Source organism: Serratia sp. Nf2 (genome assembly GCF_003028435.1).
Taxonomy (GTDB): Bacteria; Pseudomonadota; Gammaproteobacteria; order Enterobacterales; family Enterobacteriaceae; genus Serratia; species Serratia marcescens_L.
In genome coordinates, this window is sequence record NZ_PYTW01000001.1 from 795,906 (window position 1) to 908,960 (window position 113,055).

General features: G+C 60.0%; 102 protein-coding genes, 4 tRNA genes, 4 pseudogenes and 1 riboswitch (2 of these 111 running past the window's edge). Of the genes and pseudogenes, 40 read left to right on the plus strand and 70 right to left on the minus strand.

Annotated elements, in window-relative coordinates; all coding sequences use genetic code 11:
- The 4 genes from C9411_RS03805 to C9411_RS03820 all read right to left on the minus strand — a co-directional run.
- Window positions 1-4,539, minus strand: the 5' portion of a protein-coding gene (locus tag C9411_RS03805; protein WP_107226449.1) for a DEAD/DEAH box helicase. 1,761 nt of this gene lie to the left of the window's left edge; only the first 4,539 of its 6,300 coding nucleotides appear in the window; the start codon lies at window positions 4,537-4,539; the stop codon falls past the left edge of the window.
- 9 nt (window positions 4,540-4,548) lie between these two features.
- Entirely contained in the window at window positions 4,549-7,854 is a 3,306-nt protein-coding gene (locus C9411_RS03810; protein ID WP_107226450.1) for an STY4851/ECs_5259 family protein, read from the minus strand.
- 405 nt (window positions 7,855-8,259) lie between these two features.
- Window positions 8,260-9,383, minus strand: a protein-coding gene (locus C9411_RS03815) for an IS3 family transposase (RefSeq protein WP_233221864.1) whose coding sequence is annotated in 2 segments (ribosomal slippage) — window positions 8,260-9,122 and window positions 9,122-9,383 — 1,125 coding nt in all. Because the reading frame shifts where the segments join, the coding sequence is not laid out codon by codon here.
- Between the two features lie 253 nt (window positions 9,384-9,636).
- Window positions 9,637-10,032 (minus strand): cupin domain-containing protein, encoded by a 396-nt coding sequence (locus tag C9411_RS03820; RefSeq protein ID WP_107226451.1) that lies wholly within the window; start codon window positions 10,030-10,032, stop codon window positions 9,637-9,639.
- Between the two features lie 172 nt (window positions 10,033-10,204).
- Between C9411_RS03820 and C9411_RS03825 the strand changes: the two are divergent.
- Window positions 10,205-11,097 (plus strand): annotated as a pseudogene (locus tag C9411_RS03825) (LysR family transcriptional regulator).
- Here C9411_RS03825 and C9411_RS03830 read toward each other — a convergent pair.
- On the minus strand, window positions 11,094-12,083 hold the full coding sequence (locus C9411_RS03830) for an aldo/keto reductase (protein ID WP_063990420.1): 990 nt from the start codon (window positions 12,081-12,083) through the stop codon (window positions 11,094-11,096). The pseudogene C9411_RS03825 and the gene C9411_RS03830 overlap by 4 nt on opposite strands.
- A gap of 305 nt (window positions 12,084-12,388) precedes the next feature.
- On the opposite strand from C9411_RS03830, the gene pqqU reads away from it, so the two are divergent.
- From pqqU to C9411_RS03850, 4 genes are all read left to right on the plus strand, one after another.
- Window positions 12,389-14,542 (plus strand): TonB-dependent receptor PqqU, encoded by a 2,154-nt coding sequence (gene pqqU, locus C9411_RS03835; RefSeq protein WP_199200108.1) that lies wholly within the window; start codon window positions 12,389-12,391, stop codon window positions 14,540-14,542.
- A gap of 147 nt (window positions 14,543-14,689) precedes the next feature.
- The gene (locus C9411_RS03840) at window positions 14,690-17,062 is read left to right on the plus strand and encodes a glucose/quinate/shikimate family membrane-bound PQQ-dependent dehydrogenase (protein WP_107226453.1); all 2,373 of its coding nucleotides are present in this window, start codon (window positions 14,690-14,692) and stop codon (window positions 17,060-17,062) included.
- A gap of 229 nt (window positions 17,063-17,291) precedes the next feature.
- Window positions 17,292-17,477: a hypothetical protein gene (locus tag C9411_RS03845; protein ID WP_063990423.1), complete on the plus strand. Its 186-nt coding sequence runs from the start codon at window positions 17,292-17,294 to the stop codon at window positions 17,475-17,477.
- Window positions 17,474-17,653, plus strand: a complete 180-nt coding sequence (locus C9411_RS03850) for a hypothetical protein (RefSeq protein WP_063990424.1) — start codon at window positions 17,474-17,476, stop codon at window positions 17,651-17,653. Before C9411_RS03845 ends, C9411_RS03850 begins: the two co-directional genes overlap by 4 nt.
- A 33-nt stretch (window positions 17,654-17,686) precedes the next feature.
- On the opposite strand, the gene C9411_RS03855 is transcribed toward C9411_RS03850, so the two are convergent.
- The 10 genes from C9411_RS03855 to C9411_RS03900 all read right to left on the minus strand — a co-directional run bounded on the left by C9411_RS03855 (window position 17,687) and on the right by C9411_RS03900 (window position 26,098).
- On the minus strand, window positions 17,687-18,295 hold the full coding sequence (locus tag C9411_RS03855) for a LuxR C-terminal-related transcriptional regulator (protein ID WP_063990425.1): 609 nt from the start codon (window positions 18,293-18,295) through the stop codon (window positions 17,687-17,689).
- A 121-nt stretch (window positions 18,296-18,416) separates the two neighbouring features.
- Entirely contained in the window at window positions 18,417-19,238 is an 822-nt protein-coding gene (locus C9411_RS03860; protein WP_233221865.1) for an adhesin, read from the minus strand.
- Between the two features lie 73 nt (window positions 19,239-19,311).
- Window positions 19,312-19,848 (minus strand): fimbrial protein, encoded by a 537-nt coding sequence (locus C9411_RS03865; protein WP_063990447.1) that lies wholly within the window; start codon window positions 19,846-19,848, stop codon window positions 19,312-19,314.
- A 20-nt stretch (window positions 19,849-19,868) separates the two neighbouring features.
- Window positions 19,869-20,360 (minus strand): fimbrial protein, encoded by a 492-nt coding sequence (locus C9411_RS03870; RefSeq protein WP_063990427.1) that lies wholly within the window; start codon window positions 20,358-20,360, stop codon window positions 19,869-19,871.
- A 15-nt stretch (window positions 20,361-20,375) separates the two neighbouring features.
- Complete coding sequence (locus tag C9411_RS03875; RefSeq protein WP_063990428.1) at window positions 20,376-20,870, minus strand: fimbrial protein; 495 nt, start codon at window positions 20,868-20,870, stop codon at window positions 20,376-20,378.
- Window positions 20,871-20,879: 9 nt separating this feature from the next.
- Complete coding sequence (locus C9411_RS03880; protein WP_209007969.1) at window positions 20,880-21,509, minus strand: fimbrial protein; 630 nt, start codon at window positions 21,507-21,509, stop codon at window positions 20,880-20,882.
- Window positions 21,510-21,557: 48 nt separating this feature from the next.
- The gene (locus C9411_RS03885; protein ID WP_033635126.1) at window positions 21,558-22,316 is read right to left on the minus strand and encodes a fimbria/pilus periplasmic chaperone; all 759 of its coding nucleotides are present in this window, start codon (window positions 22,314-22,316) and stop codon (window positions 21,558-21,560) included.
- A gap of 33 nt (window positions 22,317-22,349) precedes the next feature.
- Window positions 22,350-24,875 carry an outer membrane usher protein gene (locus C9411_RS03890; protein ID WP_063990429.1) on the minus strand — a complete coding sequence of 842 codons (2,526 nt, stop codon included), beginning with the start codon at window positions 24,873-24,875 and terminating at the stop codon, window positions 22,350-22,352.
- 61 nt (window positions 24,876-24,936) lie between these two features.
- Entirely contained in the window at window positions 24,937-25,482 is a 546-nt protein-coding gene (locus C9411_RS03895; protein WP_107226592.1) for a fimbrial protein, read from the minus strand.
- A 91-nt stretch (window positions 25,483-25,573) separates the two neighbouring features.
- Complete coding sequence (locus C9411_RS03900) at window positions 25,574-26,098, minus strand: fimbrial protein (protein WP_033635129.1); 525 nt, start codon at window positions 26,096-26,098, stop codon at window positions 25,574-25,576.
- 559 nt (window positions 26,099-26,657) lie between these two features.
- Here C9411_RS03900 and C9411_RS25490 point away from each other — a divergent pair.
- Together C9411_RS25490 and C9411_RS03905 are read left to right on the plus strand one after the other, a co-directional pair.
- Entirely contained in the window at window positions 26,658-26,861 is a 204-nt protein-coding gene (locus C9411_RS25490) for a hypothetical protein (protein WP_130017216.1), read from the plus strand.
- A gap of 11 nt (window positions 26,862-26,872) precedes the next feature.
- Window positions 26,873-27,145, plus strand: coding sequence for a FaeA/PapI family transcriptional regulator (locus C9411_RS03905; RefSeq protein WP_063990430.1), 273 nt, complete (start codon window positions 26,873-26,875; stop codon window positions 27,143-27,145).
- A gap of 62 nt (window positions 27,146-27,207) precedes the next feature.
- Here C9411_RS03905 and C9411_RS03910 read toward each other — a convergent pair whose 3' ends face one another.
- From C9411_RS03910 to C9411_RS03920, 3 genes are all read right to left on the minus strand, one after another.
- On the minus strand, window positions 27,208-28,641 hold the full coding sequence (locus C9411_RS03910) for an EmmdR/YeeO family multidrug/toxin efflux MATE transporter (RefSeq protein WP_063990431.1): 1,434 nt from the start codon (window positions 28,639-28,641) through the stop codon (window positions 27,208-27,210).
- Window positions 28,642-28,755: 114 nt separating this feature from the next.
- Entirely contained in the window at window positions 28,756-29,151 is a 396-nt protein-coding gene (gspS, locus tag C9411_RS03915) for a type II secretion system pilot lipoprotein GspS (protein ID WP_107226454.1), read from the minus strand.
- 76 nt (window positions 29,152-29,227) lie between these two features.
- Window positions 29,228-29,428, minus strand: a complete 201-nt coding sequence (locus C9411_RS03920) for a hypothetical protein (RefSeq protein ID WP_016927170.1) — start codon at window positions 29,426-29,428, stop codon at window positions 29,228-29,230.
- Between the two features lie 217 nt (window positions 29,429-29,645).
- Here C9411_RS03920 and C9411_RS03925 point away from each other — a divergent pair, with 217 nt between their 5' ends.
- The gene (locus C9411_RS03925; RefSeq protein WP_063990433.1) at window positions 29,646-30,080 is read left to right on the plus strand and encodes a DoxX family protein; all 435 of its coding nucleotides are present in this window, start codon (window positions 29,646-29,648) and stop codon (window positions 30,078-30,080) included.
- Between the two features lie 57 nt (window positions 30,081-30,137).
- Here the strand turns inward: C9411_RS03925 and C9411_RS03930 are convergent, their stop codons facing one another.
- The 5 genes from C9411_RS03930 to C9411_RS03950 all read right to left on the minus strand — a co-directional run bounded on the left by C9411_RS03930 (window position 30,138) and on the right by C9411_RS03950 (window position 37,541).
- Window positions 30,138-30,770, minus strand: a complete 633-nt coding sequence (locus tag C9411_RS03930) for a helix-turn-helix domain-containing protein (RefSeq protein WP_063990434.1) — start codon at window positions 30,768-30,770, stop codon at window positions 30,138-30,140.
- A 162-nt stretch (window positions 30,771-30,932) separates the two neighbouring features.
- Window positions 30,933-32,567, minus strand: coding sequence for a cyclic peptide export ABC transporter (locus C9411_RS03935; protein ID WP_233221866.1), 1,635 nt, complete (start codon window positions 32,565-32,567; stop codon window positions 30,933-30,935).
- An 11-nt stretch (window positions 32,568-32,578) separates the two neighbouring features.
- Complete coding sequence (fhuB, locus tag C9411_RS03940) at window positions 32,579-34,564, minus strand: Fe(3+)-hydroxamate ABC transporter permease FhuB (protein WP_107226456.1); 1,986 nt, start codon at window positions 34,562-34,564, stop codon at window positions 32,579-32,581.
- The gene (locus tag C9411_RS03945) at window positions 34,557-35,396 is read right to left on the minus strand and encodes an iron-siderophore ABC transporter substrate-binding protein (RefSeq protein WP_233221867.1); all 840 of its coding nucleotides are present in this window, start codon (window positions 35,394-35,396) and stop codon (window positions 34,557-34,559) included. Before C9411_RS03945 ends, fhuB begins: the two co-directional genes overlap by 8 nt.
- Window positions 35,397-35,417: 21 nt before the next feature.
- Window positions 35,418-37,541: a TonB-dependent siderophore receptor gene (locus C9411_RS03950; RefSeq protein WP_107226458.1), complete on the minus strand. Its 2,124-nt coding sequence runs from the start codon at window positions 37,539-37,541 to the stop codon at window positions 35,418-35,420.
- Window positions 37,542-37,727: 186 nt separating this feature from the next.
- Between C9411_RS03950 and C9411_RS03955 the strand changes: the two genes are divergently transcribed.
- Window positions 37,728-38,477 carry a helix-turn-helix domain-containing protein gene (locus C9411_RS03955; RefSeq protein ID WP_107226459.1) on the plus strand — a complete coding sequence of 250 codons (750 nt, stop codon included), beginning with the start codon at window positions 37,728-37,730 and terminating at the stop codon, window positions 38,475-38,477.
- Between the two features lie 164 nt (window positions 38,478-38,641).
- On the opposite strand, the gene C9411_RS03960 is transcribed toward C9411_RS03955, so the two are convergent.
- A tRNA-Ser gene (locus C9411_RS03960) sits at window positions 38,642-38,731 on the minus strand.
- 92 nt (window positions 38,732-38,823) lie between these two features.
- Here C9411_RS03960 and mtfA point away from each other — a divergent pair.
- Together mtfA and C9411_RS03970 are read left to right on the plus strand one after the other, a co-directional pair.
- On the plus strand, window positions 38,824-39,624 hold the full coding sequence (gene mtfA / locus C9411_RS03965) for a DgsA anti-repressor MtfA (RefSeq protein ID WP_107226460.1): 801 nt from the start codon (window positions 38,824-38,826) through the stop codon (window positions 39,622-39,624).
- A 99-nt stretch (window positions 39,625-39,723) separates the two neighbouring features.
- Window positions 39,724-39,799: transfer RNA gene (locus tag C9411_RS03970), tRNA-Asn, on the plus strand.
- A 54-nt stretch (window positions 39,800-39,853) separates the two neighbouring features.
- Here C9411_RS03970 and gap read toward each other — a convergent pair.
- The 4 genes from gap to C9411_RS03990 all read right to left on the minus strand — a co-directional run bounded on the left by gap (window position 39,854) and on the right by C9411_RS03990 (window position 43,813).
- Window positions 39,854-40,864 carry a type I glyceraldehyde-3-phosphate dehydrogenase gene (gene gap / locus C9411_RS03975; RefSeq protein WP_063990436.1) on the minus strand — a complete coding sequence of 337 codons (1,011 nt, stop codon included), beginning with the start codon at window positions 40,862-40,864 and terminating at the stop codon, window positions 39,854-39,856.
- A 77-nt stretch (window positions 40,865-40,941) separates the two neighbouring features.
- Complete coding sequence (locus tag C9411_RS03980; RefSeq protein ID WP_107226593.1) at window positions 40,942-41,916, minus strand: GlxA family transcriptional regulator; 975 nt, start codon at window positions 41,914-41,916, stop codon at window positions 40,942-40,944.
- 126 nt (window positions 41,917-42,042) lie between these two features.
- Window positions 42,043-42,777, minus strand: a complete 735-nt coding sequence (locus C9411_RS03985; RefSeq protein ID WP_107226461.1) for an SDR family NAD(P)-dependent oxidoreductase — start codon at window positions 42,775-42,777, stop codon at window positions 42,043-42,045.
- Window positions 42,778-42,790: 13 nt separating this feature from the next.
- A complete protein-coding gene (locus tag C9411_RS03990) occupies window positions 42,791-43,813 on the minus strand; it encodes an LLM class flavin-dependent oxidoreductase (protein ID WP_107226462.1) in 1,023 nt (340 codons plus the stop codon).
- Between the two features lie 150 nt (window positions 43,814-43,963).
- Window positions 43,964-44,066: riboswitch (TPP riboswitch) on the plus strand.
- A 62-nt stretch (window positions 44,067-44,128) separates the two neighbouring features.
- Here C9411_RS03990 and tenA point away from each other — a divergent pair.
- From tenA to C9411_RS04010, 4 genes are read left to right on the plus strand one after another with little or no spacing between them, the layout of a single operon-like run.
- On the plus strand, window positions 44,129-44,812 hold the full coding sequence (tenA, locus tag C9411_RS03995) for a thiaminase II (RefSeq protein ID WP_063990439.1): 684 nt from the start codon (window positions 44,129-44,131) through the stop codon (window positions 44,810-44,812).
- Window positions 44,809-45,549, plus strand: coding sequence for an ABC transporter ATP-binding protein (locus tag C9411_RS04000; protein ID WP_063990440.1), 741 nt, complete (start codon window positions 44,809-44,811; stop codon window positions 45,547-45,549). Before tenA ends, C9411_RS04000 begins: the two co-directional genes overlap by 4 nt.
- Window positions 45,546-46,313, plus strand: coding sequence for an ABC transporter permease (locus tag C9411_RS04005; protein ID WP_063990441.1), 768 nt, complete (start codon window positions 45,546-45,548; stop codon window positions 46,311-46,313). The genes C9411_RS04000 and C9411_RS04005 overlap by 4 nt, the downstream gene beginning before the upstream one ends.
- A 35-nt stretch (window positions 46,314-46,348) precedes the next feature.
- Window positions 46,349-47,284: an ABC transporter substrate-binding protein gene (locus C9411_RS04010; protein WP_063990442.1), complete on the plus strand. Its 936-nt coding sequence runs from the start codon at window positions 46,349-46,351 to the stop codon at window positions 47,282-47,284.
- On the opposite strand, the gene C9411_RS04015 is transcribed toward C9411_RS04010, so the two are convergent.
- The gene (locus C9411_RS04015) at window positions 47,285-48,025 is read right to left on the minus strand and encodes a transporter substrate-binding domain-containing protein (RefSeq protein ID WP_063990443.1); all 741 of its coding nucleotides are present in this window, start codon (window positions 48,023-48,025) and stop codon (window positions 47,285-47,287) included. It abuts the gene before it with no gap.
- Window positions 48,026-48,311: 286 nt separating this feature from the next.
- Between C9411_RS04015 and opgB the strand changes: the two genes are divergently transcribed.
- Together opgB and C9411_RS04025 are read left to right on the plus strand one after the other, a co-directional pair.
- Complete coding sequence (gene opgB / locus C9411_RS04020) at window positions 48,312-50,615, plus strand: phosphatidylglycerol--membrane-oligosaccharide glycerophosphotransferase (RefSeq protein WP_107226463.1); 2,304 nt, start codon at window positions 48,312-48,314, stop codon at window positions 50,613-50,615.
- Between the two features lie 138 nt (window positions 50,616-50,753).
- Window positions 50,754-52,217 carry an AMP nucleosidase gene (locus C9411_RS04025; RefSeq protein WP_107226464.1) on the plus strand — a complete coding sequence of 488 codons (1,464 nt, stop codon included), beginning with the start codon at window positions 50,754-50,756 and terminating at the stop codon, window positions 52,215-52,217.
- A 36-nt stretch (window positions 52,218-52,253) separates the two neighbouring features.
- On the opposite strand, the gene nac is transcribed toward C9411_RS04025, so the two are convergent.
- Entirely contained in the window at window positions 52,254-53,177 is a 924-nt protein-coding gene (gene nac, locus C9411_RS04030) for a nitrogen assimilation transcriptional regulator NAC (RefSeq protein WP_049272346.1), read from the minus strand.
- Between the two features lie 337 nt (window positions 53,178-53,514).
- Here nac and C9411_RS04035 point away from each other — a divergent pair.
- Window positions 53,515-53,590: transfer RNA gene (locus C9411_RS04035), tRNA-Asn, on the plus strand.
- Window positions 53,591-53,686: 96 nt separating this feature from the next.
- Here the strand turns inward: C9411_RS04035 and C9411_RS04040 are convergent.
- A pseudogene (locus tag C9411_RS04040) lies at window positions 53,687-53,947 on the minus strand (MFS transporter TsgA); the annotation flags it as partial.
- Here C9411_RS04040 and C9411_RS04045 point away from each other — a divergent pair.
- Window positions 53,937-54,333: pseudogene (locus C9411_RS04045) on the plus strand (integrase core domain-containing protein); the annotation flags it as partial. The pseudogenes C9411_RS04040 and C9411_RS04045 sit on opposite strands and share 11 nt — an antisense overlap.
- On the opposite strand, the pseudogene C9411_RS04050 reads toward C9411_RS04045, so the two are convergent.
- A pseudogene (locus C9411_RS04050) lies at window positions 54,325-54,852 on the minus strand (transposase). The pseudogenes C9411_RS04045 and C9411_RS04050 overlap by 9 nt on opposite strands.
- A 307-nt stretch (window positions 54,853-55,159) precedes the next feature.
- Window positions 55,160-55,891, minus strand: a complete 732-nt coding sequence (locus tag C9411_RS25495) for a hypothetical protein (protein WP_146158852.1) — start codon at window positions 55,889-55,891, stop codon at window positions 55,160-55,162.
- 243 nt (window positions 55,892-56,134) lie between these two features.
- Here C9411_RS25495 and C9411_RS04055 point away from each other — a divergent pair, with 243 nt between their 5' ends.
- Window positions 56,135-56,998, plus strand: a complete 864-nt coding sequence (locus tag C9411_RS04055; protein ID WP_233221868.1) for a hypothetical protein — start codon at window positions 56,135-56,137, stop codon at window positions 56,996-56,998.
- Between the two features lie 86 nt (window positions 56,999-57,084).
- On the opposite strand, the gene C9411_RS04060 is transcribed toward C9411_RS04055, so the two are convergent.
- Both C9411_RS04060 and C9411_RS04065 read right to left on the minus strand, forming a co-directional pair.
- Window positions 57,085-57,525 carry a DMT family transporter gene (locus C9411_RS04060; protein ID WP_107226465.1) on the minus strand — a complete coding sequence of 147 codons (441 nt, stop codon included), beginning with the start codon at window positions 57,523-57,525 and terminating at the stop codon, window positions 57,085-57,087.
- Window positions 57,526-57,542: 17 nt separating this feature from the next.
- Window positions 57,543-58,061 carry a GNAT family N-acetyltransferase gene (locus tag C9411_RS04065; RefSeq protein WP_055313291.1) on the minus strand — a complete coding sequence of 173 codons (519 nt, stop codon included), beginning with the start codon at window positions 58,059-58,061 and terminating at the stop codon, window positions 57,543-57,545.
- Window positions 58,062-58,099: 38 nt separating this feature from the next.
- On the opposite strand from C9411_RS04065, the gene C9411_RS04070 reads away from it, so the two are divergent.
- On the plus strand, window positions 58,100-58,669 hold the full coding sequence (locus C9411_RS04070; RefSeq protein ID WP_063989221.1) for an XRE family transcriptional regulator: 570 nt from the start codon (window positions 58,100-58,102) through the stop codon (window positions 58,667-58,669).
- A 13-nt stretch (window positions 58,670-58,682) separates the two neighbouring features.
- On the opposite strand, the gene C9411_RS04075 is transcribed toward C9411_RS04070, so the two are convergent.
- The 3 genes from C9411_RS04075 to C9411_RS04085 all read right to left on the minus strand — a co-directional run bounded on the left by C9411_RS04075 (window position 58,683) and on the right by C9411_RS04085 (window position 60,660).
- Complete coding sequence (locus C9411_RS04075; protein ID WP_038878018.1) at window positions 58,683-58,976, minus strand: DUF2623 family protein; 294 nt, start codon at window positions 58,974-58,976, stop codon at window positions 58,683-58,685.
- A 130-nt stretch (window positions 58,977-59,106) separates the two neighbouring features.
- The gene (locus C9411_RS04080) at window positions 59,107-59,694 is read right to left on the minus strand and encodes a nitroreductase family protein (protein ID WP_107226466.1); all 588 of its coding nucleotides are present in this window, start codon (window positions 59,692-59,694) and stop codon (window positions 59,107-59,109) included.
- 69 nt (window positions 59,695-59,763) lie between these two features.
- Window positions 59,764-60,660, minus strand: coding sequence for a LysR substrate-binding domain-containing protein (locus tag C9411_RS04085; RefSeq protein ID WP_107226467.1), 897 nt, complete (start codon window positions 60,658-60,660; stop codon window positions 59,764-59,766).
- Window positions 60,661-60,775: 115 nt separating this feature from the next.
- On the opposite strand from C9411_RS04085, the gene C9411_RS04090 reads away from it, so the two are divergent.
- Window positions 60,776-61,411 carry a flavodoxin family protein gene (locus C9411_RS04090; protein ID WP_063989218.1) on the plus strand — a complete coding sequence of 212 codons (636 nt, stop codon included), beginning with the start codon at window positions 60,776-60,778 and terminating at the stop codon, window positions 61,409-61,411.
- Between the two features lie 143 nt (window positions 61,412-61,554).
- Window positions 61,555-62,655: a glycosyltransferase family 9 protein gene (locus C9411_RS04095; RefSeq protein ID WP_107226468.1), complete on the plus strand. Its 1,101-nt coding sequence runs from the start codon at window positions 61,555-61,557 to the stop codon at window positions 62,653-62,655.
- On the opposite strand, the gene C9411_RS04100 is transcribed toward C9411_RS04095, so the two are convergent.
- Complete coding sequence (locus tag C9411_RS04100; RefSeq protein WP_107226469.1) at window positions 62,594-63,817, minus strand: O-antigen ligase; 1,224 nt, start codon at window positions 63,815-63,817, stop codon at window positions 62,594-62,596. The two genes, C9411_RS04095 and C9411_RS04100, sit on opposite strands and share 62 nt — an antisense overlap.
- Complete coding sequence (locus C9411_RS04105; protein WP_107226470.1) at window positions 63,795-64,703, minus strand: sugar glycosyltransferase; 909 nt, start codon at window positions 64,701-64,703, stop codon at window positions 63,795-63,797. The genes C9411_RS04100 and C9411_RS04105 overlap by 23 nt, the downstream gene beginning before the upstream one ends.
- 304 nt (window positions 64,704-65,007) lie before the next feature.
- Between C9411_RS04105 and C9411_RS04110 the strand changes: the two genes are divergently transcribed.
- Window positions 65,008-65,250, plus strand: coding sequence for a hypothetical protein (locus tag C9411_RS04110; protein WP_025303447.1), 243 nt, complete (start codon window positions 65,008-65,010; stop codon window positions 65,248-65,250).
- Window positions 65,251-65,257: 7 nt separating this feature from the next.
- Here C9411_RS04110 and nadS read toward each other — a convergent pair whose 3' ends face one another.
- From nadS to C9411_RS04125, 3 genes are all read right to left on the minus strand, one after another.
- Complete coding sequence (nadS, locus tag C9411_RS04115) at window positions 65,258-65,554, minus strand: NadS family protein (RefSeq protein WP_060420390.1); 297 nt, start codon at window positions 65,552-65,554, stop codon at window positions 65,258-65,260.
- 37 nt (window positions 65,555-65,591) lie between these two features.
- Window positions 65,592-65,915 (minus strand): type II toxin-antitoxin system RelE/ParE family toxin, encoded by a 324-nt coding sequence (locus C9411_RS04120; RefSeq protein WP_060420873.1) that lies wholly within the window; start codon window positions 65,913-65,915, stop codon window positions 65,592-65,594.
- A 64-nt stretch (window positions 65,916-65,979) separates the two neighbouring features.
- Window positions 65,980-66,609, minus strand: coding sequence for a hypothetical protein (locus tag C9411_RS04125; protein WP_063989225.1), 630 nt, complete (start codon window positions 66,607-66,609; stop codon window positions 65,980-65,982).
- Between the two features lie 85 nt (window positions 66,610-66,694).
- On the opposite strand from C9411_RS04125, the gene C9411_RS04130 reads away from it, so the two are divergent.
- Complete coding sequence (locus tag C9411_RS04130) at window positions 66,695-67,630, plus strand: LysR family transcriptional regulator (RefSeq protein ID WP_033647920.1); 936 nt, start codon at window positions 66,695-66,697, stop codon at window positions 67,628-67,630.
- Here C9411_RS04130 and alkB read toward each other — a convergent pair.
- Window positions 67,613-68,260, minus strand: coding sequence for a DNA oxidative demethylase AlkB (gene alkB / locus C9411_RS04135; RefSeq protein WP_019452474.1), 648 nt, complete (start codon window positions 68,258-68,260; stop codon window positions 67,613-67,615). The two genes, C9411_RS04130 and alkB, sit on opposite strands and share 18 nt — an antisense overlap.
- Before the next feature lie 139 nt (window positions 68,261-68,399).
- Between alkB and rarD the strand changes: the two genes are divergently transcribed.
- Window positions 68,400-69,278: an EamA family transporter RarD gene (gene rarD / locus C9411_RS04140; RefSeq protein WP_107226471.1), complete on the plus strand. Its 879-nt coding sequence runs from the start codon at window positions 68,400-68,402 to the stop codon at window positions 69,276-69,278.
- Window position 69,279: 1 nt separating this feature from the next.
- Here rarD and dhbA read toward each other — a convergent pair whose 3' ends face one another.
- From dhbA to citC, 11 genes are all read right to left on the minus strand, one after another.
- On the minus strand, window positions 69,280-70,038 hold the full coding sequence (dhbA, locus tag C9411_RS04145) for a 2,3-dihydro-2,3-dihydroxybenzoate dehydrogenase (protein WP_107226472.1): 759 nt from the start codon (window positions 70,036-70,038) through the stop codon (window positions 69,280-69,282).
- A gap of 100 nt (window positions 70,039-70,138) precedes the next feature.
- Window positions 70,139-71,329, minus strand: coding sequence for an isochorismate synthase MenF (locus C9411_RS04150; protein WP_107226473.1), 1,191 nt, complete (start codon window positions 71,327-71,329; stop codon window positions 70,139-70,141).
- A gap of 189 nt (window positions 71,330-71,518) precedes the next feature.
- Entirely contained in the window at window positions 71,519-72,211 is a 693-nt protein-coding gene (locus C9411_RS04155) for a 4'-phosphopantetheinyl transferase (protein WP_107226474.1), read from the minus strand.
- Window positions 72,212-72,372: 161 nt separating this feature from the next.
- Entirely contained in the window at window positions 72,373-73,602 is a 1,230-nt protein-coding gene (agp, locus tag C9411_RS04160; RefSeq protein ID WP_107226475.1) for a bifunctional glucose-1-phosphatase/inositol phosphatase, read from the minus strand.
- A gap of 146 nt (window positions 73,603-73,748) precedes the next feature.
- Window positions 73,749-75,212 carry an anion permease gene (locus C9411_RS04165; RefSeq protein ID WP_004940821.1) on the minus strand — a complete coding sequence of 488 codons (1,464 nt, stop codon included), beginning with the start codon at window positions 75,210-75,212 and terminating at the stop codon, window positions 73,749-73,751.
- A 25-nt stretch (window positions 75,213-75,237) separates the two neighbouring features.
- Entirely contained in the window at window positions 75,238-76,122 is an 885-nt protein-coding gene (gene citG / locus C9411_RS04170) for a triphosphoribosyl-dephospho-CoA synthase CitG (protein WP_107226476.1), read from the minus strand.
- A complete protein-coding gene (gene citX, locus C9411_RS04175; protein WP_063989208.1) occupies window positions 76,103-76,651 on the minus strand; it encodes a citrate lyase holo-[acyl-carrier protein] synthase in 549 nt (182 codons plus the stop codon). The genes citG and citX overlap by 20 nt, the downstream gene beginning before the upstream one ends.
- 3 nt (window positions 76,652-76,654) lie before the next feature.
- Window positions 76,655-78,160: a citrate lyase subunit alpha gene (gene citF / locus C9411_RS04180; protein ID WP_063989207.1), complete on the minus strand. Its 1,506-nt coding sequence runs from the start codon at window positions 78,158-78,160 to the stop codon at window positions 76,655-76,657.
- Window positions 78,160-79,080 carry a citrate (pro-3S)-lyase subunit beta gene (gene citE, locus C9411_RS04185; RefSeq protein WP_044030873.1) on the minus strand — a complete coding sequence of 307 codons (921 nt, stop codon included), beginning with the start codon at window positions 79,078-79,080 and terminating at the stop codon, window positions 78,160-78,162. The genes citF and citE overlap by 1 nt, the downstream gene beginning before the upstream one ends.
- Window positions 79,064-79,372: a citrate lyase acyl carrier protein gene (gene citD, locus C9411_RS04190; protein WP_019452464.1), complete on the minus strand. Its 309-nt coding sequence runs from the start codon at window positions 79,370-79,372 to the stop codon at window positions 79,064-79,066. The genes citE and citD overlap by 17 nt, the downstream gene beginning before the upstream one ends.
- Window positions 79,372-80,442, minus strand: a complete 1,071-nt coding sequence (gene citC / locus C9411_RS04195; RefSeq protein ID WP_004940809.1) for a [citrate (pro-3S)-lyase] ligase — start codon at window positions 80,440-80,442, stop codon at window positions 79,372-79,374. The genes citD and citC overlap by 1 nt, the downstream gene beginning before the upstream one ends.
- 313 nt (window positions 80,443-80,755) lie before the next feature.
- Between citC and dpiA the strand changes: the two genes are divergently transcribed.
- The 3 genes from dpiA to C9411_RS04210 all read left to right on the plus strand — a co-directional run bounded on the left by dpiA (window position 80,756) and on the right by C9411_RS04210 (window position 84,824).
- Window positions 80,756-81,442 carry a two-component response regulator DpiA gene (gene dpiA / locus C9411_RS04200; protein WP_021505854.1) on the plus strand — a complete coding sequence of 229 codons (687 nt, stop codon included), beginning with the start codon at window positions 80,756-80,758 and terminating at the stop codon, window positions 81,440-81,442.
- A gap of 102 nt (window positions 81,443-81,544) precedes the next feature.
- Window positions 81,545-84,634 carry a beta-galactosidase gene (locus C9411_RS04205; protein WP_107226477.1) on the plus strand — a complete coding sequence of 1,030 codons (3,090 nt, stop codon included), beginning with the start codon at window positions 81,545-81,547 and terminating at the stop codon, window positions 84,632-84,634.
- A gap of 114 nt (window positions 84,635-84,748) precedes the next feature.
- Window positions 84,749-84,824 (plus strand) — tRNA-Asn (locus tag C9411_RS04210).
- Window positions 84,825-84,918: 94 nt separating this feature from the next.
- Here the strand turns inward: C9411_RS04210 and C9411_RS04215 are convergent.
- Window positions 84,919-85,752, minus strand: a complete 834-nt coding sequence (locus tag C9411_RS04215) for an oxidoreductase (protein WP_107226595.1) — start codon at window positions 85,750-85,752, stop codon at window positions 84,919-84,921.
- A 105-nt stretch (window positions 85,753-85,857) separates the two neighbouring features.
- On the opposite strand from C9411_RS04215, the gene C9411_RS04220 reads away from it, so the two are divergent.
- A complete protein-coding gene (locus C9411_RS04220; protein WP_107226478.1) occupies window positions 85,858-86,778 on the plus strand; it encodes an AraC family transcriptional regulator in 921 nt (306 codons plus the stop codon).
- 157 nt (window positions 86,779-86,935) lie between these two features.
- On the opposite strand, the gene C9411_RS04225 is transcribed toward C9411_RS04220, so the two are convergent.
- From C9411_RS04225 to C9411_RS04245, 5 genes are all read right to left on the minus strand, one after another.
- Window positions 86,936-87,514 carry an HD domain-containing protein gene (locus C9411_RS04225; RefSeq protein WP_107226479.1) on the minus strand — a complete coding sequence of 193 codons (579 nt, stop codon included), beginning with the start codon at window positions 87,512-87,514 and terminating at the stop codon, window positions 86,936-86,938.
- A 317-nt stretch (window positions 87,515-87,831) separates the two neighbouring features.
- Window positions 87,832-88,818 carry an aldo/keto reductase gene (locus C9411_RS04230; RefSeq protein ID WP_107226480.1) on the minus strand — a complete coding sequence of 329 codons (987 nt, stop codon included), beginning with the start codon at window positions 88,816-88,818 and terminating at the stop codon, window positions 87,832-87,834.
- Between the two features lie 25 nt (window positions 88,819-88,843).
- Window positions 88,844-89,872: an alpha/beta hydrolase gene (locus C9411_RS04235; RefSeq protein ID WP_107226481.1), complete on the minus strand. Its 1,029-nt coding sequence runs from the start codon at window positions 89,870-89,872 to the stop codon at window positions 88,844-88,846.
- 131 nt (window positions 89,873-90,003) lie between these two features.
- Window positions 90,004-91,221 (minus strand): MFS transporter, encoded by a 1,218-nt coding sequence (locus C9411_RS04240; RefSeq protein WP_107226482.1) that lies wholly within the window; start codon window positions 91,219-91,221, stop codon window positions 90,004-90,006.
- A 131-nt stretch (window positions 91,222-91,352) separates the two neighbouring features.
- Window positions 91,353-91,703 (minus strand): cyclophilin-like fold protein, encoded by a 351-nt coding sequence (locus tag C9411_RS04245; RefSeq protein WP_107226596.1) that lies wholly within the window; start codon window positions 91,701-91,703, stop codon window positions 91,353-91,355.
- Window positions 91,704-91,936: 233 nt separating this feature from the next.
- Here C9411_RS04245 and C9411_RS04250 point away from each other — a divergent pair, with 233 nt between their 5' ends.
- Window positions 91,937-92,836 carry a LysR family transcriptional regulator gene (locus C9411_RS04250; RefSeq protein ID WP_107226483.1) on the plus strand — a complete coding sequence of 300 codons (900 nt, stop codon included), beginning with the start codon at window positions 91,937-91,939 and terminating at the stop codon, window positions 92,834-92,836.
- 86 nt (window positions 92,837-92,922) lie between these two features.
- Here the strand turns inward: C9411_RS04250 and C9411_RS04255 are convergent, their stop codons facing one another.
- Complete coding sequence (locus C9411_RS04255; RefSeq protein WP_107226484.1) at window positions 92,923-93,495, minus strand: hypothetical protein; 573 nt, start codon at window positions 93,493-93,495, stop codon at window positions 92,923-92,925.
- Window positions 93,496-93,624: 129 nt separating this feature from the next.
- On the opposite strand from C9411_RS04255, the gene C9411_RS04260 reads away from it, so the two are divergent.
- Complete coding sequence (locus C9411_RS04260; protein ID WP_107226485.1) at window positions 93,625-94,515, plus strand: LysR substrate-binding domain-containing protein; 891 nt, start codon at window positions 93,625-93,627, stop codon at window positions 94,513-94,515.
- Here the strand turns inward: C9411_RS04260 and C9411_RS04265 are convergent.
- The 7 genes from C9411_RS04265 to C9411_RS04295 form a co-directional block, all read right to left on the minus strand.
- Window positions 94,512-95,240: a PA1136 family autoinducer-binding transcriptional regulator gene (locus C9411_RS04265; RefSeq protein ID WP_107226486.1), complete on the minus strand. Its 729-nt coding sequence runs from the start codon at window positions 95,238-95,240 to the stop codon at window positions 94,512-94,514. The genes C9411_RS04260 and C9411_RS04265 overlap by 4 nt on opposite strands.
- On the minus strand, window positions 95,237-96,112 hold the full coding sequence (gene hchA / locus C9411_RS04270) for a glyoxalase III HchA (protein WP_063989292.1): 876 nt from the start codon (window positions 96,110-96,112) through the stop codon (window positions 95,237-95,239). The genes C9411_RS04265 and hchA overlap by 4 nt, the downstream gene beginning before the upstream one ends.
- 101 nt (window positions 96,113-96,213) lie before the next feature.
- Entirely contained in the window at window positions 96,214-96,981 is a 768-nt protein-coding gene (locus C9411_RS04275) for an ABC transporter ATP-binding protein (protein WP_063989291.1), read from the minus strand.
- Entirely contained in the window at window positions 96,968-97,978 is a 1,011-nt protein-coding gene (locus C9411_RS04280; RefSeq protein ID WP_107226487.1) for an iron ABC transporter permease, read from the minus strand. The genes C9411_RS04275 and C9411_RS04280 overlap by 14 nt, the downstream gene beginning before the upstream one ends.
- Window positions 97,979-98,021: 43 nt before the next feature.
- Window positions 98,022-99,098, minus strand: a complete 1,077-nt coding sequence (locus C9411_RS04285; protein ID WP_233221869.1) for an ABC transporter substrate-binding protein — start codon at window positions 99,096-99,098, stop codon at window positions 98,022-98,024.
- A gap of 46 nt (window positions 99,099-99,144) precedes the next feature.
- Window positions 99,145-99,543 carry a hypothetical protein gene (locus C9411_RS04290; protein ID WP_223182167.1) on the minus strand — a complete coding sequence of 133 codons (399 nt, stop codon included), beginning with the start codon at window positions 99,541-99,543 and terminating at the stop codon, window positions 99,145-99,147.
- 16 nt (window positions 99,544-99,559) lie between these two features.
- Entirely contained in the window at window positions 99,560-100,930 is a 1,371-nt protein-coding gene (locus tag C9411_RS04295; protein WP_063989289.1) for an MFS transporter, read from the minus strand.
- A gap of 334 nt (window positions 100,931-101,264) precedes the next feature.
- On the opposite strand from C9411_RS04295, the gene amiA reads away from it, so the two are divergent.
- The gene (gene amiA, locus C9411_RS04300; RefSeq protein WP_107226488.1) at window positions 101,265-102,095 is read left to right on the plus strand and encodes an N-acetylmuramoyl-L-alanine amidase AmiA; all 831 of its coding nucleotides are present in this window, start codon (window positions 101,265-101,267) and stop codon (window positions 102,093-102,095) included.
- Window positions 102,096-102,149: 54 nt separating this feature from the next.
- Entirely contained in the window at window positions 102,150-103,202 is a 1,053-nt protein-coding gene (locus tag C9411_RS04305) for a porin (RefSeq protein ID WP_107226489.1), read from the plus strand.
- A 66-nt stretch (window positions 103,203-103,268) separates the two neighbouring features.
- Here C9411_RS04305 and C9411_RS04310 read toward each other — a convergent pair whose 3' ends face one another.
- The gene (locus tag C9411_RS04310; protein WP_038877959.1) at window positions 103,269-104,099 is read right to left on the minus strand and encodes an alpha/beta fold hydrolase; all 831 of its coding nucleotides are present in this window, start codon (window positions 104,097-104,099) and stop codon (window positions 103,269-103,271) included.
- 199 nt (window positions 104,100-104,298) lie between these two features.
- Here C9411_RS04310 and C9411_RS04315 point away from each other — a divergent pair, with 199 nt between their 5' ends.
- The 6 genes from C9411_RS04315 to C9411_RS04340 form a co-directional block, all read left to right on the plus strand.
- The gene (locus tag C9411_RS04315) at window positions 104,299-105,723 is read left to right on the plus strand and encodes a coniferyl aldehyde dehydrogenase (protein WP_233221870.1); all 1,425 of its coding nucleotides are present in this window, start codon (window positions 104,299-104,301) and stop codon (window positions 105,721-105,723) included.
- Between the two features lie 259 nt (window positions 105,724-105,982).
- Window positions 105,983-108,178, plus strand: a complete 2,196-nt coding sequence (katG, locus tag C9411_RS04320; RefSeq protein WP_107226491.1) for a catalase/peroxidase HPI — start codon at window positions 105,983-105,985, stop codon at window positions 108,176-108,178.
- A gap of 113 nt (window positions 108,179-108,291) precedes the next feature.
- On the plus strand, window positions 108,292-108,651 hold the full coding sequence (locus C9411_RS04325) for a DUF805 domain-containing protein (protein ID WP_107226492.1): 360 nt from the start codon (window positions 108,292-108,294) through the stop codon (window positions 108,649-108,651).
- Window positions 108,652-109,134: 483 nt separating this feature from the next.
- Window positions 109,135-110,034, plus strand: coding sequence for a glyoxalase (locus C9411_RS04330; protein ID WP_165384356.1), 900 nt, complete (start codon window positions 109,135-109,137; stop codon window positions 110,032-110,034).
- A gap of 44 nt (window positions 110,035-110,078) precedes the next feature.
- Window positions 110,079-111,365, plus strand: a complete 1,287-nt coding sequence (locus C9411_RS04335) for an alginate export family protein (RefSeq protein WP_233221871.1) — start codon at window positions 110,079-110,081, stop codon at window positions 111,363-111,365.
- A gap of 501 nt (window positions 111,366-111,866) precedes the next feature.
- Window positions 111,867-113,055 carry the 5' portion of a serralysin family metalloprotease gene (locus C9411_RS04340; RefSeq protein ID WP_107226494.1) on the plus strand. 194 nt of this gene lie beyond the right edge of the window, so 1,189 of the gene's 1,383 nt are visible here — the first part of the coding sequence; its start codon is at window positions 111,867-111,869; its stop codon lies beyond the right edge, outside the window.

The following is a 113,055-nucleotide window of genomic DNA, read 5'->3' on the forward strand; positions in this document are numbered from 1 at the left end:
GCCTGAAGAATGATGGAACACACTGCCCTCATGGCCAAAACGCACAAAACCGCAACGTTGGTCTGGTAGTGCAATGTTTTCGCCAATAAGCTGGATGCGTGGCCGCTCGACACGGATGAATTTTTGTGACGTTACATCGTTGGTAGTGGGCTCGTAAAAATCAGTCAAAAAGCCACCAGGGCGAAGTACAATGCGGCGTTCGTTAATGGGAATGGAAGTAGTACAATGCGAGCAGCGCAGTCCCTCGTTATTTGCATAGGCATTTTCGGTCACCCCTGTATTTCCACACTCAGGGCAGAACCACGCAATGTCAAATTTCTGAGCCTCATTTACCTGACCATTTGCGTGCCACTGTAAGCTGACACCGGCAGAACGATAGACTCGCCCATCAATGACGACTTGAGCTCCCGGCGCATATTCACGAATAGCTATATCCAAGCTACGCGATGGCATTTCCTTGTTGTCAAAGATGCTATCTTCACGACTGATGCTACTTTTGTGCTTCTCATACACGAAGTCCTCAACGTTATAGGTTTTGAGGTTTACCACATCGGTCGGAAAACCATAGCCAGGCAGAATTGCTGAAGACGCAAGCGAGCGGAGCAAATACTCGTTTTCATGGCGGGTCTTTTCCAATTCCAAAGCCTTCTTATATGGCCCATCACTGGCAGTATGCAGTTTTTGGTTGATATTGCGGTATTCCCCCAGCCAGCGAGCCTGTAGATCGTGGAATGCAAGCCTGCTTTCGTTGGTGATTGAACTTAACGATCGGCCTTGCAGACAGGTACCCTTCACCAACTGCTTCACGGCACTTTGATATTCATCTGCACAGGCCATGATCCAAGCCATGAAGTGCTGACAAGGCGAATCGTCCGAGGTGAAGAACCACTGCAGGGTCAGCTTGGTACGATCGCCATCATTGCTGCTGTGCATGCGAAGGAATAAAGCCAGTAACAGCGAGTTGACGTGCCGCTGCACGATCCGTTTAGAACTGAGAGTAATGCTTGGTGCCGGAATTGCAGTCACGAACGGCCATTTGGGATTGGCGAAGGCACGCTGGTTATGCGGATCGGCCTTACACAACGTATAGGCGATGGCCCGAGCCTCGCTGCGTCGCCCCGCTCGACCGGCGCGCTGCAGATAGTTGGCCGGATGTGGCGGAAGATTGTTCATGACCACGGCTGAGATGCCGCCGATATCCACCCCCATTTCCATGGTGGTAGAGCAATTCAGCACGTTGATATCGCCGCACTTGAACTCTTCAACATAGTCATCCAGCCGTTTTGCCGACTGCTGTGCCGAATGTTCTGCAGTTCGGTAGTAGAACCCCCCCTCGACCGCACGGTCACTGATATCCGTCCACAGGCTCTCCTGGCGCAGCTTGGCAATGACAGGATCTCTCGCGACAAGCTGACGGATCTGCACCTGCTTGGGAACCGGCGAGCCATCCAACATCAGGCTGCTCAGGGCGGGAAGCTGGACTTTCTGGCAGCGGTAGTCCTGGCTCAGCAGTTTGTGGGGCAAATAGGGAGTCAGACCACGGAAGGTGGTATCGAATATGCGCCGGGTCAAGGGGCAGAGCCAACCCTCTGCAGGTAGCGAGAAGGTGAGGGTTTCCAGGCGTAAACGGTGGCCAGTATCGGAAGACTCCATAATCCCCGCATTGACCAATGCCACCCAAGCCGCTTCAAGCCAACCATTGATCTTCTCGGCATCCGCATTCATGGCGCGATTCAGCCCGGTTGCCAGCTCAAGTAGCTTGACCAGACGGTGGGGCGTGCCTGGCTTGATCTGCGGCCACCTCCTGATGGTGCTACTTTCCTGCACATCGCTCTTGGGCGAGTATAACGCTTTAGGGCTGAAGCGGCTCCCCATCCAGCGGCGCATCTTGTTTTCCATCGGGATGAAAGTGTTCTCCCGGACGTAGAAGTCGAGTGCAACCTTGAGGAAGTCACGCCAGTCGTCCAACGTCAGAGCGCTTCTGGGATCATTTGCAGCGCCCAGAGCGGGAATAGCGCGGGCATCGCCCCACAAAGGTGGAGTCGTCGTCACCTTCTCTAGTCCTTGGTAGCCGACCTTAATCAGTCCCAACGTTTCCGTGCTGTTCTGGTTCTTGGGGCGCCTGGAGAACTCACGCGCCAGCAGCAGGCGCGCCATAGTCAGTCCTCCCTCACTGCCATCGAACAGAGCCGGATTGGCATAGCGGTTGTAGCGTAAGATGAACTTCTCGATATCCCTAGCTTCCGCGATGGTTTCGGCCATCTGTGGCCAAGGAATGCTCTCAGCCTGATTGGCTGGCTCAGCCCCGTTCTGCAAAACTTCAGCTTGCTTGCGCAGTTCTGCCGCCATGCCAGCCATACCTATTTTTTCCAGGTTTTCTGCCTGGGCCAGAAGCTCTGCCGGATTGCCGCTGGGGGTGTCCTTGGGAGCTGCATCAGCCTTGGCCTGCGCATTCCTTAGTGTTTCGAATACTAGCCCGCGTAGCCGCGAGCGCTCAGCTTCCTGTTGCATCCGCACCGCCATGCGCGCAGTACCCTGGCGGCTGTCGGTAAAGGTAATCAGCTTGCGCCCTCTCCCTGGCAGTTCTTCGGGAGAGCGGCCTTCACAGTCAGCCTTGTCAGGATCAGGGCAAAACTCTAGGACGGTCGGCACGGCATTGGCGATGTAGAATGGAGCACCGAGATAGGCTTTTCTCAGGAAGTCATTGGTGCCAAATGATGAGTTGCCGCAGTGGCTACAGCAGCCATCCTTTTCCTCGGTAAGCACAATCTCGATGTTGCGAGTAGCACTCACAGCTCCCAGTTTCTGGCTTTCCAGATCGAGAGTGAACGTGAAATAGGGCTCATGTGCCACCGGCAATCTGGCAATGATCAGGCGTGTGCTGGCGGTATTCATCGCTGGCAATCCGGCGATTATAGGGCGTGTGCTGGTGGCATTTGCCGTCACGAAATCGGCTGGTGGATCCTCGCTACCATTTTCGTGATTAAGTGCGAACTCATCACCGGCGTAAGGACTGGGCTGGTGCAGCTCGCCATTTCGATCTTCTGCCAATAGGTGCGGCGTCTTACAGTCATCACAGAAACCCATTTCGTACACTGGCGCGTTGCACTCGCAGCGCGCCCGTTGGGTCACATATACATTGCCGAAAGGCCAGTCCTGCAGGTGGCTGGATTTAGCGCTGCACTGCGGATCGACGCAGGCCCAGAGGCCATGCAGCATGCGCTGGAACAAGTGGATGCGTAGCTTGAGGAACGGTGGCTGGCCTTCATTCGGATACGTGCCAGTCATGGTGTCGAGCCAATCGAGCATCTCCTGCTGCTGTTCAAGGGGGCTGCGCCCCTGCAACTGCTCTGTGACTGAACCAATCAGGTCATGCAGGTCTAAGGGCTTGTCAGAACTGACCACCGAGTGGCGCAAGCTCCTGGCGATGATACTGCCGCACAAAGCTTTATATCGTGCAGGGGATACTTCTGCTTCTGGGTCAATAGCACGAATAGCTTGCAGGGTAAGATTGTGGTTTAGCGACTCTACGCCAAGATCTGGCCAAACTCGTGAGCCTCCGATAACTTCGACATGGTCAAGTGGGATACCGGCCAAATCAGACAAATAGCGTTTCAGCCGATCCTTCGCATCAGCACCAGCGATTGTTGCCGAAGTGGCTATGAAACGAATTTGCTCGGGCTGACCACCGAAGGCCTGAACCACCCGACGCAGCAACAATGAGAGTTCGGCGGCCTGAGATCCCACATAGGTGTGTGCTTCATCGAGAACAATCCAACGTAACGATTTCTGCTTTTTGGAAATTTCCAAGATATCGTTGTCGACCTGACGCACCAACATGTACTCCAGCATGGTGGCATTGGTCATAAGGATCGGTGCTGGTTCCTTGCGCAGCAACTCCCGCGACAGAATCTGATTGGGTCTCAGCAGCTGTTCCTTGCGAACGTCATTTACTCGTTCTACAGTCTTGCCGTTGTACAGACAGAAACGAATGTTGCTGCCGTAGTTGCGAGTCCAAGCGTCGAGTCTCTCCTGCTGGGAGTTGATCAGGGCATTGAGTGGATATAGGAACAGAGCCCGAACGCCAACTAACGCCGCTTTGGTATGTTCATGCTCGCGAACCAGATCCTCTAGAATTGGTACCATGAAGCACTCGGTTTTGCCCGAACCGGTGCCGGTGGTGATGACTGCAGATCGTGGCACCTCATTTAGCAGAGTGCGCCAAGCATGCAACTGATGAACATAGGGACGTGCCGTTTTGGGGAATTGATAGGCTGGGGCATTGGCAAGCGAATCAAGCAAACTTGTGGACAGTAATCCCTCGGATTGCAGGTCTCCTAAGTGCAGCTCGGCTTCGTGCCAACCAAAAGTATGTTCAAATACAGGCGGTGCAAGGAAGCAGCCCTCCTCCCCTAATATGTTCACCATGCTTGTACTTAGGTGACGACGCAAGCCTGAGTGATTGATACCCAAGACCCCTAGCGTTGCCTCACGGGTACGCTCAAGACTTTGCTCAATTAGGCTCCTGAAAAACCGCATAACAGCTCCTTATGCCTCATCATCTAAATTTGAGGCCAGCAGATAGGACACCATCAGGGCGTGGACCGGTATAAACCAGCCCTGACGGTCAAAATCGGAAACCAAGCGAATAGCGAACTTCAGATAGGTAGGAGTCACGGGCAGGTCGGTGATTTGGGCTCTACCTGCGGTTACGAAGGCCATAAAGATCGGCAGATAGGCCACAGCATCAGTAAACGACACTAGTGAAAGATTCTTTAGTTGAAGTGGGATCTGCTGTTGCTCGATCCAGCGTGAAAGCTCACTACCGAGCAAAGTTGGCCAGCTCCGATTGGATTCATGCAAGTGACGTAGCCCTTGATACCAGACTGGTAAAATCTGTCCAACAGGTAGTTTCTTCAATGAACAGCGATTACCTGTACTCAGATAGTCATCCAGATGGTCGAATCCGGAAACAACACAACGCAGCACGCTGGCTCGATTCAAGATGAGATTGTTGATCAAAGCTTCAGGTAGACCGGTCAGATGCATGCTATCGAGGAATAGTCGATAGGCTTGCACCCATAGTGGAAGCGGAATCCCCTCCCAGATAACGGCAAGCTCGTCGTGTATGCGTACGCAAAACGATTCATTCATCTCCAACCGGAATACTGCGAAGCTCAACGCTGCTTGATTGCGCGATAGAGCCTTCCAGGTTTCGAACGACGACAACGGAAGGTGCCGGTAATTCTGCTTCAGGTCAGCAAGATACTGCCAGCCACTGTGGTTAAAGTCGGTTGCCATTGCTGCAATCTGCTGCTCAATGACATCCGGATAGTAGAGGGGGTGGAAAAGCTCGGCTGCACGATGTAGTGAGTTCGCCTCAAACTCTGAGCCGAGGCTATTGGCCGGGTTAATAAATAGTCCCGGACGAAAACGCACACTTGATTGTGCACCCGGATAGATAAGCCATGGGCCGTTAGATTGCATTTTCTCTGATATCTCGAAGCTACCCGTCCCAACTGTTTCGCTGGTTTTCTCAGCTAGTACCAACGGCATGCGTTTGGGATCGGACAGAAGCATCACCTCAGCCTGAGCACCATCGAGAATTACTGCGTTAGAGGAGTTGCGGATACAGAAGGCATGCTTCCCCTCCCACTGGATCTGCCCGCCATAACGTCTGATATCGAGTTTAAGCAACGGTTGTTCGGTTTCTACAGACAGCCTGATATAGGCATCCTGCTCATCAACTGCACCGAGCATGTTCTGCATATCGCTCAGATAACTGAATAGGCTAAGCATGACGGGCGTCGCACCAACCGGGATGCTGAAAGTGCATTTCGGGTGTGGATACGTATTACAGATCAGCTCCATCCCCATGTAGAAGATCTGTCCCTGTGGATATCCGGAGGTTAGCACGATTCGGTAACCGATCAGTTCGTCCTGGTTCAGCTCATGGATGCGTGACGGATGACCATTTGGGTCCAAAAGGCGAGCTCCCTGATAGGGGTAAGGAAGATGCAGCCGAATTGGCGGCATGCCCTTGCTGACCTCCAGCATAAATGAGGAAGGGGGATGATCGCCTTGGTGGCGGATTAACAGAGCATGTTCGGACTTTTCTACGACCAAAGCATCGCTGATGACATGTAGATCAAGCTGGCATGTATCCTTGAGTAAGAGACGAGCGGGGGTTTGTCCCTGTGCGGGCATCAGAGACAAACTGAACTCCTTGGGCAGAACCCCGAATCGGCGCTGCAGTAACGTCTTGCCCGCTTGATGACGTAGGGTATAGCTGACCAAACCAGAGTGATTATTACGCTGCCGCTCCAACCGTTCGCCGTTGACGAACTCAAGCAGTTCATTCCTTGAGTAAGCATAGCCTTCGGGCAACTCAAGGCTTGGCCAGCCCAGATACGTGATCGAGGGAGAGCTTTCATTGAGAGCAAAAGTACCTGAGAGCATGGGTTTGCAGTCATCACTGCGCGCCTGATTCAGCTCGATCTGGTAACAATCAATGCCATTGGAAAAAGAAAGGTCAGAAACAGCTTCCAGCCAATGGCCATTTTCCGTATCTAGCGCCAAAGTCTCTGGAGCGACGCCAGCAGATGTGATGAAAAAACCCTGAGGAATACGAAGCCGAGCCAGTGCAGAGGCCACCCAGCAGCTGGACATTGCAACCAGTTTCCATTGTTCAGATCGGAGCTCGAAGACAAGTGGCGTATCCAGGTGATCAAGAGCACTGCCATCGAAGAACAAGCAGTGTACCGTACGTCCACTATCCAATAAGCGAAGGCTCAGCGGCTCGTCGAGCTTGCAGCGTTCCACCGTAACTTGCGTGCAGGGAAAACGCACTTTGATGCCATTATCTGTGAGGTGTCCATAAACGGTAGCCCCCCGAGCCAATAGTCGATCACCTTCGTAGTAAGCAATCTCTAAACGAGTACTGCTCAGCATGGACTGAGCTATTGGGAAGGTCTCTTCGTTGGGGAGCTGCATCTCACTGTGTATTGACCATTGAGGCAGCGTGCCCTGTAAAAAATGCTCGCAGGTGAACGCCCGCGTCTTCTCTAGTGCCTCTTTGCGTTCCTGACGTTTCTGGTCCGCATCACGTAGCCAATCATTGAGCAGGGTGCGTGCATTGCTTTTATCAAGCGGAACCGGAAATGCATCCCGCCAGCCAGATGCATGCATATCGAGGTAGTTGGCTGGATCCTCCTGATCCTTAAGAGGGAACTGCTCCACCAGATACATAAGTTGATCGACGATACCTGCCAATAGCCTACGCGTCTCCAAATTGCGAAATGCTGACGGAAGTTCTTCCTCAAAGTCAGCCATAAGGTCAGCGGTGGTTCTTCGATTACTCTCAGTACGGTAGAAGTTCTTAATACCTCGACGCACAGCTCGTCCAAAACCATGTGACTCACTTTGCACCAGCGGCCAAGGCAGCCCTCCCTCAGTAAACAGCGAACCAAGCCAATCCCGACCACTTTCACGAACTCGAACCGGCCTCTTCCAATACGCTAATCCACTATGCGTCAGGCTGGCATGTTGTTGCGCAGTCAATGATGTTCCAAGTAGCGACTCTGGCCCGGCCCATGACCAAATGCAGTTGTAATCACGCCTGTACTGCTCACTGACAAAAAGACAAAAACAGGCGGCTAGGTACTCCGAACAGTTTGGAGGCAAGCCTCTCTTGAAGCAGCTTTTTAACAACTTAATAAGCGATTGATACTCTGATTCAGTAACCTGGTAACTGTAGAGTGGCTTCCCATTAGGCCCTTTGAACATTGCACGATTAAACAAAAGCTCACTCAGCCAAGCCTTAGCAGTTGTTGTAACGGGGGCAGTCAGCTCCATAGAATCTCTTTTCCGGTTAGCTCAATACCGAGCATTTTGCCATCAACAGCCTAAAAACAACCCAATGCTCTCGATTGGTGCTCTAAACTCTACCGGGACAACTGACTCATTGGAACCGACTCAACTCTCGTTTTTATAATTTCATCATTAAATCGCACTTACAGCATGTCAGATACACAGTCCTCCCCCATTTGCGGCGTACTCGACGCCAGTTTAATCCCCCTTATAGGCATGAAATAATGATTGCCAACACTCTTCACCATCGAATCCGCTGCTTTACCAAACAGAATGAATCATGGCAAGCAGAGCCAAATCTGAGATCTCAGCCGGAGCAACCAGATGGTTGGTGTTAGTGTTGACCACCTAATAAACGTGAATGTGACCCCGAATATGATCCAGTCATAATCAGGAATAACCGGCTTCATGTTGGTTGTGTATTCTGGCAACCGGCAGACTTGTCAGCAAATTCTGACGGGTCATCCAGCCCAGCGCAGAATGGGGACGCCTCTGGTTATAGTTTATGCGCCAAGCCTCGATTTTGCACCGTGCATCCTCCAAAGACATAAACCAGTTCTCATTCAGACATTCCTGCCGTAATCTGCCGTTGAAAGACTCCACCGTCGTATTGTCCGTCGGTGTTCCCGGGCATGAGAAGTCGATTCTGATGCCTCTTTCGTACACCCATCTGCTCAGTATTTTCCCTGCAAATTCAGAACCATTATCGGTTTTCAGCAACTGAGGTAAAGGACGTCTGAGCGCTATACTCTTCAGCATTTCTGCCACTTCTGTTGAACGCAAATTTTGCCCCACGCAGATCCCCAGGCATTCGCGGGTGTACAGGTCGATAACCATCAGCAGGCGCAGCCGTCGCCCGTCAAACAACGCATCAGAGACAAAATCCATGCCCCAGACGTGATTCGGATACAGACCCTGAGGCTGCGGTTGTCGGCATTGGGCCGATTTATTGCGGCGTGGCCGTTTGAGGCGCAGCGACAGACCCCGCTCACAGTAGAGGCGATAGATTCTTTTGTGATTATCGCGCCAGCCTTCCCGCCTGAGCATCACGTGTACCCGGCGGTACCCGTAATGAACCCGGGTTTCGGTTATCTCACGGATGCGTAGCCGCAGTGGACTGTCGTCGGCGGCCACAGAACGATATCGAAACGAGCTGCGGCTGACCCGCAGCGCAAAACAGACCTGTCTCTCACTGGCACCGTAGTGGGCTTGCAAATCCCTGCCCCATTCGCACAGGCGTGCCAGCGTCAGCTCTTTTTTGCCAGCACGTCCTGCAGCATCGCCTTGTCGAGGCCCAGATCGGCAACCAGCCTCTTCAGCCGCAGATTTTCCTCTTCCAGTTGTCGCATATGCTTCAGCTCTGAAGGAGAAATACCGTCGTATTTTTTCCGCCACGTATAGAAAGTGGCATCCGAAATGCCCAGCTTGCGACAGACGCCCGGCACTGATGTACCCAGTTCAGCCTGCTTCAGGGCAAAAACAATCTGCCCTTCGGTGAATAGTGGTTTTTTCATCGGCACATCCTCCGTTCAGGGGAGTCATTATCATGCCGGAATTCTGTTTCTGAATGGAGCAAGATTTTGGGTGAGGGTCACTCAATTCTGCCCCTCACCAGGTTAAGTCGCCGGGAAGATTCAGATCTCAAACTGGTTTATGCTGAACAGGCGACAACGAGCGATCCCAACACTTTTCGCTGCGATTATCTGATCCCGATCATCAGGCTGGGGTAAATCATCGCCGCAACATCGATTGAGTCTCGCCATCGGGCTATTGCAGGTACTCCGCCTCGCTGACCGGTTCCAGCCAGGTCACCGGGCTGCCGTCCACCACTTCGGCGATGGCGATATGGGTCATGGCGGTGTCCGGCGTTGCACCGTGCCAATGTTTGACGTCAGCCGGGATCCAGACGATATCGCCGGGATACATTTCCTGCGTGGTCTCGCCCCACATCTGGATCCAACCGCGACCCTGGGTGACGATCAGCGTCTGGCCGAGCGGATGCGTATGCCAGGCCGTGCGGGCGCCGGGTTCGAAGGTGACAGTCGCGCCGCCCACCCTGGCCGGCGCGTCACCGGCGAACGGCGCGTCGATGCGTACCTGCCCGGTAAAGTAATCCACCGAACTGCGCTGTGAGGGGATAGAACCGCTGCGTTGTATTTTCATCTGTCGTGTCCTCCACGTCGGCTTTCCAACCTACGCTGATAGTTATGAGTCAGTGATGCCAAGATAGCGCCATGCTTTTCCGGCGACTAGCGGGTAAAATGTGCAAGGAGCTATGAGTTAAATTCATAAATCTACGCGCGACAGTGCGCTCACCTTCCTCTTCGATACCGGTATGTTGAAAGAAAACTTTAACGATCTGATCGCTTTCCTGATGGTGGCCAGGGAGCGCAGCTTCACCAAAGCGGCAGCGCAGCTTGGGGTTTCCCAATCGGCGCTCAGCCACGCCATTCGCGGGCTGGAAGAGCGCCTGGCGCTGCGCTTGCTCACGCGCACCACCCGCAGCGTCGCCCCCACCGAGGCCGGCGAACGGCTGCTCAACAGCATCGGTCCACGCTTTGCGGAGATAGAAAACGAGCTGAACGCGCTGGGTGAAATGCGCGATCGGCCCGCCGGCAACATCCGCATCACCGCCGGCGAACACGCGGTGGATGCGGTGCTGTGGCCGGTGCTGCGCACTTTTCTCGTCGATTACCCGGATATCAACGTGGAAATCACCGTCGATAACAGCCTGACCGACATCGTCGCCGGGCGTTTCGACGCCGGCATCCGGCTGGGAGAACAGGTGGCGAAGGACATGGTCGCGGTGCGCATCGGGCCGGACATGCGCATGGTACCCGTCGCCTCGCCCGCCTATTTCGCCCGTTACGGCCTCCCCGCCACGCCGCAAGCGCTGCAAAACCATCGCTGCATCAACATGCGTTTACCTACCCTCGGCGGGCTGTACGCCTGGGAATTTGCCCACGATGGCCGAGAGATCAAAGTGCGGGTGGAGGGGCAACTGACCTTCAACAGCCTGCGCCAGCGGATCGACGCCGCGCAGCTCGGCCTCGGCATCGCCTTTGTGCCGGAAGACACCGTCGCCGAGCCGCTGGCCGACGGGCGGTTGCAGATGGCGCTGAACGACTGGTGCCCGCCGTTTCCCGGCTATTACCTTATTATCCGAGCCGCAGGCAGCACACTACCGCCTTTGCCCTGCTGATTGAGGCGCTGCGGCGCGGGGCTTAACGCCCGACGTTTTTCTGCAGATGCGCCGGGTAACGATCGCCGATCACATCAATCGCGGAGAGCGCGCGCTCAATCTCGCCCAGTTCGTCCGCCGCCAACACCACCGACGCCGCCGCGAGGTTTTCTTCCAGCCGATGGCGCTTGGTGGTTCCCGGGATCGGCACGATCCACGGCTGCTGCGCCAACAGCCAGGCCAGGGCGATCTGCGCCGGCGTCACGCCCTTGCGCTGCGCTATCTGCCCCAGCACGCTCACCAGCGTCTGATTGGCCCGGCGCGCTTCGGCACTGAAGCGCGGCACCACGTTGCGAAAATCGCCGTTGTCAAAGGTAGTGTCTTCGGTGATGGCGCCGGTGAGAAAGCCCTTGCCGAGCGGGCTGAACGGCACCAGACCGATGCCCAGTTCCACCAGCGTCGGCAAGATTTCACGCTCCGGTTCACGCCACCATAGCGAATATTCGCTTTGCAGCGCCGTGACCGGCTGCACCGCGTGGGCACGCCGAATGGTTTGCGCACCCGCTTCCGACAGGCCGAAGTACTTCACTTTCCCTTCGCGAATCAGTTGCTGCACCGTACCGGCCACCTCCTCGATAGGCACATCGGGATCGACGCGGTGCTGATACAGCAAATCGATCGTCTCTACCCGCAGGCGCTTCAGCGAACCTTCCACCGCCCGGCGAATATGCTCCGGGCGGCTGTTCAACACCTGTTGCCCCGCCGGTTGCGACAGGTCGAAACCGAATTTGGTAGCGATGACGACCCGATCGCGCACCGGCGCCAGCGCTTCGCCCAACAATTCCTCGTTCGTGAACGGGCCGTAAATCTCCGCGGTATCGAAGAACGTCACGCCTTCATCGACCGCGGCGCGGATCAGATCGATCGCCTGCCGTTTGTCGGTGGCCGGGCCGTAGCCAAAACTCAGCCCCATGCAGCCCAGGCCCAACGCCGATACTTCCAGTCCTTCACGCCCCAACTTGCGTGTTTGCATCTTCACTCTCCCGCTGATTGATACCGGCCCCGCCTGACGCGGAGCCGCTCCGGTGTGATGACTGTAAAACGCAACTGCCGCCATGACTATGGGGCGAAATACGCTTGGGCTTATGAGCCAGGCTCATGAATCCGTTAACCGTCGCTGGGACCGGAGTTTTTGCGGGAACGTTCCTGCCCGAGATACTCTATACTGATGTCAGGATGCCTTACCCTTTTCGTTTAGCGTCATGTAGATGGAGCGACAGATGGCTAACTCTGAATCGACCTGCGATTCCCTTTCAATACCAGTGGCAGATTTATTCCATGACCAATAAGAAAAGCGCCGTGCTTACCCCGGCTGCAATGCTATTGCTACAGCCTATGTTCGCCAGCCAGGCGCTGGCGGCAGAAAATAATGAAGAAAAAAGCGACACCCTGGTGGTGATGGCGCAACCCACCGGATTGACCGAGCTGGGGTCGCCGGTGTCCGTCAGCGTGATCGACGGCCAGGACCTGCGCAACGCCGCCCCGCAGATTAACCTGTCGGAAAACCTCGGCAGCGTGCCGGGCCTGCAGCTTCAAAACCGGCAAAACTATGCGCAGGATCTGCAGCTGTCGATACGCGGGTTCGGCAGCCGCTCGATGTTCGGCGTGCGCGGGGTGCGCATGTACGTCGACGGCATTCCCGCCACCATGCCCGACGGGCAGGGGCAAACCTCCAATATCGACATCAATTCCGTCGAACGCATCGAGGTGCTGCGCGGCCCCTATTCCGCGCTGTACGGCAACGCCTCGGGCGGGGTAATCAATGTTGATACTATTACCGGCACCCAGCCGCCGACGCTGGAGGCCGGCGGCTATTTCGGCAGCGACAACACCTGGCGCTATGGGGTGAAAGCGACCGGCGCCACCGGCGACGGCACCCAGGCCGGCGACGTCAACTACGCCATCTCCGGCACCCGCTTTACCACCCAGGGCTACCGCGATCACAGCGCCGCGCGGAAAAACCTCGGCAACGGCAAGCTCGGCGTGCGGCTCGACGACGTCAGCACCCTGACGCTGATGTTCAACAGCGTCTCGATTGACGCCGGCGATCCGGGCGGCCTGACCAAGGCAGAGTGGAAGGAAAACCCGCGCCAGGCGCCGCGCGCGGATCAATACAACACCCGCAAATCGCTCGACCAGACCCAGGCCGGCCTGCGCTATCAGCGCCAGATGAGCGAGCGCGACGAACTGACCCTGACCGCCTACCACGGCGAGCGCCACACCACGCAGTATCAATCGATCCCGATGGGGCCGCAGCTCAACCCCACCCACGCCGGCGGGGTGATCGTGCTGGAAAGAAAATATCAGGGCATTGACACTCGCTGGAAGCATGAGGATACTCTCGCATCGTTACCGGTAACACTGATCGGCGGTCTGGATTATGAAACCATGACGGAACGCCGCCAGGGGTTCGAAAACTTTATTCTGCGAGACGGCACAGTGGACTACGGCGAGAAAGGCGACCAGCGGCGCAACGAGAAGAACCGCATCTGGAACCTGGATCCTTACCTGCAAACCTCCTGGCAACTGACGCCGCACTGGACGCTGGACGCCGGCCTGCGCTACAGCACGGTCAGCTTCGACTCGACCGACTATTACATCACGCCGCGCAACGGCGACGACAGCGGCAGCAAACGCTACCACCAGTGGCTGCCGATGGGCTCGCTCAACTACAAGATCAATCCGGCGTGGAACGTCTATCTCTCCGCCGGCCGCGGCTTTGAAACCCCGACCATCAACGAACTCTCCTACCGCCCCGACGGCCAGACGGGCCTCAATATCGGCCTGCAGCCGTCCACCAGCGACACCGTTGAACTCGGTAGCAAGCTGCGCCTCGGCAACGGGTTGGTGAGCGCCGCCCTGTTCCAGACCGATACCGACAACGAGTTGGTGGTGGCGGAAAGCAGCGGCGGACGCACCAGCTACGCCAATGCCGGCAAAACCCGGCGGCGCGGCCTGGAGCTGGCGCTGGATCAGGAGTTTGCGCTGGACTGGCGCCTGCATATGGCCTGGACGCTGCTGGACGCCACCTACCGCAGCGATATGTGCGGCAAAGCCGCTTGTACCCCGGCCCAGACCATTCCCGCCGGCAATCGCCTGCCGGGCATCGCACGCAACATGGGCTACGCCTCGCTGGCGTTTGCGCCGCCGGAAGGCTGGCACGCCGGCGCGGAGCTGCGCTACATGAGCGACATTCAGGCCAACGACGCCAACAGCGCGCAGGCCCCCTCTTACACCGTGGCCGGCGTAAACGCCGGCTATCGCTTTACCTGGAATCGCTGGGCGCTGGACGTGTTCAGCCGGGTGGACAATATTTTCGATCGCCGTTACGTCGGTTCGGTGATCGTCAATGAAGGCAACGGCCGCTATTTCGAGCCGGCGCCGGGTCGCAACTGGGGTGGCGGCGCCACCTTGTCTTACCGCTTTGAATAAGGCAAAGCACCTTAAGGTTAAAAGACGGGATGGGTTTTACGTCACCCTAGCGGCTTCCCGCTGAAATATTAGGGAGAAACCGCGTGTTTTTTCCGATTTGGCTTAATCTCTAAATCGGGGACTTTCATTTTTGGTAAGGGTATTGCTATGCAAAATAAAGCGTCACTATCGCCGCTTATCGTCATAACGGCGCTGTTTGCCGCCCTGAGCGGGCTTTATCTGCTCGGCGGCGGCATTTGGCTGGCCAAATTGGGCGGTTCGCTGTATTACATCATCGCCGGGCTGGTGCTGCTGGCGACCTCTTGGCTGCTGTTCCGCCGCCGCGCCACCGCGCTGCTGCTGTACGCGGTGTTCCTGCTGGGCACCACCGTTTGGGCCCTGTGGGAAGTCGGCCCGGACTTCTGGGCGTTGACGCCGCGCCTGGACGTCACCTTCTTCTTCGGCCTGTGGCTGGTGCTGCCGTTTATCTACCGTAAGCTGGTCGCCAACGGCAAGTTCGCCTATGGTGCGCTGAGCGCGGCGCTGGTCATCACCGTCATCGCGCTGGCCTATGCCGTATTCAACGATCCGCAAGAGATCAACGGCACCCTCGACGCCGCACAGGTACAGCCGAAAGACGCCACCGGCGCCGACTGGCCGGCCTATGGCCGCACCCAGGAAGGCACCCGTTACTCGCCGCTGAGCCAGATCAACGACAAAAACGTTGGCCAGCTGCAAGAGGTTTGGCGTTTCCAGACCGGCGATCTGAAGACCGCCAACGATCCGGGTGAGATCACCAACGAAGTCACGCCGATCAAGATCCGCGATACCCTTTACATGTGTACGCCACACCAGAAGCTGTTTGCGCTGGATGCTGCCACCGGTAAAGAAAAATGGAAGTTTGATCCGCAGCTGAAGTACAACCCGACCTTCCAGCACATCACCTGCCGCGGCGTGTCTTACCACGAAACCGCTGCCGCCGCAGAGGCTGCCGGCAACGCCGCGCCGGCGATGTGCGCACGCCGCATCATTCTGCCGGTCAACGACGGCCGCCTGTTCGCGCTGGACGCCGAAACCGGTAAACCGTGCCCGGACTTCGCCAACAACGGCGAGCTGAACCTGCAGAGCAACATGCCGTATGCGACGCCGGGCCACTACGAACCGACTTCACCGCCGGTGATCACCGATAACGTGATCGTCGTCGCCGGTGCCGTGACCGACAACTACTCCAATCGTGAGCCTTCCGGCGTGATCCGCGGCTTCGACGTCAACAGCGGCAAGCTGCTGTGGGCCTTCGATCCGGGTGCGAAAGATCCGAACGCCATCCCGGCGGACGAGCATCACTTCGTGCCGAACTCGCCGAACTCCTGGGCGCCGGCCGCCTATGACGCCAAGCTGGATATCGTCTATCTGCCGATGGGCGTCGCCACGCCGGACATCTGGGGCGGCAACCGCACCCCGGAAATGGAGCGCTACGCCAGCGGCCTGCTGGCGCTGAACGCCTCCACCGGCAAACTGGTCTGGTTCTATCAGACGGTCCACCACGACCTGTGGGATATGGACGTGCCTGCGCAGCCGACCCTGGCGGACATTACCGACAAGAGCGGTAAAAAAGTGCCGGTCATCTACGTGCCGACTAAAACCGGCAACATCTTCGTGCTGAACCGCACCAACGGCGAACTGGTGGTGCCGGCGCCGGAGAAACCGGTACCGCAGGGCCCGGCCAAAGGCGATCGCCTGTCGCCGACCCAGCCGTTCTCCGAGCTGACCTTCCGTCCTGAGAAGAAACTGACCGGTGCGGACATGTGGGGGGCGACCATCTATGACCAGCTGGTCTGCCGCGTGATGTTCCACAGCCTGCGCTACGAAGGCACCTTCACCCCGCCATCCGAGCAGGGCACGCTGGTGTTCCCGGGTAACCTGGGCATGTTCGAGTGGGGCGGCCTGGCCGTCGATACCGATCGCGAAATCGCCATCGCCAACCCGATCGCGCTGCCGTTCGTGTCCAAACTGATCCCGCGCGGTCCAGGCAACCCGATTGAGCCGCCGGAAGGCGACAAAGGCGGCAGCGGCACCGAATCCGGTGTACAGCCGCAATATGGCGTACCGTTCGGCGTTACCCTGAACCCGTTCTTGTCACCGTTCGGCCTGCCGTGCAAACAGCCGGCCTGGGGTTACATTTCCGCCGTGGATCTGAAAACCAACGACATCGTGTGGAAAAAACGCATCGGCACCGTGCGCGACAGCTCACCGCTGCCGTTGCCGTTCAAAATGGGCATGCCGATGCTGGGCGGCCCGGTGACCACCGCCGGTAACGTGTTCTTCATCGGCGCCACCGCTGACAACTATCTGCGCGCCTTCAGCGTGACCAACGGTGAAAAACTGTGGGAAGCGCGCTTGCCGGCCGGCGGCCAGGCGACGCCGATGACCTATGAGGCCAACGGCAAGCAGTACGTGCTGATCTACGCTGGCGGCCACGGTTCCTTCGGCACCAAGCTGGGCGACTACGTGGTCGCTTACGCGCTGCCCGATCAGAAGTAACCACCGCCGTTAGTACCCCGCAAAGCACGCCGCAAGGCGTGCTTTTTCTTTTTACGCCCCGCCTAATGCGCCGCCCGCAATACCCTTAATTTTTTCATTTTCATTATTGATAATAATTATCATTCGCAATATTATAAGTGCGTGGCCCCGGCAGTGGCCCGCAATCCTTCTCCACCTTAATGGGCAATACGGCAGTCGGCCGCCTGCGGGCGGCCCTATTCGGAGGCGCATGGTCGACCACACGCAAAGACACCAAAAGAAGATCCTGCAAGCGGCGGTGAAGACGCGGCGCGCCGGCCTGCCGTTCGAGCCGCCTGCCCTCGTCAATTCGCCCTTTGTCGGGCTTCCCCTTCAAACAGAGGCCGTGCTGGTACACCTGATCGGCCAAGATGACTCACAGGAGCCACCGGAATGAATGTGCAGCCTTTTACCGCCATGCTGATGTTCGCCTACGTGCTGCTGATGGTGCCGCTGCTCTACGTCATCGACAGCCGGCTGAGCGCCAGCAGGTTGGTGCGCAAAGCCACGCAAAACGTCATCATCATCGCGTTGACGCTGTTGTTTTTCAGCGCGATGACCCTCCTGTATTGACGCCGCAGCGGCTCAGGCGCCTGAGCCGCGCCCTCACGGCCGCTCTACGGTTTTCAACCCGCCCATTCGCAGCCAGTGGTAGAGATCCACGTTGCGTTTGAAACCCAGTTTTCTCATCGCCGCCTGTTTGTGATTGCTGACGGTTTTCACGCTCAGGTGCAGGTTGCGCGCGATGGTGGTCTGCGGCAATTCACAGGCCAGATAGCGCATCACGTCCTGCTCACGACGGGTAATGCGCTGCCGTTCACACCAATGACACCGGCGCGCTTCACCGCCGTACGCTCGCGCCGCCATCCCCGCCAGTGCGAGGTCCAGCTGTCCGACTACGCTGCCAGGTGAGTCATTGCGGAAGATCACCCCCGCTTCGCTGATGCATCGCGGCTTATCGCGCCAGCGAGTATCGCCCGGCTCACGCAGCGCAAAGTTGATCGGTCGGCTGCCGCTCACTGAACACAGGCAGAAACGCGCCTGCCAGTCTCGCTCCACGGACTGGAACACCATATCCGCCCGGTGCGCCTGTGCGGCGTCCAGCAGTTGAACCCGCATACCTCGGCGCGAAAAATACGCCAGCAGCAGCCGCTGCAATCCTTCGATAAAGAAACGGTCATTATCGATAAACGCCAGAGTGATGGTGCTTTCCATCGGCACACTCCCTTTGAAATAATCCTTCCCGGCCGCCGCCGAGCGTGAGTCATCCCCCCGATGGCGGGCGACTCAACGGCATAACGCGGTATCGCGACGGCGCGCGGCGCGGGTAATGCGGCTACGGCAGCGCCAGAATGGCGACCGATTGGCCCGAGTAATCACCCGCTTTGACCGTTCCGGTCACGCCGAGCGTTGAAGTGACCGGCAACGTGATGCCGCTCGTGTCGGCAGTGAACGGATACCCCTGATTGCCCAACACGCCATTGATGCGCAGCGTGCTGTAGACGCCCGAGTTGTTGCCCAGATCCAAACGGCCGTTGCTACCGGTGCGGATATACATGACGATATTCATCTTCTGCGAACACACCACCCGCAGACTGCCGCGCGCGGTATTGCCCGCCAGTTCAGTGTCCTGCAGCACCCCATGGTTCAAATCGAGCTGCTGCTCATCAATGCCGCACACCCCGACCGGCGGCGGCGCGATGCCGCAGACGCTGCTGGGCATCAGGCGCGCATTGCTTCCCGTTACCGCGGAACCGGAGCGCGTGTTGTAAAACAACCCGACGCACTCCTGAGTGATCGACTCCCCCACGTGCGAAGTGCTCCCCTGTATCGGCAACGGATAGATGCTTTGATAAAAACGGCTGAGCTCGCCCATCGTCGCCAATTGAGTAATTTGCGGATAACGCGTCGAGCCGACAACGTAGGCAGACGGTGACACCGAAGATGTGCCCCCGGTGTTGGTGCTGGTATGCCGGTGGTTAATGCCGATGGCGCAATTTGCCTGCTGATAGCAGGGATTGGGCGACAGGTCGTCCATATCCCAGCTTTCAAGCACGAACTTATAGCTAGCGTTGGAGGGAGAGCCGGTGCTTTGGGTGACGTACGAATAGATTTGTGCCGAGCACAGCCCCGGCACCAGGCCAAGCAGTAGAGACATCCATCTGAAGTGAGCACGCTGCATCGCGTCAGGTCCTTATTCTGTTTTGCCAAATACCGGGCCGGCCCGGCGTTTATTGATAGTCCAGGTTGAAAGTCGCAATGGCGTTGAACGCGCCCCGACCAATGGTCTTCTTCGCCAGCGCCTCCGGTTCGCCCCGCACGTAAGCCTGCACAGCGATTACCGTACTGCCGTTCTGCAACGGGTACTTGCCGCCGGCGCTGTTGAGCGGCAATGGCTGCCCTTGCGCGGTTTCCATACCGATGGCGATCCCGCTGGCCTCGCTGCTCGCCGCCAGCGCCAACAGCCCCGGCAACTGCGGGTTTTCCTCGCCCTTGAAGGTGATCGACACCGTTTTTCCCAGGCTCAGATCGCATTCGGACAGCCGCAGCGCGAACGGTTGGCTCAACGTGCGCTGGTTCAAGTACAGGTATTTGTCGACCACGGTGCCGAAATCCAGTTGGATATCTTCGTCGCCCGGCTGAATGACACAGGGCTCCGCCACCAGCGCGCCGTGCATATACAGATTGTCCGCCGCACGCGCCATGCCGCTCGCGCCCAGTGAAAACAGCAACAGCCCCGCCGTCGCCCAGCAGCGTCTTGGCGTCATTTTCATACGTGTTCCCTCCTTCACTGGTAGTCAGCCTGCAGGGTCGCAGTGGCGTCGAACGCCCCTTCCGTCAAGGTTTCCCCCGCCTTGCTGACCGGCACCGCTTCCAGCACCGGCGGCTTGAGCGGATCGATGGGCAGCGAACTGCCCACTTTGAATGGCGCGGCATTTTGGTAAATGCGAATGCCCAGATAACGGTGGTTGGTTTGCACCGCCGCCTCATCGAAAGACGTCGCCGTGCCGTTCAGGCTCAACATCATGTCCCACTTGCCGATCCCCGGCTCGCAGGTAATGCGATAGCCGATGGTTTGCCGGTAATTCACGCCGTCGACCTTATTGATACCGACGCGATCGCCGAAATCCACATCGATCACGCCATCATCGTTGATGGTGCAGGGCGGCGGCTCAATCAGCGTGCCGCGGAACTGCATATCGACCGTTTTATCCGCCCATGCGAAGTGGCACACCACGCCGGCGCACAGCAGCACGCTCGCCGTTAAACGCTGTTTCATGCTCTCGCTCCTGCGTTACTGATAGTCCACTTTCATCGTCGCGCCGGCGGTGAATTCGCCCGCCGTCAGTTTGGCAGCGGCCGATTTCACCGGCACCGCCTCAAGCGTCGGCGTGACGGGATAGGTAAAATTCAACCACTGATTGATCGGCCAGCGGCCTCCCCCGTGAAGCAGCGCGATACCCAGTCCGTCCTGGCTGGTGCGCAACAATTGACCGTCGAAACCGGCAGCCGCCCCCTGAACCTGCAATTTGAGAGCGTTGCTGCTCTGCCCGTTGCACGTCAGCGTATAGTTCACCGGCCGCCGATAGTTGTTGCCGTCGATCCGGGTGGTCATCACTTCATCGCCGAAATTCACCTCGATTGGCTGCCCACCGTTGATGATGCAGGGGGGCGAAAGCACGGTGACCCGGACGTTTACCAGGGTGTTCGCCTTAGCCGACAGTTGAATCAGCGCCAACAGCCCCACCAGCCAGATCGCCGTTCGGCTTCGTTTCATCTTCTGCGCCATCTCGCCGCCTCAGTCATAACTCAGCCTAAAATCCACCGCCGCCCGATAAGCGCCGGCCATCAACGGTGCCGCGGTTCGCTCCGGCGCGACGGTGTAGCTCAAGGTATTCTGCCCCGGCGTCAGCATCAGCGGCTCACCGCGGCTGCCCAGGCGAACGTCGCGGCCGCGGCCGTCCAGCAGGCGCAGCCCCAGACCAGAAACGCCCTGCGCTTTCACCAACTGTGGATTGTCCATATCCGTCGGCGCGCCGAAGCTGACCGTCACCGCCGGCTGGTTCGGCGCCCAGGTCAGCGCGCCGGTGCGCGCATCGCGCTGGCTGGTCGAGGCGCGCAGACAATCCTGCAAGCGCAGCTCGAACGCCACCGGCAGCCCGCGATCGCCGGCCTGCCGCAAGCGTGCGGTGCCGGTTTCCCCCAGCCAAATATCCTGCCGCGCGCTGGTCATCTCCAACCGACAGGCACTCTCCGTCAGCGCGCCGCGCACCTGCAACACGCCGTTGGCGCCTTCCACCTGCCAGTTGTCGGCCGCGACGGCTTTCGGCAATAGCAGCGGCAACATCAGCGCCAGGCCGCCCATCGCGGCGTAATAGCGCCATTCGCAGCGCTGCGGCAGGCTGTCCTTTTTCAGTTTTCGTTTCATCCTTTGCACCTGAGTCACTCTCCCGTCGATAACGGCCTGAACAGAGGGTTATGAAGCCGGTTTCTTTTCCGGCACCACTTTGCAACTGCCGCCGCTGCAGCTGAAACTGAGCTGCGGCCGGCCGCCGTAGTCGTTGATATAGGTCAGCACCGGGCTGCCGCCCAGGGCCGCCGCGCTCACGGTCAGCCGCGCATTGCTCTTGGGCGCGATCATGAAGGGCTCGAAACCCTGCGCGCCTTCGCCGTGCTTTTTGCTCCCGGCATCGACAATGGTGATGTAATAAGGGGTCGGGTTATTGACCTGATAGCCGTCTCCCTGGCGCGTCAGTGTCAGTTGCTCTTGCCACGGCGTCGCCATGTCGGCGCGGCTCGGCACAATCGCCGTCGGCCGGTAAAACAGCTTGATACGCGTTTGCAGCGCGATCTGCAGCGTGTTCGGTTTGTCGCTCTTAGGCGGGATCTCGCGCAAATTGAAGTAGTACAGACTCTCGCGATCCTGTGGCAGCTGCTTGGCCGCCGGCAGCGCCTGAATCTTTATCTGGCTAGGTTTGCCCGGCTCGATGCGCTGCACCGGCGGCAGCACTACCAGCGGGCTCTGAATCTTGTTGCCCTGCTCGTCCTCCAGCCACCCCTGCGCCAGATACGGCAGCTGTTTGTTCTGGTTGCTGAGGTTCAGGCTGACCGAGCTCTGGCCGCCGTCAAAGATCACCCGGGTGCGATCGAGCGCGATCGCCGCCGATGCCTGCTGCGACATCGCTGTGCTCAACAGGGCGATCGCCGCCGCGGTCTTCAGGGAAATGTTCTGCATGTTGTCGATTACTCCAGATTCAGAATGATGAATTTATTCAGCCGGGGCGAGCGGCCGGCAAGGCAGCAGCAATGTGCGCATCAGCATGTCGGTCGGCAGCGAAGACGGCAGCTGTATTTGGCACTGTGCGGCGCCATTCCAGTGGACCGTCATGGTTTCACCGGCGTTGATGCCGCTCAGGTAGACGCTGCCGCCGTCGTTGACGATGCCGGTTTCCTGTTTGCGGGCGTTCAGCACCGTAGCGCCGAACGGCGGCGTACTGCCGTCCGCCAGTTTGACGATCGCCATTGCCTTCTCACCGGCTATCACATCGAACTTGCGGTAGCCAATCGCCCCTTCGGTCAGGGTGGCCTGCACCACCGATCGGGTGGCCTCGGCGTTGTCTCCCAGCTTGTTCAGATCGATGCTGGCCTTGTTGCGGTAATAGCTATTGACGTCCGCCACCACCGCCTTGCCGAAGCGGTTGGTGCTCACGGTGCTGCCGTAGCCGCGCACCGGTACCCCGGCTACGCCGTTGGTGTCCAGCAACAAGCGCGTACCGCCCATAACGGTAGAGCGATGCAGCGCGCCGCCTTCCTGCGTGACGGTCATCCCTCCCTGCGCGGACAGGCCAACGGCGCTGTAGCGACCGGCCTGATAGCTGGCGTTGGCGCTCAGACGCGCCACGTCGCCCTCGTGGTTGTAGTAGCCGTTCAAATTGGCGCCGCTACGCGCGCTGCCGGCGCTCACCTGATAGTTGTTGTGTTCGTCGACGCGGTTGTAGTACCCCACGCGATGAGTGTTGTCGTTGCGATTCACCGTGGTGTTGTAGCTGAGAGTGGCACCATTGCCCCACGGCATTGACAGCGACAGATACATGCCGTCGTCGTTGGTCTCGTTGTAACGGTTGCGATAAGCCGACAACGACAGGCTTAGGTTTTTGAAGTCGCCGATGTCGAAATAGCGCGACGCCGTCAGGCTGTAACGGTCATTGGCCGGGCGATCCCAATAAGTCTGATGGTTGTAGTTGAGGTAAGTGCTCAACCCCCAGTCGCGGAACTGCTTGTTAAAGGTGATGGTGTACATCTCCTTGTTGTTGCCGACCCGATTACCGTAATAACGCGCGTCGAGGTATTCGCTCATGCTCATGTAGTCTTCTTCCGAGAAACGGTAGCCGGCGAAGGTGACCTGGCTGTCCAACTCATCGAAGGTTTTCGAATAGCTCACCCGGTAAGAACCGCCGCTCAGCGTTTTTTCCTGCTGCGGCAGGCGCGCCCGCGATTGAGTGGCGTCGAACGACAGCGCGCCGAACATCATCAGATCGCGCCCCACGCCCAGCGAAAGGGCGTTATAATCGCCGCCCGCCAACGCGCCGCCATACAACGACCAGCCGTTGCTGATGCCCCATGAGAATTCGCCGGTGCCAAACAGCGGCCCACGAGAGTGGTGTTGCCAGTCGGACGGCTTGCCCGCCGCCAGTTTGAAACGCCACGAGCCCGGGCGGGTCAGATACGGAATGCTGGCGGTGTTCATCTTGAACGCCTGTATGCTGCCGTCTTGTTCTTCCACCCTCACATCCAACTCGCCGGAGATGGCGTCATTGATGTCCTGAATACGGAACGGCCCCGCCGCCACCTGGGTTTCATAGATCACCCGCCCCTGCTGACTGATGGTCACCTTGGCGTTGGTTTTGGCCACGCCGACCACCTCTGGCGCATAGCCGCGCAGGTTGGGCGGCAGCATATTGTCGTCGGAGACCAGACTCGCGCCTGAAAAACGGAAGCTCTCGAAAATGCCCGAATCCAAATAATCTTCACCCAGCGTCAGGCGCGAACGCAGCGCGGGGATGGCGCGATAGGCGTAATAGCGGCTCCAGTCCAACTTCTTATCGGTAGGCTGCCCGACACCGGTTTGATGGTTGAGCTGCCCCTGCCAGTCGGCGCGCAGACGCCAGGCGCCGAGGTTGGCGCCGGCGGTACCGTTGCCGCTGACGCTATACTCGCGAGTGCCCTCCTTTTGCTGATGCCGGCTTTGAGCATTGAGGTTGTAGTCGAACAACAACCCCGGAATACCCTCATCCCAGCGCGACGGCGGATCCCAGTCTTCCGAGCTGTACTCCATGTAAGCCTGCGGCACGCTCAGATAGATCGCAGCCGTCGCAAGATCGCCGCGCGACTCCATGCCCTTAAGGCTGGATTCGTCCAGACACTCACCCTGATGCCACCAGCTGAGCGATCGCATCATCTCTTGCTTCAGCCCCAATTGTTCGACCAACGCTTTGGTGATGCAGGCCCGGCTGCCGTCCGGATCGTTGTCCGGCGGATAAAACGATATTTTTTGCTCCGGTAGTTCGTTTTTATTGATATGAACCACCATGCTGTAACTCCCCGGCATAATGTAGCCGCTGCGGGAAAATTGGCTTAGGTCGATATTTTTCCGATCGTTAACATCCAGAATGTCAGTATTAAATTGAATACCGTCTTCAGCGTAAACACGCGTTGATGAACTTCCCAGCGCCAGCGTGATACATAACCCCAAAACCTGAAATCGAAATAGCTTCCCAGCAGGTGATAACATCATATCCCTAACCTTTATCGTATATTTCCGTCGTTGCGGCCCACCGTAAGCCGTAATAAAAAATTCAGTAATAATCCAGCTTGAAGCGCACCGCAGAAAAATAGCTCCCGGCATGTAGCGGTTGATTATTGGCAACCAGCTTGATGGAATAGTTGAGCGACATGCTTCCTGGTGAAATATCGCCACGCGGCAAAGGCACACCGGGCGCCACGATATTCCCTTGGCCATCGGATATTTGCAGCGCCACACCCTTCGCGTCTCCGCGCACGCCGAATAACTCGCCATCGGCATCGCCGTCAAAAACAACCTGGAATTGCTTCCAGTCAGGCAAATTGGGCTTTGGCCGTTCAAACGTGCAGTTGATTAATTCGATGGTGAATGGGCGCGTATTGCCCTGTCCATCGCGCGCGATATTTCCCAGCGGCAACACATCCATATCGATAGTCTGATCGCGACTGCCGGCGGCAATGGCGCAAGCGGTATCGATAATGGCTCCTTGCATATTCACTCGCCCCCATCCCTGAACCTTGGGAGCAGCCTGAGTGGCCGGAATAACTAGCATGGTCATCAATATGCAAGGAGACACTAAATGGTAAATAAACCGGTTCATTAAATACCCCTGACAAATACCCTTCATCCTGGGAAAATGCATGCGGGGTATCCCGCATGCATAAAAGACGTCACGCCAATGGCGATGAGACTTATTGGTAAGCCAGTTTGAAATCGGCTACGGCGGTAAAATCACCTGGAACCACGGTGGCGGAAGCGCCGTCACCCTGCAGGTAAGCCGCGAAGCGCAGCGTGTTGTTGCCGTCGTTCAACGTCTGAGGAGCCGTTGCGGTGCCCAGTTTGATCGGATTGCTCGCCATGTCGGTAATGGCGATGCTGGCGCCGCTGGCGGTACCGATGATGCCCAGCAGATCTGGGTTCGCGGCGGAAGCCTTGCCGTCAAAAGTGGTGGTGACGGTTTTCAGCGTGGAGGTGTCGCACTGTTCCAGTTTAATATCGAACTGACGCGGCGCTGATTTGCCGCCATTTTTCAGCGCGACATTGGAAATCTGCCCCATTTCCACAGTTTGATCGACCGACTCAGGCGCAATAGAGCAAGGAGCATCAATAATAGAACCGGTAAAAGTCACTTTGCCATGACCCTGATCGGCGGCATTCGCCAGAGAAGACACGCCAAACGCCAGAACAGTTGCCAGCATGATTTTGTTCAGTTTCATAATTCACTTATTCCTTTAATATTGTGTAAAAAGCGCAGGATTGCTCCCGTTCCTTTAACAGCCATTTATACATTCCAGAATGAATAACGGTATTACTCATCGCCAAAAAGAAAGACGTCGCAATTGTGAAATCGCGACTATCAATTCATTGCCACCCAATCAGGGTTATAAACGAATAGCTAAGCAGGCAAAAGAAAAACACGCTTAAATAAAGATCGTCTAAAAACTTACCCTTCAGAGATATTTAAAATAAGTTCCCTCTTACCCGCTCATTTTGGCCTGGTTATTCTTACAAAAACACTCACACCTTGGAAAGTCATTTTAATCAAAACCAATAAATACAAAATATAAGCCCAAAAACCACGAGACGAATATATTTTTGCGAGACAACAGATCGTAAAATCAATAACACCAGTCAATTGTATCGAAAAACATATTTTCCACGACATTAATGATCGCCATTTTGCCATTTGCGTTATAATGCGTCGGAAAAGAGAAGGAAGACTTAACAATCCGAACAGGTGAAACCAGGCTCGGAAGTACACCATGGAGAAAAACAATGAAATACAGCCAATACACACAGCCGGCCGGGACCCCGGTAACAGAATTCTCCATCCAGTCCCTTGCGCGCCACCGGGTTATAGCGGCGGAAATATCAGGTTCAGACGGCCGTCTGGGAATAGCTCAGGAGCGTCTTGTCGGCAACCAGCGCTATTCTCTGACCCATCTTTTACCGCTATATCAAAACTCACCTGAAGTTTAAGGGAGGCTTACATGGCAAAACGGACTTCAAAACAACAAGAATTGCAAAACCTGCAGCAACATTTACTCACGACGCTACACAACCTGTGCCCTTCAGCCATGGAAACGCCGCCGCCGCCCCCCGGCGAATGGCCCACCACGCGCCAATTGGCCGAGTCCAACGACTTGACGATTTATCAGGCGCGCAATTTGCTGCTGAGCCTGGCGAGCAAGGGAAAAGTGCTGGTCACCCAAGGCCCTGTCAATAACTCACTGCGCTGGTATCCTTCGACTCACCACTCCTGACGACGCCATTTTCTTGCCGGCGGCCGTTCAATCGGCGCCGGTAGTTCCCCGATAATACACGGTTAACCTTTCCCCTCTCGCCTCACCCGCGGATATTTCCACAGCCAGCGCCCGCTGACCATGCGCCAGTAAAACAAAGCGCCACGCACCGCCCAATCGAGGAACATCCCCAGCCAGACGCCCACCACGCCCATGCCCAGCTCGATGCCCAGCGCGTAGCCGGCCACCACGCGGCACCCCCACATGCCCAGCATCGTCACCCACATGGCAAAGCGGGCGTCGCGCGCCCCTTTCAGCCCGGCGGGCAACACCCAGGAAGCGGCCCAGATCGGCATAAAGGCGGCGTTGAGCCAAATCAGGGTTTTCACCACCGTTTTTACGTCATCCTGCGAGGTATAGAACGCGGCGAAGACGCCGGCCAGCGGCGCCGTGCCCCAGGCGATGGCGGTTAGCCCAAGGGTCGACAACCAGAAAATATGGCGCAGCTGCCGCTCCGCCTGACCGATCTCGCCTTTACCGAGCCGCCGGCCTACGATGATGGTCGAGGCCGAGCCCAGCGCGTTGCCCGGCAAATTGATCAGCGAAGCGATAGAAAAAGCGATGAAGTTGCCGGCGATCACGTTGGTGCCCATGCCGGCGACGAACACTTGCGTCAACAGCTTGCCACCGTTGAACAGCACCGATTCGACGCTGGCGGGAATGCCGATCCCCAGCACCTCCCACAGGATGCTCATCTTCAGCGGCGTGAAATAGCTTTTCAGCGTGATGTGCAGTGCCGGGTTAAAACCGATCGACAGCACATAGAGAATGGCGATGGCGCCGATATAGCGTGAAATCGTCAGCCCCAGCCCGGCGCCGATGAAGCCCAGCCCGTGCCAGCCCAGCATGCCGTAAATCAGGATGCTACTGATGATGATATTGAGGATATTCATGCCGCCGTTGATCAGCAGCGGGATCTTGGTATTGCCCGCGCCGCGTAGGGCGCCGCTGCCGATCAGCGCAATTGCCGCCGCCGGGTAGCTCCACACCGTGGTCTGCAGGTAAGAGAGCGCCAGCGCTTTCACCTCCGGTGAGGCCTCGCCGGCGATCACATCGATGATCGGCTCACCCGCCAGATGAATGCCCGCCGCCAACAGCACCGCCACGCCGGTCATCAAGACCAGCGACTGGCGCGCCGCCGCCCTCGCCCGCCGGCGATCGCGCTTGCCGAGGCTGAAGGCCACCACCACGGTGGTGCCGAGATCTATCGCGGCGAAAAAGGCGATGATCACCATGTTAAAGCTGTCCGCCAGCCCCACCCCGGCCATCGCCTCTTTGCCTAGCCAGCTCACCAGAAAGGTGCTCAGCACCCCCATCAACAGAACGCAAGCGTTCTCCAGAAAGATCGGCACCGCCAGCGGCGTGATTTCGCGCCAGAACAACACGCGGTAGCTTTTCCGTTTGGCGTACCAGGGCGTATTTTCCACGCGCTGACGCAGTGCGGCATACAGGTTCAAGGTGGGCTCGATGGATGAAAGTGAAACATCATTTCAAATGATGAGCGATAAATCGTTATCCTGCAAAGAATTTTTGGGCGCCCGCGGCGAGCGCCCGACAGACTTACCGCAACGCTACTCCATGTAGTCTTCCTGATCGGCCTGCGCCGCCGCGATAAAGCGCGCGGTGCTGCGGCTGAGCGTGGTGCATTTGTCCGTCAGCAGCTGATTATCCTGTTGCAAAGTCAGGTAACGCGCCTGGGTGAGTGCCGGCAACTGCCGATACCCTGCCGCATGCGTATCCCAGCCGCGATGCTGCGCCGCACGCATCGCGGTGCGTTGCAATTTCACATCGTCCGGCACTTCACTGCGCCCGCAGTCTACGCGCAGGAAGTGCCCGCCGGCCAACATCAGCGTGATGTGATCCAACTGCGCCTGCAGTGGCGGCGCCGGTTGATGCGCCGTCTGCTGACAACCCGCAAACAGCAACGCCACCGCGCCGCAAAGAGACGTGCGAAACAGAGTAGACATGGGTGCTCCCGGAAACCTGTGGGTGATGCAATGATCTTAGGTGAGCGGATGCCAGGCGGCAAGGCGGGCAGCACGCTTAGCGCCGGCCGCTGCTGACCTTGGTGGCGCGGGCAGGGTTGCCGGCGACGAATTCCAACGTGGGGGAATAGTAAAACGGCAGCCAGGCGTTATAGCCGCTCTCCCACTCCCATTTGACCGGGCAGGGCCACAGCATGTCTTCATGCAGGATGTAATAAATCCACCGCCCGGGCGGACGGCGCGGTTTGCGCATTTTCATAGCGAGTACGGCGGCCTGATGGCGTGCGATAAGGTGAACTGCTGCATTTTACCGCGATTTGAGTCGCGGGGACAGCCTGCGTTGCCGCGCGAAGCGCCCGTTAAACCTCACCCGGTAATTCGGCGTAAAGCCCGCCGTTTTACTGATCCAGGACATCTTTCGCATTCACCTGGCTGGTACATTGATTGAAAATCATTCCTATTCAGGAGAAAAGGCCATGGTTAAATCACTGAATGCGGCATTCACTCGTCTTTTTGATCGCCCGGACGCCGGCAAGTTGGCGCTCAGATTGACCTTCGGCGGGCTGATGCTGTTTCACGGCGTGGCGAAAATTCAGCATGGCGTCGGCTGGATCGCCGGCGCGCTGCAGGAACAGGGGCTGCCCGCCTTCATCGCCTATGGCGTGTACGTGGGCGAGATCCTGGCGCCGATACTGATCATTTTGGGGCTGTTCACCCGCCCCGCCGCGCTGGTTTACGCCTTGACGCTGGTGGTGGCGTTTCTGATGGTCGGTACCGGTAAGGTGTTCAGCGTCACTGACGTCGGCGCCTGGGGCATTGAAAACGAACTGGTGTTCTTTATGGGCGGGCTTGCCATCCTGCTGCTGGGCAGCGGGAAATACGCGATTGCGCGCAATGAAGCCTATCGATAAGCGGTACCATTATTAAGGAGGTTCCTGATGTGAACCTCCTCTCTGCTGAAACGACAACTAACTCTCGGCCAGGCGGTACACCGGGACCTTACGCGTGGTGCCGGTCAGGGTGTCGAAGATCTCCGTTTCCGCCGTCACGATCGCCATGCCGGTTTTTCTTAGCCTGCGCACCTCGGCGGCAATGCGCTGGATGCCGAACCAGAACAATCCGTCCAGCGCCGTTACCGGCAGCCCTTGCTCCAGCGCCAGTCTGAGTCGCTCACGCGGCGCCTTGAGCGCTTTGGCGATTTCCCGGTAAGGCAGCGCATCCACGCCCGACGCAGATGTTCGGTGAATACGGGTCGACAGGCCGTATTGGAAAGCCTCAGGCACGCCGCTCAAATCGCTTTTCAGGCTGTAGACACAGCCGAAACGCTTGCCGTTGAACACCACATTCTTCTGGCTGAGCGGCATCTCATCCCGTATTCCGGCGATCAGCTGCGGCGCCCGCACCAGCAATAAGCGAAAGGGCAGTTCAAAACTGGTCACGTAGTCCACGTTGAGCAGCGCAATGCGCAGACGCTCTTCCGCCCCGGCCTGCGTCTCGCGGCACTCGTTCAGCACCTCGCTCCACTGGTGCGCGAGCCTGGGGGCCTCATCCAACGGCGCGAAATGGTATTTCTCGATGTGATAGTCGATTCTTTCGTTCATGTCCGTTGGTCCCCGCGTCAGTCATCATTGCCATCAGCAAATTACCTTACCCGCGGGCAACAGTACACTATCACCGCATTCACTTTCCTGAGGAAAGCCGGGGCGAATCATCAAGCATGAGGGAAAAAAGCCAAATATCTTGCTGGGTGAAAACGATGAGCATCATGACGGCGCGCCACTCATCGATGGGACCACCTGCCCCGATTCCAGCTTGATGATGCGATCCGCCAGGTAGAAATAGCGATCATCGTGAGTAATCGCAATGACCGTTTTGCCTTCGGCCTTCAGCATCGGCAAGAGTTCAAGGTAAAACACCGCCTTAAACTCAGGATCCTGATCGGCGGCCCACTCATCAAACAGATAAACCGGGCGCTCTTCCAACCACGCCTGCAGTAAAGCCAGCCGTTTTCTCTGCCCCTGAGAGAGCGCAATTGTTGAAAAACGGCCGTGGGCAAAACTGACTTTATGACTTAACTTCAGCAGGCGCAGTAGATGTTCGACCTGCTTTTGCGTGCGCTCAGTGACGAACACCACATCGTCAAAAAGAAAGAAGTCGTTGAACACCACCGAAAAATGCCGACGGTACATCTCCAAAAGATCGTCGCTGATCGGCTCGCCGTTAAGCAAAATCGCGCCGTTATCGGGAGGATAAATTCCCACCAGTAGATTCGCCAACGTCGTCTTGCCGCTGCCGTTGCCGCCGACGATAAAAATGAGTTCACCGGGTGCAATGTGCATATTCAGCGGGCCAAGGGTGAAATGTTCCCCTTCTTCGTTCTGATATTGGTAATGGACATTATCCAACGCCAACGAAGCAAAAGGGGGAGGCGTAAAATGGCGCTGCGGAACGTCGGGCCTGAGTTGCTCGCGCAGCGACTGTACCCGCTGCATGGCCACTCTCGCGCCAGCCAGGGTGGGCAAGGCGGATAACAGCCCTTCGACCGGCACAATCATATACAGAAACACCATGATATAGCCGGTAAGCGCCCGCTCGTCCAAAGCCAGTCCGTCGCGCAAGCTAAACAGCACCAGGCCGATGAAAGCGAAAAACAGCGCGCTTCCCCAACTGCTCGCCAAACCGTACAACACGTAACCGCGGGTTCTCTCCCGGCGAACCGCGTCAATATTTTGCGCCAGTTCACCGCTGACGAATTGACGGCGGCGCACCGCGTTAAGTCGAAACTCTCTCGCGCCGTCAAACAATTTTTTGCATTGCTGAATCAGCGTATCTTCGCGCTGACGCGATCGGCGCAACAAACGCATCGCGGGGCCGTGCGCGGCGCGGTAGCCCAGGCTGCCGCAGACAATCACCGCCAATGCCAGCGCCAGTACGCTCAATGACAGGCTGCCAAGGTAAACCAGACAGCCAACGATAACGGCACCGAAAATCAGCAGATTGGGCAGGTTGACGAAAAACACCACCAGCGTATCGAGATCTTGTGTCAGCACCGACAGCGTTTTTGCCATCCCCGCTTTTTCCAACAGCAGCCAGCGCGTTTCGCTGACGTCTTGCACCAGTTCGCTGCGCAAGCGTGCCTTCACCTTTTGTCCCAGCGCCATAAACGTGGTTTGAGAAACCACGCGCGTCGCCAACATCAACAGCGTCAGTAACGCAAAATCGCCTCCCGGACTCAGCCATGACGTCTCATTGGATTGCGCCAGACCATGATTGATCATCGCCAGCAAAGAGGCATTGCACAGCCCGCTGGCGACACCGGCGACCACGGCGAGCAGTAGCCAACCGCGCACCATACGAAACAACATCATCAATACCGACATGCTGAATTCCTTGCTCATACTCACACTTTTTATGGTTTTGACTGGAAAGTCTTATTGCGAATTAACGGCCATACCAGTAGGGGGACGCCGATCAGCGACGCCACCAACCCGACCGGCAGCTGGCGCGGGTAGAGGGCATTGCGCCCCAGCCAGTCGGCAACGGTCATGATGGCGGATGACAACAGCGCGGCGGTGTAAAGCTGCATCAGCGGCCCTTTCGCACCCATCTTGCGCGCCAGATGCGGCCCCAGCAGACCGATGAAAGACACCGGGCCGACCAGCAACGTCGCCAGCCCGGTCATGACTGCCGCCATAGCCAGCACGCTGAAACGTGCGCGCGGCAATGGCACACCGAGCGCGCCGGCGACGTTGCCCATCGGCAACAGCACCAGCCAGCGGCGGAACAGCGGCATCAGCGCCAGGAGAACCAGCGTGATGACAAACACGCCTTCGGCCAACGACGCGCCGACGTAATAGGTACTGCCCGTCATCAGCGGCAACAACACCGCACTTGCGGCAAGATTGTTGAGCATGACGATGCTGACCGCTGCCTGGCATAGCGCATTCAGCGCCAAACCATTGAGCAATACCCGCTGCGGATTAAAGTCGCTTCGACGGCTGTTCCACAACGTCAGCAACAGGCTTATCAGCGCGCCCCCCAGGCTACTCGCCAACAGCCAGCCACTGCCGCCAGCGGGAAGCAAAAACACAAAGGCCGTAACGCCCATGGCCGCACCACCGCCGATACCCAGCACTTCCGGGCTGGCGAGCGGATTCCCGCTCACCCGCTGCATCAACACGCCGGCCCCTGCCAGCAGCGCACCGGCGCTCACCGCCGCCAGCAGGCGTGGCAATCGCAATGGCAGCAGGTTCGCCAGTTCCCCTCTTTCCACCCAGTGCCAATGCTGCAATCCGTGGCCGAAACATAAAGAGACCACGATCCCCACAGCCAGAACGCCGGCCGACAACCAGATGAACCGTCGTTGATGCGAGCCCTGCGACACCGGCAACGGCGGCGCAAGATCGATGCTTTGCTGCCGTGCAAAACGCGCCAGCAGCATCAGCAACGGGCCGCCGGTCAGGGCGGTCAGCATACCGACGGGCAGCAGTTGGCCGCTCTCCAGCGACACGCGAGAGACGCAAAGATCGGTCAGCCACAGGAGGCCCGCACCGATGAGTGCCGTATGCAACACCATTTGCCGGGATGTTCGCGCGCCGCCAAAGCGCGCCAGATGAGGCGCTGCGAGCCCCAAAAAACCGATGACGCCGACCGCGTTAATGATGAGGGCGCTCATGGTCAGCGCCAGCAGCACCGCGGCGGCACGGATGCGCACCGGCGATGCGCCGAGGCTGCTGACCACGGTTTCCGGCAGTTGCAGCAGTTCAAGCGGGCGCAGCAAGAACAACAGGCTCACTACGCAGACGGCGAGCCACGGCAACATCCGCAGCAGAATTTGCCCGTCTTCCACCGCCAGCGAACCGCCTCCCCACATCAGCACCTGAAGTAAAAAGCGATCGTTGATAATGGCGATCAGCAAGGTCAGCGCCCCGCACCACAAATTGATCATGATGCCCGCCTGCACCATCGCCAGCGGCGACATACGCTGACGCCAGCTGAGCGCCAGCGCGCACGCCAGCGCCGCAATCTCACCGGCAATCACCACGGCGGTGCGCGCGCCGACCAGCAGCGACGGCAACCACAACGATGCCAGCCCCATCGCCAACGTCGCCCCGGCGGTCATGCCGAGCGTCATCGGCTCCGCCAACGGATTGCGCAGCGCACGCTGCATTAACCAGCCGCACAGCCCCAGCGTCGCGCCCCCCACCATCGCCATACCCTGACGCGGCAACCACATGCTATGCAGGATAATGGCCGCCGGGTCGAGATTATGATCGGAGAACAACGCGACAATGCCGCCCTGCCGATGAATATCGGCCAGCGCCAACGGCAACGACGTCAGCCACAACGCGGCGATTACCCCCCAGGAAAGACGGCGGGAGAAAGACTCATGCATCACGCCACCTCATCATCATCCCGGTAAAAATATCGGCAAAGCGCCCGGCGGTTATCAGGGCGCCGGCATCGCTGATGTTTTCTTCTATCAGGTTCAGGTTGTGCGCAGCGGTCAGCGGCAGACGTTGCCACAGCGGGCTTTGGCGCCATTGAGACACCGACTCCCGCTGATCGTCAGGCGTCAACAGCATCAGCCGCGCATTCAGATCGGCGATGCGGGTCAGCTCCACCAGTACGCTGCCTTCCGCTCCCGCGCCGCCATGCCATCCGTTGCGCAGCCCGCAGACGGCCAATACGTCGCCGGGAAGGCTGCCTGCGGTGTATACCCGCAGGTGCAGCGCATCTACCGGGGCGGCGAGCAGCGTCGGCCGTTCAACCTGCCGCGCCAGCAGCGAGGCGCGGCTCAGCTTGCCGTTCAGACTGGTCAATATCTGCGCGGCCTGAGGCTGCCGCTGAAGCCGTTCGCCCAATTGCCGGGCAGCGCTGATGAATTCCGCCAGCCCATGAGCCGGCAGCGTGATCGTCGGGGCGATGCGTTCCAGCGCCGGCTTCAGCAACGCATGCTGCGGCGTGATGACAATCGCGTCCGGCCGCAGTGCGTACAGCGTTTCCAGATTGGGCTGGAACAGCAGGCCGAGATCCAACGCCGACGCAGGTAGCACAGGCGTCGGGATCAGCTTACGATACCAATCCGGCGCCGAGACGCCCGCCGGAGTCACCCCCAGCGCCAACAGAATTTCCGTCAGTCCCCAATCCAACACGGCCAGCTTTTGCGGCGGCCGGCCGACGTCGGCCCGCGCGTAAAGCGGGGCCAACAGGAGAGCGGTCAACAACCTGCGTCGCGACAGCATCGGTCACCACTTATAGCTGAGGGTCGCGATGTACTGGCGTTTCAGCGCATACTCGCAGCCATTGTTGGAGCAGGAAGCCAGGTAGGTTTTGTTGCCGAGATTGGCGGCATTGAGCGCCAGCTGCCATTGGCGCCACTGATAGCCGACGCGCGCATCGTAGACCGTGGCCGCCGGCACCTTCAGGCCGTTGTCCGAGGTGGCGTAGCTGGTGCCGACATAGCGCACGCCGCCGCCCAGCGTCACGCCGTCAAGCGCGCCGTCGAAGGCATACTGGCTCCAGAGCTTGGCGGTATTGCGCGCAATGCCCACCGGACGCTTGCCCTGCGTATCGTCGTTGGCGCTCAGCACTTTCGGATCGGTCAGGTTGTACGACGCTAGCACCGACCACGCCGGCGTGATATTGATGCGGCCATCAAGCTCAACCCCGCGCGAGCGCACTTCGCCGGTCTGCACGCTGAAATTCGGGTGATCGGGATCGGCGGTCGCCACGTTGGTTTCACGCAGGTCGTACAACGCCAGGGTAAACAAGGCATCCAGCCCGACCGGATCGTATTTCAACCCCACTTCCGTCTGCTTGCCTTCGGTCGGTTTAAAGGCGTGGCCGTAAAAGTCATTGCTGCTGCTCGGCACAAACGACGTGGAATAGCTGATGTAAGGCGCCAATCCGTTATCGAAGTGGTACAGCAGCCCGGTGCGCCCGGTCGTTGCATAATCGTTGCGCTCGGTGCGAGTGTCGTTCAGCAGGTCGATACTTTTGGTTTTCGCCGCGTCGTAACGGCCGGCCAGGTTCAGGATCCAGCCTCCCAGTTCGAGCTGGTCCTGGAGATAGAGCCCGGTTTGATCGAGCGTATTGTGCGTACTGCTATCGAGCGGCGGTATGGCCACCGGCACGCTATAGTCCGGGTTGAGGAAGTTAATCGGGCTGGCGTCACCGTAGCCCGACTGGCTGCGCACCGAGGTGTGCATGCGGTCGATCCCAGTCAGCAGCGTATGTTTCACCCGACCGGTATCAAAGTGGAATTCAGCCTGGTTATCCACCGCGAAGTTGGTCATGCTCTCCTTCAGGTTCATCGAATAGCGATCGATGAGCGGCGCATCCGCATGCACACCCCATGGATAGACCATCAGATAGTCGCCGGTGCTGCTGAGGTAACGCAGATTCTGGCGGAAAGTCACCGTATCGTTGAAATCGTGCCGGAACTGGTAACCGATGCTGCCCTGCTGGCGTTCGTACTTGTCGAAGCCCGGCTGGCCGCCGTAAAAACGGGTCGAGATGTGGCCGTACGGGTTAGGCGTCAAGGTGCCGGAAAGCGGCATCTGGTTGTAGAACCCGCTGTCCGGATCTTTGCGCAGCTGCGAAATAATCGTCAGGCTGGTGTGCGCATTCGGCTGCCACGTCAGCGACGGCGCGATGTCATAATGCCGATAGCGGGTATGATCGACCTGGGTTTCGGTATCAAAAAAGGTCCCCGCCACGCGCCCCAACAGCGTGCCGTTATCGTTCAGCGGCCCGGTGGCGTCGACGCCGGTGCCAAACTGATTTTCGTTGCCCGTGCTGACATAAACCTCACCGGACGGGGTCGCCTGCGGCGTTTTGCTGATCAGGTTGACGATCCCGCCGGGATTCGCCTGGCCATACAGTACCGAGGAAGGGCCTTTGACCACTTCGATACGCGACAACAGAAACGGATCCCACGCCGGGCGGCTCCACCACGCTTCACGGGGCAGCCGCAGACCGTCCAGGTACTCGTCGGCTTCAAAACCGCGCACGATGATGGTGTCAAAACGGGTATCCGGCCCGGCGCTCTCCGAGTTGACGCCGGAAACATAGCGCAGCGCCTGCGGGACGTTTTTCGCCGCTTGCGCGTCAATCTCCGCTTGCGTCACCACCGAGATACTCTGTGAAGTACGGCTAATCGGCTGGTTTGACTTCGTCGCAGAGGCGGCACCGTGCGCCACCAGCGTGCTCCCGTCATCCTGATCCTGAGACGCTGCCGCGCTCACCACCAGCGTCTCTTCTTTTGTGGTATTCTGCCCGCCATCCGCGGTAAACGCTTGCCCGCTATAGCCTGCGATTATCGTATATACCAGCACTTTCAACGGTTTTTCCCTGAAAAATTTGCCCATCTGTCTCATCGCCTTTCCGACTGTTAGTAGAATTTTATAGAAATGATAATTATTCAACTTTAAAAGAGAAGCCCGTTCATGGCAGAATGGCGCTACCGACAGTCAGGATGTCGCCAGACGGACAAACGTTGTCCGTTATCGCAGCAATAGACACAAATGGTGAGAACCGGACAGAGGCGGGTAAATATGACATCCCATCACGGTATTGAAGGCCTGCGTCAGCTGCGTTACAGCCCCGGCAGCCAAGAGCCCGTCCATCAGCATGAGCAGGGGCAGCTGATTTTGCCGCTGCGCGGCGTGGCGAAAATCGCCACCGCGCAGCATATCTGGCTGCTCTCGCCGGGCCGCGCCATTTGGCTCCCCAGCGGCACACCGCACGGTTTGGAAGCCATCAATGACGTTGTGACGCACAACATCTACTTTACGCCACCCTTTTCTCGCCGCTATGGCGCACGGCCCCAGGGGCTGAGCGCCACTCCCCTGTTGCATCCCCTGATTGCCGCCGGGCTTGAAAACGCCATTTCCGCCGAACGGCTTACGCTCATTCAAAATCTGCTGAGCGATGAGTTTCAACGCATGCAAAGTGGCCAACTGTGTCACGTGGCCCTGCCGAACGACCGGCGCCTGCGCCAGGTATGCGATGTTTTGTGCCGCGAATTGGGCCATGGCGAAACGCTCGCCTGGTGGGGGAAAAAGGTCGGCGCCAGCGAACGCACCCTGGCGAGGCTGTTTCGCGAAGAGACGCAGCTGAGCTTTTCCGAATGGCGCCAGCAAATTCGCTTGCTGGAGGCGGTATGCAATCTGGCGCGCGGCGTGGCCGTGGGTCAGCTGGCCCACGAACTGGGTTACGCCAGCCCTAGCGCATTCATCGCCATGTTTCGCAAAAAACTGGGCGTGTCGCCGCAACGCTATATTCAAAGTGCGCTGGAAGCGTGAAAGTCGGGCGAGCTTAAGATGACGGAATACCAATATGACGATGACGCGCGAATACCCGATGAAGATCAGCAGCAGGCAGTGGATTGACGTTCAGTGATTTGGCGCCAGGCCAGCGCTATTGTGATGGGGATCGTTGAAAGATTTATTCGTAAGTGATTGAATAGTGGCGGAGAGAGGGGGATTTGAACCCCCGGTAGAGTTGCCCCTACTCCAGTTTTCGAGACTGGTCCGTTCAGCCGCTCCGGCATCTCTCCTAACAACGCTTGCTATCATGCCCGCTTTTACGGCATTTTTACAGCATTAGCATACCGCTGAACGTTCAAGTGATGAGTTTACGAGCAACCTGATGATTAAATGGCCGTGGAAAGCGACTCAACCCTCTCAACCCCAGGCAGACACTCAGGCCCAGTGGCAGGACGCGTTGGCGATCCCGCTGCTCTCGCCGCTGAATGAGCAGGAGCGGCAGCGGCTGGTGGCCGTTGCCGGGCAGATCTTGCAGCAAAAGCGCATCGTGCCGCTGCAGGGGCTGCAGCTCACCTCGCAAATGCAGGCGCGCATCGCCCTGCTGTTCGCCCTGCCGGTGCTGGAACTCGGCGCGGAGTGCCTCGACGGCTTCAACGAAATTCTGCTCTATCCCACTCCGTTCGTGGTGGAAGACGAATGGCAGGACGAAATTGGCCTGGTGCACTCGGGGCCGGTAGTGCAGTCCGGCCAAAGCTGGGAACAGGGGCCGATCGTGCTCAACTGGCAAGACGTGCAGGACTCTTTCGATCTTTCCGGTTTCAATCTGGTGATCCACGAAGCGGTGCACAAACTGGATATGCGCAACGGCGGTGTCGCCACCGGCGTACCGCCGATCCCGCTGCGCGAAGTGGCCGCTTGGGAGCACGATCTGCACGCAGCGATGGAAAGCCTGCAGGATGAAATCGACATGGTCGGTGAAGAGGCCGCCAGCATGGATGCCTACGCCGCCACCGATGCGGCCGAGTGCTTCGCCGTGCTGTCGGAGTATTTTTTCAGCGCCCCCGAGCTGCTAGCCGAACGCTTCCCGGCGCTGTATCAGCACTTTTGCCGCTTCTACCGCCAGGATCCGCTGGCGCGCCTGCTGCGCGCCCAGGCAGAAAACGACGCGCAATGGGCTGATTGACGGGCGCATTGCTCAGATACCGAGCAGTCGCACCACTCGAGGCAATTTAGCGTTGACACACCCGGGGCCGCTGGATATGATGCGCCCCGTTCACACGATTCCTCTGTAGTTCAGTCGGTAGAACGGCGGACTGTTAATCCGTATGTCACTGGTTCGAGTCCAGTCAGAGGAGCCATATTTAGAGAAGCCCGCTTAAGGAAACTTAAGCGGGCTTTTTGCTATGGGGCATTTACAGCCCGCGTTTTTCCATCAGCAGCGCCAGATCGACCAAGCGGTTGGAGAAGCCCCATTCGTTGTCATACCAGGCGAGCACTTTCACCAGGTTGCCGCCGATGACCAGCGTGGACAGGCCGTCGATGATCGACGAGCGCGCATCGCCCCGGTAGTCGCTCGACACCAGCGGTTCATCGCTGTACCCCAGGATCCCTTTCAGCGGGCCGGACGCCGCCGCCGCGCGGAAAGCGGCGTTGATCTCCTCCACCGTCGCCGGGCGTTTCAGCGTCACCGTCAGATCGACGATCGAGACGACCGGCACCGGCACCCGCAGCGAGTAACCGGTCAACCTGCCGTCGAGATCCGGGATCACCTTGCCGAGCGCCTTGGCCGCGCCGCTGGAGTAAGGCACGATCGATTCCGCCGCCGCCCGCGCGCCGCGCAGATCTTTTTCCGGCTGATCGTGCAGCGCCTGGCTGTTGGTATAGGCGTGAGTGGTGTTCATCAGCCCGTATTCGATGCCGAAGGCCTGATGCAGCACCTGCGCGGCGGGCGCCAGCCCGTTGGTGGTGCAGCTGCCGTTGCTGACCACGTTATGCAGCGCCGGATCGTAGAGCTGGTCGTTAACGCCCATGACGATGGTGATGTCGTCGTTCTTGGCCGGCGCCGAGATAATCACCCGCTTGGCGCCGCCGTGCGTGATGTGCACTTCCGCCTTGGCTTTATCGGTAAAGAAGCCCGTCGCTTCGATCACCACGTCCACGCCCACGCTGCTCCAGGGGATCTCGGCGGGATCGCGCTGCGAAAACACCTGGATCGGCCGGCCGTCCAGCAACAGCTGGTTGTCGCCAGCTTCCACCCTGGCCGCCAGCGTGCCGGAAAGCGTGTCGTATTTCAGCAGGTGCGCCAGCGTTTTGCTGTCCGTCAGATCGTTGATCGCCACCACTTCAAAATCGCTGCGCCCCAGCGCCGCGCGCAGCACGTTGCGCCCGATCCTGCCGAAGCCGTTAATGCCTACTTTCACCATGATGCTCTCCTCGTTTTGGGCTTTGCCTCAAATCTAGCCTTGCCCCGAGGCGGCGTAAATGACGTTTACCGATCAATTTACGCCAAATTGCGCGCGTGGAAGCGTTCGCGGTATTCGCTCGGGGTCAGCTGCAGTTTGCGCTCAAACACCCGCCGCAGGTTAAGGCCGTTGCCGAAGCCGGTGGCCAGCGCGATCTGTTCGATGCCCTCCGCACTCTGCTCGAGGCGCTGCCTGGCGGTATGCAACCGCCCTTCTTCGACGAATTTGGCGGGAGAAATGCCCGTCTCACGGCTGAATACGCGGGTAAAGTTGCGCGGGCTCATCGCCACGCGTTCGGCCAACCGATCGACGCTGAGATCGTCGGCGAGGTTTTCCAGGATCCAGGACTGCAGGTCGCGGATCGGGCCCGGCGATTTGGCCTGGTTGAGCGGGTAGCGGCTGAACTGCGCCTGTCCGCCGGGGCGACGCAGAAACATCACCAGATCCTGCGCCACTTCGCGCGCCTGCACGAAGCCGTAGTCGTCCTCCACCAATGCCAGCGTCAGGTCGAAGCCTGAGCTGACGCCGCCGGAGGTCCAAATCGGCCCATCCTGCACGTAGATCGGGCCGTTCTCGACCTGCACCCGCGGGAAGCGCGCCTGCAGCGTTTCCGCCAGCCGCCAGTGGGTCGTCGCCCGCCGCCCGTCCAGCAATCCGGCTTCGGCCAGCAGCAGAGCCCCGCCGCAGACCGACGCGATACGGCGCGCCTGTGGCGCGGCGCGGCGCAGCCAATCCGCCACCAGGGCGCCCTCTTCTTCGGTCGCCCCTTTACCGGCGACAATGACGGTATCGCGCGGCAGGGCCGGATCGAGATCCGCCAGGCGATGGTCGGCCAACAGGCTCAGCCCGGACAGGCCGTGTACCACCCGATGGGATTGCGTGGTGGCGACCGCGATCTGATACAGCGGCGCCTCGGCAGGGCTCAGGCGGTTAGCCTGCATCAGGATATCGGCGATGCCCGCCGCCTCGAACAGCATGCCCCCTTCAGGGACGATAATCAGGAATGTATGCATGGCGATAATAAGAAGAACGAGCAAAACAGGTCAGACAGCCACTGTATAAGAAAAGCCTCGCCGGTTCACCCTGCGGGCATAAAAAAGCCCGCCGACAAGCACCGACGGGCCAACAAAGCACTGCCCTCAAGCCTGCGGCAGGCTCACCCCGCCGGCGCGCGCCAACTGCGCCAGCAGCGCCGATTGAAACGCCTCGTCGTGCACCGCGGCGTGGGGATCGAACCGTTGCTGATGGTGCCAATAGCCGCCGGACGCCAGGGCCTGCGGCTCATCGCTGGTCACCAACCACGCCTGCGTCACATGCCCCAGCGCCAGATCGTCGGGCGCATCCGCGCCGCCCATTTTGGTCGGCACCCAGCCGGGATCGACCGCGCTGCTGATCACGTCAGGCCACAGGCGCGCCACGGCGGCGGCCAGCGCGGTGACGAACAGCTTGCTGTCCGAATAGGAGCCCGCAGCGCCGCCGAGCCAGTCTACGCCGTTCAGTTCCGGCGCTCCGTCAAAGTGCATGCTGCTGCTCAGGTAGACGATGCGCTTGGGGCGCTCGATCAGGGCCGTCAGCAGGTAGGGCGCAACGACGTTCACCGGCATCACCTGCGGCCCGGTAAACATACCGGCGTTGTGGATCACCGCGTCCGGGCGGCCGAGGCGATTGACCTGCTCGGCAAGCTGCCGGATCTGCTGCACATCGGACAGATCGCCAATCGCCGCCTGCGCACCGCGATCCAGCAGATCGCGCACCGCGTCCAGACGGCCGGGCTCACGCGCATGCAAAATCACCTGATGCCCTTCGTCCAACAGCCTTTGCGCGGCGGCGCGGCCCAGCCCGTCTACCGAGCCGGTAATGAAAATGCGTGACATGCCATTCCTCCGTTTAGCGCCAGCCGAGCGCCGGCGCGACATGGGTTAAAATCGATTCGATGACGTGGGCGTTGTAATCCACGCCCAGTTGGTTAGGTACGGTCAGCAGCAGCGTATCCGATTCGGCGATGGCCTCGTCCTGCGCCAGCTGCTTGATCAGCACGTCCGGCTCGGCGGCATAGCTGCGGCCGAAGATCGCCCGGGTCTGCGCGTCGATATATCCGAGCTGATCGCCCTCCTTGCCACCGCCGCCGAAGTAGTTGCGATCCCGCTGATCCACCAGCGCGAAGATGCTGCGGCTCACGGAAACCCGCGGCTCATGCGTGTGGCCGGCCTCTTGCCAGGCGGCGCGGTAGGCGCGGATCTGCTTGGCCTGCTGGATGTGGAAGGGTTCGCCGGTCTCGTCGTTCTTGAGCGTCGAGCTTTGCAGGTGCATGCCCAGCTTCGCCGCCCAGACAGCGGTGGCGTTCGAACCGGCGCCCCACCAGATGCGATCGCGCAGCCCGGCGGAAAACGGCTCCGGCCGCAGCAGCCCAGGCGGATTCGGGAACATTGGCTGCGGATTGGGTTCGGCGAACCCTTCGCCGCGCAGCGCTTCCAGGAACACTTCGGTATGGCGGCGGGCCATGTCCGCGTCGGTCTCGCCGTCGGCCGGGGCATAGCCGAAATAGCGCCAGCCGTCGATCACCTGCTCCGGCGAGCCACGGCTGATGCCGAGCTGCAGCCGCCCGCCGGCGATCAGATCCGCCGCGCCGGCGTCTTCCACCATGTACAGCGGGTTTTCATAACGCATGTCGATCACGCCGGTGCCGATCTCGATGCGTTGGGTTTTGGCGCCGATGGCGGCCAGCAGCGGGAACGGCGACCCCAGCTGGCGTGCAAAGTGGTGTACGCGAAAATAGGCGCCGTCCGCCCCCAGATCTTCGGCGGCGACCGCCAGATCGATGGACTGCAGCAGCGCATCCGCTGCGGAACGGGTGCCGGACTGGGCGGAAGGCGACCAGTGGCCAAACGAGAGAAAACCAATCTTTTTCATCGGGAATCGTCCTCAAAGGCAAAATCATCGGCCTACAGTGACAAAAATCGCGCGCTCTGCGCCAGCAAAATCGCCCCCGATCGCACTAAACGAACCGATTGCCGCCGCGCCGCCCGGCGATTGTAATCAAAAAACAAATGTCGTATAACAAGCAGCTCCGAGGGGTGTCCTGTTACGGGCTGAGATGGCGCAAGCCGAACCCTTTGAACCTGATCTGGGTCATGCCAGCGAAGGGACGGTTAGGCAACAACGCTCTCACCCGTTGCCTGTTCATACCCCAGCGTGCCCGGATCTCCACTGACTCAAGGAGGTCCCATGTCCATCACTACCCTGTTCGAAAGCGGTCTTTACGGCCGGCTGCGCCAACAAGCCGGCAGCCACTGGCAAGATTACGTCGATCACCCGTTTCTGCAGCAGCTGGCCGCCGGCACCTTGCCCGAACGCGCTTTTCGCCGCTACCTGACCCAGGACTACCTGTTCCTGCTGCACTTCGCCCGCGCCTACGCGCTGCTGGTCAGCAAGCTGCGCACCCTGCCGGAGATGCGCGCCGCCACCGCGTCGCTCAACGGCATCGTCGCCGAACTGCCGCTGCACGTCGCCTACTGCGCCGAATGGGGACTGAGCGAAGCGCAGATCGCCGCCCAGCCGGAAGCGGCGGAGACCATGAACTACACCCGCTACGTACTGGATATCGGCCATGCCGGCGACGCCCTCGATCTGCTGGCCGGCTTGCTGCCCTGCGTGGCCGGCTATGCCGAAATCGGCCTGCGGCTGCTGCACGATCCCGCCACCCAAATGGAGGGCAATCCTTACGCCTCCTGGATCCGCAACTACGGCGACGAGGGCTATCTGGCCGGCGTGCGTGCCGCCATCGAGCTGCTCGAGACCGTCGGCCACCAGCGCGGCGCACAAGGCCGCCTCACCGAGCTGGCGCAGATTTTCACCACCGCCACCCAGTTGGAATCGGCATTTTGGCAGATGGGGCTGAACGCCTCATGACCTCCCCGCTTCGCCCGCCCGGCATCCAGGTGCGGGATCTCAGCCTGCGTTTCGGTCAGCAAATCGTCTTCGACCGGCTGAGCTTCGACATCGTCGGTGGCAGCTTCGTCGCCCTGCTCGGCGCCAGCGGCGCCGGCAAAACCAGCCTGCTGAAGATCATCGCCGGCCTGGAACGGGCTACCTCGGGCACGGTGACCGGCAGCGACGGCCTGCCGGTCACCGGGCGCATCGCCTACATGGGGCAAAAAGACCTGCTCTACCCGTGGCTGACCGTCGAGGAGAACGTCGCCCTCGGCTCGCGGCTGCGCGGCGAAACGCCGGACCGGGCGTGGGCGGCGCACCTGCTGGAGCGCGTGGGCCTGGCCTCTCATGGCCGCAGCCTGCCTGCCGCACTGTCCGGCGGCATGCGCCAGCGCGCCGCCATCGCCCGCACGCTCTACGAACGCCAGCCGATCGTGCTGATGGACGAACCCTTTTCCGCACTGGACGCCATTACCCGCGCCGAGATCCAGAGCCTGGCCGCCGAACTGCTGGCGCAAAACACCGTGCTGCTGATCACCCACGATCCGATGGAGGCCTGCCGCCTGAGCCACCGGCTGCTGGTGCTGTCGCCCTGGCCGCTGGGCCTCGACGACACCCACCGCATCAGCGGGCAACCGCCGCGCGCGCCGGATGACGCCGACCTGCTGAGAAGCCAGGCCGAGCTGCTGCAACAGCTGGTGAGGGCCGCGCAATGAATATTGCCAAAGAGCGCGGCTTCACCCGCCTACGGCGCGGGCTGACGGTGTTCGTCGGCCTGCTGCTGCTGTGGTGGCTGGCGGCGCAAAGCGGCATTCCGGCCTTTCTGCTGCCCACGCCGAGCGCGGTGGCGCAGGCGCTGTGGGACGGGCGCGGCTACCTCGCCTGGCACACGCTGGTCACCGCTTCGGAGATCGTCAGCGGGCTGGCGCTGGGCGTGCTGCTCGGCGCGGCGCTGGCGCTGTGCATGATCTTCTCGCCGCGCCTGCAGCGTTGGCTGATGCCGCTGGTGCTCACCAGCCAGGCGATACCGGTGTTCGCCCTAGCGCCGCTGCTGGTGCTGTGGTTCGGCTTCGGCATGAGCGCCAAGGTGGCGATGGCGGTGCTGGTGATCTTCTTCCCGGTGGTGTCGGCCTTTTTCGACGGGCTGCGCCGGGTCAACAACGACTATCTCGATCTGGCGCGCACGATGCGCGCTTCGCGCTGGGCGCAGCTGCGGCACGTGCGGCTGATGGCGGCGCTGCCGGCCTTCGGCTCCGGCCTGCGCATGGCCGCCGCCGTCGCGCCGATCGGCGCCATCATCGGCGAATGGGTCGGCTCGGCCGAAGGGCTGGGCTACGTGATGCTGAACGCCAACGCGCGCATGCAGACCGACGTCTGCTTCGCCGCGCTGTTTATTTTGGTGCTGATGACCGTGCTGCTGTGGGCTGCGGTGGATGCGCTGCTGCGACGCCTGATCGCCTGGGCGCCGGAAAACGACTGATGATTGCAACCATAACCAGGGATAAAGGAACGACCATGATCAAACAAACCGTGTGCGGGCTGCTGCTGGGCGCCGCCATCACCGGCCAGGCCGGCGCGGCCGAAAAGCTGACGCTGGTGCTCGACTGGTACATCAACCCCGATCACGCGCCGATTGTGGTGGCCGAGCAGATCGGCGCCTTCAAGGCCGCAGGGCTGGACGTCAAGATCGTGCCGCCGTCCGATCCGGCGCTGCCGCCGCGGCTGGTGGCCGCCAAACAGGCCGACCTCGCCATCACCTACCAACCGCAGCTGCATTTCTTCGCCGATCAGGGCCTGCCGCTGATGCGCGTCGGCACGCTGATCAACACGCCGCTGAATACGGTGATCGCGCTGGATAAAAACATCACGTCGCCGGCGGCTCTCAAAGGCAAAACGGTGGGTTACTCGGTCAGCGGCATCGAACAGGCGACGCTGGCCACCATGGTCGAACACGAGCACCTCAAGCCGCAGGACATCAAGCTCATCAACGTCAACTTCCAGCTGACCAGCGCCCTGCTGGCGGGCCAGGTCGATGCGGTGATCGGCGGCTACCGCAACATCGAAGCGCTGGAACTGAAGCTGCAGGGCAAGACGCCGGTGGTGTTCAACGTCGAAGATTACGGCGTGCCGGCCTACGACGAGCTGATCATCGTCGCCCACCGCGATGCGGTGAACGAACCGAAAATCCGCAAGTTCCTCGCCGCGTTGAAGCAAGGCAGCGACTACCTGCATGCGCACCCGCAGGACACCTGGCTGGCGTTCGCCAAGGCGCACCCGGAGCTGAATACCGAGCTGAACAAACAGGCGTGGCAAGCCAGCCTGCCGCTGTTCGCACGCGATCCGGCCAAGCTGGATCGGGCCCGCTACCAGGCTTACGAACAGTTCTTGTTCGACAACAAGCTGATCAAGAAAATCACCCCGGTGGAACAGTACGCGGTGGAGCTGGACTGATCACGCCGAGGCGGCCGGCGGCGCCACCGTCACCTCGCCCTGGCCGCTGCGCTGCAAGGCCGCCTTCACCAGCCCGTTGGCTTTGCAGCGCTCGATAAAATCGTTCACGTAGGCGGCGCCCTGCGTTTTTTGCCGCGGCACCGCCATCGCCTGGCGGATAGCGGTGAAATGCCCGTCCAGCACCCGGTAGCCGGGATGGGCGGCCGCGGCGGCCAGCAGCGGTTGACGCACGCCGGCCGCCGCCTCCAGCCCCCGTTCGAAAAACAGCGTGATCGCCTCGGCGGAGGTTGCCGCCCGCACCAGCTGCGCCTGCTGCAGCGTGCGCGATAAAAACAGATCGTACGCCGCCCCCTGGCCGACCGCGATGCGCACCTCCGGCCTGTCGAGCTGCGCCACCTCAAAGTAAGGCGCGTCGTTCGCCACCAGATAGGTTCCCTCGATGATCACGTAGGGCTCGCTGAAGGCGATCTGCGCCGCGCGCACCGGCTCGATGGCCATAAACGCCAGGTTCCAGGCGCCGCTGTCCAGGTCGGCGAACACCTTGCCCGCCGCGTCATAGGTGACCAGTTCGAGCGCCACACCCAGCTCCTGGGCCAGCGCGGCGGCCAGCTCCACCGAAGCGCCTTGCGGTTTGCCACCGGCCCCGGCCTGCGCCAGCACCGGATTGCCGTAGTTGATCGCCGCGCGCAACACGCCTTGCGGGGCCAGATCGTCGAGTACCGCGGCGGGAATCGTCTGCATACTTCCTCCTGAATGGCTGATGGGCGCACCGTCGTGGCGCTCATTAAGCGTAGAGCGAAACCTCCGACCAGCAAGCTTTCGCCGCCGAGGCCGCCGTCGGCGTGATTAACGTCACACTATTGTCATAAAAATGTACAATAGCCGCCGCTCGTCGGCCGTAGCGGGAGATCGCGCGTTGTTCCGCCGCCGGCAATAGGCTATACCCTTCACTTTTCGCGCTGCGGCACGCTCGGCGGCGCAAACCAGGGCAGCAACGGTTTTATTTCAATCAGACAAGGTTTGGCGGATGGTTTTAGCAGTCGTTTCGTTTGTTCTCTTTTTGGCGTCGATTTTGATTTATCGCACCCGGGCCGCCGCCAACCGCTGGTGGTTCGCCATTCTGCTGACGCTGCTCGGCAGCTATCTGGTGCTGAACGTCATCCTGATCGCCAGCAACTACTTCACCGGCGACGGCATCACCGACGCGGTGATTTACACCGTCACCAGCAGCCTTAAAGGCGCGGGCATCAGCAAATACGTGCTGCCGTTTATCGGCCTGCTGGCGGCGTTGGGGCTTATCTTCGCGGTGCTGGCCCGCAGCCTGCTGCGCCGCAAGGCCAAAGGCAGCAGCGTGGCCTACAGCGTCGTCGCCGTGCTGCTGGCGCTGTTCTCGGTCGGCACCACCCCGGCGTTTCAGGACATCTCGCTGCTGGTCAAGAGCCAGATCGTCGGCGATACCGCCGATTTCACCACCTACTACAAGGCGCCGAAAAAGACCGTACAGGGCAAGCGCCCGAACCTGGTGTACATCTATGCCGAGAGCCTGGAGCGCACCTACTTCGATACCGAGCTGTTTCCCGGCCTGGCCGACGAGCTGAACGCCCTGCGCACGGACAGCATCGATTTCAGCAACACCCAGCAGCTGCCGGGCACCGGTTACACCATCGCCGGCATGGTCGCCTCGCAGTGCGGCATTCCGCTGTTCGCGCCCTTCGACGGCAACGCCTCCAGCGCGGTCTCCACCTTCTACCCGGAGAACGTCTGCCTGGGCGACGTGCTGAAGGCCGCCGGCTACAGCAACTATTTCTATCAGGGCGCCGAGCTGGCGTTCGCCGGTAAAGACACCTTCCTGAAATCTCACGGTTTCGACCACGTTTACGGCTTCAAAGAGCTGCGCGAACAGGTCGCCGATCCAAGCTACAAAAACGACTGGGGCTGGTACGACGACAGCGTGCTGGACGTGGTGTACGGCAAGTTCGTCGAGCTGTCCAAACAGCGCCAACCGTTCTCGCTGTTCACCTTGACCGTCGATACCCATCACCCGGACGGCTTTATCTCCGCCGGCTGCAGCAAGAAGAGTTACGCTTGGCAGAATAAAGAAAACCGCTCGCTGAGCGCGGTGGCCTGCAGCCAGCAACACATCGCCGCGCTGATCGACAAGATCAAACGCTCGCCCTATTTCAGCAATACCGTGATCGTGGTGTCCTCCGATCATCTGGCGATGAACAACACCGCCTACGATATCCTGACCAAACATAAGCGCCGCAACCTGTTCTTCATCATCGACGGCACCCGGCCGCTGGCGGAACAGCGCAACGAGAAGCGCAGCACGCTGGACAACGGCGCCACGGTGCTGGACGTGATGGGCGGCGACAACTACATCGGCCTCGGCCGCAGCAGCCTGTCGGCGCCGTCGCTGTCTACGGTGTTCCTGAACATCGAAGAGAAGATCAACGGCTGGAAACCGGCGGTGATCAACCAGTGGGGCCTGCCGAACCGCATTAGCGACTACAGCGTGGATACGCGCCAGCGCAGCTTCAGCTTCTCCGGCGTCACCTACAAGGTGCCGTTCATTCTGCGGGTGGGCGATAACCGCATCGAACCGATGTTCAACGTCTACCTTTCCACCCCGCTGCGCAAGCAGCTGGCCGGGCTGGGCGCGGGGGAGAAATTCGTCTGGGTCGATAAATGCTACGAGATCGGCCGGGTCTGGGCGCCGAAACTGGCGTTGAGCACCGACATCTGCGTGGCCTCCGGCACCCTGGCCTCGCCGCCGCAGATCGTGCAGGCCAGCGGCGAACGCTTCCGCGGCAAGGTGAGCTTTACCGCCCCGGCGGCGGACAGCGTCGCCGATTACCAAAACGCCGTCGCTCGCCTGCAGGTGGACGACGCGGCGATGAAGTACCGGGCGGACAGCATCGAGTTCATGCTGCCCGGCCTGCCGGAGCAAGTGAAAGCCATCACCGGCGTTTCCGGCGTCGAGGAGTGGGGCCGCTGGTCCGACGCCAACCTGGCGCCGGCGGTCGACATCGATTACGTCGATCCGCTGCCGAAGACCTTCGATCTGGTGCTGCGCGCCCGCGCCTACGGCAATAACGTCGGCGAACCGATTTCGGTGCGCGTCGGCGACGAAGAGCGTTTCGTGTCGCTCGGCGAACAGGACAGCACCGTCACCCTGCGCTTCGACAACCCGCGCGGCGCGCAGAAGATCAGCATTACCCCGCCGGCGCCGACCGAGCCGAAAGAGAGCGCCAGCGGCGGCTTCACGCCGAAGAAGCTGGGCATCGGCCTGGTGTCGCTGAAGGTCGAGGCGGCAAGCCCCGCCTCCTGATCCCCACGCCTTCACGGGCGCGGTATTTTCTTTGCCGCGCCCGTCATTTCGACCAAGCTTTTACGCCCTTCTTCGGCTAACCTGTGACGGTAAAACGCCGCACCCCCGCCACAGAGCCGGGACATCCAAGGAGAAAGTATGAGCTATGCCCCACCTCGCAGCGGCCTCAGCGCCGATCAGGCACTCGATCAACTGGAAGCCCTGTATGACGCCGCGGTAGACGCGCTGCGTCAGGCGGTCAGCGACTTTATCAACCACGGCACGCTGCCGGATGCGCAGGCGCGCGCCGCCGGGCTGTTCGTGTATCCCGAGCTGCGCGTCAGCTGGGACGGACAACAATCCGGCCCGAACAAAACCCGCGCCTTCGGCCGCTTTACTCATCCCGGCAGCTACAGCACCACCGTGACCCGTCCGCAGCTGTTCCGCCACTATCTGGCCGAACAGCTGGCGATGCTGGAGCACGATTACGCCGCCCATATCGAAGTGGCGCCGTCGCAGCAGGAGATCCCGTTCCCTTACGTGATCGACGGCTCCAGCCTGGCGCTCGATCGCTCGATGAGCGCCGGCATCGCGCAGCATTTCCCCACCACCGAGCTGGCGCAGATCGGTGACGAAACCGCCGACGGCCTGTATCACACCACCGACAACCATTTCCCGCTGTCGCATTTCGATGCGCTGCGCGCGGATTTCTCGCTGGCGCGGCTGCGGCACTACACCGGCACGCCGGTGGAACACTTCCAGCCGTTCGTGCTGTTCACCAACTACACCCGCTATGTGGATGAGTTCGTGCGCTGGGCCTGCGCGCAAATCGCCGATCCGGCTAGCCCGTACATCGCGCTCTCCAGCGCCGGCGGCACCTATATCACGCCGGAAACCAGCGCCCCGGAACAGGCGGTGTCCGATCTGGCGTGGAAAAACCACCAGATGCCGGCCTATCACCTGATTTCGCGCACCGGCCAGGGCATCACGCTGATCAACATCGGCGTCGGCCCGTCCAACGCCAAGACCATCTGCGATCACCTGGCGGTGCTGCGCCCGAGTGCCTGGCTGATGATCGGCCACTGCGGCGGCCTGCGCGAAAGCCAGAAGATCGGCGATTATGTGCTGGCCCACGCCTATCTGCGCGACGATCACGTGCTGGATGCGGTGCTACCGCCGGATATCCCGATCCCGAGCATCGCCGAGGTGCAGCGCGCCCTGTACGACGCCACCAAGATGGTCAGCGGCATGCCCGGTGAAGAGGTCAAACAGCGTTTGCGCACCGGCACTGTGGTCACCACCGACGATCGCAACTGGGAGCTGCGCTATTCCGCTTCGGCGCGGCGTTTCAACCTCAGCCGCGCGGTGGCGGTCGACATGGAGAGCGCCACCATCGCTGCCCAGGGTTACCGCTTCCGGGTGCCGTACGGCACCCTGCTGTGCGTCTCCGACAAACCGCTGCACGGTGAAATAAAACTGCCGGGCCAGGCCAACCGCTTCTACGAAGGGGCGATCTCCGAGCACCTGCAGATCGGCATCTGCGCCATCGATCTGTTGCGCGCCGAGGGCGATCGCCTGCACTCGCGCAAGCTGCGCACCTTCAACGAACCGCCGTTCCGGTAACGGTTCTCAGGCCCGCTGCGGCGGGCCGTTTTTTCCTCAACGCACCAGCGCCAGCGCGCGTTTCTCCTGGCTGCGGCCGCCGGCGATCGACAGCAACATGTCTTTGACCAGCAACGCCGGGGCGGACAACGCCTGTTGGCCCGACATACACAGCGCCAGCGGCACCGACATCGTCGGCGCATTGATGCGCGCCATCCAGGCCTTGGCCGGGCCGATCATCGCGCGCGCCACCGATTCCGGCAGCACGGTCGCCCCCAGCCCGCCGGCGATCGCGGCGCTCAGCGCGCCCGAGGATTCGATCTCCCCCACCACGTTGATCGCCAATTTACGCAGCGCCATCGCCTCTTCCAGCTGATTGCGCACCGCATCGCCCTCGCGCGGCAGGAACAGGTTCAGCCGCGCCACGTCCAGCAGTTCGACGCTGTTGCCGGGATGCGGCACCGCGCGCGTCGCCACCAGATAGAGATCTTCCCGCATCAGTGCGATGGCGTGCAGCCCGGCGGGCATCTTGGCGCCGTAGACCATCGCCATGTCCAGCGTCTGGTTAGCCACCTGCCCGGCCAGCGCCGCGCCGCTGTTTTCATGCAGGCTGAGCAGGATACCCGGCTGCTGATCGCGCAGGCTCTGCAGCAGCGGCAGCGCCAGCTGCGCCGCAGTGCTGCCCGACGCCAGCCCGAGAGACACCTGGCCGCTCATCGCCTGCCCGGCGCTGTTGACCGCGCTCTGGGCCTGCTCGCACTGGCGTAGAATGGTCTGCGCGTGGGCATAGAGAATATTGCCGGCCTCGGTCGGCTGCACCCCACGCTTGGTGCGGATCAGCAGCTGTTGCTTCAGCTCCCCTTCCAGCGTCGCCAGCTGCTGGCTGAGCGCCGGCTGGGCGATGTGCAACACCTCCGCCGCCTGGGTCAGGCTGCCGATATCGACGATTTTCACGAAGTACTTCAGACGTCTGAAATTCATAGTGCCTCCAGCGAGCCGCTAAATTGAGAATGCCGAAATCCGGTCAGGCACTGCAGCAAGATCCGGGCCAGAGTCGGTAAACGGCCAAGGAGGCGGGATATCAGGTGGTCAACGACCGTTCGCCGGGCGGCGCGTGCCACAACGCAGGGCAGACGTTGCACCAACGACAGGCAAATGCGCCGACCCGCGGGCAACTCGGCGGCGCTGCGCGCGGGATAAGCGACAAAAGCGAGAAAAAGCAGCAGGTTGGGTAATCTTGCAGCAAACGAACGCATCGGGCGTCTTCACGCTTTACAAGCCGCAACCGCCCCGCTATTATTCGCCCCGTTCACACGATTCCTCTGTAGTTCAGTCGGTAGAACGGCGGACTGTTAATCCGTATGTCACTGGTTCGAGTCCAGTCAGAGGAGCCATATTTAGAGAAGCCCGCTCAGGGAAACCCGAGCGGGCTTTTTGCCTTTCAGCCGCCGTCAAAAGCTGCGTTTCGCCACCAGCAGCAAGGCGCCGAACAGCGCCGCATATACGCCTAAGTGCGCCACAATTGGCCCGGTGACCACAAAGGTCAACATGGTGCCGACTGTTCCACTGGTCAGAATGAAACTCACCAGATTGGGTGAGGAAACACTCACTTGCTGTGAGCCGAGCGTAATCACCGTGATATAAATCGCGCTGGAAACAAAACCAGGCCCGAAGATGAAATACTTTAAGATGTGAATTTCATCGCCGCTAACAAACAGGAACATGGCCAACGTGGCTAAGGCTGCGAGCACCGGTGGCTATAACAGCATGACCGTGCAGGACATGATGCTGAGAGCCGTGGAGAAGCGCTTCGGAGTGACGCTCCCGGACAAACCGGTGCAGTGGCTGACGGACAATGGTTCGGCGTATACGACGCATGGCACGCGCAAGTTCGCCACAGAGCTGAATCTGGAAGCCTACACAACGGCAGCGAGCAGCCCACGAGTAAGGCATGGCCGAGCGGTTCGTGAAGACGATGAAGGAAGACTACATCGCGTTCATGCCAAAACCGAATGTGCGAACGGCGCTGCAGAACCTTGCTGAGGCGTTCAATCATTACAATGAAAACCATCCGCACAGCGCACTGGGATATCACTCCCCGAGAGAATACCGGCGCCTGCGGGCAATGTTAACTTAAGATACAAAAGCTGTCTGGAGATAGCGGGTCAAGATCATCTTCAGTGTTAATGCCCAGAGCGAGGAATACGGCTTTGTTAATCACGCTGCCAGCCTGACGAACCCCCACCACGATACAGTCAAGATAAACAATGGGATACCGTGCATCAAGAGACCTATTTTACCACTTTGTCACCTGTTCTTTAACTGCATCGGTGACCTTAGATATCAGCGTGGGAGACACGTCCGTATCGTACATTTCCTTGAACGTGGCGACGATTTCGCGGTGGTCATGCCTTTGGCATAGAGGGACCAAATCTGGATGTCCATCTGCGTAATACGCGTCTGGTAACTGAGGTTCAAAGGTGTTTTCACGGTCACGCGGGGTGTTCAGCTCGCTCTCGCCGTCATCACTCAGCAGCGTTTTTGACGCGTAGCCATTGCGGGTATTTGAGCCTTTTTTGGGCGCGTTTTTCTCATGTCCGAGGTGCTCGCTCAGTTCTGCATTGAGCGCCGTTTCGACGGTAAGCTTCGTCAGCATCTGGAAAAACTGGTTGAGGTCGGCTTCCGTTTTAAGGCCTTTGCCAGTTCAGCAGCCAGCGCTTTGAGTTTATTTTCGTCCATAACTGCCTGTCTCGGTTGTGGGAATGAACATATCAAAAACAGGCAGATACACAATTTAAATTACAGTCTCTATTCGCACGTCTTTGGTCGAGAAATTCTACGGCGACCGAGTTGTATTATATTTCATCTTCTTGCTCCACGCCTATACCACTATGGTTTACAGAGTTATTTTATCGCATAGCACATATAACCCTCTTCCCTTTAACACTATATCCTTTAAGCATTCAAATATAGCCAATAAATGGATGAACTCGCTTTTGTCTGACGGGATGAGAATAGCTTAAATATGAATTACCCGGTGTAGCCTCCACTGTTAAAGATGTACACAACCCTTTAACTGTCTCAAGCGTAATTTGCCATAGAAATATCGATCTCATATTAGATATCCGAGTAACCTCCATTGATGCAACGACAAAGGGATCTTTCGATTTTTTTTGGTATGTAGACACCCAGTGATTAAGCCTTTTGTTTTTCAACTCGCCATTCAAAAGATCGTAGTCGAACGTAACATAGTATTCAGTTGGATAAGCATCCGAAAGCCCATCATACATAAACATCTGAACAATATTATATGCATAGCCATTGATCCGGTTCGTTGCGTGTTTTCTCCATATTGGCATTTGCCTGCTAAGACCCCAGTCTTTTTCAATAAAACTAGCCAAATAAATAATCTTATTAGCAGACTGGAAATCGAGAATACCTTTATTATTGGTCGTGATCCACGACTCAAGGCCATAAGGTCGTGGATATGGGCAGCCGTTTTCCTGTAAAAATTCGTTACCTGATTCAGGGTGTAAAAGAGGTGGAATTGGTGATTGCCACATTGAGCGCCAGAGCAGCGTAGAAAAATTCAGAGGTGGCAGCTCAGCACGAGCAATGACTCTGCCAGCAACCGCACGGAGATGTTGTGCACTATATACAGCTAGAAGTTGATAACGTGGGTCAGATGTTAGCATAGCATAAATATCCATCACTACAGTCGTATAGTTAGATAATAGTACATGCTCTAAAATTACAATACCATAGTATATATTGTGTAACGTAACGACAGGTACAGATTCATGAATGCTCTGGCCTGTTTTTCGTTATCTTTTCAAAAACGGATGACCTGTTGGCCAGGCTGGCAAAAAGTTGCGATATATGGCAATACGTAGATATAATCATACAACATCAATGTGCTATGACATGGAGTGTTCACTTTGAAAAAATCAATGTTGCTCTTTTTTCCGCTTATTTATTCATGCAATGTATATGCAAATAAACATCTCTGTTCTGAAAAAACATCAGCCAACAACGCCTTTAACAATGCCATCTTGGCTCAAGAGTGGTCAGCTAAGAAAACGCCTAAAAAAATCAGCATGCATATAACCAGCAAGGATGACTATATCTCGGCTGATTCCCAGGTAGAGTTTGATGACTGCGGTACCCTGCTGCATTCACGCGCTAAAAAAACCGTCAGGTCACAAATTAACAAGAGTATTTTAGTGATCCAGTTCAGCAGCACGCTTGATAAAAACCATAACAACTGGGATTACAGCTCAACATTCAACATGTCTATGATTGAGAATGGCAATGCCCGCCATGAGCTGATGGCGCAAGAGATCAGCGGCACCGTGCTCACCGATGACGGTGGCCGAATCGTCCGATCGGAAGAGGCATCCGACCTGCTCATCAAGCAAAAGCACCAGTCAAGCAAGGCGGTAACAACATTTTTAGCCGATGACGCCGGGAGGCTATCCAAGGCAAAACGCATTAGTACGCTGGGCAATGACAGTGGCAACACCGTTTATAGTTATGGCGCTAAAAATCGTTTAATAAGATCAACATCAGGTACAACCACCGCAGATTTTACTTATGATAGTGACGATAGAGAGTTAGCCAGCAAAGAAGTGATGAAGTCCTTCACCACAGAAACGACCATAACCACCTGTAAAAGCTGGGATAAGTTTGGAAGATGCATTAATGCTCAGCAAAATATTTCAATTTTGATTAAAGACGTGAAGAAAAACCGGGATAACGTCTACGACCACGTTGCAGAAATAAAGTATGACTATGTTTACTAGTTTGTTATCGGGGGAATCATTTCCCCCGATAACATGCGGCGTAGCTCAAGGCGCAGAAACAATCCCGGCGGCGGCAAACCGCGCCCTCAAAAACTGCGTTTCGCTACCAGATAGGCGCCCGCCACCAGCAGCAAAGCGCCGAACAACGCCGGCAGATTCTCGCGCAGCGCCGCCGGGCCGGCGCGGTAGATGTCCACCAGCAGCCCCATGCACAGCTGGCTGGCGACCAGGATCGAGATGGTGGCCGCCGCCCCCAGTTTTTGGTACCCCAGGATACCGGCAAACACGAACAGCGATCCCAGCAGCCCCGGCAGCAGCATCCACCACCTGGCGGCGCCGGTCACTTCCGCCACCGCGCCGAGGCCGTTTTTGGCCAGCAACAACCCCACCAACAGCAGCAAACCGACGCTGGAGTTGATCACCAGCGTGATAAGGATGGTCGAGACGCTTTCGGTAATGCGCACCATCAGCAGATTCTGCACCACCAGTCCCATTCCCGCCGCGATCAGCAGCAATAGCATATTCATCGCCCTGTCTCCCGGGATCAGCGCGCCGGCGGTGCCGCCCGCTCGTCGAGCGTCAGCTGCAGGAAAGTCAGATCCAGCCATTGGCCAAATTTGGCGCCCACCTGCTCCATGCGCCCCACCTCGCGGAACCCGAGCGCCAGATGCAGCTGAATAGAGGCCTGATTGCCGGATTCGATGCCGGCCACCATCACATGCTTGCCGATCTCCCGCGCCCGTGCGATCAGGGCGATCAACAGCGCTTTGCCAATCCCTTCACCGCGATGCGCCTGATGGACATACACCGAGTGTTCTACGGTATGGCGATAGCCGTCCCAGGCGCGCCAGTCGCCGAACGACGCGTAGCCGATCGCCTCGTCCGCGCCGTTCACCGCCACCAGCACCGGGTAGCCGGCCGCCTGCCGTTCGCCGATCCACGCCGCGCGGTTGGCCGCATCCACGGTTTGTTCATTCCAGATGGCGGTGCTGTTCAACACCGCGTCGTTATAGATGGCGGCAATCGCCGCGCTATCGTTAAGCGTCGCATTTCGTATAATCATGGTTTACCCCGGCCAATTGTCCACTATAATACTACGATATGAATATTAAATTAGACAATCTAAATCAGCTGATCGGCGCACGCATTCGCATTGAACGCGAGGCGCGCCACTGGTCGCTGTCCGATCTGGCCGAGCAGGCGGGCGTTTCACGGGCGATGGTTCATAAGATCGAGCGCGGCGAGAGCAGCCCGACGGCGATGCTGCTGGGCAGGCTGGCGGGGGCATTCGGCCTCAGCATGTCCAAGCTGATCGCCCGGGCGGAAACGCAGGAAGGCCGGCTGCTGCGCCGGGAAGATCAGCCGGTCTGGGTCGATCCGGAGAGCGGCTACGTGCGGCGCCACGTGTCGCCACGCACCGATCTGCCGCTCGATCTGGTGCGTATCGAACTGCCGGCCGGCGCGACGATCCCGATGCCGGCTTCGGTGTATGCCTTCAAACGCCAGCTGATCTGGGTCTTATCCGGTGAGTTGGTCTTTCTTGAGGGTGAGGCACGCCATGACATGGCCGAGGGAGACTGCCTGGAGCTCGGCCCACCGGCGGACTGCCGCTTTGAAAACCAGAGCGACCAACCGTGCGTGTATATGGTGGCGGTGCTGAGCGCCGCCTGACGCCCCGCCCGCGCTAGCCCTGCGTCGGCCGGTTATAGCCGGCGCGGAAAAACTTCTCCGCCAGCCGGCTGTCGCCGCCGGAAAAGAACTCGCTCATCGGCTCACTGCCGAGGCCATAGGCGCGGCTCAGCTGTCCGGCTTCGAACGCCGCCCGGTTTTCGTCGCCGCAGCGCTGCGCCAAATGGTGCGCATAGCCGAGCACAAAGCCGCGCTTGTAGTCGGAGCAAAAGCGCGACAGCTCCGTCTCCGGCTTCAGGTTCTCCGCCTTTAGCCCCGCCAACAGCCCTTTGCCAAAATGGTCACCCACGCTTTCCTCCTCATCACGCCATCGCTATATAACAAAATATACAGCGAATAAGCGAACGAGAACATACTCCCTAAGTTTTACTCGCCGCATAAAAAAGGCCCGCCAAGCGGGCCTGAGGGAAAGCGGGCAATCACAGCGTGAAATTCAGCCCTTCGCTGACGGTCTTGCCCAGCGGCAGGCGGCCCGACGGCGCCTCTTTTTCCTGCAGGAAATCCGGCAGGCGGGCCTTGTCGCCCGGCTTGCCGATCGCCACCATGGCGTGCACCGCATAGTCGTCCGGCAGCTGCAGCGCCGCTTTGATCTTGTCGTGGTGAATGCCGCTCATGCAGTGGGTCAACCAGCCTTTCAGGTGCGCCTGATGCGCCAGGCTGGCCCAGGCGGCGCCGGTGTCAAACGCGTGGGTCGGGTTGTCCACCCACCGTTCGCCGTTCAAGCTGGTGGTTTTGGAGACGATCACCACCAGCGCCGAGGCGTGCTGCGCCCAGCCGCGGTTGAAGTCGATCAGGAATTCCAGGTAGTTCTCCCAGCTGTCGGAACCGTGCTTGCTGTAGGCAAAGCGCCACGGCTGAATGTTGTAGGCCGATGGCGACCAGCGCGCCGCTTCAAAAAAGCTTAGCAGCGTTTGATCGTCGATGGCGTCGTTGGCCATCGCGCGCGGCGACCAGCGTTCGATAAATTGCGCATCAATCGGGTAATCAGAGGTTCTTGGCTGGCTCATGATAGGTTCTCGCAGTGAAGTAAAAACAAAAGTTCGCTGATATTCCCACAGCTTAGGACGATAAAACTTTTATTTCGTGCCATTGCCCTGCGGCAGTTCCTGCTGCAGCCAGGCGAGAAATGCCCTGACCGGCGGATGCCGCTCGCGCCCCGGCGCGCACAGCACGCTGTAGGCGGCACCCGGTACGCGCACCTCCGGCCGGTACGCCACCAGCAGGCCGTTGTCCACCATATCGGACACCATCACCGAGCTGGCGAGCACCAGCCCCTGCCCGGCCACCGCCGCCTGCAGAGCGTAATGCTCCTCGTGATAGCTGCGCATCGCCGCATGGCGCTGCCACCAGTCTACGCCGGCGGCCCGGCACCAGTCATGCCAGCCGCTGTCGTACAGCGCCGAATCCCCCCACTTGACGGTGATCAGCACCGGGTTTTCCGGCTCGGCGGCGGCCAGCCCCGGCGCAGCGTAAACGCCAAAGCTTTCCTCCAGCCGCGCCGTCTGATGCAGCGCGGGATACTGCGCGCGGCTGTAACGCACCGCCACGTCCACGCTGGCGTCCTGCTGCAGATCGATCACCTCGGCGCAGGCCTCCAGGCGCACCAGATAGTGCGGGTACGCCTGATAGAAACGCCCCAGACGCGGCACCAGCCACAGCGCCGCGAAAGAGTGCGTGACCGAGACGCACAGCGATCCGGTGCTGGGCTGCGGCCGCAGGCCCTCAAGCGTGGCGGCGATGTCCAGCAGCGCGCCGTGCACCCCGGCAAACAGCGTTTCGCCTTTCGGCGTCAGCCGCACGCCGCGCGGCACCCGCTCGAACAGCGCAAACCCCAACTGCTGTTCCAGCGCTTTGATCTGGTGCGAAATCGCCGTCGGCGTCACCGCCAGCTCGGCCGCCGCCAGCTTGAAGCTGCACAGGCGAGCGGCGGATTCAAAGGTGCGTAATGCGTTGACGGGCAGCGTGGCGAACATGGCGAAGCCTCTTGAGATGAGTTGAGATCATCCTGGCAGAAAAGCCGTCATTTGTCGCCTGCCGGTGCTTGTTTCTAGAGTAGGACTGAATCCACTTCATACCGAGGAACATTACATGAATACAACTCATCAATCCAAACGTCTGGTGGTGCTGGTCGGCAGCCCGCGCCGCGACGGCAACAGCGCCACGCTGGCACAGGCGATCCTGGCGGGCGCCGCCGAAGCCGGCACGTCCGCCAGCCTGCATTTTCTCGATGATTATCTGAGCGGTTTCCTGAGCGATGAACGCCACACGCCGCCGCCGGCCGATCGCTACGCCGAGCTGTTCCTTGAGCACTTCCTGCCGGCTGACGGCGCGGTATTTTGCACGCCGATTTACTGGTACGGCATGTCGGCGCAAACCAAAGCCTTTTTCGATCGCTCGTTCAGCTTCTATTCCAACGCCTACCCTCAGGCGGAACAGGTGCACCAGCGCATGAGCGGCAAGCGCATCGGGCTGGCGGTGGCGTCGGAAGAAACCTACCCCGGCGCGGCGCTGGGCATCGTGCATCAGATCCAGGAGTTCAGCCGCTACACCCATTCCGCGTTCGTCGGCGTGGTGCACGGCGCCGGCAACCAGCGCGGCGAGATCGCCCGCGATCCGCGCAACCCGCTGCAGGCCGCCCGCGAACTGGGGCGCGAGTTCTTCACCCGCCCCTACTCGGATTATCAGATGGACAGCCCGCGCAGCACGCAGGTCTGGGAGGAGTAAGCGCGGCACCCGAAGGCAATTGCAAGCATAACGTTAGCATCTGTCGCAATCTGTTGCGGGCCATTGGCCCGCCGTTGCCGCACTTGTATGATACGACGCGGCGCCAGACGGTGGCCGCCGATCTCAAGCGGAAGCGAACTGCAATGTCTAAACAGTGGAAAATAGCGGCGGCCAACGCCGGTTTGCGTCTCTATACCCGCATCGCGGGCAATTTCCGGCCCGCAGCGAGCTTCGATTCGCAGCAATCCTTTGAGCGCATCGTGATTTTCTCCACCAGCGCCCTCGGCGATCTGATGTTCAATACGCCCGCCATTCGCGCACTGTGCGAACGCTACCCCGGCGCGCAAATCACGTTGGTCTCCAGCCACAAAAACCGGCAGTTGGTCGAAGGCAGCCCCTGCTTTCATGACGTGATTTACTGGGACCACAAGGCCAAAGACATGTTGGGCGTTATCCGGCGCCTGCGAAAAAATCGGCCACAGCTGGCGGTCATCCTGCACTCGAAGGCGCCTTACGACGTGCTGGTCGCCATCGCCGCCGGTTGCCAATACCTGTTCAAAGACGTTTACGGCAACAAACCGAGCGGCATGGAGCGCTGGCTGACCGGCGTCAGCCACAGCACCGGCGGCCATTTGATTCAGCGCAAGCTGGATATGGTGGGGCAACTGGGATGCCGTACCGATAATCCCGACATGTTCATCCCGATCGCTTTTCCCTCGCTGGCGAAACCGGCGGGCAAGATCCTGATCGGCTTTCAGATGGGCGCCTCCGAAACGCTGCGCCGCTGGCCGGTCGACCGCTTTGTTGAGCTGGCGCAACGGCTGCTGGCGCACTCCCCCGACTGTCAGATCGCGTTGATTGGCAGTAAGGCGGAGCGCAGCCTCGAGCGGGAATTTATGGCGGGTTTGAGCGAGGAACAGCAACAGCGGGTGGTAAGCCATATCGGCGCGACCACGTTACCGCAACTGCTGGCGACCATCGCCAATCTGCAGGTGCTGGTGACCGGCGATACCGGCCCGCTCCACCTCGCCGTGGCGTTGAAAACTGCCACCGTCAGCCTGTTCGTCACCGCTAACCCGCGCCATACCGGCCCCTATCAGGACAGCGAGCGGCATCAGGTGATGCACGTGCCGGTTGACAGCGCCGCGCTGAGTGCCGCCCAGCGCCACCAACCGCTCAGCATCATCGCGGCGGAACAGGTGCTGGAGAAAACCCTGGCGGCGTTACCGCCTGTACACGCCTGATCGGCGACCGCTTTGGCTGCGACAGCAGCAGCGCCAGCGGCAGCCAAAACAGGTACCAAAACTCCGCCGGATTGGCGATCACAAACATGCCCTGCGAACTGTAGAACACCAGCATAAACAGAAACAGGCCCGCCTCCCAGCGCCGCCCTGCGCACCAGTGTGCGATGGCGAGCCGCGCGCCATATCCCAGCAGCGCCAGCAACAACAGGAACCCCACGCAGCCGCCCTTCAGCAACGCGCCAAGGTACAGGCTGTGCGTAGTGTGATTCAGCTCGCCGGTGTAATTGAGGAAGTTAAGCTGCTTATCAAAGCCGTAGCCGAAGAACGGCGCCTGTTCAATCAGCACCAGGCTGTGGCGCCAGATGCTGATGCGAACAAAGCTCTGTTGATACAGCTCGCCAAAGCGCGTCAGCAGCATTTCGCCGATCGCGCTGTAAACGACGGCGAGAACCACAGCCAGCGCGCCGGGCAACAGAAACCACAGCCACCGTCCCGGCCGGTGTCGATAAGGCATCGCCACCACCACCGCGAGCGCCAGCGCGATCAGCGGGCCGCGGCTTTGCGTCAGCACCATGAACGCCAGCAGCGGCGGGATAAAGCACAGCGCCGCTTTTTGCCCGGTATCGCGGAAAATCATCAGGCTCAACAAAATGGCGATGGCGGCGTAACCGGCCAGATCGATCACGTTGCTCGGCCCCGGATTGCGGGCGGTGGTTTCCCGCAGATGATAAATCGACGGGGCATCGACCAGCGTCAGATACAGGCACAGCGCCGTCATGCCGGCCAGCATCGCCCACAGCAGCTGATGACGCCGCTCACCGTCGAGCAGCGTCACCAGCCAGGCGAGATAGAGCAGGATATAGGCGCTGTGGGTCAGGGCCGACGGCATGTCGCCCGGCGTCTCGCCCCACAGCGCGCTGAGGGAATAATAAAGCAAAAACATCAGCGCCAGCCCGCCGCCCCAGCGCGCCTGACGATTGGCCCACAGCTGCCGCCGCAGCGGCGGCCAGGTGAACACGGCGGCCAGCCACAGCAGCGCCGCCAAATGAAACAGGTTGTTGACGCGGGTCTGCCCGCAAAAGATCGCGCTGAAAAACGCGAAGGCTAAAAACAGCGCGCTGCCGACGCGATAACACCGCTCAGGCTTGCTGAAAGTAAACATTGCCGTCCACCTTCTCGAAGATATCGCTGCCGATAGCGCTGTGCAGGGAGAGGTTTTTTATCGCGATCTGCTGCTTTTTCATGATCGCGCCGGCGTGTCGAAAAGCGGGGATCACCAGCGACTCCACCTTGTCCGCCAGAAACGTCGGCAACCGATCCTGCTCGGTTTCGTAAAAGCGCGGTTGGTGGAAATTGTTCATGTCCAGCCCGGCGATAAACAGCTGCCTGAAGCCAAGATAGGCGATGATTTGCAGCGCCCAATAGGCCACGGTGCCGGCATCGAAAATGCCGCAGCGGATATCCTGGCTGAAGCCGAGCATGCGGCTCTCGGCGGCAAAGACCACGCCGTTTTCCCGGCAGTAGTGCTCCCACAGCGCGCCGCTGTCGATCCGGGGGCGATAAATCTTGCAGGCCGCGTCTTCGACGATCGCCAATCGGCAACCGATCGCCGCCGGGCCAAAGCGATCGAGAATGCGCGCCACGCCGTGCACGGTGGTGAACAGCGTCAGCTCAGTTCGTTGAATGACGTCGCGCACGATCTCCGGGCGGTTATCGATAAACCCCATATCCACGATGACGTAGAAGCGAAAATCCACCTGCCGATGCAGGCAATAGGCGCCGTTGACCCCGATGGCGGGCATGGCGGGAATTTTTTCGAAGCGCAGCGCCTTCACCGACGGGCCGGTAGCCGTCAGCAACGCCGGCCCCCGGCAGCTGTTGCGCAGTTCGCTCAACGTGACGATCGGCACCGTCCGGTGCTTGTACCATAAGGCGGCGATTTCACCGCCTTCGCCGCGCGCGATCTTCACGTAGGGCCAGAGGTTTTCGTTATGCCGATAAGGGCGCGCGTGGGAATAGCGGTAGATCTGCTTAAAAAAAGAGCCCATGGTGGCGATGTCCTGTCCAGAGTGCGTGACGATACCTACAGAGGCATCTTTCTGTATGCTCAGAATTTAAAAACGAGTCAGCACTGGCCAGGCCGCACAGCGAGTATCTAAATATTCGTTTAGCGAGGCAATTTTTGTAATTTGAATTATTAGTCAGCGCATCGGCAAGAAATGTGTCGAAGTGTTATTTGAATGAGGAACTGTTGCAGTGCGTAAAAATACCGTGAATGGCCGCAGCGCCGCCGCTTGGCATTGATGGAGTTTTGTTATAACGTATCAGAACTTAAGCCAAAGGAAGACGACGATGAAAATCCAGCTGTCGCTGCTGTTTCTCAGCCTGCTGGCCGGCAAGGCCGCGGCGTTTCAGTCGAAAGTGCCCGAACCGCGCCCGGAACAGGCGCGCGCGGCGGAACAAAACATCGAAAATCTGTTTTACGGCTTTCACGCCATGGACGCCCAGCCGGTGAACATCGGCAGCTGCGCGGCGGTGCCGGTAGCGGGATGCCAATGCGCGTTCTGCACCCAGCTGCGACAGGCCGGGCGTTGAGTATGATTTAAATCACCAGCAACTCATCGAGCAATGCCGGGTTACGCTCAATCAGCAGCAGAAGTTTCAGTGCCGATCCCGAGGGTATGCGGCGTTCCTGCTCCCAGCTTTGCACCAGTCCCACGCTGGCCCCCACAGCCTTGGCAAACTCCGCCTGCTTCATCCCACGGGATTTGCGCAGCAGCTTGACGTCTGGAATAGCATGACGGTGAACATGCTCGGATTTTGGCGTCATCTTACCCTTTTCGATCGCCACCATTTCGTTCATACTGCTGACCAAATCGTCGAAAAGTTCTTTTTTCATAATGCTTTAATTCCTTCGTCACGCCATTTCGCCATCGTTAATCAAGTTGTTGAACGATGGATCTCAATATCGCCTTTTCCTGTCCGGATAAATCATCCTTTTCATTTTTACGGTATATCAACAATAAATAGACTCGGCCGCTGGGCGCCGTCAGATAGTAAATCACTCTTACGCCGCCGCGTTTTCCCTTTCCGTCCAGCCCCCAGCGTATCTTTTTGCATCCGCCCGTGTGGCTGATCGTATCCCCTTCATGATGGTTCAACAGCAAATAGCTTTGGAAAGCCTGAAAGTCATCATCCTTCATCAATTCAGCCCGCTTTCGGCTGAAAACGGTCGTTTCGATAAACTCCAGATAGTCCATTATCATCGCCTCCTGCGATCGTTCCCTCCAGCCCACTCGTACAGGGTACGATAATCAAGGGTATTCACCCCAGCTCATACTGCACGATCAGCTGCCCTTTCTTCATTTTGACACCGGTGACGATCACCGCCCCCACCTCCGCCAGCGTGGCGACATGGGTGCCGCCGCAGCCGTAGGCGGGCAGTTCACCGAAACCGACCTGGCGCATCCCCTCCACCGCCTGTTGGCGGCGGGGTAAATCGGCAGCGATCAAGCGCGCCAGCTCCGCCTGCAAAAAGTCCGCTTCTACCGTCTGAGCATCCGTCCCTGGCGTAAACGTGATGCGCCCTTCCCCCGGCCAATGATGCGCCTTGACCGGCCGCCAGCCTCGGGTTTCTCCCAGCCAGCCGATCAGATGCCCGCCGGAGTGCCAGCGGGCGTGCAGGCGGCGCTGCGCTTCATCGATTTGCATCGTAACCGGCCCGAGCGGCAGCGGCGCAGCGGTAAAGTGCAGCACGGTATCCCCTTGCTGCTGCACCCGCAGCACGGCGACGCCGCCTAACGTCCCCACGTCGGACGGCTGGCCACCGCCCTGCGGGTGGAACAGCGTGGCATCGAGCTCTACGGCGTAAGCGCCCGCCTCGGCCGGCGCGCAGCTCAACACCTGCGCCTGGCCCTGTACATCGTCGCTGTAGTAATAACGTCGTTCGATCATCATTTTTCTCCTCGGTTCGAAGAGCCATTATATTCATGTCATAATCGAGGGATAATCCACCGCCATCACAATGGACCTTTGCGTCATGAGCACAAATCTTTCTTACGCCCTGCTGCCCGAAATGGCCGTTTTCGTTCAGGTGGTAGAGAGCGGCAGTTTTTCCGCCGCCGCCCGTAAACTGGGCACTTCGCCTTCCGCCGTCAGCCGCAGCGTGGCGAAGCTCGAGCAGGCGCTGGCGCTGCAGCTGTTGCACCGCACCACCCGCAAACTGCGGCTGAGCGAAAGCGGCGAAGAGGCGTTTGCGCACTGCCGCACCCTGCTGGCGGCGGCCGACGCGGTCATGGCGATCGGCGGGCGCGGCGCCGTGGAGCCCGAAGGGCTGGTCAGCGTCAGCGTGCCCAAGGCGGTGGGTCGCTTCGTGCTGCATCCGCACATGCCGGAGTTCCTGCGCCGCTACCCGAAGGTGGACGTGAGGCTGCGGCTGGAAGATCGCTACATGGATTTGATCGACGATCGGGTCGATCTGGCGCTGCGCATCACCGATCGCCCGTCGCCCGGGTTGATCGGCCGCCAGTTGATGAGAATAGACCATCTGCTGTGCGCCACGCCGCACTACCTGGCGCAGCACGGCACGCCGCAGCACCCGCACGATCTGGCGGCGCACAGCTGCATCTATCTGGGCGAAACGCCGAGCGACGCGCAATGGAAGTTCCGCCGCAGCGGCAAAACGGTGACGGTCAACGTGCGCGGCCGCTACGCCGCCAACCACACCGGCGTGCGGCTGGACGCGGTGAAACAGCATATCGGCATCGGTAGCCTGCCGTATTTTACCGCCCGCCAGGCGCTCGACGACGGCGAGATCGTGCAGGTGTTGCCGGAGTGGGATTTCCTCAGCAGCTATCACGGCGGCCTGTGGTTGCTTTACGCGCCTAACCAGTATCTGCCGCCCAAACTGCGGGTGTTTATCGACTATCTCGTCGCCTGCCTGGCGCAGGAGCCGCAGCTAAAGCGCCTTGCGTAGCGTGATGTTGATGCGGTGCGGCCCCACCAGCGAGTGGTAGCCTTCCTTGACCGGCAGGATGCCGTGAAAACAGAGCCGCGCCGGGCCGCCCCATACCACCACATCGCCGTGCGCCAAGGGGATACGCCGCGCTCGGTCGCTGCGTTGCAACCCGCCGAACTGAAACACCGCCGGCAGCCCGAGCGACACCGAGACGATCGGCGCACCGAAGTCGTGCTCGTCTTTATCCTGATGCAGCGACAGCTTGCTACCGGGATCGTAGCGGTTCATCAGGCAAGAGTCCGGCACGAAGGGGCCGAAGCCCGCCTGTTGCGCGGCTTCGTCCGCCAGCGCCATCAGGATGGGCGGAATGGCCGGCCAGCGTTTGCCGCTGCGCGCGTCGCGTTCCGAATAGCGGTAGCCGCGGCTGTCGCTGGTCCAGCCGTTGCCGCACCAGCTCATCGCCACCGACATCACGTGCCCGCCGGGCGTGGTCAAATGCCGCCACGGCACTTGGGCGACTACGCCCTGCACCGCCGCCAGCAGTTCCGGCCCGTGATCGCGCACGAAGCCGTGCATCACCACCGCGCCGGGGGCGATCTCTTCGCGCCACGGCGGCGGCAGCGCGTCTTCAAAAAGATCGATTGTCATCGCCAAAACCTGTATGAATACACAGTACTCATTGTAACCCGCCGCCGCCGATTGTCCAGCGCCCGGCAACGCCATTGTCGTTGGCGGCAAATTTCTCTACAGTAGCCGCCATAAAATCAATCACTCACCAGGAATGCGTGTGATTAAGGGCATCACTCTTTCGGTCGTCGCCTCTATCTTGTTCGGCGCGATGTATTACTTCACCTCTACCCTCACCCCGCTGAACGGCGAGCAGGTCTACGGCTGGCGCACGCTGCTGACGCTGCCGTTCCTGACGCTGTTTATGGCGCTGTCCGGCGATTGGCGCAAAGTGGGCGACACGCTGGCCTGGATCGGCCAACGGCCGCAGCGCCTGCTGGGCCTGCTGCTCACCTCGGCGCTGCTGGGGGTGCAGCTGTGGCTGTTCCTGTGGGCGCCGCTGCACGGCAAGGCGCTCGACGTGTCGCTCGGCTATTTTCTGCTGCCGCTGACCATGGTGCTGGCGGGCCGTTTGATCTACCGCGATCGGCTGTCGCTGCTGCAAAAACTGGCGGTGGCGTGCGCCATGGTGGGGGTGGGCAATGAGCTGTATCAGGCGGGCGGCGTCTCGTGGCCGACGCTGGTGGTGGCGCTGGGCTATCCGTTCTACTTTATTTTGCGGCGGCGTTTCGGCACCGACAATCTCGGCGGGCTGTGGTGCGAGCTGGCGCTGATGCTGCCGGCGGCGGCCTGGTTCGCCTTCGGCGACGGCGGCGCGGCGGCGCTGAAAATTAATGCCGAGCTGTATTGGCGCATTCCGCTGCTCGGCATCATCAGCGCCGTGGCGCTGGTGTGTTACATCCTCGCCAGCCGCCTGCTGCCGTTCAGCCTGTTCGGCCTGCTGAGCTATGTGGAACCGGTGCTGCTGGTGATCGTCGCACTGCTGCTCGGCGAAAGCATCGGCCAAAGCGAATGGCCAACCTATCTGGCGATCTGGCTGGCGGTGCTGCTGCTGGCGGCGGAAGGCGCGCAGCACCTGCTGCGCCGCCAGCGGGTCTGACTCAGGCGGCCAGCGTCGCGCCGCCGTCAATCACGATGTCCTGCATGGTAATATGGCTGGCCAAATCGGAGGCCAGGAACAACACCGCGTTGGCGATCTCATCCGGGCGGGCGATTTTGCCCAGCGGGATCCCCAGCTTGAACATCTCGGGGAAGCCGGCGATGGTGCGTTGTTGCGCGTCGTCGGTTTGCCACATGCCGCGCTGCATCGGCGTGTCGGTCGAGCCCGGCGACACCAGATTGCAGCGCACGCCGAACGGCGCCATCTCCAACCCCACACAGTGGTTCAGGCTGGTCAGCGCCGCCTTGGAGGCGCAGTAGGCCGCCATCTGCGCGCGCGGCACGTGCGCGGCGTTGGAGCCGATGCTGACGATCGCCCCGTTGCGCTGCGCCTTGAAGTGCGGCAGCACGGCGCGGAACAGGTAAAACGCCCCCGAGGCGTTGACGTTGATGCACTGATGCCAGTCATCCACGCTCAGATCTTCGGTATTGCCCATGCGCAGAATGCCGGCGGCGTTGACCAACACGTCCAGTCGCGGGTTCTCCGCCAGCTGTTGGCGGCACACCGCCTCCACCTGCTCCGGCCGGCTGATGTCCAGCGTCACGCAAGGGTAAGGCAGATCCAGGTTGGCGAACTCGCGGTCAAATCCCACCACCTCGGCGCCCTGCGTCAAAAAATGCCGGGCGATCTGCTCGCCGATGCCGCGCGCCGCGCCGGTCACCCACACGCGTTTGCCGGTGAAATCCATCTGAATGCTCATGCGCACACCGCCATCCGGGCAAGCTGCCGGGTCATGTTGTTGTTCATCGTTGTCTCCTGCGAAAGCGTATGACGCGGCGTGCACTGCGCCGCAAAGAGGCCTACAGCGCGCCGCTGTTCAGGCCGAAAGCGTTGAGCATGGTGCCCAGTTTGGCGGCGGTTTCCATCCACTCGGACTGCGGCGTCGAAGCGGCGACGATGCCCGCGCCGGCGAACAGCCGCACCCGGTTGCCGCGCAGCAGGCCGCTGCGGATGACGATCGCCCACTCGCCGTCGCCGTTGGCGTCGCACCAGCCGACGATGCCGCTGAACAGGCCGCGATCGTGCGGTTCCAGATCGGCGATCAGTTGGCGGGCGCTCTCGGTCGGGAAGCCGCACAGCGCCGGCGTCGGATGCAGCAGGCAGGCCAGCTGCATCACGTTGAGATTCGGGTTCAGCAGCTCGCCGCGAATGCGGGTGGACAGGTGCCACATGGTGCCGGTGCTGAGCAGCGACGGGCCGCTGGGCACGCTCAGGCTGGCGCACAATGGCGCCAGGTGGCGGCGAATGTCGTCGATCACCAGCTTGTGTTCGTATTTGTCTTTGGTCGAGCGCATCAGGCGCTCGCTGCCGAGGCGATCCTGCTGCGGATCGTCCTGACGGCGCGCGGAGCCCGCCAGCGGATTGGTGTGGATCTCGCCGCCCTGCTTGCGGATCAGCAGTTCCGGGCTGGCGCCGATCAGCACGCCGCCATCGGCCAGCGGCAGGGAAAAGTGATAACCGGTCGGGTTCTGCACCATCAGGTTATTGAGGATCTGGTGGCCCGCCACCGGCTGCTCCAGCTCAATGTCGAGGATGCGCGACAGCACCGCCTTGTCCAGCTTGCCCTGTTTAAAGCGGCTGACCGCTTCCGCCACCGCATGCTTGAAGCGCGGCTCGTCCGGAATGCTGGTGCAGGCGGCCAGGCGATGCGGCTGTTGCAGCATCGGGCGCGCGGCGCGGGTAAAGCTGTCGTTGGCGACAAACTGGCAGTTTTCAGGCACGTACAGGCTGGAAGGTCGGCGCGTATCGAACGGAATGGCGCCCACCACCACCGGCGTCTCCTGGCCGGCGGCTTTGGCGCGCGCCAGCGCCTGGCGGATATGCTGCGTCAGCGCGCTGCCTTCCTGCTCGCCGCCGAACGCCGGCGTCTCGATACGCTCGAACACGCCGTCGGCGGAGAGGGAACGGAATTCAGACCGGTACAAAAAGGTCGATTGTTCGGCGTACACAAACCCGGGGAAGGTTTGGTTTTCTGTCGTCAGTGTCGCCACAAGACCACTCCTTTGTTGCGCCTTACCAATGATAATGTTTATGCGAATAATTATCATTAGCTATAAAAGGAGGATAAATTACACCGGATCCCCACCGTGGGTCAATCTCCGATGAATGAATCTTTCCACCCGCCGCGGCAAATCCGATTTATGGCGCAGCAAGAAATAACACACTGTTATTATTGTATTTTAACAGAAAATAAAAGTCGTGACGTCGTCACCTTCACGCCAAAAACGCCCGTTAAACCGGCGGCCGGCGAGGCAATTTGGCGTCAGCGTCTTAAGCAACGCTAATACAAACGTCTGCCGCTGCGTATCCACGGCGACCATGCGCGCATCGAGAAAATCGAAGTAACAGCGCACCTGCGGATAAAGCGCCTTGAACAGGCTTTCTTTGGCGGAAAACGTCAGCGTCAGCAGTTCATTGAACGGCAGCGCCTCGCGCAGCAACGCCTCGCGCTCCCCCGCCGAAACGATCGCCCCCCACAGCTCCTCCGCCCGCACGTCGGAGAGCAGCGTCTCCACATCCAGCCCAACGCCGCCCAGCCCGCTCTCGCGGTGCACAGCGCACAGCGCGGTATCCGAATTATGGCTCAGCGCCCCGGCGATGCCCGGCGGCCACTGCGGCGCGCGATCTTCGCCGCGCGCCAGGATGAAATCGGCAAAACCGAGCGGCGCCAACAGTTGCCGCGCCAGAAAACGCCCGGCCAGATACTCCGCGCGGCGCTTCGGCACCGCGCGCGCCAGATGATCCGGCAGCGCAAAGCCCGCCTCGGGAAAACTCTCGTCACGATACTCCGCCAGCGCAAAATGGCAGCGCGCCACCTGGCCCGGATAGCCGTCCGGCGTGAAAAATTCGATATTGCGGATAAAAGTGGGCAACGGCGGTATCCATGATAAGCAGGCAGGCTGATGATGTTAGCCCCCGAAACGGCCTGCAACAATGACCCTGGGCAAAATAAATGGCGTTAAGGCCCGCACGGCGGCGCGTTAGCCGGGATGGGGAGAGGCCTCTCCCCCGCGGTCGGGAGAGAGGCTGGGCATTACAAGATGCCTTTCATGGTCTTCTCGAAATCGCTCCAGGCGCAGAAACCGTCTTTGTCGATCGGGCAGCCTTTCAGCGCCAGCGTTACCCGCTGCGGCGGGGTTTGCAGCGTCAGCGGCGTCGCCTTGCGCAGCTGTTCGGTGGACTGATAGACGTACTCGATCTTCAGCAATTCACGGTCGTTCTGCGCGTCGCGCCAGCGCTGGAACACCAGTTTGCCGCCGATCGGCGTTTTCTCGTATTGCTGCGGCAGCTGATACGGCTGGAACTGCATGGCCGACAACAGCGAGGCAATATTGGAATCGTGGCCGACCAGCACCGTCAGCTTCGGCGCGTCCGGTTTGCGCTCGCCGAGCAGCGCGTTGTTGATATAGGTCAGCAGCGGCTTGGCGACGTTCTGCGCCACCACCGGCGAGGTGAACAGCGAGTCCTGATAGCCGTCTTTCAGCTGCGCCAGCTGCTGCCACTGGTGCGGGGTGGCGATTTTGCCCCAGGCCACCTCTTTCATCGGGAAACCTTCGTAATACTGCAGCATAAAGGCGTCCACCAGCGAGTTGCCCACCCGCAGCGGGCCGGAGACGCCCGGCTCTTTGCCCGGCACCGCGCTCATCACGCTGGCTTCTTTGGTCAAGTCACAGTGTTTGTCGGTCTTGCAGGCGGCGGAATCCTTGTAGTCGATGATCTTCGCCAGCTGTTGGTAAGCCGCGTCCAGCTTCAGCGAGCCCAGCGCGGCGTTCATCGCCGCCAGCGCCTGCTGGTTGAAGGCCTCGCTGGTGTCGGTGATGATCGGGTTGAAGGTCGGATCCATCTCGCCCATCTTGTCCTGATGGTGCACGCTGACGTCACAGCCGGGGAACGCGCCGTTGCTGAAGAACTGCGCCGTGGCCACCGTGCGCTGCAGGCTGTTGGCGTAGACATACACGCTGCCGGCGGTCGGGCAGCCCTCTTGCGGCAACAGGCCGGTCTGTTTCAGCCAGGCGTTGAAGTAGTGCCCCATATACACTTCCAGCACCCCGCCCTTGGTGGTCAGCTGGCCGCCCGGCGTTTCCCAGGCCGGCCAGGCCTTCGGCGTAGACTGCGCCAGCACGCTGCCGTTGTTGGCCAGCGGCGCGCGCAGGTTATGGCGGCTCATGACCAGCACCTGTTCCAGCTGATAACCGCCGGCGTCTGCCAGCGCGCTCCCGGTGAATAACAAAGGCAGGCACAGCAATAACGTTTTTTTTCTCATCCGCAGAGGCTCCCGGAAAATGATTGTTTTTAAGATGTTAGCGTTTGCCCGAGTATGATGGCGGGGTTAGTGTGACAAGTGTGTGACAGGGTTCACGGGAAAGGATCGTAACCGCGGCCACCGGGCGGTGGCCGCGTGGCTTCAACTCAGTACCACAGGCTCATGATCGGCCAGCCGATCAGCAGCAGCGCGGCAATGTACACCACGCCGAGAATGCCGCCCAGGCGCCAGTAGTCTTTCGACTTCACGTAGCCGCAGCCGTAGATGATCACCCCCGGCCCGGTGGCGTACGGCGTCAGCACGCCCATGATACCGATCGACAGCACCAGCAGCATCGACAGCTGCTCCATCGGCACGCCCGGCAGCCCTTTGCCGACCGCCAGGATCACCGGCAGCATAGTGGCGGTGTGCGCCGACAGGCTGGCGAACAGGTAGTGGGCGAAGTAGAACACCAGCACCAGCGCCACCACCGTCATGTTCGGCGAGAAGCCGTCCAGGTGGGTGCTCATGGTCTGGGCGAACCAGTCGATAAAGCCGGAGCGCGTCAGGCCGTTGGCCATCACCACCAGCGTCGCCAGGTTAACCAGCGTGTTCCAGGCGCTGGAATATTTGGTGATCTCTTTCCACGACACCACGTGCAGCGCCAGCATCAGCGACACCGCCAACAGACACACCGCGGTGGCGTCCAGCATTTTGCCGCCGAACACCCACAGGCACAGGCTGAGCAGCACCAGGCCGATCAGGGTGTATTCCTTGCGCGTCAGCTTGCCCATTTCCCCCAGCGCGGTATCCGCCCAGGCGGCCACTTCGCTGCTGTGGGTCACGCCCGGTTTGTACAGGTAGTAGGAGATCAGCGGCGCGATGATCAGCAGCAGCAGGCCGACCGGCAGGAACGCCAGGAACCACTGCATCCAGCTGATGTGCACCCCGGCGATCTTGCCGACGAACTCGATGCCCAGCACGTTCGGCGCGGCGCCGGTGACGAACATCGAGGAGCTGATGCTGGTGCCGACCACCATCATCCACATCAGGTAACCGCCGATGCGGCGTGAAGAGGGATCGTTGGGGAAGGAATCGAACAGCGGCGGCAGGTTTTTCACCACCGGGAATACCGTGCCGCCGGTGCGCGCGGTGTTGGACGGCGTGAACGGCGCCAGCAGGATATCGATGATCACCACCGCATAGCCCAGCGTCAGCGTGCGCTTGCCCATGAACTTCACCAGGAACAGCGCGATGCGCCGCCCCAGCCCGGTGGCCTCGTAGCCCAGCGCGAAGATAAAGGCGCCGAACACCAGCCAGACGGTGGTGCTGGAGAAGCCCGCCAGCCCCCATTTCAGCGCCTCTTTACCGGCCTTGAAGCCCGGCTCCGCCAGCTCCTGCGCGCCGAACAGCACCCAGTTGGCGCTCAGCACGCTGACGGTCACTGCGATAAAGCTGATGGCGGTGGCCGGGATCGGCTCCAGAATCATGCCGACGATCATCGCCACGAAGATGGCGAAGTAGTGCCAGGCCTGCGGCGGCATGCCGTCGGGCACCGGTATCAATAACAGGATCGCGAGCACCGCCAGCGGCGCTATCGCTTTCCAGATCTTTTCCTGGGTTTGGGACATAGAGACTCTCCTGAAGGCTTGGTTATTATTCTTGGGCACCCAGCTGCGCCAGCAGCCAGGTCACTATCAACAGGTCGGCGCTGCCGCCGGGACTGAGGTTGCGGGCGATGCAGTCGGCATCGAAGTGCCGCAGGCGCGCCAGACCCGCCTCCCCCGCCGAGCCGCCCTGCGCCAGCAGCAATGCCGCCCGGCGCCGCAGCCAGCGCAGCCCGTGCAGGCCGCCGCGCGAGGCGACATTGGTGTCGTCGTTGTGGGCCATCAGCCACAGCAGGCTGTCCAGCAGCGCTCGCTGTTCGCCGCCGCCGGCGGCCAGCCGTCGCCGATACAGCGGCAGCGCGCCGTCAATGACCAGCCGGAAACCAGCCTCCGCCTCGCCGCGTGCGCCGCTCAGCCCGTGCGCGGCGAACAGCCGCTGGCCGGCGGTCTGCCCGGCGTTGTTGCGCCGCAGCTCGCGGTCCACCAGCCCCCGGCACATCGCCGCCACCTCGGCGCACAGCGCTTCGGCGTCGATGGCGCGGCCCTGCTGCTGCAGGCGGCCGAAGGCGGTGCACAGCAACCCGAGCGAGAACACGCTGCCCTTGTGGGTGTTAATGCCGCCGGTGGCGCGAAACATCTGGTTTTCGCAGGCCAGGCCGAGCGGCCGCAGCCGCGCCAGCTGCTGCTCTGCCGGCAAAGCCCCGTCTTCGCGCCCGCGTTGGATAAAGCGCGGCAGCCACACGCCGATGGCGCGGGCGCTGCGATAGAAGTGCCCGAGATCCATGTCGCGGTGGGCGCCGGTGTTATGGCGATCCACCAGCCCCGGCTTGGGCGTGAGGTTGACCTCCACCAGCAACGCACGGAAAGCGGCGCGGGCGAAGTCGCAGGCCGGTTCGGCACGGTGGGCAGGCAGGTTAATCGGCAGAGATCGCATCGTTGAACATCCTTTCCATTTCATGCAGCAACTGCTCGCTGCTGTGCCGCCGCTGGCGGGCGCAGATCTTGGCCGGTTGGCCGCACAGCAGGCAGCGCCGTTCCGGCAGGCCGATGTCACGGCGCGACAAAATGCGCCCCTGCGTATCCAGCACGTCGATATCCCACAGCCGGCCGATCGGGCGGCTCACCTCCAGCTGCATGGCGCAGTCCTTCACCCGCTGGGCATCGGCGCGCAGCGCGACAAACCCTTCGCAGCCGGTGGCGAGCGCCAGCGCCTCGGCCTGCGGGCTGGGCCAACCCTGTTCGGCGCACAGCCGCAGCAACGCCGCCCACCCCAGATTGAAGATGCCGCGCGTCAGCGCGCTGTCCTTCACCGGGCCGGGCACCACCAGCGTCAGCACCAGCAGCGTGCACTGGTGCTGCGCCAGCCACGCCTGCTGCCGCGCCTGGCGGCATTCGCGGCTGGTGAGCAGCGCCGGCAGGCTGACCGCACGTTCGGCGGCCAGTTGGGGATCGACGGCGGCCATCGTTTACTCCGCCACCTGATGCACCACGTCGATCACCGAGCCGTCGCGGTAGCGCACCACCGCCACCACCTTGTCGGTAAAGGCGATCGGCTGCGGTTCGCCGGTCAGTTGCAGCGCGCGGGCGCGCAGCCAATCGATGCTCACTACCTCGAGGCCGGCCTCCCGCAGGCGCTGCGCCAGCTCCGGCCGCGCCGGATTGACGGCGATGCCGTGGTCGGTCACCAGAATGTCGATGCTGGAGCCCGGCGTGACGCAGGTGGTCACCTGCTCTACCAGCGTCGGGATGCGCCCGCGCACCAATGGCGCGACGATGATCGCCAGCCGCGCGGCGGCGGCGGTGTCGCAGTGGCCGCCGGAGGCGCCGCGCAGCACGCCGTCGGAGCCGGTCAGCACGTTAACGTTGAAGCCGGTGTCGATTTCCAGCGCGCTCAGCACCACCACGTCGAGCCGATCGACCGACGCGCCCTTGGAACTGAAGTTGGCGTACTGGTTGGCGCTGATTTCGATATGGCGCGGGTTGCGCGCCAGCGAGGTCGCCGCCGCCCGATCGAAGCTCTGCACATCCAGCAGCTTGCCGATCAGCCCTTTCTCGTGCAGATCCACCATGGTCGAGGTGATGCCGCCGAGGGCGAACGCGGCGCGAATGCCGCGGGCGCGCATCTTGTCCTCCAGGAACCGGGTCACCGCCAGCGAGGCGCCGCCGGTGCCGGTTTGCAGCGAGAAGCCTTCGGTGAAGTAGCCGGAACCGGCGATCACCTCGGCGGCGCGGCGGGCGATCAGCAGCTCGCGCGGGTTCGAGGTCATGCGCGTGGCGTCGGCGCCGATCTTGTCGGCGTCGCCCACCCGCTCCAGCTGCACGATCAGATCCACCCGATCCTGCGCCAGGCTGGCGGGATGATGCGGATACGGCACCAGCTGCTCGGTCAGCAGCACCACGGTGCCCGCCGCCTCGGCGTCCACCCGCGCATAGCCGAGCGAGCCGCAGCAGGCTTCACCGCTGTAGCCGTTGGCGTTGCCGAACTCATCGCAGGCCGGCACGCCGAGGAAGGCCACGTCTATCTTCAGCTCGCCGGATTCGATCAGGTTGACCCGGCCGCCGTGCGAGTGAATTTGCACCGGCTCCGCCAGCAGGCCGCGCGAAACGGCGTCCGCCAGCGGGCCGCGCAGCCCGGAGGTGTAAATGCGGCTCACCACACCGTGGCGGATATGCTCAACCAGCGGCGCATGGCAATCGGTCAGCGAGCTGGAGGCCAGCGTCAGGTTGCGGAACCCCATCGCCGCCAGCGTCTCCATCACCTGATTGAGGGTCAAATCGCCACCGCGAAACGCATGGTGGAAGGAAATGGTCATGCCGTCCTGCAGTCCGCTGCGGCGCACCGCTTCCTGCAAGGAGTCGCACAGCTTGAGATCGCGCGGTTTGCGCGCCTGCAGGTTGGCTTTGGACACGTCCTGATAGCCCGACAGATCCGCCGGGTTGGCGAAGGTCATCAATCGTTGTTGGCGGTTCATCATGCTTCCTCCCCGTGCTGCGCCGGTTCTTCCCGTAAGCCGGACAGCGCGGCGCGCTCCAGCACCAGCCGGGCGCGTTCGATCACCGGGCTGTCGACCATTTTTCCGTTGAGCGACACCACGCCGCGCCCTTCCCGCTCCGCCGCTTCGGCGGCGTCCACCACCCGCTGCGCGTGCGCCACCTCTTTGGCGGTCGGCGCGTACAGGTTGTGCAGCAGCTCAATCTGGCGCGGGTTGATCAGCGATTTGCCGTCGAAGCCGAGCTGTTTGATCAGCGCCGCTTCCTGCAGGAAGCCGGCCTCGTTATTGGCGTCGGAATAGACGGTGTCGAACGCCTGAATGCCGGCGGCGCGCGCCGCCTGCAGCAGCGAGCAGCGGGCGAACAGCAGCTCGATGCCCTCCGGCGAGCGCTCAGTGCGCAGGTTGCGCACGTAGTCTTCCGCCCCCAGCGCGATGCCGATCAGGCGCGGCGAAGCGTGCGCGATCGCCACCGCGTTGGTGATGCCCTGCGCCGATTCGATCGCCGCCAGCAGCCCGGTGCTGCCGACCGGCCGGCCGCAGGCCGCTTCGATGGCGGCAATCTCGCGTTCCATATCGATAACGTCCTGCGCGCTGTCGGTCTTCGGCAGGCGCACGATGTCCGCGCCGCCGCGCACCACCGCCTGCAGGTCCGCCAGGCCGTAGGCGGAGTCGAGCGCATTGACGCGCACGATGGTTTCCACCTCCTGGTACAGCGGGTGCTGCAGCGCGTGGTACACCAGCCGGCGCGCCGCGTCTTTTTCACGCAGGATCACCGAGTCTTCCAGATCGAACATCAGGGCATCGGCCTGGTAGATAAAGGCGTTACTGACCATCGCCGCGTTGGCGCCGGGAACGAACAGCATGCTGCGGCGCAGCCGGGTTTTATTCAGCGTTTTCATCTTTCGCCTCCCACGGCAGTTGGCCACCCTCGCAGGCGCGCATCAGCGCGGTTTCCAGCCGGGCGCGCAGCACGCAGTCCAGCGCGCCTTTGTCATCGACGATCACCTGCACCGGCTCCACCTCATAACGCTGCAGCACCTCCAGCAGGGTGTGGCGGATCGCCGCGCCGAACTGTTTTTCCACGCTGCTGGCGATCAACAGATCGTGCTGCGGCCCCTCGGCGGGCGCGATGCGCACCATGACATCGCTGGATTCCAGCGTGCCGGCCATTGCTTCTCGGATAATTTTCATCATTCACCTGATTGTGCGGACTCAAAAGGATGCGGGGCCGCCTTGGCCCGGCGCTGCGTTTGCAGATCCTGCAGGTAGTACAGGGTGTCCGGCGGCACCAGCGGCGCGGCGGCGTGGAAGTCCCCCGCCGCCAGCAGCTTGCGCACCCAGGAGGCGGAGATCGCCGTGCCCTGATATTGCAAACGCTCGATTTCCACCAGCGCGATCGGCGGGCTGGGCAGCGCCGGCGTTTCCAGCCAGTAGCGCATGTCGCGGTTGTATTTCGCGGTCACCGCGCAGAACGGCTCGTTGCCGACGAAGCGGTGCGTAATGCCCAGCGCGGGCGCCAGATACTGGCGGAAGATCTTCAGATCGATTTCGGTGTAACAGTCGTCGGCCACGCCCTGATCCTTGATGAAGTAACAGGGGAAGGTGGCGCGCGAGATCACGTACTGCGAGCCTTCGTGTACCGTGAGGTTGGGGATATCGGCGGTGCCGGCCAGCACCAGCCGACGGCGGTCTTCATAGCTGAAGCGCGAGGTGTTTTCCTTCACCAGAAACAGGTGCAGCCAGTCGCAGCGTTTGGCCGCCTGACGCACCAGATACTGATGCCCGCGGGTGAAGGGGTTGGCGTTCATCACGATGCTGCCGATGGTGTCACCCGGCCGGCGCTGGCTCGCCAGCTGGGCGGCGTAGCGCTTCAGGCGACACGGGCTGTTTTCCATCAGCACCACGATGCCCGGCACGGTGGCGATCGGGTAGAAACCGCACTGGCGGAACAGCGGTTCGTTCTGCACCTTGGTGTAGATAAACAGCTGGGTGTGGTGGCGCTCGTAGGCCAGGTTCACCAGCTCGGTCGCCAGCGCCAGCGCCAACCCTTCGCCGCGCATCAGCGGGCTGATGGCGACGCATTTGATAATATTGTCGGCGATGCCGCCGCAGGCGACCAATTTGTCGTGCTGGGTAACGGTAATAAATATTTCAACCGTGGTGTCGATATTCAGATCGTTACTGCGCAAGAAGGCGCTTATTTCCGAAATCGCTTTATGATCCGATCGCTTTACCCGATTAAATACGGCATCGCCTAACATAACACGCTCTCTGGGTTAACTGGCAAACAACAAATTAAATACAAAAATGCATTTTAATTAACATTAAGCAAGATAATTAAAACCTTAAAAACCATGAAGATAAACGCCAATTCGCGTTCGATAAATCAATGGTAAACAGAAAAAAAACGCCGATTATTGACCTATTTCACAAACCGATTCCGGTTAATAAGTTATTTAATGTTCTTTATTTGCTTAATTAATCTTATGGTGTTTATTATTGAGATAATCTTTATTTGGCGCCGCAATTTACTTACATTCATTTAGCATCTTGATTGCAATAGTAGGTTTCATTATGGAATGGCTGAACATCCTGATCGTTGAAGACGAAACGCCGCTGGCGGAAATGCACGCGGAGTTTATCCGCCAGAACGGCGGCTGCCGCCAGATTTGGCTGGCCGGCACCCTGGCGCAGGCGCGCGCCATGACCGAGCGCTTCAAGCCGGACCTGATCCTGCTGGACAACTTTCTGCCCGACGGCCAGGGCATCACCCTGCTGCGCGAACTGACGCTAAGCGGGTATCGCGGCGGCATCGTGTTCATCACCGCCGCCAGCGACATGGCCACCGTGGCCGAGGCGTTGCGTTACGGCGTGTTCGACTACCTGATCAAACCGCTGGCCTATGACCGGCTGAGCCAGACCCTGCAGCGCTTCAGCCAGCGCCGCGAAGCGCTGAAGGACAAAGCGCGCCTCAACCAGCGCCGCATCGACGAGATGTTCAACACCTACGCCCGCGGCGAACAGCAGGCAGCGCTGCCCGCCGGCATCGACGAGCTGACGCTGGGCAAGGTCCGCGCGCTGTTTGCCGAACCCGCCGCGCGCCACACCGCTGAAAGCGTTGCGCAAAAAATGGGGCTCAGCCGCACCACCGCGCGCCGTTATCTGGAGTTTTGCACCGCCGCGCAGCAGCTGCGCGCCGAGATCATTTACGGCAAGGTCGGCCGCCCGCAGCGGATCTACCGCGCCGGCGAACCGCATTAACGGTTATTTGATCGCCCTTGCAAGGTTGCGTGTAACCGCTTTACTTTTTATGCGCCGGTCAGCATCTTGGTGAGCATCACCTAGCCGACTGGACGATCGCCGATGCCCGCTGCGCCCCTTGCTTCCCTGACCGAGATCCTCGCCCGCCGTGACTGGCAAAACCCGGCCTGCACCCACTCCCGCCGGCTGGACGCCCACCCGCCGTTCGCCAGCTGGCGCACGCTGGAAGACGCGCGCGACGATGCCCCCAGCGCCAGCCGCAGGTCGCTGAACGGCGAGTGGCGCTTCAGCTATTTCCCGCGCCCAGAGGCGACGCCGGAAGGCTGGCTGCAGCAGGATCTGCCGGACGCCGCCCCGCTGGCGGTGCCGGGCAACTGGCAGCTCGCCGGCTACGATGCGCCGATCTATACCAACGTGCGCTACCCGTTCCCGGTCGATCCGCCGCGCGTGCCGGAAGACAACCCGACCGGCTGCTACTCGCGCACCTTCAGCGTCGATCCGGCCTGGCTGGCCGCCGGCCAGACGCGCGTCATCTTCGACGGCGTCAACTCGGCGTTCTATTTGTGGTGCAACGGCCACTGGGTCGGCTATTCGCAGGACAGCCGCCTGCCGGCGGAGTTCGATCTCAGCCCGTGGCTGCAGCCGGGAGAAAACCGGCTGGCGGTGATGGTGCTGCGCTGGTGCGACGGCAGCTATCTCGAAGATCAGGACATGTGGCGCATGAGCGGCATCTTCCGCGACGTCAGCCTGCTGCACAAACCCGCCGCGCACCTGAGCGATGTGCGCATCACCACGCCGCTGCATGACCGCTTTACCCGCGGCGAACTGGTGGTGACGGCGCGCGCCAGCCGGCCCGGCCCGCTGCAGGTGCAGGTTCAGCTGTGGCGCGATGGCGCGCGGGTGGCCGAACGCACCCAGCCACTCGGCAGCGAGATCGTGGACGAGCGTGGCGCCTATGACGATCGCGTCACGCTGCGTCTGCCGGTAGAACGCCCGGCGCTGTGGAGCGCCGAAACGCCCACGCTGTATCGCGCTACCGTCGCCCTGCTCTCACCCGAGGGGGAGATTATCGAGGTGGAGGCCTATGACGTCGGCTTCCGCCAGGTGGACATCAGCGGCGGGTTGCTGAGGCTCAACGGGCAGCCGCTGCTGATCCGCGGCGTTAACCGCCACGAGCATCATCCGCGCCACGGCCAGGTGATGGACGAGGCGACGATGCGCCACGACATCCTGCTGATGAAACAGCACAACTTCAACGCGGTGCGCTGCTCGCACTATCCCAACCACCCGCTATGGTATCGGCTGTGCGACCGCTATGGGCTGTACGTGGTAGACGAAGCCAATATCGAGACCCACGGCATGCAACCGATGAACCGCCTGGCTGACGATCCGCTGTGGCTGCCGGCGATGAGCGAGCGCGTTACCCGCATGGTGCAGCGCGATCGCAACCACCCCTGCATCATTATCTGGTCGCTGGGCAACGAGTCCGGCCACGGCGTGAACCACGACGCGCTGTACCGCTGGGTGAAAAGCCAGGATCCGACCCGCCCGGTGCAATATGAAGGCGGTGGTGCCGACACCGCCGCCACCGACATCATCTGCCCGATGTATGCGCGGGTGGATCAGGATCAGCCGTTCCCGGCGGTGCCCAAATGGGCGATCGGCAAGTGGATCGGCCTGCCGGAGGAGCAGCGGCCGCTGATCCTGTGCGAATACGCCCATGCGATGGGCAACAGCTTCGGCGGCTTTGAGCGCTACTGGCGCGCGTTCCACCACTATCCGCGCCTGCAGGGCGGCTTTGTCTGGGACTGGGTCGATCAGGCGCTGATCAAGCGCGACGCCCAGGGCGAAGAGTACTGGGCCTACGGCGGCGACTTCGGCGATACCCCCAACGATCGCCAGTTCTGCCTGAACGGGCTGGTGTCCGCGGATCGCACTCCGCACCCAGCGCTGTTCGAAGCGCAGCGGGCGCAGCAGCTGTTCCGCTTCGCCTTCGACGCCGCCGCGCTGACGCTGACCGTCACCAGCGATTACCTGTTCCGCCACACCGACAACGAGCAGCTCAACTGGCGGCTGGAGCTGGACGGCGTGGAGCGCGCCAGCGGCAGCTTCGATCTGGCGCTGCCGCCGCAGGGCAGCGCTAGCTTCACCCTGCTCGATCGCCTGCCGATGCTGCATCAGCCCGGCGAGCTGTGGTTGAACGTAGAGGTGGTACAGCCGCAGGCCACCGACTGGTCCGAAGCGCACCACCGCTGCGCCTGGGATCAGTGGCGGGTGCCGCGCGCGCTGCATCCCGTGCCGCCGCCGCCGCAGGGCGTGCCGCCCACGCTGATTGAAGACGATCGGGGGCTGACCCTGACCCACGGCGACCAGCGCTGGCGCTTCGAGCGCAGCAGCGGCCACCTGACGCAGTGGTGGCAGAATGAGCAGCCGCAGCTGCTGACGCCGCTGCGCGACGGCTTTGCGCGCGCGCCGATCGATAACGACATCGGCGTCAGCGAGGCGGACCATATCGATCCCAACGCCTGGGTCGAACGCTGGAAGCTGGCGGGCCTGTACCGGCTGGAGGAACGCTGCACGCGGCTGCAGGCCGACGCGCTGCAAAACGGCGTGCAGGTGGTGAGCGAACACCAGTTCGGCGTGGACGGACAGATTTTGCTGATCGGCCGCAAACAGTGGCTGTTCGATGCGCTGGGCGCGGTGAGCGTAAACGTGGAGGTCGAGGTGGCCGATACTCTGCCGCCGCCGGCACGCATCGGCCTGCACTGCCAACTGGCGACGGTGCAACCGCAGGTGGAATGGCTGGGCCTGGGCCCGCACGAGAACTACCCGGATCGCCGCCTGGCCGCGCAGCACGGGCGCTGGCGCCTGCCGCTGGCGGATCTGCACACGCCGTATCTTTTCCCCGGCGAGAACGGCCTGCGCTGCGACACCCGTAGCCTGCGCTACGGCGGCTGGCGCATCGACGGCCGCTTCCACTTCTCGCTCAGCCGCTACGGCCTGCAACAGCTGATGGCCTGCAGCCACCAGCATCTGCTGCAGCCGGAAGCAGGCACCTGGCTGCATCTGGACGGCTTCCACATGGGGGTGGGCGGCGACGATTCCTGGAGCCCGAGCGTGCACCGGGATGACCTGCTCACCGCCGGCGTTTACCGCTATCAGCTGCGCCTGCAGCGGGCGCCCGAGGGCTAAATCTGCCAAAAAACTCAACGGGTTGCGCATTCTGTAAGCAAACAGTCACAGAATGTGTAATCCGCCTTTGACATGCCGACGGTGCCTCGCTATTATTCGCCCCGTTCACACGATTCCTCTGTAGTTCAGTCGGTAGAACGGCGGACTGTTAATCCGTATGTCACTGGTTCGAGTCCAGTCAGAGGAGCCATATTTAGAGAAGCCCGCTCAGGGAAACCTGAGCGGGCTTTTTGCTGTTGGACGGTCATCATCGATGATCCCCGACACTCTCTACCCGAAACCGGTCAGCCATCCGTTGAACGGGTGAGTTTCTCCCATTGTTCAATTTCCTGACCTAACGCCTCGAGCTTTTGCCGCACTAAACTTAATGCGTCGCTGCCTAACAACAGATGCGTTGGCGGGTTCCGGCTCTCGATTAATGCCAGCATGGCGTGAGCCGCCTTAACCGGATCGCCGAGTTGCTTACCGCTTTTTTCCTGACGCGCCTGACGAACAGGTTCAAATAACGCGTCATAGTCAGGGAGACGGCGAGGGCTGCGCACCATTGAACGCCCGGCCCAGTCCGTTCGAAACGAGCCGGGCGCCACGGCGGTCACGTGTAGGTTGAACGGGGCAAGCTCTTTACTTAACGTTTCTGATATCCCTTCCAGTGCAAATTTGCTGCCGCAGTAATAGCTGATACCGGGCAAGGTAATGAAACTGCCCATTGAGGTGATATTGATAATGTGGCCGCGACGGCGCTGGCGCATGCCCGGCAGCACGGCTTTGATCATCGCCACCGCGCCAAACACATTGACGTCAAACTGGCGGCGCAGCTCTGCAAGCGGGGATTCTTCCAGAATGCCTTCATGGCCGTAACCGGCATTGTTCACCAGCACATCTATCGGACCGACGGCGGACTCTATCTCTCCAACCACCTCATCAATACGCTCAACGTCCGTGACATCAAGCAGATAGCCAAAAGCCCGCTGCGTATCGAGCGCGCCGAAAGCCTGCAGCGCTTCGCTGTTGCGCACCGTCCCTATAACACGATGCCCGACGGCGAGGGCTTCGCGCGCCAACGCCTGACCAAAGCCACTGCTGACGCCGGTGATTAAAATCGTTTTTGCAGATGCCATAAAAAGAACTCCCATGAACCATGAAGATTGCATGGTATTCTCTGATCTGCCGCATTTTTAGGCCGTATCTTCTCTTTTTCTTGCCTGATTTTATGAGGTGGTGGGATGTCCGACATGATTGCCCTGATGAATAGACTTGCGGTGCAAGAGGGATACAACCTCACTGCCCTACCTGATGTGCGAATTTTGCGTTCCGATCGCCCGCTTGCCAGAACGCCGGTGCTTTACGATCCGGGGATCGTGATTGTCTGCCAGGGCAGCAAACGCGGCTATTTCGGTCAACAGACCTATTTATATGATGAGCAGCACTACCTGGCGGTTTCGGTGCCGGTGCCGTTTGTGATGGAAACCGATGCGTCGACAGCACATCCGCTGCTGGCGATTTATATGCATCTGGATTTTCAGCTTTCCGCGGAACTGATGTTGCAGATTGAACAGCATGGCGCCCCGCATCCTCCCGTCGCGCCGCAAAGCATGATGTCGAGCCCCATGGACGGCGCGGTAAAAATGGCCGTTCTTCGCTTACTTGACGTCCTGACCAACCCGCTTGAGGCGGCGATCCTCGGCCCGGCGCGGGTGCGTGAACTCTACTTCCGCGTGCTGACAGGCGCACAGGGCAACGCAATGCGTGCCGCGCTGGCCTTGCAGGGCCAGTTTGGCAAAATCGGTAAAGCACTGCAGCACATCCATGCCGCTTACGCGGAGCCGTTAACGCTGACGCAGCTGGCGATGATGGCCGGCATGAGCGTGCCGACCTTTCATAGCCATTTCAAAGCGATAACGCAGATGCCGCCGATGCAGTATGTGAAATCGGTGCGCCTGCACCAGGCACGGATGCTGATGGTGCGCCAACAAATCACCGCCGCCGCCGCGAGTTACGCCGTTGGCTATGAAAGCCCATCGCAATTTAACCGCGAATTCAAGCGTCTGTTTGGCCTGCCACCGGCAGAGGAGATAAAACGCATGCAGCATCACTTCGCCGTTCCGCCCGCGCAGCCTGCCTCGGTATTTGTTTCGTCGCACTGAGGCTTATTTGGTATGGCGAAACTTTAGTTCGCTATGCGCGAAAAGCGGACGCTTCTAAAAGTAAGTATGCTGACTGATATCCGTTAGCCCAGACGTCCAGCGTCTGGTTCGGAACCTGCTCAAAATTTCGCATATTGATAGCCGCGTATCTTTCGGACTACAGTTGCGCACGCTCGGCAATTTTTTGGCGCGTATCCTCATCGAGGATTTCGCGCATTAACGTAAACAAGGGATGGGTGCTTGTGTACTCCTGACCATAGGTCAGATTGAATTCGTAATTGAAGTCTGGTGGATTAATCCCCTGGTTGTGCTGGAGGATAGTTTCGAGTTTATCGAGTGCCTTGACGACCCTGGCTTCCGGCGAGGCGGCATGCTCGTATTCTTGCCAAAGTGACAGAATTTCCTCCCGTTGCTTTTCACCAAGAGAATGTGTGAGATGCAACAGAGTGGCTTTCTCTTGTTCGCTCTTATCCGGATGCAGTTCTCGTTCTACAGCAGGAATGTCACCATGGATTGCTTCTCCCAGGTCGTGAACGAGACATATCTTAAGGATCCTGAGCATATCCATACCAGCGAGCTCGTTTTCAAAGATCATAGCCATCAGGCACAGGCGCCATGAGTGCTCGGCTGTACTTTCCGCTCTACCCGTAGATGAGTGCGCACTGCGTAGCACGCTTTTGAGTTTTTCTGCTTTCTGAAGGAAGGTCAGACGCCCTTTAATTTTCACGATATCCATGACTTGTCTCTCGTTATCCTATTTTGAATACGGAAATTCTATAGCCAGAGTGGTCCTGTATGATATGACTCGTCAACCCAGTATTGGCAGGAATTATACAAGAATTTGTAATATTAATAGGGAGGGGGTAGAGGCGGCCTTGAGCGAGGCACGTTAGCGCTAAGGTTCGCATTTAGCACGGAACGGACCGCCTGTAGCGCCGAAAGCGGACATCTAAGAATTGGTGCAGAGTAGAACATATTCATGTAATAAATAAATTTGACTGAAATAACATGATTACCGACCCGAAGGCCGGTCATTGTTAATACGGATAACGGTTACCATGCGTAGGCTTCAGGGGCTTCCCCGCCCGGTCCCGGCCAGATGGTATCCAGCCTTTTGAGCGTATCGCCTGAAAGGGACAACGTCAGGGCATTGAGATTCTGACGGAGCTGTTCAGCAGTGCGCGGGCCACTGAGCACAGCGGTAACCACGGGGTTCTGCAACAGCCAGGCCAACGCGACGTCTGACGGCGCCTCCCCCAACTCATCACACAGCGTTTCCCAGGCCTCCAGCTGCGGCCGCAAGCGATTGATCTGTGCCTGCAGCTGCGGTGTTGCCCGGCGGCCATCGGCAATTTTTTTCAGCACGCCACCTAGCATCCCCATCCCGACCGGGCTCCAGGGGATCAGGCCAATGCCGTAATGACGCAGTGCCGGAATGACTTCAAGCTCAACCGTTCGCTGGGTCAGGTTGTAAAGGCTCTGTTCCGATGCCAGCCCCAGCAGGTTGCGCGCATCAGCCGTGCACTGTGCGGTGGCAATATCCCAGCCGGCAAAGTTACTGCTGCCCACGTAGCTGATTTTACCCTCACGGATCAGCTGTTCCATGGCCTGCCAGATCTCCTCCCAGGGGGTGTTCCGGTCGATATGGTGCATCTGGTAGAGATCGATATGGTCCGTTTTCAGTCTTTTCAGGCTGGCCTCACAGGCCCGGCGAATATGGTAGGCGGACAGGTATTTGTCATTCGGGCCCGTGTCCATCGGCTGGTAAACTTTCGTGGCCAACACGATTCGGTCACGCTGGCCACTGAGCGCCAACCAGTTACCGATGATTTCTTCAGATGTCCCGTACCCCTTTGCCATATCCGGCGACTGCGGCCCGCCATAGACGTCAGCGGTATCGAAAAAGTTGATACCCGCATCCACGGCTTCATCCATGATCCTGAAGCTGGCCGGCTCATCCGTCAGCTCACCGAAATTCATGGTACCGAGACCGATGCGGCTCACCCGCAGGCCGGTACGACCCAGATGTTTATAGTTCATGTCAGATGCTCCTTAACTGAACGTGTTATTGCAGGTTCTTACGGAAAAAGTCTGTCAGTTTGTCAAAAGGGATCACGTCGGTACGATCATAGAGATCGACATGCCCTGCGCCCGGTACAACATAAAGCTCTTTAGGCTGACCGGCGCGTTTGAATGCATCCTCGCTGAACTCTTTTGAGTGAGCCCGATCGCCGGTGATAAACAACATCGGGCGCGGTGAAATGGTTTCAATATCGTTGAACGGATAGAAGTTCATAAACTTGCCGATACTGCTCAACATCGGTTTCGTCGTCAGTGCTTCTTTCTCACCCTTTGGGGTGTAACCACCGCGTTCGGTGCGGTAGAAATCAAAGAACTCACGCTGAATATCCGGCGTAGAAGCGTTCAATTTATTCACGGTGCCGGGAATATACGCGGCCTCTCCCCCTTTGAACTCAGCAAAACGCTGCTCAATGGCTGACTGGATAAAGGACTTCCGCTGTTCAAGCGTCTGCGAACGATTAAGGCCGTGACGGAACGCAGCCCCCATGTCATACATGCTGACGGTAGCGATGGCTTTCATACGCGGGTCAATCTTCGCGGCACTGATAACGAAACTTCCGCTACCACAGATACCCAGCACTCCGATTTTTTCCGGATCAACAAACGGCTGTGTACTCAGATAATCAACCGCCGCGCTGAAATCATCCGCGTAGATTTCCGGTGAAATCAGGTGCCCCGGTTTGCCTTCGCTTTCCCCCCAAAATGAAAGATCGATAGCCAGCGTGATAAAACCCTGCTCCGCCAGCTTTTGAGCATACAGCGTTGAGCTTTGTTCCTTGACAGCCCCCATTGGGTGGCCAACGACGATCGCCGGCTTTTTGGCGTTCTGATTTATCGATTTTGGGATAAACAGGTTGCCGACCACGTTCATCTGATACTGGTTTTTAAAGGTCACTTTTTGCTGCGTCACCTTATCGCTTTTATAAAAATTATCGGCTCCACCGGACATATCCGCCGCAGAGGCGGCAAATGAACTGATGAGCAGCCCCAGAACTACCGTAAATTTCTTCATGATGGTCTCCTTATAATTAAGCCAGGGTGGCGTTATCCGAATGGCAGACACCGCAGAACGCGAAATCAATCTGCGCATCATGGATGCCGCGGGCGCCATACGCTTTAACTGTCATGACATAACTCCTGGGTTTATGAATGGTCTCTGGCAGAGGTGTCTGCACGTGAGGTCAGGAAAATCAGCCCGGTCGCGATAAGCAGCATCGTGACGCTGGCCAGGAAAGTGCTCTGGTAGCCGTGGTGATCGAAAAGCAGCCCCCCTACCGTTGAACCTAGCGCAATGGATAACTGGACCATCGCCACCATCAACCCGCCGCCGGCTTCGGCATTCTGCGGAAAGGTACGCGGTACCCAAGCCCACCACCCCACCGGTGCACCGGTGGAAATCAGCCCCCACAACCCGAGCAGCACCATCACGATGGCCACCTGACTGCCAAAAGCGATCAGTGCCAACGCGGTGATGGCCATCAGCACCGGAATGGCTATCAGGGTCGAGTAGAAGCCGCGTTTCAGCACCCTGCCAATCAGCGTGGTGCCGATGAAACCCGCGACACCGATAACCAGCAGGATCAGGGTGACCACTGAAGCATCCACCTTCGTCACCGTTTCAAGGAAAGGCCGAATGTAGGTAAATAGCGTGAACTGCCCCATAAAGAAGATGCCGACGCCCAGCATGCCTAATGTGACCACTCGACGGCGAAACAGCGTGAAGACATTGCTGGCACCGGTACTCTGCCGGGTGACCTGCATGGAGGGCAGGCTGAACAACTGCCAGATAAACGCGACGATCGCGACCGGCACCAGACAAAAGAAGGCTCCGCGCCAGCCGATCACCGAACCGAGCCAACTGCCCAAAGGGGCCGCGATGACCGTGGCCAGTGCATTGCCGCTGTTAAAAATGGCCAACGCGAGCGGAACTCGGTGCACCGGAACCAAACGCATCGCCGTGGCAGCCGACATCGACCAAAATCCGCCGACCACGATGCCAATCAGGGCTCGACCGACCATATAGATCAGATAATTAGGAGCCATGGCAATGATTGCGCCGGAAACCGCCATAATGCAGGTCAGACCGAGCAGCAGGATTTTCCGGTTAAGCGTACCTGCCAGTACGGAAATAAACAGGCTGGTTACCACCGCAAATGCCCCGGAAATGGCAATCCCTTGGCCGGCCATCCCTTCGGTGACATTCAGAGTCTGCGCCATCGGCGTCAGCAGGCTGACGGGCATAAATTCGGAGGCGATCAGTGCGAAGACGCACAGTGTCATGGCAAAGACGCCGCTCCAGTGCGCGGGATGTTTTCCGCTTCCTGTGATGTTTTTTCTGTTCTCGTCTGTCTGGTTACTCATTGATGAATTTCTTTTCAGTGGTTAACACGATGTCAGCTTCCCCGCGCCCTCAGCTTTCCAAAAGGCGCTGATACGGCATAAGGGGATGGGACGGTGATAAGGGAAAAGCGCGGTGCGGAAGATGTTGCAGGTCAGTCTGCGGCCCTAATCTGTACCGCTAGCGGTCCGCGACGCTCCAGGGCTGGCAGTCCGGAATCGATTTTCCCTAGCGGGATCAGTGAACGGGCGTAAGGTCTGCCCTGGACAAAAATCGCCAGATTGCCCCACGGCGTATAGAAAGTGATATCCCCGGCTTCCGGCGTCATGCCGTCCGGTGCGTGTGCCGTGGAAAGCCTGCGTGGCAGATTGCTGATGCGCTCAATATCGGCATAGTCTTCCAGCGTCAGGCTGAGGGGAAGCAGTGACGCAAAATCCCGTCCCGTCGGCGTGTCAAAAAGGGTAGCGGTGGCGGTTTCTCCATCCACAATGATCTCAATTTTCATAAGCGTCTCCCGTGCTCCTCCTCGGTCATGGCCATCCGCCATAACGGACTGCGTGACGAAAAGCAGGCCGGCAAAGAGAGTCAGCAACAGTGACGTTCTGCGGTGGGCGTTTTGCATAAAGGTTAACGTTGACTTTTTCATTCCGTTATTGTTACCAATATGCAGCGGGTTAACTAGCTAATGAATACTTAATGCCCTTATAAGTAAAATTTATAAATAGACTGGAAATGAACATGGCCAGACGTAATCTCAACGATTTACTCTCTTTCATCACCGTGGCGCGGGAAGGCAGCTTTACACGCGCGGCCGCGCAGCTTGGTGTGACCCAGCCCGCACTGAGCCAGGCGATTTCCGGATTGGAAGAACGGATGCAAATCCGCCTGCTGACGCGAACCACGCGCAGCGTGTCAGTGACTGCTGCAGGGGAACGCCTGCTACAGTCTGTGGGCCATCGCATTGATGAGATTGAGGCCGAGTTGGACATGCTGACGGCACTGCGGGATAAGCCTGCAGGGATCGTTCGGATTACCTGCGGGCCGAACGTGCTGAAAACCACCCTGCTGCCCAAACTGACACCGCTGTTACGCGAATATCCGGATATCCAAATTGAATTCGACGCCAACCACGGGTTCCGGGACATCGTGGCGGACCGTTTTGACGCAGGTGTGCGGCTCGGAGACACCATCGACAAGGATATGATAGCCGTACCTATCGGTCCGAAAATGCGCATGGCAGCGGTGGCCGCCCCTGAATATTTCGCTCTTCATCCTGCCCCTCAAACACCACGCGATCTCACGCAACACATCTGTATCAATGAACGGATGGTGCGTTCCGGGAAAATATATGCCTGGGAATTTGAGCAGGCGAGCGGCAAGTTCAATGTCCGGGTTCAAGGACAATTAACTTTTAATACATCGGATCATGTTGTTGATGCTGCGCTGGCCGGGCTCGGGATTGCCTTTTTACCTGAAGAGGAATTTGGTTCGCATATTAGCGAGGGGCGTCTGATTCGAGTACTTGAACCCTGGTGCCTGCCATTTCCGGGTTACTATCTGTATTATCCCAGCCGTAAGCAACCGTCTCCGGCGTTTTCTCTCGTTGTTGATGCATTACGGATTAACCGAAAACTCTGATGCTGAAATTATCTGAATAATATCCCCACAAACACCAACAGGCCCGCCCCGCCCCCCCAAGCAGGCCTTTGTCCCTCCGCAATGTCTCAGCCTCGATCCCGCTCTGCAACCCGCGCCATCAACGCCCCCAACAACGCCAGATCGACCAGCAACGCCAGCGCGAAACAGCTCCCTCTCGCGCCCGGTGCAGCGTAGGTTTGAATCAGCAAAGCGGCAACCCCCACGGCCACGATGGTCACCACCGTCGTCAGCCGGCACGCCACGGCGAACACCGTTTTCTCCCCCACCGCCGTGCGGTAAGCTACGCCCTGCCCCAGGCCGCCGAGGGCGATGCCCGCCAGCAGAACCGGCCAGCCGTGGCCACCGAACAGCATCAGCAGCGTCAATAGCCATCCCGCCGCCGCCAGCAAAAAGCCATAGCGGAGCATAGCCAGCGCAGGCCGGTTCCGCAGCGGCTGCCAGCGGGCCAGCGCGGCGCCGCCGAGAAACGCCAGCGCCAATGCCGTCAGCAGCATCAGCGTTGCGCCGATGCCCAGCAGGCTTTCGGTCTTCAGCAGCAAGGCGCCCGCGGCCACCGGCACGCTGAGCGCCAAGGCGCTCGCCGCCGTTCCCGTGTGTTCCATGGCGCCCAGGGCGCCGTTGTTGATATAGAGGCTCATCGTTCACTCCCGACATGATGGAAATGATGAAATAAATTCATTTCCCTGTTCACATGTCAGTAGCCTATCTCTTGTATAATCGGTCAGACAAACTCATAGTTTTCAGCCTTAGATGAGAATAACTCAGCCATGAGAAAAACCCGTTTGCCGCCGCTGGGCGCGCTGCGCGCCTTCCACGCCGTGGCCGGCTGCCGCAGCTTCAAACTGGCCGCCGAGGCGCTGGGCGTCAGCGCGACGGCGGTCAGCCATCAGATCAAGCTGCTGGAATCGGTGTTGGAGTGCCGGGTGTGCGAGCGCAGCGCGCAGGGCGTCAGCCTGACCGAGACCGGCGAGATCCTGTATGCCGGCACCCAGCGCGCCTTTGCCGCGCTGGAGCAGTCCGTTGCCCAAATCACCCGCGCCCAGCAGCCGCCGGCGCTGACCGTCACCACCACCTCCAATTTTCTCACCCACTGGCTGGTGCCGCGCCTGGCGGATTTCAAGGCGGAGTTTCCCGCCATCGATCTTCGCCTGCACACCAGCGTCGAGCGGGTGGATCTCAACCAGCGCACCGTGGACGTCGCCATTCGCTACCGTGAAACGCCGGAAAGCGATCTGCACTGCACCCTGCTGCATGAGGACCGCTTTATCGTGGTGGCCAGCCCGGCGCTGGCGCTGGAGCGCAGCGAGGATTTGCAGCGGGTAACGCTGTTTCACGTGGCGCATCGGCAGGTGCCCGCCGACTCGCCGACCTGGGAAAACTGGCGGCGGCGCTACGGGCCGGAAGGGTTGAACGTGGAAGCCGGGCTGACCTTCAGCGATGAGACGCATGCGCTGCAGGCGGCGGTGGCCGGCCAGGGAGTGGTGATCGCCAGCCGGCTACTGGCGCGCGATTTATTGCAGCGCGGCGTGCTGGCCGCGCCGTTCGAGACGGCGTTACCCGGCGCCAACTATTATCTGGTGGCCACCGAAGAAACCGCGCATCGCCCCGATATCATTGCGCTGCGCGAGTGGCTGCTGCGGCAAATGGCGGCGGGCTAACGGCTCTCGGGGGCGATTTCCCCCAGGCGGATCGCCACGCTGATCGCCTGCGCGGTGGTGGCGGCGCCAAGGCGCTGGCGAATGCGCCGCAGGTGGTTTTCCACCGTGCGTTCAGACAGGCCGAGCATCGCGGCGATATCCGCCTGCCGCCGGCCGATGGCGGTCCAGCTCAGCACCTCGCGCTCGCGCGCCGACAACCGCCCCTCTCCCTCGCCGGCCGCCGGTGCGAACAGCCGCCGCGCCGCCTGAAAGGCCGCCGAGCCTACGAGCGACAGCGCCAGCCGCACCGGCGGCGAGGCATCGATGCGCTCGCCCCCCAGGCTGACGGCGCCCTCCAAACCGGCCGGGCCAAATATCGGGATCTGCACGCCGTGCAGGCCCGCGCCGCGCGGCGTGCGCACAATCCGGTAGCGCTCGCCCTGCTCCGCCCAGGTTTTGGTCCAGAAAAACGGCTCGCTGACCCGCAGCATATGCCGGGTCACCGGGCAGTGCCGCACGTAGGTCAACGCATCGACGGCCTCGCCGTCGCCGAACCAGTCGCCCTCGACCCAATAGATATGCTCGATCCCCGCCTCCGCCGCGGCGGAAGCGGAAAACAGCACAAAGCGATCGAAGCCGAACGGCGCGGCAAAGGCGCGAACCCGCCCCTGAATGGCGGACAGGGTTCGCTCGTGGTCCATCGCCAGCGCCGTCTGGAAAGCGCGCTGCGCGATCTCGTCGCTCATCGCGCGGCGACGTCGGCCAACAGCGTCTCCGCCGCCAGCTTGCCGAGGTTGTTGGAGGCCAGCGGGCTGTCTCCGGTCAGCAGGCGCCGATCTTTATGCACCTTGCCGGTGATGTCGGCGTTGACGATCTTCACGCCCCGCTCGCGCAGGCGTTCGCCCACCAGCCAGGGCATCGGGCCGGGGATGTAGCCGATGTCGATGTTGGCGCCGGTATCGAGCGAGTCCGGGAACACGCACATTTCATAGCCGCGATAGAGGAAATCGTCTTTGCTCTCGCCGATGCCCGCCGCCAGCAGGCCCGCCGGCCCGTGGCACAGCGAGATCACGTAGCGATCGTTGTCGTGCGCCCAGTGCAGGGTCTTTTTCACCTCTTCGCTGAACGGGATATCATTGAGCACGCCGTGGCCGCCGGGGATGAAAACGCCGAGGTAGTTGCCGCCGTCCAGATCCTTCACCACCTCCGTCAGCTTTTTCGGCTGCTTGAGTTGGCTGCGGTACTTCTCGTAGGTGGCCTTGACCGCTTCGTCTTCCTGCGGGAACGCCCACATCTCCAGCTTCACCGGATCGCCGGACGGCGTGGCGATGTCGATCTCGAAACCGGCCAGATCCAGGTGATACATCGGTAACAGCATCTCGACCGGGTGGTTGCCGGTAGAGAAGAACTTGCCGTTTTGCATCAGCAGGTAGCGCTCCTGCGAGGCGATCATCAGCACCTTCCACTTGCCGCCGCGATAGGCGTTCGGGTAGCTGGCGCCCGCGAAGTCGGTTTTGGACGAGGTGTACTGGCTGAGGGAGTAAGGCGATGGGAAGAACGCGTTGTCTTCCGCCACATCCGGGGTGGGATTACGATCGTTGGACACTGAATCAGTCATGATTATCTCCATATTCACCGTTACGTTGCCCTTTCAGCTTAAATAACCGCCGGCGGGGCCGCAATGAGGGATATCCCTCAAGCAATCTTTGCAGCCGAAACTCAGGCGAGATTGCGCAGAGCGATAATAAAGGTTTCTTCGCCGGCGCCCTGGTGTTCATAGTGGCACTTTCTTACCGGCACCCGAAAATAGCGCTCCAGGATATCTTCCCGCAGCACAGCGCTTTTAACGCCAAACAACGACTGCCGTTTTGTCATCAGTAAACACTTGTCGGAGATGCGTTCGGCGTAATTGAGGAAATGCGTATTCAGCACGATCGTCATCTGCCGCTCTTTGGCGAGGCGCCAGAGCATCTCGATCATTTTTGCCTGATTGTAAAAATCCAGGTTCGACTCCGGTTCATCAAGGATCATGACGTCAGGATCTGCCATCAGCGCCTTGGCGAAATAACACATCTGCAGTTCACCGCCGCTGATCTGATCGATGCTTTTCTGCGCCAACGGGCCGATTTCCAGGGATTGCAGCACCGCCTGCGCCCTGGCGAAATCGCGCTTTCCCGGCCGGGCAAACAGTCCGGCCTGACGAACGCAGCCGAAAGTGACAAACTCGAGTACGCCATAGGAAAAATGTGGCGCCTTCGCCTGCGGCACATAGGCCAGGCGTGCCTCTCGATTATCGACGCGGCCGATCTCGCACCAGCCGGCGCTGGGCCGACACAGGCCCGCAATATTTCTCAGCAGCGTCGTTTTGCCGGCGCCGTTCGGGCCCAGCACGCTGAGGATCTCGCCGCGCTTCAGCTCGAAGCTGACGTTGTCGAAAATGGGCTCCCGCCCTTTGAAACCAAAGGATAGCCGGCTAGCGGTGATCATATCGATTACCCATAATAAAAAGCGTGGCGAAAAGCGGCGCACCGATCAGCGCGGTCAGGATGCCGATCGGGATTTCTGCGTAGGTGGCGCCTCTGGCGATATTGTCTATCACCAGCAAAAACAACGCCCCGCTCAGCGCCGAGGCCGGGATCAGGCGGCCGTGGTTATACCCCAGCACGCTTCTCACCAGATGCGGGATCACCAAGCCGACCCATCCCACCACGCCGGCCAAGCTCACCGAGGCGGAAACCAGCAAGGAGGCGGCGATCAGCAGCAGGATCTTCAACCGGGGCGGATTCAGGCCGGCAATGCGCGCCTCGTCGTCCCCCAGCGAGAGAATGTTCATTTTCCATCTGAGCCGATAGATTGTCAGGTAACACGCCGCAAACAGCGGGATTAGCCAATAGACCTGCGCTTTCGCTACCGAAGCGAAGCTGCCCATCAGCCAGAAGACGATCGCCGGCAAGGTATCCTGCGGATCGGCGACATATTTTATGACCGAGACAAACGCGATAAACAACGACGCGATAATCATACCGGACAGGATCGTCGTCAGCGCATCCTGCCGGCGTTTCAGGCGGCAGATGCCGAGCACCAGCAGCAGGCTCACCACGCCGAAAAGAAACGACAGCATGGCACTCAGGGCAAAAGGCAAACTCAATAAAATGCCCAGCGCAGCGCCAAAGGCGGAGGCGGAAGACGTGCCCAGCACATCCGGGCTGGCCAACGCGTTTTTCAGCACCGCCTGAAAGGTCGCGCCGGCGACCGCCAACCCACCGCCCACCAGCATCACCGCCACCACCCGCGGCGCACGCAGGTTAAAAATCACCGAATAGCGGGCCTGGTTTTCCCCCGGCATGTTCCCCTGCCATAAAATCTGCACCACATCATGGGCCGACAAGGCGTAGCGGCCGGCAAACAGTGATGCGACGGCGGCCACACACAAGGCCAAAAACAGCCCCACCAGGATCGCCACATATTTTCCTCTGCCCGACATCCCCAAGCTACCCCCATTAAGTGAATGCTATTCAACCGTGGCACTAGCGCTGTGCCAGCACCTCATCCAGCAACCGGTCCGGGATGGCATAGGAGAACATCGTCTGATAATAGCGGCGCGTCTCCTCCCGCAGCGTCTTGTCGCTAATGTCTTCAGGGGCATAGCGGTTGATCATAAACAGCGGCAGCAGTGACGTTTCCGCCGACAGGCCCCCCCAGTTGTGAATGCCCACCGGCGTCGAGAAAACCTTGCCGTTTTTTACCGCCCTGAGCGTTTCCCAGGCCTGACCGGGGATCCCCCCGTGCAGCAGCGCTTTGGCGCTGCCGAAAACCACGAAAATCACATCCGGGTCCCAGGCCATGATCTGCTCCATCGAAACGTTGATGTACCTGCCGGCATCCCCTTTCACCGGCAAATCCCCGGCGACGTTGTCCATACCGGCCATTTTCAGGTAGGTGTCGCCGTAGGTATGCGGACCACTCACCTTCAGCTGCCTGCCGTCACTTTCTTCGAGATACAACGCCCTGACGTGCTGCGCATGGATGGCGGCGGCATAGGGGCGGATCTGCTTCAGGGTCTTTTCCCAGGCGTCTTTGAATTTGTGCGTGCGCGGCAGGCCGAGCGTGTCGGCGAAAGTGTTCTCCCAATACACCTGGGTGGCCATCGGCTGGTATTTTGTCTCCCCGCCGGCATCCAGATCGACGGTCATCACGCCCGCCCTTTCCAGCCGATCGTCCTGGCTTTTGCCGTAGTAATAAATAATGTCGGGCCGGAGATTCATTAACGATTCCATGTTGACCCGGTAGTCCTTATTGATGAAGGCGGAGGTGATCCTGCCGATGTCAGGCTTCATGTCCTTCAATACATGCCTATCGGCATGCATGAACGCCCAGGGCCCCACGCCGACGACGTGCCGGTAGGCCGCCTCGTTCGCCAGGATCACGCCGAAGGGGCAGTTGCCGGTGATGACGATCCGCGGATAGCTGCCGGGCAGCGTTTGCGCCGCCACGCTTTGTGGCGGTTCGGCCGCCGCCGGCTGGCCGGCGGTGGCGCAAGGCGCCGTCGGCAAGGCGAATATTGCCAGCAGAGCGGTGGCGATAAATTTCACTGTGACGCACATGGTGCCTCCTGTGCGCACGCTCGGCGGCGTGCGTCGATGGGCTGCTTTAGGCCGACGCGGCGATGCCGGCGGCCATGATGGTGATCCCGGCCACAAACACGATTGCCGTGGTGGCGACCGCGCCGCCGCCGACCAACGCGGCGGTTTTTCCTGTGGAAAGGTCTTTGCGTTGCAGGAAAGAGAGCTGCGACAGGGGAATGATTTTTCCGCTGTCGGCAACCAAGTCTTTCGGTTCAACCTTCGCCACCGTCAGCTCGCCGCCGCTGCCGTCCTTCAGACCATATTTCAACTGGTCGCCGACATAGACCGGCGGCTGCAGCAGGTAATATTGGCTATTGAGCCCCGTCTCTTTTTGTTGCAACGCCACGTCGTGGTAGGTCGTGCAGCCGGCAAGGGAAAACGCCGCCATCCCGATAACCAACGGCACTAATGGGATAAATCGCATGGGAAACCTCGTGCTTCTATTTGCTGGTTTTTAACGTAACGGCGGACTTGAAGCGCATATAGCTCACCACCAGAGAAAGGAACGAGAATGCCGCCCCCGCCATTAAACTGATATTCGTCGCTTGCGCGCCCCGCATATTGAAGAAAATCGCCACTAACGCCGAACCGACGATTTGCCCGATCAATCGGGAGCTGCCCAACAGGCCGCTGGCGATGCTGCTGTTTTCATGGGAGACCGAGGTCATGATCAGCAGGTTGTTCGGTGATTGAAACAGGCCAAAACCGATGCCGCACAGCGCCACGCGCCATACGATCGCCCCATTCGACGGATTGCTGGGCAGATTGGCCATCAGCAGCATGCCTGCCAGCAGACAGGCAAGGCCTGAGAGGGCAACAAGATTGGGATCGTACTTCTTGGCCAAATCGCCGGAAATCAGCGAAGACGCCATGGTGGCCAGCGGCCAGGCGGTCAGCAACAGACCGATATCCACCACGTTTCTTTGCAGGACATTGTGGAAATAGAAAGGCAGCGATACAAAAGCCAAAAGCTGGGTGCTGTAGGACAGCATCGACATCAGCAAAGACAATGACAGCGTCGGGTTATGCAGCATCGCGATCGGGATCAGCGCGGCGTTGGCCTTTCTTTTCTGATTGATGTACAGCAACCCGGCCAGCCCGGCGAATACCGCAAAGCTGAGCGCCGCCGCCGGCAGATGGTGGGTGGTCATGCTCATGGTGCTGAGCGAGAAAGCGATGAACAGCACAAACACCAACAGGGCGCCCCCGCGGTCGAATCCAACGCTGCGCCGCTCGCGGGGGGCCAGGAAGATCAGGCTCAGCAGCAGCGACAGGCAGGCGATGGGAACATTGATGGTAAACAGCCAGTTCCAGCTCGTTTGCGAAAGTATCGCCGAGGCGATGGACGGCCCGGCGGCGGCGGAAACCGACACCACCATCACGTTTATGCCCAGGCCGCGCCCCAGCAGCCTTTCCGGGTATATCTCCTTGATCAGCGCCGCATTGACGCTGAGCACCGCCGCCGCGCCGAAGCCCTGTATTACCCTGAATGCCGTCAGCATCGATAGCGTCGTGGACAGCGCGCAGCCCAAGGATGAAAAAGCGAACAGCACCACCCCGGCTATAAAGATCTTTTTATTGCCCACCGCGCGGCCCAGCGCCGCGAAGGGCATCAAAGAGGCAACGACGGCAAACTGGTAGGCATTAATAATCATGATGGAGGCCGATTCGGAAACGCCGAAATCTTTGGCGATCACCGGCAGCGCCACGTTGGCGATGGTACTGTCGAGCATGGCGATGACCGTGCTTAACGAGACGGCGAGAACGGCGAATATATTTAATGTCTCTTTTTCCTGGTGTTTAAAAGTCATGTTAACGCTCCAAAAACGTGAGTGGCTTCATGCCGGCGGCAAAGACCCCGTTTTTTATCCGTTTTAGTGATTACGTTATAACATATCAACTAAAGAGGAGAATAAATCTCATTTGAAATATTGGATTAAATAGTGTGTCAAAATAAGAATTAACAAATACAAAACAAATAAATATCAATACGAACATTCAATAAACAAAATAAATGCAGTATAAAAAACCAGTTGATTTAAGGAATGACATTAAAAGTAACAGCCGCTAACAGACAACCTCGCCGGCGCGTAAATTTGTTATGTTATAACAAAAACACCCTTTCCTTTTATGCTGGTTACCCTTATGGCTAAGACGGACCTTTTGAACACCCGGTTATCTCGCCGCAGAATGATGTTGGCAGGGCTGGCAACCTTGGCGCTGAACGGCGCCATTTCCCCGCTGGCTCACGCCCACGGTTTGCCGCGCCCCACACCTCACGGGGCGCGAAAAAGATTCCTGGTCATGTTGGATCCCGGTCATGGCGGCATCGACTCCGGTGCCATTGGCCACACCGGTTCACTGGAAAAACATGTCGTTCTGGAGATCGCCAGAAATGTGCGTGCACAGCTCGATCGACACGGCATCGATGCCCGCCTGACGCGCGACAGCGACGTTTTTATTCCACTTTACGATCGGGTGGAGATCGCGCACCGGCATGGCGCGGATCTTTTCATGTCCATCCACGCCGACGGTTTTACCTGCCCCAGCGCCTGCGGCGCTTCGGTTTTTGCGCTTTCCAATAAAGGTGCCAGCAGCGCGATGGCAAAATACTTATCGAACAGTGAAAACGCGGCAGACGATCTCGCCGGCCCTAACGTCATCAAGAAAGACCGCTATTTGCAGAAGATACTGTTTGATTTGGAGCAGACGGAAACGATCAAAGAAAGCCTGGCGCTGGGCTCACACCTGATTCAACATATTGCGCCCATCCATCATTTGCATGCCAAAAATACCGAACAGGCGGCCTTCGTGGTCTTAAAGTCCCCGTATATTCCTTCCGTTTTGGTGGAAACCTCTTTCATCACCAACCCTGAGGAAGAAAAGCTGCTCGGCACCCCCGCCTTTCGAAATAAAATTGCCACGGCGATCGCTCAGGGGATCGTCAGCTACTTTAAACGCGAAACGCACGCTTAAGCTTCGCCGGGGCGGCAAGCTCACGGGCTTGCCGCGCACAGGGACGGTGCCATCATGATAAAACGCAATCCTCGTTATTTTTCGGCGGGCATGCTTTTCCCCCTGCTGGCCTTGTTACCGCGCGGCGCCTTCGCCGTGTCGTTGACGGGATCGCAGCAAAACAGCCTGAATTTCTACGGCACGATTATCGCCAGACGCTACAGCGGCCACAACGAACGCGACGACGGCGACCGCAGCTACCTCTATTTCGGCCTGATAGGTAAAAAAAAGATCGCGCCGTGCTGGCGGGCCTACGCCCACTGGGAATATACCGTCAGCTTCGCCGACGCGACGCGCAACAGCACCCGGCTCGCCTATATCGGCGTGCAAAACGCCGCCCTGGGCAGCCTCGATATCGGCCGCAACTGGGGCGTGCTTTATGATGTGACCGCCCTGACCGATCGCTCTCCGCTGTTTAGAGAGATGGCCTACAACTACATCGACAACTTTATGCGCGGCCGGGCGCATAACCTGCTCACTTACCGCCAACCTTTCAGCCTGTTTCAGCGGCGCGCCGCCATCGCGCTGCAATACCAGTTCAAAGACGGCGACGAACGGCAAGCACCGGGCAAACAAAACGGCAACGGATTCGGCGCCTCGTTCCGTTATGCGCTGACGCCGACGCTCAGCCTCATCGCCGCCGCCTCGGCGTCTCAAACCACGCAGCGGCAGCAACACGCCGCCGGTTATCGCCGGCGCATCGACACGCTGGCCGAAGGGGTTCTCTATGCGTCGAAAAAAATCTATCTTGCAGCCGTATTCACCCAAAGCGACAACGCCATCAGCCCGCAACAAACCGTTAACCGCGGTTCGGCGTCAAGTTACGAAGCGCTCGCCAAATATCGGCTGACGGACCATATCCAACCCAACATCGGCTATACCCGCTTGATACAGGCCCGGGCAGGCCGGAACACGGACTTATTGAACTATGAGGAGTTGGGGGTCACCTGGTTGCTCAACAGCAATATGCAGGTGTTCATTAACTATGAATTCAATAACCTTTCGCAGCACGCGCCCGGCGTCGATACGTCAGACAAGCTCGATATGGGCATCAGCTATCATTGGTGATCCGCTCGCTCGCAGCCAATAAAAAGCCCCGCCCGGTAAGGGGCGAGGCTCGCGAGCGTTGAGTCTTTAACTGTTCACGAACGCCAGCAGATCGGCGTTGACCTGATCGGCATGGGTGGTCGGGATGCCGTGCGGCGCGCCCTTATAGGTATGGAGCGTGCCGTTTTGCACCAGCTTGGCCGACAGCACGCCGGAGTCCTGATAAGGCACCACCTGGTCGTCGTCGCCGTGGATCACCAGCACCGGAATGGCGATCTTCTTGAGATCCTCGGTGAAATCGGTCTGCGAGAAGGCGACGATGCCGTCGTAGTGCGCCTTGGCGCCGCCCATCATGCCCTGGCGCCACCAGTTCCAGATGATCGCCTCAGACGGTTTGGCGCCCGGGCGGTTATAGCCGTAGAACGGGCCGGCCGGCACGTCGTAATAGAACTGCGCCCGGTTGGCGGCCAGCTGCGCCTGGAAATCATCGAACACCGCTTTGGGGGTACCCTGCGGATTGGCGTCGGTTTTTACCATCAGCGGCGGCACCGCGCTGATCAGCACCGCTTTGGACACCTTGTCCTCGCCGTGGCGCACGATATAGCGCACCACCTCGCCGCCGCCCGTCGAGTGGCCCACGTGCATCGCGCCCTGCACGCCCAGGTGTTTTACCACCGCGGCGACGTCATCGGCGTAGTGGTCCATGTCGTGCCCTTCCGACACCTGGCTGGAGCGGCCGTGGCCGCGGCGATCGTGCGCGACGACCCGGAATCCTTTGTTCACGAAGAACAGCATCTGGGCATCCCAGTCATCGCTGGACAACGGCCAGCCGTGGTGGAAGTAGATAACCTTGCCGTTTTTGGGGCCCCAATCCTTATAGAAAATCTCGACGCCATCGCTGGTCGTTACGTAACCCATGTCGTTTCTCCCATTTACACTATGGTTAAAAAAGAAGGTATATACTGCGCGCGGCGCCGGGATCTCTGGCTCCCTCATCCCGGTTGGCCGACGATCTTGCGTTGATCGTTTAACGAGTATAGGTTTAAAGCTCACTTTAAGGTCAAACCGGGTTAGGCAAACCGCATTCCCGCTTTCACTCGGCATCAGGAGAATTCAAGTGCAGGGAGATGACATCCTCATGACGCTGGAGCAACGGCTTGCCGCCCAACGTCATGCCTTCCTGCGCGACGGCGCACCGACGATCGCTCAGCGCAAAACCGCCCTGCGCCGCCTGCGGAGCGCCATTTTGGCCGAGCGCGGCGCGCTGACGGCGGCCGTCAGCGCAGACTTCGGCCACCGCTCGCCTTACGAAACCGACATCCTGGAGATCCTGGTCACCGTGCAGGCGATCGATTATCTGCTGCGCCACCTGAAGCGCTTTATGCAGCCGGAACGCCGCCACGTCGCCCTGCCGTACCAGGCCGGGCGCGCCTATGTGCAATACCAACCTAAAGGCGTGATTGGCGTCATGGCGCCGTGGAACTACCCGTTTTCGTTGACCTTCATCCCGCTGGCCACCGCCCTGGCCGCCGGCAACCGCGTGATGCTGAAACCTTCGGAGCTCACGCCGCGCACCAGCCAACTCATCGAAACGATGCTGGCGGCGCTGTTTCCCGCCGATGAGGTCGCGGTGGTGACCGGCGGGCCGGACGTCGGGGCCGGGTTCAGCACGCTGGCGTTCGATCACCTGGTGTTCACCGGCAGCACGGCGATCGGCCGCCAGATCATGCAGGCGGCCGGTAAAAATCTGGTGCCCTTGACGCTCGAGCTGGGCGGCAAAAGCCCCGCCGTCGTGGCGCCCGGCGCGCTCACCGCCAGAACCGTTAACAGCCTGGCGTTCGGCAAGCTGTCGAACGCGGGCCAAACCTGCATCGCACCCGATTACCTGTTGATCCATCAGGACGATGTGGAAAACTTTATCGCGCTCTACGACGCGGCGGTCAAAGCGTTTTACCCCGACGGGCCGACGAGCCATGACTACGGCGCCATCATCAACGACAGGCACTACCACCGTTTGCAGGATCTGCTCACCGACGCCCAGGCGCGGGGCGCGCGGATCGTTCCGGTGGGCCACCGCCCGGACTCGGCGGCGGAACGGCCGAAAACCCTCGCCCCCACGCTGATCGTCAGCGCCCCCGACGACAGCCGAATCATGCAAGAGGAGATCTTCGGGCCGCTGCTGCCGATACGCACCTACGCCGCCTTTGATGAAGCGATCGACGTTATCAACGCCGGGCCGCGCCCGCTGGCGCTGTACTACTTTGGCCCAGGCGGCCCCCTGCAGGACAGGCTGCTGGCGCGCACCACCTCCGGCAACGTCAGCGTCAACGCCACCCTGCTGCATTTTGCCCAGGACGATCTGCCGTTCGGCGGCATCGGCCCCAGCGGCATGGGGGCCTATCACGGCATCGAAGGATTCCGGGCGCTGAGCCACGCCAAGGGCGTCTTCATCCAAAGCCGCTGGCACTTCACCGATCTGCTGCGCGCACCGTTCGGCAAGCTGGCGGACGCGGTGCTCAAGGTGATGCTGCGGCGCCGATAATGCGGCGTGCTGGCTATCGATAACACAGCCATGAATCGCCGCAAGCTATCACAGTATTCAATCATTCCTATTTTATCTCTCCGCCGCCGCTGACTAAGCTTAGCCATGAGTCGCCCTGTGCCCGTTCGCGGCCAAGGCGATGTGATTTCATTGAGTTCAGTCATTTAGCGCAACACCCGACGCAAGCCTGACCCGCATGCCTTGTTAACCGCTCCACGCCCGGCGGCTGGAGCACCTTTACGGAAGCAGAGAGCGCATCATGACAACTGAAAGCAAATGCCCGTTTTCGGGCGGCAAGCAGCCCGCACCGCAAGACGGCCCCACCAATCAGGATTGGTGGCCTAATCAGCTCAGCCTGAAACCGCTGCATCAGCACTCCCCCCTGTCCGATCCGATGGATAAAGACTTCAACTACGCCGATGCCTTCAACAGCCTCGACCTGGCGGCGGTCAAACAGGATCTGCACGCCCTGATGACCGACTCGCAGGCATGGTGGCCGGCGGACTTCGGCCACTACGGCGGCCTGTTCATCCGCATGGCCTGGCACAGCGCCGGCACCTACCGCATCGGCGACGGCCGCGGCGGCGCGGGCGAAGGCCAGCAGCGCTTCGCCCCGCTCAACAGCTGGCCGGACAACGTCAGCCTCGACAAGGCGCGCCGCCTGCTGTGGCCAATCAAACAGAAATACGGCCGCAATATCTCTTGGGCTGACCTGATTATCCTGACCGGCAACGTGGCGCTGGAATCGATGGGCTTCAAAACCTTCGGCTATGCCGGCGGCCGCGCCGACACCTGGGAGCCGGACGACGTCTACTGGGGTTCGGAGAAGATCTGGCTGGAACTGAGCGGCGGGCCAAACAGCCGTTACTCGGGCGACCGTGACCTGGAAGACCCGCTGGCGGCGGTGCAGATGGGCCTGATCTACGTCAACCCGGAAGGCCCGGACGGCAACCCCGATCCGGTGGCCGCCGCGCGCGACATCCGTGAAACCTTCGCCCGCATGGCGATGAACGACGAAGAAACCGTGGCGCTGATCGCCGGCGGCCACACCTTCGGCAAGACCCACGGCGCCGGCCCGGCGTCTAACGTCGGCGCCGATCCGGAAGCGGCCGGGCTGGAGTCGCAGGGCCTCGGCTGGCACAGCACCTTCGGCACCGGCGTCGGCAAAGACGCCATCACCAGCGGCCTGGAAGTCACCTGGACCACCACCCCAACCCAGTGGAACCACGACTTCTTCCGCCACCTGTTCGAATACGAATGGGAGCTGAGCCAAAGCCCGGCCGGCGCGCATCAGTGGGTGGCGAAAGACATCGGTGAAACCATTCCCGACGCCTTCGATCCGAACAAAAAACGCCGCCCGACCATGCTGACCACCGATCTGTCGCTGCGCTTCGATCCGGCCTACGAGAAGATTTCTCGCCGCTTCTATGAGCACCCGGAAGAGCTGGCCGACGCCTTCGCCCGCGCCTGGTTCAAGCTGACCCACCGCGATATGGGGCCACGTGCGCGCTACCTCGGCCCGGAAGTGCCGCAGGAAGAGCTGATTTGGCAGGATCCGATCCCGGCGGTCGATCATCCGCTGATCGACGAGCAGGACATCGCCGCGCTGAAAAACGCCGTGCTGGCTTCCGGCCTGCCGGTGTCGGCGCTGGTCTCCACCGCCTGGGCTTCCGCTTCGAGCTTCCGCGGTTCCGACAAACGCGGCGGTGCCAACGGTGCGCGCATTCGCCTGGCACCGCAAAAAGACTGGGCGGTCAACCAGCCTGCGCAGCTCGCCGCGACGCTGGCCAAGCTGGAGAGCATCCAACGCACCTTCAACGATGCGCAGACCGGCGGCAAGCGCGTCTCGCTGGCGGATCTGATCGTGCTGGCCGGCGCCGCGGGCGTGGAACAGGCGGCGAAGCACGCCGGTTTGGCCCTGACGGTGCCGTTCGCGCCGGGCCGGATGGACGCCTCACAGGAGCAGACCGACGTGGACTCCTTCGAAGCGATGGAGCCGCTCGCCGACGGATTCCGCAACTTCCTGAAGGGCAAATACCGCGTGCCGGCCGAAACGCTGCTGGTCGACAAGGCGCAGCTGCTGACCCTGACCGCGCCGGAAATGACGGTGCTGGTCGGCGGGCTGCGGGTGCTCGGTGCCAACGTCGGCGGCACGCAGCACGGCGTGTTCACCCAGCGGCCGCAGGCGCTGACCAACGACTTCTTCGTCAACCTGCTCGACATGGGCACCACCTGGCACCCGGTCGGTGAAGACGGCCTGTTCGAAGGGCGCGATCGCCGCAGCGGCGCGGTCAAGTGGACCGGCACCCGCGTCGATCTGGTGTTCGGTTCGCACGCGCAGCTGCGCGCGCTGGCCGAAGTCTACGGCAGCGCCGACGCGCAGGAGAAGTTCGTCCACGACTTCGTCGCCGCCTGGAACAAAGTGATGAACCTCGATCGTTTCGATCTGGCCTAACTAAGCGACAGCACAAAGCCCGCCACGGTAAGTCGGCGGGCTTTTTAATCATTGATGCATATCTTTATCGCAATCTCGTGCTAACGTTGGCTAACCGCAGCCAAGGAGATGGCATGATAAAGACATCGGACAGCGCTCACCCGCTCTTCAGCAGTTACAAAAAGACCTTTACTTACTCAGGCCGCGAAAGCCGTGGGCCTTACTCAATGCTGCTTTTGTGCCAGCACGTTTGGTTTCTGCTTTATCTCGCCGTTATCGCCAGCAAGATGAATGAGATTTCCATTTTCGCGCTTGCGGCGTTTTTGCTGCCTATGCTAGCGGCCAATGTGCGCCGTTTGCATGATGCGGGTTACTCCGGTGGTTGGTGCCTGACATGGTTCTGCTTCACACCCTATGTAATGCTGATCTTCTCGCTGTTCCTTCCCGCTAAGAACATCAATAACCCTTACGACGATCGCCCAAACCTGGCGTAAGCCCCCTCAACGGCCTGCTTCGGCGAGCCATGGCTGGCGCCGCGATATTCTCTTTACCCGCTTATTCGTATTTACTCAACAAGTCATATAAAAATTTGATGGGCAGCAATTCTTTTAATGCTGTATTTATATTTAGACGGCAATGAAGACCGTAAACTCAGCTGGCTAATGCGATATATCCTATCCAGGAGAAGACCGTTATGGATTATTATCGATTCGCCTCAACATGCGCCAAGGCGGGCCTTATTCTCATCGCCGCCCCTTAGCGGCTGCGGGCGCGGCCGCCAAAGGCGCTCACCGTTTTTATGCCAATAAAAAAAGAGGTTCTGCACCTGGGTGATATTTTCCTGGGCGCCAGACGCTCGCCCTTCTTTAATGCTTCACCCCGCGCGCTGCGCTTTTCTTTTTTATTTTTCAACCGCCGGGAAAGGTCATAGGGAATCACACTTTACTCAGGAAAATAACCGCGACCTGGAGGTCATCATGCAACATATTATCGGTATTTCTTCTCGTCGGCTGAGGATATCGGCCCTTGCGCTGCTGCTCCCGGCGATGTCCTGGGCGGCCGATACGGCGTCTCTCGCCGTGGGGCCGCAATATGACACCACCCACGTCTACGTCGAACGCGGCAAGATGGATGCCTTTGTCGACAGCATCCTGAAAACCTTCGGCGGCACCCGCACCGAACGCGTGCTGGTCAACGTCACGCCCACGCCGAGCGAAACTTACTCCCAGCTGATACTGACGCCGGCCGGCAGCTTCTCGGTGTTCGATTTCAAAACGCCGATCCCGCACCCGTTCGGCACCGAGCGCAACGGTTTCCTGGTCAGGGATATGGACGCCGCCATCCGCCAGGCCAGGGCCGCCGGCGCCGATGTGCAGGTTGCGCCTTTCGACGATCCGATCGGCCGCGACGCAGTGATCCAGTGGCCCGGCGGCGTCAACATGCAGCTCTATTGGCACACCAAGGCGCCCAACTATAAGCCGCTGCTGAGCGTGCCGGAAAACCGCCTGTATCTCTCCGCCTACCGCGTCGACGATTTCCTGAAAAGCTACCAGGCGTTCTCGCACGGCAAGGTCGTGAGCGACGAACAGGTCAGCGATACGGCGATCGGCCGCAGCGACAACGGCAAGATCCGCCAGATCGCGCTGGACTCCCACTTCGGCAAAACGCGCATTTTCGTCACCGACGGGCATCTGCCTTATCCGTTCGGCCATGAGCGCACCGGCTATGGCGTCGACGATCTGCCGGCCACGCTGGCCAAAGCGACGGCCAGCGGCGCGCAGGTACTGTGGCGCTCGACGGCGGCGGAGCGGCGCGCCTCGGCGCTGGTGCGTTTTCCCGGCGGCTACATCGCCGAAATTCACCAGACGGCTAAATAAACCCAAGGCGCGCTGCGGCGCGCTTTTTTCTTCGGATATCCATGATGAAACGCACGCTTCCCGCACTGTTGCTGTTCTCCACGCTCCCCACTCTGGCGGCGGAGCCCGCCGCGTCCCCCTGGAAAAACATCCCGTTGGGCGATGCGGCCACCCTGTCTTTCGACGGTTCACTGCGCGAGCGCTATGAATGGACGGATCAACGGGATCTGAGCGGCGGACGCGACGATACCTTCATGCAGCGCCTGCTGATTGGCGCGCGCCTCGACTACGGCGACAACTTTGGCGCCTATGTTCAGTTGGGATCGTCACTGGCCACGCCGCGCGATCGCGGGCGCAAGCCGACCGACGAAGATCATGCCTATCTTGGCCAGGGCTATATGGACTTAAAACTGCCCACCGCCTACGGCCTCGGCACCCTGCGGGTCGGCCGCCAGGAGATTGCGCTGGGTTCGCTGCACCTGATGGGCACCCGCGACGGCCCCAACGTGCGCCGCGCTTTCGACGCCGTCCGCGCCAGCTGGGCCAAGGATAAAAACCGCCTCGACGCCTTTATCGGCCACCCCGTCACCCTCAAAACCGGCAGTTTCGACGACGATACCGACAACAGCCAAAAGGTGTGGGGGCTGTACGGCACCACGCCGCTGGCCGCGCTGGCTTCCTCGCTCGATCTCTACACCTTCGGCTTTGAGGATAGCGATGCCCACTACGCGCAGCTCAGCGGGCAAGAGCGGCGCTATACCGTCGGCGCGCGCATTTTCGGCGCAGCGCAGGGATTCGACTGGGACAACGAGGCCGCCTGGCAGTTCGGCAGCGCAGAACAGCGCGACATCCGCGCCTGGTCGGCGTCGGCGCACGCCGGGTATACGGTGAGCGACTGGCGCTGGCAGCCGCGCTTTGGCGGCAAGATTGGCATCGCCAGCGGCGATAAAAACGGTCACGATGGGCAGCTCAACACCTTCAACGCCATGTACCCCAAGCTGCCCTACCTGACCGAGAACGGGCTGGTGGCGCCGGCTAACCTGATCGCCATCCATCCTTCGGTCACGATTACGCCGTGGCAAACCCTGTCCATCGATTTCAGTTGGGACGCGTTATGGCGGCAACGCCGCGAGGATGCCTTCTACCTCGGGCCGATGCGCTCGGTGAAAGGCAGTACGCAGGGCTCGCGCTTTATCGGCAATCAGTACCAGGTCGAAACCACCTGGACGCCGAGAAGCGATCTTCAGTTCAAGGTGGCCTATGTCTACTTCGACGTCGGCCACAGCCTGCAGCAGCATGCCGGGCTGAAAAACATGAATTTCGTGCTGGCGCAGGGCACCTACCGTTTTTAAGTATCAGGCAAGTTAATCGGTGTACGCGGGTGCCCTTAATAATCCCGAACTCAATAATGACGTTCGCCGGCGAGTAGCCACCTCTATACATTGCGGCAATGGCGGCCACTCGCCGCTATTCAAAGATAAAAGTTAAAGAAAAGCAAAAAGATATATCAGCCACCTAAACTTCGCGAGCCAATTACAGAGTAATATTAAATAAAGGTTTAATTCCACCTGGTTATTTAAGAACGCCTTTTACGCATATCTTATGTAAAAGATTCATATAAGAATAACTCATTAATAAAATAATTATGCCTATACTGCTTTCAGCCAACCATTGCGCGCCATTAATTCCTCACCGTGATTAATGATAAGGACATATCCCGCTTGAGTGCGATATTCAAGCCAGACCAAGGAGGCAATCTAATGATAACCCACTAATTACCCCCTATTTTCAAACCTGTGTACGAGCATATAGAGCGTTAGGTGCAATATTGTCAACGTCCAAAGGAGTTTGAGATGTCATTAGCGACCGATAAAATCTCAGATTATTTAACCGATTATGAAAGAGGCGATCACGCAGGGAGCAGCAAACCGTCATACGCCACAGAGGAGGTTTCAGATCTGTTGCTGAGGAGCCATTATTCCGCCAATGGCAAAGGCGTGACCGACCATGCGGCAGCATTAACCTACTCTTTCCCCGTGTATACCGACAGCGATAAGCCAGGATCCGCACAGCTTAACGCCGCCCAACAGGCCCAAACCAAGCTTTCATTGCAGTCCTGGTCAGACGTCGCCAACGTCACGTTTACCGAAGTCACAGGCAACGACGCGAAAAATGCAGATATAAAATTTGGTTTTTATAAAGCGGCCAGCGGGGGCAATTACACCTCTTATGAAAGTACGCAAAACGATCTCAAAAGCACCATTTGGATCAGCGGTAACAATGGCTACGACGCCTCTAACCCACAAACCAATAACTATGCCAGGGATACGCTGACCCACGAAATAGGGCATGCGCTGGGGCTCTCGCACCCAGGGAACTACGATGCTTCCAACGCGACTTACCCCACCTACACCAACTCGGCGAAATATTATGAGGACGACCATCAATATTCTTTGATGAGCTATTTTAGTGAACAAAACACCGGTGCCGACTATAAAGGCGTTTGGCCATCGGGGCCGCAGCTGGATGATATTACCGCCATACAGAAACTGTACGGCGCGAATACCACCACGCGCACCGGCGATACCACCTATGGTTTCAACTCGAATACCGACAGAGACTTTTTGAGCGTTAAGGCGTCCACGGACAAAATCGTGGCGGCTATCTGGGATGCCGGCGGCAACGACACGCTGGATTTTTCAGGCTACAGCCAGGATCAGCGCATCAACATTAACGAAGGCGCATTCTCAGATGTGGGCGGATTGAAGGCGAATATCGCCGTCGCCTACGGCGCGCAGATTGAAAACATCATCGGCGGCAGCGGCGCCGATATCTTAGTGGGCAACGCACTGAACAATACGCTCAAAGGCGGCGCAGGCAACGATATCATTTACGGTGCCGGCGGCGCCGATCAGCTCTGGGGCAATGCAGGCGCCGACACCTTCGTCTTCAGTGCAGCCGGCGACAGCCAAGCCGCCGCACCGGACTGGATCCGCGATTTCCAGACAGCAGTGGATAAAATCGATCTGTCGTGGATCAACC

What these genes read in the sequence shown, in the direction of transcription:
- C9411_RS03810 (WP_107226450.1), bottom strand. Translation starts at nt 7,854, where the DNA reads ATGGAGCTGACTGCCCCCGTTACAACAACTGCTAAGGCTTGGCTGAGT.
- C9411_RS03820 (WP_107226451.1), bottom strand. Translation starts at nt 10,032, where the DNA reads ATGAAAATACAACGCAGCGGTTCTATCCCCTCACAGCGCAGTTCGGTG.
- C9411_RS03830 (WP_063990420.1), bottom strand. Translation starts at nt 12,083, where the DNA reads ATGCAAACACGCAAGTTGGGGCGTGAAGGACTGGAAGTATCGGCGTTG.
- pqqU (WP_199200108.1), top strand. Translation starts at nt 12,389, where the DNA reads ATGACCAATAAGAAAAGCGCCGTGCTTACCCCGGCTGCAATGCTATTG.
- C9411_RS03840 (WP_107226453.1), top strand. Translation starts at nt 14,690, where the DNA reads ATGCAAAATAAAGCGTCACTATCGCCGCTTATCGTCATAACGGCGCTG.
- C9411_RS03845 (WP_063990423.1), top strand. Translation starts at nt 17,292, where the DNA reads ATGGTCGACCACACGCAAAGACACCAAAAGAAGATCCTGCAAGCGGCG.
- C9411_RS03850 (WP_063990424.1), top strand. Translation starts at nt 17,474, where the DNA reads ATGAATGTGCAGCCTTTTACCGCCATGCTGATGTTCGCCTACGTGCTG.
- C9411_RS03855 (WP_063990425.1), bottom strand. Translation starts at nt 18,295, where the DNA reads ATGGAAAGCACCATCACTCTGGCGTTTATCGATAATGACCGTTTCTTT.
- C9411_RS03860 (WP_233221865.1), bottom strand. Translation starts at nt 19,238, where the DNA reads ATGTCTCTACTGCTTGGCCTGGTGCCGGGGCTGTGCTCGGCACAAATC.
- C9411_RS03865 (WP_063990447.1), bottom strand. Translation starts at nt 19,848, where the DNA reads ATGACGCCAAGACGCTGCTGGGCGACGGCGGGGCTGTTGCTGTTTTCA.
- C9411_RS03870 (WP_063990427.1), bottom strand. Translation starts at nt 20,360, where the DNA reads ATGAAACAGCGTTTAACGGCGAGCGTGCTGCTGTGCGCCGGCGTGGTG.
- C9411_RS03875 (WP_063990428.1), bottom strand. Translation starts at nt 20,870, where the DNA reads ATGGCGCAGAAGATGAAACGAAGCCGAACGGCGATCTGGCTGGTGGGG.
- C9411_RS03880 (WP_209007969.1), bottom strand. Translation starts at nt 21,509, where the DNA reads ATGAAACGAAAACTGAAAAAGGACAGCCTGCCGCAGCGCTGCGAATGG.
- C9411_RS03885 (WP_033635126.1), bottom strand. Translation starts at nt 22,316, where the DNA reads ATGCAGAACATTTCCCTGAAGACCGCGGCGGCGATCGCCCTGTTGAGC.
- C9411_RS03890 (WP_063990429.1), bottom strand. Translation starts at nt 24,875, where the DNA reads ATGATGTTATCACCTGCTGGGAAGCTATTTCGATTTCAGGTTTTGGGG.
- C9411_RS03895 (WP_107226592.1), bottom strand. Translation starts at nt 25,482, where the DNA reads ATGAACCGGTTTATTTACCATTTAGTGTCTCCTTGCATATTGATGACC.
- C9411_RS03900 (WP_033635129.1), bottom strand. Translation starts at nt 26,098, where the DNA reads ATGAAACTGAACAAAATCATGCTGGCAACTGTTCTGGCGTTTGGCGTG.
- C9411_RS25490 (WP_130017216.1), top strand. Translation starts at nt 26,658, where the DNA reads ATGAAATACAGCCAATACACACAGCCGGCCGGGACCCCGGTAACAGAA.
- C9411_RS03905 (WP_063990430.1), top strand. Translation starts at nt 26,873, where the DNA reads ATGGCAAAACGGACTTCAAAACAACAAGAATTGCAAAACCTGCAGCAA.
- gspS (WP_107226454.1), bottom strand. Translation starts at nt 29,151, where the DNA reads ATGTCTACTCTGTTTCGCACGTCTCTTTGCGGCGCGGTGGCGTTGCTG.
- C9411_RS03920 (WP_016927170.1), bottom strand. Translation starts at nt 29,428, where the DNA reads ATGAAAATGCGCAAACCGCGCCGTCCGCCCGGGCGGTGGATTTATTAC.
- C9411_RS03925 (WP_063990433.1), top strand. Translation starts at nt 29,646, where the DNA reads ATGGTTAAATCACTGAATGCGGCATTCACTCGTCTTTTTGATCGCCCG.
- C9411_RS03930 (WP_063990434.1), bottom strand. Translation starts at nt 30,770, where the DNA reads ATGAACGAAAGAATCGACTATCACATCGAGAAATACCATTTCGCGCCG.
- C9411_RS03935 (WP_233221866.1), bottom strand. Translation starts at nt 32,567, where the DNA reads ATGAGCAAGGAATTCAGCATGTCGGTATTGATGATGTTGTTTCGTATG.
- fhuB (WP_107226456.1), bottom strand. Translation starts at nt 34,564, where the DNA reads ATGCATGAGTCTTTCTCCCGCCGTCTTTCCTGGGGGGTAATCGCCGCG.
- C9411_RS03950 (WP_107226458.1), bottom strand. Translation starts at nt 37,541, where the DNA reads ATGGGCAAATTTTTCAGGGAAAAACCGTTGAAAGTGCTGGTATATACG.
- C9411_RS03955 (WP_107226459.1), top strand. Translation starts at nt 37,728, where the DNA reads ATGACATCCCATCACGGTATTGAAGGCCTGCGTCAGCTGCGTTACAGC.
- mtfA (WP_107226460.1), top strand. Translation starts at nt 38,824, where the DNA reads ATGATTAAATGGCCGTGGAAAGCGACTCAACCCTCTCAACCCCAGGCA.
- gap (WP_063990436.1), bottom strand. Translation starts at nt 40,864, where the DNA reads ATGGTGAAAGTAGGCATTAACGGCTTCGGCAGGATCGGGCGCAACGTG.
- C9411_RS03980 (WP_107226593.1), bottom strand. Translation starts at nt 41,916, where the DNA reads ATGCATACATTCCTGATTATCGTCCCTGAAGGGGGCATGCTGTTCGAG.
- C9411_RS03985 (WP_107226461.1), bottom strand. Translation starts at nt 42,777, where the DNA reads ATGTCACGCATTTTCATTACCGGCTCGGTAGACGGGCTGGGCCGCGCC.
- C9411_RS03990 (WP_107226462.1), bottom strand. Translation starts at nt 43,813, where the DNA reads ATGAAAAAGATTGGTTTTCTCTCGTTTGGCCACTGGTCGCCTTCCGCC.
- tenA (WP_063990439.1), top strand. Translation starts at nt 44,129, where the DNA reads ATGTCCATCACTACCCTGTTCGAAAGCGGTCTTTACGGCCGGCTGCGC.
- C9411_RS04000 (WP_063990440.1), top strand. Translation starts at nt 44,809, where the DNA reads ATGACCTCCCCGCTTCGCCCGCCCGGCATCCAGGTGCGGGATCTCAGC.
- C9411_RS04005 (WP_063990441.1), top strand. Translation starts at nt 45,546, where the DNA reads ATGAATATTGCCAAAGAGCGCGGCTTCACCCGCCTACGGCGCGGGCTG.
- C9411_RS04010 (WP_063990442.1), top strand. Translation starts at nt 46,349, where the DNA reads ATGATCAAACAAACCGTGTGCGGGCTGCTGCTGGGCGCCGCCATCACC.
- C9411_RS04015 (WP_063990443.1), bottom strand. Translation starts at nt 48,025, where the DNA reads ATGCAGACGATTCCCGCCGCGGTACTCGACGATCTGGCCCCGCAAGGC.
- opgB (WP_107226463.1), top strand. Translation starts at nt 48,312, where the DNA reads ATGGTTTTAGCAGTCGTTTCGTTTGTTCTCTTTTTGGCGTCGATTTTG.
- C9411_RS04025 (WP_107226464.1), top strand. Translation starts at nt 50,754, where the DNA reads ATGAGCTATGCCCCACCTCGCAGCGGCCTCAGCGCCGATCAGGCACTC.
- nac (WP_049272346.1), bottom strand. Translation starts at nt 53,177, where the DNA reads ATGAATTTCAGACGTCTGAAGTACTTCGTGAAAATCGTCGATATCGGC.
- C9411_RS25495 (WP_146158852.1), bottom strand. Translation starts at nt 55,891, where the DNA reads ATGCTAACATCTGACCCACGTTATCAACTTCTAGCTGTATATAGTGCA.
- C9411_RS04060 (WP_107226465.1), bottom strand. Translation starts at nt 57,525, where the DNA reads ATGAATATGCTATTGCTGCTGATCGCGGCGGGAATGGGACTGGTGGTG.
- C9411_RS04065 (WP_055313291.1), bottom strand. Translation starts at nt 58,061, where the DNA reads ATGATTATACGAAATGCGACGCTTAACGATAGCGCGGCGATTGCCGCC.
- C9411_RS04070 (WP_063989221.1), top strand. Translation starts at nt 58,100, where the DNA reads ATGAATATTAAATTAGACAATCTAAATCAGCTGATCGGCGCACGCATT.
- C9411_RS04080 (WP_107226466.1), bottom strand. Translation starts at nt 59,694, where the DNA reads ATGAGCCAGCCAAGAACCTCTGATTACCCGATTGATGCGCAATTTATC.
- C9411_RS04085 (WP_107226467.1), bottom strand. Translation starts at nt 60,660, where the DNA reads ATGTTCGCCACGCTGCCCGTCAACGCATTACGCACCTTTGAATCCGCC.
- C9411_RS04090 (WP_063989218.1), top strand. Translation starts at nt 60,776, where the DNA reads ATGAATACAACTCATCAATCCAAACGTCTGGTGGTGCTGGTCGGCAGC.
- C9411_RS04095 (WP_107226468.1), top strand. Translation starts at nt 61,555, where the DNA reads ATGTCTAAACAGTGGAAAATAGCGGCGGCCAACGCCGGTTTGCGTCTC.
- C9411_RS04100 (WP_107226469.1), bottom strand. Translation starts at nt 63,817, where the DNA reads ATGTTTACTTTCAGCAAGCCTGAGCGGTGTTATCGCGTCGGCAGCGCG.
- C9411_RS04105 (WP_107226470.1), bottom strand. Translation starts at nt 64,703, where the DNA reads ATGGGCTCTTTTTTTAAGCAGATCTACCGCTATTCCCACGCGCGCCCT.
- C9411_RS04110 (WP_025303447.1), top strand. Translation starts at nt 65,008, where the DNA reads ATGAAAATCCAGCTGTCGCTGCTGTTTCTCAGCCTGCTGGCCGGCAAG.
- nadS (WP_060420390.1), bottom strand. Translation starts at nt 65,554, where the DNA reads ATGAAAAAAGAACTTTTCGACGATTTGGTCAGCAGTATGAACGAAATG.
- C9411_RS04120 (WP_060420873.1), bottom strand. Translation starts at nt 65,915, where the DNA reads ATGGACTATCTGGAGTTTATCGAAACGACCGTTTTCAGCCGAAAGCGG.
- C9411_RS04125 (WP_063989225.1), bottom strand. Translation starts at nt 66,609, where the DNA reads ATGATCGAACGACGTTATTACTACAGCGACGATGTACAGGGCCAGGCG.
- C9411_RS04130 (WP_033647920.1), top strand. Translation starts at nt 66,695, where the DNA reads ATGAGCACAAATCTTTCTTACGCCCTGCTGCCCGAAATGGCCGTTTTC.
- alkB (WP_019452474.1), bottom strand. Translation starts at nt 68,260, where the DNA reads ATGACAATCGATCTTTTTGAAGACGCGCTGCCGCCGCCGTGGCGCGAA.
- dhbA (WP_107226472.1), bottom strand. Translation starts at nt 70,038, where the DNA reads ATGAGCATTCAGATGGATTTCACCGGCAAACGCGTGTGGGTGACCGGC.
- agp (WP_107226475.1), bottom strand. Translation starts at nt 73,602, where the DNA reads ATGAGAAAAAAAACGTTATTGCTGTGCCTGCCTTTGTTATTCACCGGG.
- C9411_RS04165 (WP_004940821.1), bottom strand. Translation starts at nt 75,212, where the DNA reads ATGTCCCAAACCCAGGAAAAGATCTGGAAAGCGATAGCGCCGCTGGCG.
- citG (WP_107226476.1), bottom strand. Translation starts at nt 76,122, where the DNA reads ATGCGATCTCTGCCGATTAACCTGCCTGCCCACCGTGCCGAACCGGCC.
- citX (WP_063989208.1), bottom strand. Translation starts at nt 76,651, where the DNA reads ATGGCCGCCGTCGATCCCCAACTGGCCGCCGAACGTGCGGTCAGCCTG.
- citF (WP_063989207.1), bottom strand. Translation starts at nt 78,160, where the DNA reads ATGAACCGCCAACAACGATTGATGACCTTCGCCAACCCGGCGGATCTG.
- citE (WP_044030873.1), bottom strand. Translation starts at nt 79,080, where the DNA reads ATGAAAACGCTGAATAAAACCCGGCTGCGCCGCAGCATGCTGTTCGTT.
- citD (WP_019452464.1), bottom strand. Translation starts at nt 79,372, where the DNA reads ATGAAAATTATCCGAGAAGCAATGGCCGGCACGCTGGAATCCAGCGAT.
- citC (WP_004940809.1), bottom strand. Translation starts at nt 80,442, where the DNA reads ATGTTAGGCGATGCCGTATTTAATCGGGTAAAGCGATCGGATCATAAA.
- dpiA (WP_021505854.1), top strand. Translation starts at nt 80,756, where the DNA reads ATGGAATGGCTGAACATCCTGATCGTTGAAGACGAAACGCCGCTGGCG.
- C9411_RS04205 (WP_107226477.1), top strand. Translation starts at nt 81,545, where the DNA reads ATGCCCGCTGCGCCCCTTGCTTCCCTGACCGAGATCCTCGCCCGCCGT.
- C9411_RS04215 (WP_107226595.1), bottom strand. Translation starts at nt 85,752, where the DNA reads ATGGCATCTGCAAAAACGATTTTAATCACCGGCGTCAGCAGTGGCTTT.
- C9411_RS04220 (WP_107226478.1), top strand. Translation starts at nt 85,858, where the DNA reads ATGTCCGACATGATTGCCCTGATGAATAGACTTGCGGTGCAAGAGGGA.
- C9411_RS04225 (WP_107226479.1), bottom strand. Translation starts at nt 87,514, where the DNA reads ATGGATATCGTGAAAATTAAAGGGCGTCTGACCTTCCTTCAGAAAGCA.
- C9411_RS04230 (WP_107226480.1), bottom strand. Translation starts at nt 88,818, where the DNA reads ATGAACTATAAACATCTGGGTCGTACCGGCCTGCGGGTGAGCCGCATC.
- C9411_RS04235 (WP_107226481.1), bottom strand. Translation starts at nt 89,872, where the DNA reads ATGAAGAAATTTACGGTAGTTCTGGGGCTGCTCATCAGTTCATTTGCC.
- C9411_RS04240 (WP_107226482.1), bottom strand. Translation starts at nt 91,221, where the DNA reads ATGAGTAACCAGACAGACGAGAACAGAAAAAACATCACAGGAAGCGGA.
- C9411_RS04245 (WP_107226596.1), bottom strand. Translation starts at nt 91,703, where the DNA reads ATGAAAATTGAGATCATTGTGGATGGAGAAACCGCCACCGCTACCCTT.
- C9411_RS04250 (WP_107226483.1), top strand. Translation starts at nt 91,937, where the DNA reads ATGGCCAGACGTAATCTCAACGATTTACTCTCTTTCATCACCGTGGCG.
- C9411_RS04255 (WP_107226484.1), bottom strand. Translation starts at nt 93,495, where the DNA reads ATGAGCCTCTATATCAACAACGGCGCCCTGGGCGCCATGGAACACACG.
- C9411_RS04260 (WP_107226485.1), top strand. Translation starts at nt 93,625, where the DNA reads ATGAGAAAAACCCGTTTGCCGCCGCTGGGCGCGCTGCGCGCCTTCCAC.
- C9411_RS04265 (WP_107226486.1), bottom strand. Translation starts at nt 95,240, where the DNA reads ATGAGCGACGAGATCGCGCAGCGCGCTTTCCAGACGGCGCTGGCGATG.
- hchA (WP_063989292.1), bottom strand. Translation starts at nt 96,112, where the DNA reads ATGACTGATTCAGTGTCCAACGATCGTAATCCCACCCCGGATGTGGCG.
- C9411_RS04275 (WP_063989291.1), bottom strand. Translation starts at nt 96,981, where the DNA reads ATGATCACCGCTAGCCGGCTATCCTTTGGTTTCAAAGGGCGGGAGCCC.
- C9411_RS04280 (WP_107226487.1), bottom strand. Translation starts at nt 97,978, where the DNA reads ATGTCGGGCAGAGGAAAATATGTGGCGATCCTGGTGGGGCTGTTTTTG.
- C9411_RS04285 (WP_233221869.1), bottom strand. Translation starts at nt 99,098, where the DNA reads ATGTGCGTCACAGTGAAATTTATCGCCACCGCTCTGCTGGCAATATTC.
- C9411_RS04290 (WP_223182167.1), bottom strand. Translation starts at nt 99,543, where the DNA reads ATGCGATTTATCCCATTAGTGCCGTTGGTTATCGGGATGGCGGCGTTT.
- C9411_RS04295 (WP_063989289.1), bottom strand. Translation starts at nt 100,930, where the DNA reads ATGACTTTTAAACACCAGGAAAAAGAGACATTAAATATATTCGCCGTT.
- amiA (WP_107226488.1), top strand. Translation starts at nt 101,265, where the DNA reads ATGGCTAAGACGGACCTTTTGAACACCCGGTTATCTCGCCGCAGAATG.
- C9411_RS04305 (WP_107226489.1), top strand. Translation starts at nt 102,150, where the DNA reads ATGATAAAACGCAATCCTCGTTATTTTTCGGCGGGCATGCTTTTCCCC.
- C9411_RS04310 (WP_038877959.1), bottom strand. Translation starts at nt 104,099, where the DNA reads ATGGGTTACGTAACGACCAGCGATGGCGTCGAGATTTTCTATAAGGAT.
- katG (WP_107226491.1), top strand. Translation starts at nt 105,983, where the DNA reads ATGACAACTGAAAGCAAATGCCCGTTTTCGGGCGGCAAGCAGCCCGCA.
- C9411_RS04325 (WP_107226492.1), top strand. Translation starts at nt 108,292, where the DNA reads ATGATAAAGACATCGGACAGCGCTCACCCGCTCTTCAGCAGTTACAAA.
- C9411_RS04330 (WP_165384356.1), top strand. Translation starts at nt 109,135, where the DNA reads ATGCAACATATTATCGGTATTTCTTCTCGTCGGCTGAGGATATCGGCC.
- C9411_RS04335 (WP_233221871.1), top strand. Translation starts at nt 110,079, where the DNA reads ATGAAACGCACGCTTCCCGCACTGTTGCTGTTCTCCACGCTCCCCACT.